Source organism: Tumebacillus algifaecis (assembly GCF_002243515.1).
Taxonomy (GTDB): domain Bacteria; phylum Bacillota; class Bacilli; order Tumebacillales; family Tumebacillaceae; genus Tumebacillus_A; species Tumebacillus_A algifaecis.
The window spans coordinates 203,015-317,863 of sequence record NZ_CP022657.1; the positions used below are offsets into that span (position 1 = coordinate 203,015).

At 53.6% G+C, this 114,849-nt stretch carries 109 protein-coding genes, 1 pseudogene and 2 riboswitches (1 of these 112 running past the window's edge); of the genes and pseudogenes, 73 read left to right on the forward strand and 37 right to left on the reverse strand.

Features of this window, described 5'->3' with window-relative positions:
* Positions 1 to 4: 4 nt before the first annotated feature.
* Positions 5 to 192: riboswitch (cobalamin riboswitch) on the reverse strand.
* A gap of 221 nt (positions 193 to 413) precedes the next feature.
* Entirely contained in the window at positions 414 to 1,175 is a 762-nt protein-coding gene (locus tag CIG75_RS01065; protein WP_094234963.1) for an MBL fold metallo-hydrolase, read from the reverse strand.
* Between the two features lie 128 nt (positions 1,176 to 1,303).
* Here CIG75_RS01065 and CIG75_RS01070 point away from each other — a divergent pair, with 128 nt between their 5' ends.
* On the forward strand, positions 1,304 to 2,422 hold the full coding sequence (locus CIG75_RS01070; protein ID WP_157729313.1) for a hypothetical protein: 1,119 nt from the start codon (positions 1,304 to 1,306) through the stop codon (positions 2,420 to 2,422).
* A 40-nt stretch (positions 2,423 to 2,462) separates the two neighbouring features.
* Here the strand turns inward: CIG75_RS01070 and CIG75_RS01075 are convergent, their stop codons facing one another.
* From CIG75_RS01075 to CIG75_RS01090, 4 genes are read right to left on the reverse strand one after another with little or no spacing between them, the layout of a single operon-like run.
* Positions 2,463 to 2,999 (reverse strand): phage tail protein, encoded by a 537-nt coding sequence (locus CIG75_RS01075; RefSeq protein ID WP_094234965.1) that lies wholly within the window; start codon positions 2,997 to 2,999, stop codon positions 2,463 to 2,465.
* 17 nt (positions 3,000 to 3,016) lie between these two features.
* The gene (locus tag CIG75_RS01080; protein ID WP_094234966.1) at positions 3,017 to 3,517 is read right to left on the reverse strand and encodes a phage tail protein; all 501 of its coding nucleotides are present in this window, start codon (positions 3,515 to 3,517) and stop codon (positions 3,017 to 3,019) included.
* Positions 3,518 to 3,553: 36 nt separating this feature from the next.
* A complete protein-coding gene (locus tag CIG75_RS01085; protein WP_094234967.1) occupies positions 3,554 to 4,057 on the reverse strand; it encodes a phage tail protein in 504 nt (167 codons plus the stop codon).
* A 41-nt stretch (positions 4,058 to 4,098) separates the two neighbouring features.
* Complete coding sequence (locus CIG75_RS01090) at positions 4,099 to 4,527, reverse strand: GNAT family N-acetyltransferase (protein WP_157729314.1); 429 nt, start codon at positions 4,525 to 4,527, stop codon at positions 4,099 to 4,101.
* A 1,287-nt stretch (positions 4,528 to 5,814) separates the two neighbouring features.
* On the opposite strand from CIG75_RS01090, the gene CIG75_RS01095 reads away from it, so the two are divergent.
* Together CIG75_RS01095 and CIG75_RS01100 are read left to right on the forward strand one after the other, a co-directional pair.
* Positions 5,815 to 10,029, forward strand: coding sequence for a cadherin-like beta sandwich domain-containing protein (locus tag CIG75_RS01095; protein ID WP_172844387.1), 4,215 nt, complete (start codon positions 5,815 to 5,817; stop codon positions 10,027 to 10,029).
* A 136-nt stretch (positions 10,030 to 10,165) separates the two neighbouring features.
* Complete coding sequence (locus CIG75_RS01100; RefSeq protein WP_094234970.1) at positions 10,166 to 10,942, forward strand: MerR family transcriptional regulator; 777 nt, start codon at positions 10,166 to 10,168, stop codon at positions 10,940 to 10,942.
* Positions 10,943 to 11,072: 130 nt separating this feature from the next.
* On the opposite strand, the gene CIG75_RS01105 is transcribed toward CIG75_RS01100, so the two are convergent.
* From CIG75_RS01105 to CIG75_RS20515, 3 genes are all read right to left on the reverse strand, one after another.
* Positions 11,073 to 11,894 carry an alpha/beta hydrolase family protein gene (locus CIG75_RS01105; RefSeq protein WP_157729315.1) on the reverse strand — a complete coding sequence of 274 codons (822 nt, stop codon included), beginning with the start codon at positions 11,892 to 11,894 and terminating at the stop codon, positions 11,073 to 11,075.
* A gap of 243 nt (positions 11,895 to 12,137) precedes the next feature.
* A complete protein-coding gene (locus CIG75_RS01110) occupies positions 12,138 to 13,043 on the reverse strand; it encodes a hypothetical protein (RefSeq protein ID WP_094234972.1) in 906 nt (301 codons plus the stop codon).
* A 305-nt stretch (positions 13,044 to 13,348) separates the two neighbouring features.
* A complete protein-coding gene (locus tag CIG75_RS20515) occupies positions 13,349 to 13,507 on the reverse strand; it encodes a hypothetical protein (protein ID WP_157729316.1) in 159 nt (52 codons plus the stop codon).
* A gap of 258 nt (positions 13,508 to 13,765) precedes the next feature.
* Between CIG75_RS20515 and rluF the strand changes: the two genes are divergently transcribed.
* The 4 genes from rluF (at position 13,766) to CIG75_RS01130 (ending at position 17,081) form a co-directional block, all read left to right on the forward strand.
* The gene (gene rluF, locus CIG75_RS01115; RefSeq protein WP_094234973.1) at positions 13,766 to 14,482 is read left to right on the forward strand and encodes a 23S rRNA pseudouridine(2604) synthase RluF; all 717 of its coding nucleotides are present in this window, start codon (positions 13,766 to 13,768) and stop codon (positions 14,480 to 14,482) included.
* A gap of 78 nt (positions 14,483 to 14,560) precedes the next feature.
* Positions 14,561 to 14,860, forward strand: coding sequence for a DUF3817 domain-containing protein (locus CIG75_RS01120; protein ID WP_094234974.1), 300 nt, complete (start codon positions 14,561 to 14,563; stop codon positions 14,858 to 14,860).
* A gap of 37 nt (positions 14,861 to 14,897) precedes the next feature.
* A complete protein-coding gene (locus CIG75_RS01125) occupies positions 14,898 to 16,838 on the forward strand; it encodes a DEAD/DEAH box helicase (protein ID WP_227874315.1) in 1,941 nt (646 codons plus the stop codon).
* Positions 16,839 to 16,883: 45 nt separating this feature from the next.
* Entirely contained in the window at positions 16,884 to 17,081 is a 198-nt protein-coding gene (locus CIG75_RS01130; RefSeq protein ID WP_094234976.1) for a YwbE family protein, read from the forward strand.
* A 58-nt stretch (positions 17,082 to 17,139) separates the two neighbouring features.
* Here the strand turns inward: CIG75_RS01130 and CIG75_RS01135 are convergent, their stop codons facing one another.
* On the reverse strand, positions 17,140 to 18,696 hold the full coding sequence (locus tag CIG75_RS01135; protein WP_094234977.1) for an ABC-F family ATP-binding cassette domain-containing protein: 1,557 nt from the start codon (positions 18,694 to 18,696) through the stop codon (positions 17,140 to 17,142).
* A 152-nt stretch (positions 18,697 to 18,848) separates the two neighbouring features.
* A complete protein-coding gene (locus CIG75_RS01140; protein ID WP_094234978.1) occupies positions 18,849 to 19,709 on the reverse strand; it encodes a GNAT family N-acetyltransferase in 861 nt (286 codons plus the stop codon).
* A 317-nt stretch (positions 19,710 to 20,026) separates the two neighbouring features.
* On the opposite strand from CIG75_RS01140, the gene CIG75_RS01145 reads away from it, so the two are divergent.
* The 3 genes from CIG75_RS01145 (at position 20,027) to hrpB (ending at position 25,019) form a co-directional block, all read left to right on the forward strand.
* Entirely contained in the window at positions 20,027 to 21,451 is a 1,425-nt protein-coding gene (locus tag CIG75_RS01145) for a DUF3696 domain-containing protein (protein ID WP_172844388.1), read from the forward strand.
* An 8-nt stretch (positions 21,452 to 21,459) separates the two neighbouring features.
* Complete coding sequence (locus CIG75_RS01150; protein ID WP_094234980.1) at positions 21,460 to 22,389, forward strand: hypothetical protein; 930 nt, start codon at positions 21,460 to 21,462, stop codon at positions 22,387 to 22,389.
* A 179-nt stretch (positions 22,390 to 22,568) separates the two neighbouring features.
* Complete coding sequence (gene hrpB / locus CIG75_RS01155) at positions 22,569 to 25,019, forward strand: ATP-dependent helicase HrpB (protein WP_094234981.1); 2,451 nt, start codon at positions 22,569 to 22,571, stop codon at positions 25,017 to 25,019.
* A gap of 53 nt (positions 25,020 to 25,072) precedes the next feature.
* Here the strand turns inward: hrpB and CIG75_RS01160 are convergent, their stop codons facing one another.
* The gene (locus CIG75_RS01160) at positions 25,073 to 25,741 is read right to left on the reverse strand and encodes a FusB/FusC family EF-G-binding protein (RefSeq protein ID WP_094234982.1); all 669 of its coding nucleotides are present in this window, start codon (positions 25,739 to 25,741) and stop codon (positions 25,073 to 25,075) included.
* 298 nt (positions 25,742 to 26,039) lie between these two features.
* On the opposite strand from CIG75_RS01160, the gene CIG75_RS01165 reads away from it, so the two are divergent.
* The 4 genes from CIG75_RS01165 (at position 26,040) to CIG75_RS01180 (ending at position 29,217) form a co-directional block, all read left to right on the forward strand.
* Complete coding sequence (locus CIG75_RS01165) at positions 26,040 to 26,978, forward strand: ATP-grasp domain-containing protein (RefSeq protein WP_094234983.1); 939 nt, start codon at positions 26,040 to 26,042, stop codon at positions 26,976 to 26,978.
* Between the two features lie 400 nt (positions 26,979 to 27,378).
* On the forward strand, positions 27,379 to 28,323 hold the full coding sequence (locus CIG75_RS21075; RefSeq protein WP_094234984.1) for a methyl-accepting chemotaxis protein: 945 nt from the start codon (positions 27,379 to 27,381) through the stop codon (positions 28,321 to 28,323).
* 85 nt (positions 28,324 to 28,408) lie between these two features.
* On the forward strand, positions 28,409 to 28,846 hold the full coding sequence (locus CIG75_RS01175) for a GNAT family N-acetyltransferase (protein ID WP_094238282.1): 438 nt from the start codon (positions 28,409 to 28,411) through the stop codon (positions 28,844 to 28,846).
* Positions 28,847 to 28,881: 35 nt separating this feature from the next.
* A complete protein-coding gene (locus CIG75_RS01180) occupies positions 28,882 to 29,217 on the forward strand; it encodes an Mpo1-like protein (protein WP_094234985.1) in 336 nt (111 codons plus the stop codon).
* Between the two features lie 25 nt (positions 29,218 to 29,242).
* On the opposite strand, the gene CIG75_RS01185 is transcribed toward CIG75_RS01180, so the two are convergent.
* On the reverse strand, positions 29,243 to 29,521 hold the full coding sequence (locus CIG75_RS01185) for a hypothetical protein (RefSeq protein ID WP_094234986.1): 279 nt from the start codon (positions 29,519 to 29,521) through the stop codon (positions 29,243 to 29,245).
* A 74-nt stretch (positions 29,522 to 29,595) separates the two neighbouring features.
* Between CIG75_RS01185 and CIG75_RS01190 the strand changes: the two genes are divergently transcribed.
* The 8 genes from CIG75_RS01190 to CIG75_RS01225 all read left to right on the forward strand — a co-directional run bounded on the left by CIG75_RS01190 (position 29,596) and on the right by CIG75_RS01225 (position 39,021).
* Positions 29,596 to 30,426 (forward strand): aldo/keto reductase, encoded by an 831-nt coding sequence (locus tag CIG75_RS01190; RefSeq protein ID WP_172844389.1) that lies wholly within the window; start codon positions 29,596 to 29,598, stop codon positions 30,424 to 30,426.
* 24 nt (positions 30,427 to 30,450) lie between these two features.
* Complete coding sequence (locus CIG75_RS20520; RefSeq protein WP_227874316.1) at positions 30,451 to 31,542, forward strand: isochorismatase family protein; 1,092 nt, start codon at positions 30,451 to 30,453, stop codon at positions 31,540 to 31,542.
* Between the two features lie 269 nt (positions 31,543 to 31,811).
* On the forward strand, positions 31,812 to 34,790 hold the full coding sequence (locus CIG75_RS01200; protein ID WP_094238284.1) for an exosporium glycoprotein BclB-related protein: 2,979 nt from the start codon (positions 31,812 to 31,814) through the stop codon (positions 34,788 to 34,790).
* Positions 34,791 to 35,056: 266 nt separating this feature from the next.
* Entirely contained in the window at positions 35,057 to 35,371 is a 315-nt protein-coding gene (locus CIG75_RS01205) for an alpha-helical endospore appendage domain-containing protein (protein ID WP_227874397.1), read from the forward strand.
* A complete protein-coding gene (locus CIG75_RS01210) occupies positions 35,368 to 35,670 on the forward strand; it encodes a hypothetical protein (RefSeq protein WP_157729318.1) in 303 nt (100 codons plus the stop codon). The genes CIG75_RS01205 and CIG75_RS01210 overlap by 4 nt, the downstream gene beginning before the upstream one ends.
* Positions 35,671 to 35,686: 16 nt before the next feature.
* Complete coding sequence (locus CIG75_RS01215) at positions 35,687 to 36,742, forward strand: glycosyltransferase (RefSeq protein ID WP_094234989.1); 1,056 nt, start codon at positions 35,687 to 35,689, stop codon at positions 36,740 to 36,742.
* Between the two features lie 6 nt (positions 36,743 to 36,748).
* Positions 36,749 to 37,123, forward strand: a complete 375-nt coding sequence (locus CIG75_RS01220; protein WP_227874317.1) for an alpha-helical endospore appendage domain-containing protein — start codon at positions 36,749 to 36,751, stop codon at positions 37,121 to 37,123.
* The gene (locus CIG75_RS01225) at positions 37,120 to 39,021 is read left to right on the forward strand and encodes a glycosyltransferase (protein WP_094234990.1); all 1,902 of its coding nucleotides are present in this window, start codon (positions 37,120 to 37,122) and stop codon (positions 39,019 to 39,021) included. The genes CIG75_RS01220 and CIG75_RS01225 overlap by 4 nt, the downstream gene beginning before the upstream one ends.
* A gap of 316 nt (positions 39,022 to 39,337) precedes the next feature.
* Here the strand turns inward: CIG75_RS01225 and CIG75_RS01230 are convergent, their stop codons facing one another.
* Positions 39,338 to 39,973, reverse strand: a complete 636-nt coding sequence (locus CIG75_RS01230; RefSeq protein WP_227874318.1) for a pyridoxamine 5'-phosphate oxidase family protein — start codon at positions 39,971 to 39,973, stop codon at positions 39,338 to 39,340.
* Between the two features lie 482 nt (positions 39,974 to 40,455).
* Between CIG75_RS01230 and CIG75_RS01235 the strand changes: the two genes are divergently transcribed.
* From CIG75_RS01235 to CIG75_RS01260, 6 genes are all read left to right on the forward strand, one after another.
* Positions 40,456 to 41,838, forward strand: coding sequence for a glycine--tRNA ligase (locus tag CIG75_RS01235; RefSeq protein ID WP_094234991.1), 1,383 nt, complete (start codon positions 40,456 to 40,458; stop codon positions 41,836 to 41,838).
* Between the two features lie 269 nt (positions 41,839 to 42,107).
* Complete coding sequence (locus CIG75_RS21515; RefSeq protein ID WP_322348596.1) at positions 42,108 to 42,827, forward strand: D-Ala-D-Ala carboxypeptidase family metallohydrolase; 720 nt, start codon at positions 42,108 to 42,110, stop codon at positions 42,825 to 42,827.
* A 204-nt stretch (positions 42,828 to 43,031) separates the two neighbouring features.
* Positions 43,032 to 43,751, forward strand: coding sequence for a D-Ala-D-Ala carboxypeptidase family metallohydrolase (locus CIG75_RS21520; protein ID WP_322348597.1), 720 nt, complete (start codon positions 43,032 to 43,034; stop codon positions 43,749 to 43,751).
* 150 nt (positions 43,752 to 43,901) lie between these two features.
* On the forward strand, positions 43,902 to 44,615 hold the full coding sequence (gene deoD, locus CIG75_RS01250) for a purine-nucleoside phosphorylase (RefSeq protein WP_094234992.1): 714 nt from the start codon (positions 43,902 to 43,904) through the stop codon (positions 44,613 to 44,615).
* Between the two features lie 391 nt (positions 44,616 to 45,006).
* Entirely contained in the window at positions 45,007 to 45,618 is a 612-nt protein-coding gene (locus tag CIG75_RS01255; protein WP_094234993.1) for a hypothetical protein, read from the forward strand.
* Positions 45,619 to 45,694: 76 nt separating this feature from the next.
* Positions 45,695 to 46,744 carry a phosphotransferase enzyme family protein gene (locus CIG75_RS01260; RefSeq protein WP_094234994.1) on the forward strand — a complete coding sequence of 350 codons (1,050 nt, stop codon included), beginning with the start codon at positions 45,695 to 45,697 and terminating at the stop codon, positions 46,742 to 46,744.
* Positions 46,745 to 46,780: 36 nt separating this feature from the next.
* Here CIG75_RS01260 and CIG75_RS01265 read toward each other — a convergent pair whose 3' ends face one another.
* On the reverse strand, positions 46,781 to 47,461 hold the full coding sequence (locus CIG75_RS01265) for a TerC family protein (RefSeq protein WP_094234995.1): 681 nt from the start codon (positions 47,459 to 47,461) through the stop codon (positions 46,781 to 46,783).
* Positions 47,462 to 48,090: 629 nt separating this feature from the next.
* Here CIG75_RS01265 and CIG75_RS01270 point away from each other — a divergent pair.
* Positions 48,091 to 49,320 carry a PAS domain-containing sensor histidine kinase gene (locus tag CIG75_RS01270; protein ID WP_094234996.1) on the forward strand — a complete coding sequence of 410 codons (1,230 nt, stop codon included), beginning with the start codon at positions 48,091 to 48,093 and terminating at the stop codon, positions 49,318 to 49,320.
* Positions 49,321 to 49,424: 104 nt separating this feature from the next.
* The gene (trhO, locus tag CIG75_RS01275; protein WP_094234997.1) at positions 49,425 to 50,423 is read left to right on the forward strand and encodes an oxygen-dependent tRNA uridine(34) hydroxylase TrhO; all 999 of its coding nucleotides are present in this window, start codon (positions 49,425 to 49,427) and stop codon (positions 50,421 to 50,423) included.
* A gap of 42 nt (positions 50,424 to 50,465) precedes the next feature.
* Here trhO and CIG75_RS01280 read toward each other — a convergent pair whose 3' ends face one another.
* Positions 50,466 to 51,734 carry an MDR family MFS transporter gene (locus CIG75_RS01280; protein ID WP_157729319.1) on the reverse strand — a complete coding sequence of 423 codons (1,269 nt, stop codon included), beginning with the start codon at positions 51,732 to 51,734 and terminating at the stop codon, positions 50,466 to 50,468.
* A gap of 102 nt (positions 51,735 to 51,836) precedes the next feature.
* Between CIG75_RS01280 and CIG75_RS01285 the strand changes: the two genes are divergently transcribed.
* Positions 51,837 to 52,016 carry a hypothetical protein gene (locus CIG75_RS01285; protein ID WP_094238288.1) on the forward strand — a complete coding sequence of 60 codons (180 nt, stop codon included), beginning with the start codon at positions 51,837 to 51,839 and terminating at the stop codon, positions 52,014 to 52,016.
* 68 nt (positions 52,017 to 52,084) lie between these two features.
* Here CIG75_RS01285 and CIG75_RS01290 read toward each other — a convergent pair whose 3' ends face one another.
* The 4 genes and pseudogenes from CIG75_RS01290 to CIG75_RS01305 all read right to left on the reverse strand — a co-directional run.
* Positions 52,085 to 53,401, reverse strand: a complete 1,317-nt coding sequence (locus tag CIG75_RS01290; protein ID WP_094234999.1) for a hemolysin family protein — start codon at positions 53,399 to 53,401, stop codon at positions 52,085 to 52,087.
* Between the two features lie 47 nt (positions 53,402 to 53,448).
* A complete protein-coding gene (locus CIG75_RS01295) occupies positions 53,449 to 54,318 on the reverse strand; it encodes a serine/threonine protein kinase (RefSeq protein WP_094235000.1) in 870 nt (289 codons plus the stop codon).
* Between the two features lie 120 nt (positions 54,319 to 54,438).
* Positions 54,439 to 55,755: a nucleobase:cation symporter-2 family protein gene (locus CIG75_RS01300; RefSeq protein ID WP_094235001.1), complete on the reverse strand. Its 1,317-nt coding sequence runs from the start codon at positions 55,753 to 55,755 to the stop codon at positions 54,439 to 54,441.
* Between the two features lie 110 nt (positions 55,756 to 55,865).
* Positions 55,866 to 56,435, reverse strand: a pseudogene (locus tag CIG75_RS01305) (xanthine phosphoribosyltransferase); the annotation flags it as partial.
* A gap of 142 nt (positions 56,436 to 56,577) precedes the next feature.
* Positions 56,578 to 56,679, reverse strand: a riboswitch (purine riboswitch).
* A gap of 161 nt (positions 56,680 to 56,840) precedes the next feature.
* Here CIG75_RS01305 and CIG75_RS01310 point away from each other — a divergent pair.
* From CIG75_RS01310 to CIG75_RS01325, 4 genes are read left to right on the forward strand one after another with little or no spacing between them, the layout of a single operon-like run.
* Positions 56,841 to 57,305, forward strand: a complete 465-nt coding sequence (locus CIG75_RS01310) for a hypothetical protein (protein WP_094235003.1) — start codon at positions 56,841 to 56,843, stop codon at positions 57,303 to 57,305.
* Positions 57,305 to 57,784 carry a hypothetical protein gene (locus CIG75_RS01315; protein WP_094235004.1) on the forward strand — a complete coding sequence of 160 codons (480 nt, stop codon included), beginning with the start codon at positions 57,305 to 57,307 and terminating at the stop codon, positions 57,782 to 57,784. Before CIG75_RS01310 ends, CIG75_RS01315 begins: the two co-directional genes overlap by 1 nt.
* A 12-nt stretch (positions 57,785 to 57,796) precedes the next feature.
* On the forward strand, positions 57,797 to 59,032 hold the full coding sequence (locus CIG75_RS01320; protein ID WP_094235005.1) for a glutathionylspermidine synthase family protein: 1,236 nt from the start codon (positions 57,797 to 57,799) through the stop codon (positions 59,030 to 59,032).
* 25 nt (positions 59,033 to 59,057) lie between these two features.
* Positions 59,058 to 59,492 (forward strand): DUF350 domain-containing protein, encoded by a 435-nt coding sequence (locus CIG75_RS01325; protein WP_094235006.1) that lies wholly within the window; start codon positions 59,058 to 59,060, stop codon positions 59,490 to 59,492.
* Positions 59,493 to 59,524: 32 nt separating this feature from the next.
* Here CIG75_RS01325 and mscL read toward each other — a convergent pair whose 3' ends face one another.
* The 5 genes from mscL to CIG75_RS01350 all read right to left on the reverse strand — a co-directional run bounded on the left by mscL (position 59,525) and on the right by CIG75_RS01350 (position 63,684).
* Positions 59,525 to 59,986, reverse strand: coding sequence for a large-conductance mechanosensitive channel protein MscL (mscL, locus tag CIG75_RS01330; RefSeq protein WP_227874400.1), 462 nt, complete (start codon positions 59,984 to 59,986; stop codon positions 59,525 to 59,527).
* Positions 59,987 to 60,146: 160 nt separating this feature from the next.
* The gene (locus CIG75_RS01335; protein WP_227874320.1) at positions 60,147 to 61,337 is read right to left on the reverse strand and encodes an MFS transporter; all 1,191 of its coding nucleotides are present in this window, start codon (positions 61,335 to 61,337) and stop codon (positions 60,147 to 60,149) included.
* A complete protein-coding gene (locus tag CIG75_RS01340) occupies positions 61,330 to 61,944 on the reverse strand; it encodes a DsbA family oxidoreductase (protein WP_094235008.1) in 615 nt (204 codons plus the stop codon). Before CIG75_RS01340 ends, CIG75_RS01335 begins: the two co-directional genes overlap by 8 nt.
* Before the next feature lie 213 nt (positions 61,945 to 62,157).
* Positions 62,158 to 63,036 (reverse strand): carbon-nitrogen hydrolase family protein, encoded by an 879-nt coding sequence (locus tag CIG75_RS01345; protein ID WP_094235009.1) that lies wholly within the window; start codon positions 63,034 to 63,036, stop codon positions 62,158 to 62,160.
* 24 nt (positions 63,037 to 63,060) lie between these two features.
* Entirely contained in the window at positions 63,061 to 63,684 is a 624-nt protein-coding gene (locus CIG75_RS01350) for a GNAT family N-acetyltransferase (RefSeq protein WP_322348598.1), read from the reverse strand.
* A gap of 416 nt (positions 63,685 to 64,100) precedes the next feature.
* On the opposite strand from CIG75_RS01350, the gene CIG75_RS01355 reads away from it, so the two are divergent.
* The 10 genes from CIG75_RS01355 to CIG75_RS01400 all read left to right on the forward strand — a co-directional run bounded on the left by CIG75_RS01355 (position 64,101) and on the right by CIG75_RS01400 (position 74,854).
* Complete coding sequence (locus CIG75_RS01355; RefSeq protein ID WP_094235011.1) at positions 64,101 to 65,900, forward strand: ABC transporter transmembrane domain-containing protein; 1,800 nt, start codon at positions 64,101 to 64,103, stop codon at positions 65,898 to 65,900.
* Positions 65,863 to 67,602, forward strand: coding sequence for an ABC transporter ATP-binding protein (locus CIG75_RS01360; RefSeq protein WP_094238290.1), 1,740 nt, complete (start codon positions 65,863 to 65,865; stop codon positions 67,600 to 67,602). Before CIG75_RS01355 ends, CIG75_RS01360 begins: the two co-directional genes overlap by 38 nt.
* Positions 67,603 to 67,738: 136 nt before the next feature.
* Positions 67,739 to 68,545 carry a ComEA family DNA-binding protein gene (locus CIG75_RS01365; protein ID WP_094235012.1) on the forward strand — a complete coding sequence of 269 codons (807 nt, stop codon included), beginning with the start codon at positions 67,739 to 67,741 and terminating at the stop codon, positions 68,543 to 68,545.
* A gap of 87 nt (positions 68,546 to 68,632) precedes the next feature.
* Positions 68,633 to 69,478, forward strand: coding sequence for a sulfurtransferase (locus CIG75_RS01370; protein ID WP_094235013.1), 846 nt, complete (start codon positions 68,633 to 68,635; stop codon positions 69,476 to 69,478).
* Between the two features lie 5 nt (positions 69,479 to 69,483).
* Positions 69,484 to 69,831, forward strand: coding sequence for a toprim domain-containing protein (locus tag CIG75_RS01375; RefSeq protein ID WP_094235014.1), 348 nt, complete (start codon positions 69,484 to 69,486; stop codon positions 69,829 to 69,831).
* Between the two features lie 35 nt (positions 69,832 to 69,866).
* Positions 69,867 to 70,253 carry a DUF423 domain-containing protein gene (locus CIG75_RS01380; protein WP_094235015.1) on the forward strand — a complete coding sequence of 129 codons (387 nt, stop codon included), beginning with the start codon at positions 69,867 to 69,869 and terminating at the stop codon, positions 70,251 to 70,253.
* A 112-nt stretch (positions 70,254 to 70,365) separates the two neighbouring features.
* A complete protein-coding gene (locus CIG75_RS01385) occupies positions 70,366 to 72,042 on the forward strand; it encodes a spore germination protein (protein WP_094235016.1) in 1,677 nt (558 codons plus the stop codon).
* Complete coding sequence (locus CIG75_RS01390) at positions 72,039 to 73,214, forward strand: Ger(x)C family spore germination protein (protein ID WP_094235017.1); 1,176 nt, start codon at positions 72,039 to 72,041, stop codon at positions 73,212 to 73,214. Before CIG75_RS01385 ends, CIG75_RS01390 begins: the two co-directional genes overlap by 4 nt.
* Positions 73,211 to 73,444, forward strand: a complete 234-nt coding sequence (locus CIG75_RS01395; protein ID WP_094235018.1) for a hypothetical protein — start codon at positions 73,211 to 73,213, stop codon at positions 73,442 to 73,444. Before CIG75_RS01390 ends, CIG75_RS01395 begins: the two co-directional genes overlap by 4 nt.
* 18 nt (positions 73,445 to 73,462) lie before the next feature.
* Positions 73,463 to 74,854: a GerAB/ArcD/ProY family transporter gene (locus tag CIG75_RS01400; RefSeq protein WP_094235019.1), complete on the forward strand. Its 1,392-nt coding sequence runs from the start codon at positions 73,463 to 73,465 to the stop codon at positions 74,852 to 74,854.
* On the opposite strand, the gene CIG75_RS01405 is transcribed toward CIG75_RS01400, so the two are convergent.
* Positions 74,851 to 75,054 carry a hypothetical protein gene (locus tag CIG75_RS01405; RefSeq protein WP_094235020.1) on the reverse strand — a complete coding sequence of 68 codons (204 nt, stop codon included), beginning with the start codon at positions 75,052 to 75,054 and terminating at the stop codon, positions 74,851 to 74,853. The two genes, CIG75_RS01400 and CIG75_RS01405, sit on opposite strands and share 4 nt — an antisense overlap.
* 168 nt (positions 75,055 to 75,222) lie before the next feature.
* Here CIG75_RS01405 and CIG75_RS01410 point away from each other — a divergent pair, with 168 nt between their 5' ends.
* Positions 75,223 to 75,630 (forward strand): hypothetical protein, encoded by a 408-nt coding sequence (locus CIG75_RS01410; RefSeq protein WP_227874321.1) that lies wholly within the window; start codon positions 75,223 to 75,225, stop codon positions 75,628 to 75,630.
* Positions 75,631 to 75,701: 71 nt separating this feature from the next.
* Here CIG75_RS01410 and CIG75_RS01415 read toward each other — a convergent pair whose 3' ends face one another.
* Positions 75,702 to 76,286, reverse strand: coding sequence for a hypothetical protein (locus CIG75_RS01415; protein ID WP_094235021.1), 585 nt, complete (start codon positions 76,284 to 76,286; stop codon positions 75,702 to 75,704).
* Positions 76,287 to 76,408: 122 nt separating this feature from the next.
* Here CIG75_RS01415 and CIG75_RS01420 point away from each other — a divergent pair, with 122 nt between their 5' ends.
* The gene (locus CIG75_RS01420; RefSeq protein ID WP_227874322.1) at positions 76,409 to 76,654 is read left to right on the forward strand and encodes a hypothetical protein; all 246 of its coding nucleotides are present in this window, start codon (positions 76,409 to 76,411) and stop codon (positions 76,652 to 76,654) included.
* Positions 76,655 to 76,704: 50 nt separating this feature from the next.
* Here CIG75_RS01420 and CIG75_RS01425 read toward each other — a convergent pair whose 3' ends face one another.
* On the reverse strand, positions 76,705 to 77,892 hold the full coding sequence (locus CIG75_RS01425; RefSeq protein WP_094235023.1) for a pyridoxal phosphate-dependent aminotransferase: 1,188 nt from the start codon (positions 77,890 to 77,892) through the stop codon (positions 76,705 to 76,707).
* 119 nt (positions 77,893 to 78,011) lie between these two features.
* Positions 78,012 to 80,117: a transglycosylase domain-containing protein gene (locus CIG75_RS01430; RefSeq protein ID WP_157729321.1), complete on the reverse strand. Its 2,106-nt coding sequence runs from the start codon at positions 80,115 to 80,117 to the stop codon at positions 78,012 to 78,014.
* Positions 80,118 to 80,306: 189 nt separating this feature from the next.
* Between CIG75_RS01430 and speE the strand changes: the two genes are divergently transcribed.
* The 14 genes from speE (at position 80,307) to CIG75_RS01500 (ending at position 90,271) form a co-directional block, all read left to right on the forward strand.
* On the forward strand, positions 80,307 to 81,137 hold the full coding sequence (speE, locus tag CIG75_RS01435) for a polyamine aminopropyltransferase (protein ID WP_094235025.1): 831 nt from the start codon (positions 80,307 to 80,309) through the stop codon (positions 81,135 to 81,137).
* Positions 81,138 to 81,151: 14 nt separating this feature from the next.
* Complete coding sequence (gene speB / locus CIG75_RS01440) at positions 81,152 to 82,030, forward strand: agmatinase (RefSeq protein ID WP_094238292.1); 879 nt, start codon at positions 81,152 to 81,154, stop codon at positions 82,028 to 82,030.
* Positions 82,031 to 82,096: 66 nt separating this feature from the next.
* Positions 82,097 to 82,528: a YwiB family protein gene (locus CIG75_RS01445; protein WP_094235026.1), complete on the forward strand. Its 432-nt coding sequence runs from the start codon at positions 82,097 to 82,099 to the stop codon at positions 82,526 to 82,528.
* A 29-nt stretch (positions 82,529 to 82,557) separates the two neighbouring features.
* Positions 82,558 to 82,719, forward strand: coding sequence for a XapX domain-containing protein (locus tag CIG75_RS01450; protein WP_407701269.1), 162 nt, complete (start codon positions 82,558 to 82,560; stop codon positions 82,717 to 82,719).
* 445 nt (positions 82,720 to 83,164) lie between these two features.
* Positions 83,165 to 83,992, forward strand: coding sequence for a DUF6345 domain-containing protein (locus tag CIG75_RS01460; RefSeq protein WP_157729322.1), 828 nt, complete (start codon positions 83,165 to 83,167; stop codon positions 83,990 to 83,992).
* 57 nt (positions 83,993 to 84,049) lie between these two features.
* Positions 84,050 to 85,066 (forward strand): hypothetical protein, encoded by a 1,017-nt coding sequence (locus tag CIG75_RS01465; protein ID WP_094235029.1) that lies wholly within the window; start codon positions 84,050 to 84,052, stop codon positions 85,064 to 85,066.
* Between the two features lie 259 nt (positions 85,067 to 85,325).
* Positions 85,326 to 85,487, forward strand: coding sequence for a hypothetical protein (locus tag CIG75_RS20525; RefSeq protein ID WP_157729323.1), 162 nt, complete (start codon positions 85,326 to 85,328; stop codon positions 85,485 to 85,487).
* A gap of 317 nt (positions 85,488 to 85,804) precedes the next feature.
* Positions 85,805 to 86,206 carry an Rv0361 family membrane protein gene (locus tag CIG75_RS01470; protein WP_094235030.1) on the forward strand — a complete coding sequence of 134 codons (402 nt, stop codon included), beginning with the start codon at positions 85,805 to 85,807 and terminating at the stop codon, positions 86,204 to 86,206.
* Between the two features lie 284 nt (positions 86,207 to 86,490).
* Positions 86,491 to 87,267 (forward strand): sulfite exporter TauE/SafE family protein, encoded by a 777-nt coding sequence (locus CIG75_RS01475; protein WP_094235031.1) that lies wholly within the window; start codon positions 86,491 to 86,493, stop codon positions 87,265 to 87,267.
* Positions 87,268 to 87,281: 14 nt separating this feature from the next.
* Entirely contained in the window at positions 87,282 to 88,412 is a 1,131-nt protein-coding gene (locus tag CIG75_RS01480) for an MBL fold metallo-hydrolase (RefSeq protein ID WP_094235032.1), read from the forward strand.
* A 41-nt stretch (positions 88,413 to 88,453) separates the two neighbouring features.
* On the forward strand, positions 88,454 to 88,678 hold the full coding sequence (locus CIG75_RS01485; RefSeq protein WP_094235033.1) for a sulfurtransferase TusA family protein: 225 nt from the start codon (positions 88,454 to 88,456) through the stop codon (positions 88,676 to 88,678).
* 11 nt (positions 88,679 to 88,689) lie between these two features.
* Positions 88,690 to 89,166, forward strand: a complete 477-nt coding sequence (locus tag CIG75_RS01490) for a DsrE/DsrF/DrsH-like family protein (protein WP_094235034.1) — start codon at positions 88,690 to 88,692, stop codon at positions 89,164 to 89,166.
* Positions 89,167 to 89,225: 59 nt separating this feature from the next.
* Positions 89,226 to 89,486, forward strand: a complete 261-nt coding sequence (locus CIG75_RS01495; protein WP_094235035.1) for a metal-sensitive transcriptional regulator — start codon at positions 89,226 to 89,228, stop codon at positions 89,484 to 89,486.
* A gap of 86 nt (positions 89,487 to 89,572) precedes the next feature.
* Entirely contained in the window at positions 89,573 to 90,271 is a 699-nt protein-coding gene (locus tag CIG75_RS01500) for a hypothetical protein (protein ID WP_094235036.1), read from the forward strand.
* Positions 90,272 to 90,341: 70 nt separating this feature from the next.
* Here the strand turns inward: CIG75_RS01500 and CIG75_RS01505 are convergent, their stop codons facing one another.
* The 3 genes from CIG75_RS01505 to CIG75_RS01515 all read right to left on the reverse strand — a co-directional run bounded on the left by CIG75_RS01505 (position 90,342) and on the right by CIG75_RS01515 (position 94,021).
* Positions 90,342 to 91,886 carry a M4 family metallopeptidase gene (locus CIG75_RS01505; RefSeq protein WP_094235037.1) on the reverse strand — a complete coding sequence of 515 codons (1,545 nt, stop codon included), beginning with the start codon at positions 91,884 to 91,886 and terminating at the stop codon, positions 90,342 to 90,344.
* Positions 91,887 to 92,096: 210 nt separating this feature from the next.
* Positions 92,097 to 93,629, reverse strand: a complete 1,533-nt coding sequence (locus CIG75_RS01510; RefSeq protein ID WP_094235038.1) for a M4 family metallopeptidase — start codon at positions 93,627 to 93,629, stop codon at positions 92,097 to 92,099.
* A gap of 95 nt (positions 93,630 to 93,724) precedes the next feature.
* Positions 93,725 to 94,021 (reverse strand): hypothetical protein, encoded by a 297-nt coding sequence (locus tag CIG75_RS01515; RefSeq protein ID WP_094235039.1) that lies wholly within the window; start codon positions 94,019 to 94,021, stop codon positions 93,725 to 93,727.
* A 126-nt stretch (positions 94,022 to 94,147) separates the two neighbouring features.
* Here CIG75_RS01515 and CIG75_RS01520 point away from each other — a divergent pair, with 126 nt between their 5' ends.
* The 9 genes from CIG75_RS01520 (at position 94,148) to kamE (ending at position 104,154) form a co-directional block, all read left to right on the forward strand.
* Complete coding sequence (locus CIG75_RS01520; protein ID WP_094235040.1) at positions 94,148 to 94,378, forward strand: alpha/beta-type small acid-soluble spore protein; 231 nt, start codon at positions 94,148 to 94,150, stop codon at positions 94,376 to 94,378.
* Positions 94,379 to 94,424: 46 nt separating this feature from the next.
* Entirely contained in the window at positions 94,425 to 94,877 is a 453-nt protein-coding gene (locus CIG75_RS01525; protein ID WP_227874323.1) for a GNAT family N-acetyltransferase, read from the forward strand.
* 96 nt (positions 94,878 to 94,973) lie between these two features.
* A complete protein-coding gene (locus CIG75_RS01530; protein ID WP_227874324.1) occupies positions 94,974 to 96,401 on the forward strand; it encodes a sigma-54 interaction domain-containing protein in 1,428 nt (475 codons plus the stop codon).
* Between the two features lie 222 nt (positions 96,402 to 96,623).
* Positions 96,624 to 97,664, forward strand: a complete 1,041-nt coding sequence (kdd, locus tag CIG75_RS01535; RefSeq protein ID WP_094235041.1) for an L-erythro-3,5-diaminohexanoate dehydrogenase — start codon at positions 96,624 to 96,626, stop codon at positions 97,662 to 97,664.
* Positions 97,665 to 97,680: 16 nt separating this feature from the next.
* On the forward strand, positions 97,681 to 99,024 hold the full coding sequence (kamA, locus tag CIG75_RS01540; protein ID WP_094235042.1) for a lysine 2,3-aminomutase: 1,344 nt from the start codon (positions 97,681 to 97,683) through the stop codon (positions 99,022 to 99,024).
* Positions 99,024 to 100,052, forward strand: coding sequence for a lysine 5,6-aminomutase reactivase subunit KamB (gene kamB, locus CIG75_RS01545; protein ID WP_094235043.1), 1,029 nt, complete (start codon positions 99,024 to 99,026; stop codon positions 100,050 to 100,052). The genes kamA and kamB overlap by 1 nt, the downstream gene beginning before the upstream one ends.
* A 6-nt stretch (positions 100,053 to 100,058) precedes the next feature.
* Positions 100,059 to 101,813 carry a MutS-related protein gene (locus CIG75_RS01550; protein WP_094235044.1) on the forward strand — a complete coding sequence of 585 codons (1,755 nt, stop codon included), beginning with the start codon at positions 100,059 to 100,061 and terminating at the stop codon, positions 101,811 to 101,813.
* Positions 101,810 to 103,381 carry a lysine 5,6-aminomutase subunit alpha gene (kamD, locus tag CIG75_RS01555; protein WP_094235045.1) on the forward strand — a complete coding sequence of 524 codons (1,572 nt, stop codon included), beginning with the start codon at positions 101,810 to 101,812 and terminating at the stop codon, positions 103,379 to 103,381. The genes CIG75_RS01550 and kamD overlap by 4 nt, the downstream gene beginning before the upstream one ends.
* Entirely contained in the window at positions 103,378 to 104,154 is a 777-nt protein-coding gene (gene kamE, locus CIG75_RS01560) for a lysine 5,6-aminomutase subunit beta (protein ID WP_094235046.1), read from the forward strand. Before kamD ends, kamE begins: the two co-directional genes overlap by 4 nt.
* A 21-nt stretch (positions 104,155 to 104,175) precedes the next feature.
* Here kamE and CIG75_RS01565 read toward each other — a convergent pair whose 3' ends face one another.
* Positions 104,176 to 104,682, reverse strand: coding sequence for a VanZ family protein (locus tag CIG75_RS01565; RefSeq protein ID WP_094235047.1), 507 nt, complete (start codon positions 104,680 to 104,682; stop codon positions 104,176 to 104,178).
* A gap of 353 nt (positions 104,683 to 105,035) precedes the next feature.
* Between CIG75_RS01565 and CIG75_RS01570 the strand changes: the two genes are divergently transcribed.
* The gene (locus tag CIG75_RS01570) at positions 105,036 to 106,229 is read left to right on the forward strand and encodes a DUF2515 family protein (protein ID WP_094235048.1); all 1,194 of its coding nucleotides are present in this window, start codon (positions 105,036 to 105,038) and stop codon (positions 106,227 to 106,229) included.
* A 79-nt stretch (positions 106,230 to 106,308) separates the two neighbouring features.
* Here CIG75_RS01570 and CIG75_RS21365 read toward each other — a convergent pair whose 3' ends face one another.
* Complete coding sequence (locus CIG75_RS21365) at positions 106,309 to 106,437, reverse strand: hypothetical protein (protein ID WP_265415057.1); 129 nt, start codon at positions 106,435 to 106,437, stop codon at positions 106,309 to 106,311.
* A gap of 201 nt (positions 106,438 to 106,638) precedes the next feature.
* On the opposite strand from CIG75_RS21365, the gene CIG75_RS01575 reads away from it, so the two are divergent.
* On the forward strand, positions 106,639 to 107,520 hold the full coding sequence (locus CIG75_RS01575) for a helix-turn-helix domain-containing protein (protein ID WP_172844390.1): 882 nt from the start codon (positions 106,639 to 106,641) through the stop codon (positions 107,518 to 107,520).
* A 72-nt stretch (positions 107,521 to 107,592) separates the two neighbouring features.
* Here the strand turns inward: CIG75_RS01575 and CIG75_RS01580 are convergent, their stop codons facing one another.
* The 4 genes from CIG75_RS01580 to CIG75_RS01595 form a co-directional block, all read right to left on the reverse strand.
* Positions 107,593 to 109,113, reverse strand: coding sequence for an ABC transporter permease subunit (locus CIG75_RS01580; protein WP_094235050.1), 1,521 nt, complete (start codon positions 109,111 to 109,113; stop codon positions 107,593 to 107,595).
* 1 nt (position 109,114) lies between these two features.
* On the reverse strand, positions 109,115 to 110,185 hold the full coding sequence (locus CIG75_RS01585; protein WP_094235051.1) for an ABC transporter permease subunit: 1,071 nt from the start codon (positions 110,183 to 110,185) through the stop codon (positions 109,115 to 109,117).
* A gap of 184 nt (positions 110,186 to 110,369) precedes the next feature.
* Positions 110,370 to 111,842 (reverse strand): hypothetical protein, encoded by a 1,473-nt coding sequence (locus CIG75_RS01590; RefSeq protein ID WP_094235052.1) that lies wholly within the window; start codon positions 111,840 to 111,842, stop codon positions 110,370 to 110,372.
* A 78-nt stretch (positions 111,843 to 111,920) separates the two neighbouring features.
* Entirely contained in the window at positions 111,921 to 112,232 is a 312-nt protein-coding gene (locus CIG75_RS01595; protein WP_094235053.1) for a hypothetical protein, read from the reverse strand.
* 745 nt (positions 112,233 to 112,977) lie between these two features.
* Here CIG75_RS01595 and CIG75_RS01600 point away from each other — a divergent pair.
* Positions 112,978 to 114,849, forward strand: partial view of a (Fe-S)-binding protein gene (locus CIG75_RS01600; protein ID WP_094235054.1) — the 5' portion only. The gene runs 162 nt beyond the window's last position; the window shows 1,872 of its 2,034 coding nt (coding positions 1-1,872); its start codon is at positions 112,978 to 112,980; its stop codon lies beyond the right edge, outside the window.

Below are 114,849 nucleotides of genomic sequence, written 5' to 3' on the forward strand. Positions count from 1 at the left end.
GATGATAGGTGTAACAAACGAGGTAGGTCTCCTGGCTTGGGATCGTCATTCTCTTTCGCCTTCCCCGATCGAGGATCGAGTGGCCTGTGGAAAGAGAACTCCCCCTATACAGTGGCGGGACCGCTCGGGATTTGCACCCGATTCCCTGTTACCCCTTGCGTTGGCAAGGGCACCTGTTTGCTCACGATATTTACTTTCCAGTCTACTATTCGGAATGCAGAGGAGAAATCCTGCCTGCTTCCCATTGATTCTGAATTTCTGGGCGCAGCAGATCTTGCTAGGTGTCGAGGGAGCGATCGCCAAGACTGTTGCGCGGGAGGTTGGGATCATGGAGCGAGTTCGCTTCCTAGCTGGTGTTGGCTGGCTCCTAGCCGAGCAGGTGGAACGGGACGTTCGGCTCGCTGTCTGGGCAATTAAAGATGCGGGAGTTCGCTTGCCAATTGTGCAAGGCGACGGTTGGCCTGATCGTTGAACAGGCCGCCGTGGTAGCAGATGACCGTTTCGATGTCGTAGCGGGTCAGCGTCTGCAGGGAGTGGATGGCGGTGTCCATGTCGAGCGTGTAATCAGGATGCGGGCCTTGCAGTTGACCGTCCACCACCATCAGCGCGTCGCCTGCGATCAACGTTTTGCTCGCCGCGTGGTACAGGCTGATATGTCCGGGCGTGTGACCTGGCGTGTCGAGGATGGTGAGGCCGCCGCCGATGGGCAGTTGTTCGCCGTCTGTCACCGTTTTGTCAACGGGTGCTTTGGGAGGATGCTGCAACATGGAGAGGAACGCGTTGCGCCACTCGACAGGCACATCGGGTGGGAGCGACGCTTCCGCCTGAGCGATCGCCGCGGGCGTAAGTTTCAAGAGTTGTTGTTCGCCTTCGATGTACGGTTTTTCCACGGCGTTGGCGAGGACTTCGATCTTCTGCGGCGCCGCTTCGAGAATGGTCGGCAAACTGCCGATGTGATCGAGGTCTTGGTGGGTCAAAATGAGATGGCTGAGCTTCTCAAACGGCAGGCCAGCCTGTTCGACCGCGGCGCGCAAGAGCGGCAGTTGGCCGGGGTATCCAGCATCGATGAGCACCGCTGTGTGTTGATCCCAGAGCAAAGTCGGAAAGATGGTTTCCACTCTTCCCATCATCGGTGCTGATATTTCGAGCATTTTCAAACCGCTGGTTGGCTGCATCTGAATCCCTCCATTTTTTGGTTCTCTTGTAGTTCGATGTGGAAAAATATGATTCCTGCTTGCATATATTTAAATATTACTATCTGTTAAAATGGAGATAAGTCGATGATGAAGATGGGAGTTGCGCTATGAAAACCAGGGCCACTTCACAACGAACAAATGGGACGGGGCGGGCGGCCAGCAGGACGACTCCCGCTCCGTCTGCCAGAAGCACGTCACATCCGATTGTGCAAATGCAACAGCTCGTGGGCAATAAACGCACGTCACAGATGCTCTACAGTCTGGTACAGGCCAAGCAATCGAGGACGTCTCAGCCTGTTGCACAGCGGATGAAGATCGTCGAGAGCGGGGAAGAGGTTGGGTTGGACGATTCGCGCGTCTATGAGTTGACGGCCGCAGCGTGGCTTCAGGCGATCAATACCGGGCAAGTGCGCGCGTCCGAGTATGAGATCAACGTGTTGCGTCAGTTACATGAAGCGTCCCAACTCGATACGGACAGCGATTCCGACATGGAGGAGGAACTGAATCCTGACCAGCGGGAACTGCTCGATCAGATGCGACCCGTTTTTGAGTCGCAGGTGAGAAAGCGCCAGGGAAAGAAACTGCCCGGGAAAAAGGTGCAGGGCGATTTGCTGGAGCACCATACGTCCGTCTTTTCGAATGATCTGGATGTTCAGGAGATGAATGCCAATTCCTACGCGATGAACATCCCTGGGATCGATCACTTGCAAGACAAGTCATCCCACCTGTTTGTGCAGGACAAAATGCATTTGTCCCAGCACACAGCGAAAATCGAAACGTACCGCGCCCACTACAAAAACCGCGGCCAGATGGCAGAAAAGCTGGTCATCGCCATGGCGAAAAACGGCAAGCGGGGTACGAACATCCGCCAGTTGTTCCAAGATGCGATCGACAACGAATCGTGGGTGCACAAAGCGGCGCTGGAAAAGATTCTTGGGGTGATCAACGGGTACCGCGATGATGACGAGATCTCAGAGGTCAAGTACGATGATGAATTGATCGAACTGGTCGCGAACAATATCGCCTTTACCGTCCCCTCTGACATTTGGGAAGCGATCTACGAACAGTACACACTTGGTCGTGTGTCGGCGAGCGAGATGAGTGCGTACATTCGTCTGGACATGAACACTGCCGAATTTGTTAAAGTGTTTGAACTTTTGAAGCATGTGGCCGCGCCGTGGTCGGAGAAAAGTACGAAGTGGGAAGATAAAGATTATAAGCCGTAAGCAAAACTCCGGTTCGCCAAGGAACCGGAGTTTTTTTACGCTATCCGTGAGACGGAAATTCACCTTTCAAGCAGATGATGAAGTTTTGAGCGATAAACGGCTGCATGTTGTTGTGCTTTTGCGACCCGCCTGTGGGAGCAAGGGCGAGGGGAGACATTTGGACATCGGGGGTCGAGTTGTACAATTTGGGTGGCGTGGGGGGGAAGCTACTCCCTGGAGCTTGTGACCAAATGTGTCCAGTTGGACTTTGGTCATTACCAGTCGCATTGATCGCTTGCGGAATATGAGTATGTGCAGGGATCTGTGTGAGGTCGAGCTTCGCCGTTGAATCTCCAACCGTCTCGCCCACTTTACGAGGGGTAAGCCCGGCACCAGCGCCTTGATGCATCGGAGCGTTGCCCATCAGATTAGGCAGTGCAAAGGTTGTTTTTCCATCTCCTCCATACTGCGTGCCAAGAATCGCAAAGAGCGCGGAATTTTGCGAGATCTGCATCAGTTGGCCGTTGCAGAATGCCCAGCCGCTCGGTGCAAATTTTCCTGGAAAAATTCGGATTTCTCCAATATAAGCGTCAGCCATGTGATGTGCAGCCTCCTTTAGTTTTGACTCGGATAAATTCCGGCGATCGCGATCGCGAAATTTACGGTCAGATACGGTTGCATGTTCGAATGTGCCTGACTCAGGCCCGCAGTCGAAATGGCCTGTGCATTCATTGGAGTAAGCGTTGCGGCTGGACCGTACAAGCCGTTAAAACCAGCCCAGACGTTATTTAATGGGGAAGGTGAGTCACCTGGCTGCTGGGAGTATGCTTGTACGGTATGCGTGTGCTCCGGCATTTCGTTGCTGACCAGCGTGTGAGTTTCCTCACCCTGCGCAGTGCCAAGTGGTAGCGATGCGCTGACATGCACCGGTACGCGACCGCGATAGTCGGGGAGTGCAAACGTTGTGACTCCGTCGCCGCCGTATACAGCCCCAAGCAGTGTGTAAAGGGCTTGGTAGCTTTTGATCTGTAGAATCTGGCCCTCACAAAACATCCAATTACGGGGTGCGTATCCATTTGCGAACATACGAATTTCTCCCAAGAATGGTTCTGACATTTTGATTCCTCCTCATATGATGGTTGGAGTTGCCGGTTACGGTTGTGGCGGGAAGATCCCGTACAGCGAGATGATAAACGAGATTGCCGTGGATGGCATCATGTTGTCGTGCGGTTGATTGCCACCTTCAGCGGAAAGAACTTGATTGCTCATACTGACCGTAGTAGTGGCATCCGAATACAATTTTGTGGTTGCAGTCGTACCCCAAACTGCATTGATAGGAGAGGCATCCGTTCCTACTGTGGTCGATCCCATCGGAATGTGCGTATGTTGTGGGAGGTTGCTTGCAAGCAGTGTCACCTTTTCAGATCCTGCAGCTTCCCCTAAGGGGTGTGTTGCACTTCGATGAATCGGGATTCTGCCTTGCAGGTTTGGTAAGCCGAAAGTGGTCCGGCCATCTCCACCATAGGTCGTTCCCAGCAGTGCAAAAAGCGCCTCATTTTCTGCAATGCTAAGCAGTTGACCATTACAAAGTGCCCATCCTTGTGGTGCGAAGTTCCCTGCGAACATGCGGATTTCGCCCAAATACGATTCACTCATTTGTTGTCACCTCTTGTGTAAAGTATCGGAAATGCCCGTCCTCATTTCGATTCGGGGCGCCATTCCATGAAGTTGTGCACACCATTGTTGCCAAGACTCGTAAATCCAAGTCGTGTATAGAGCCGATTGGCTGGATTGGTCAGGAGTACGCTAAGTCGAAGTGGAAGGTTGGCAAGTATGGCGCGGTCTTGTAACTCTTGAAGGAGTAATGTGCCGATCCCTTGATTGTGGTACTCAGGAAGTAATGAGAGGTCGATGAGCAAAAGCTCTTGTTCATTTTGCGAAAACAACAATCGCCCAACAAGTTCGTGCTGCGTTTGGATCAGCAAGTGTGTGGCGTGCGGGTGTTGAGCTGCATAGGATTGCTTTTGTGCCTTCCATTGCATCTGTAGAAATTGTTGCGCAGTTTCAGCATCCCATCCCCAGGCATGGAGTTCCAACCTGCGAGTGCTGGCGTACAATTGAAACAAAAAGGGGTCATCCTCGGCACAAACTTGTCGTTTTTTTATCATAATACCTCTTACACTATCAAAAAGTTTGAAATCGAATGTAATACCTTTGGTAATGCAGATCTTTATTATATCACATGCGTTTTGATTAGAGATGCGATAAGTTTGAACTATTTTTATATTTTGGTTATTGATCTAAATGCATTTACTGGGAGTAACAAAATCGATTATCATGGAGAGTGACAGTTGTTTGTAAGTTTAAGAGAGTAGTAGGGGGTGGTCAAGAACCGAGCCAAGCAAATTAATCTACAGGAGGCGAATCGAGATTCGCTCTTCTCGTAGGGAGGATTTTTCATGCAACTTGTTTCTTTGTTCAAACAAGTCAAAAAGTTAGTTAGCATTTTTCTGATTGGGTTACTTCTGTTTACCTCAAGTGGAATCACCAAGATCGGTGACATGGCCCATGCTGCTGGGCCGTGGAGTGACCATACGTTGGCTGGTATAAGCTATGGAGGGACACTTCCAGAGGTAGCATTTGGGAATGGCACGTGGTTAACTCAAGGGAGCAATTTATTAGGAAGATCAACGGATGCAATAAACTGGCAAAAAATCACTGGCCTATCATGCGAAGCCCGCGAGTTAAAGTATGTCGGAACGAAGTGGGTTGCGGTTTGTGACGGTGGTGATGTCTCCACTTCGGTAGATGGAAGCAGTTGGACTACTGCTGTTAAAGCTGGAACACAAAATTTGGTGGCGATTGCAAGCAAAGGGACCCAAATTGTTGTAGCTGGTTATGGTGGTGCGATCTATACTTCCATAGGTGGGGCATCATGGGATAACCATAGTTTGGCAGACTCTAATGTGGTTCTCCTCGACATTGCAACGGATGGGACTAAGTATGTCGCCGTAGGAGCGGATCTTACCGCATTCAATGCGCGGGTCTACACATCATCGAACGGAACAGATTGGATTCCGGCTGCTGGACTACCTGCTGGCACCTTAGGATTGTTAAGTGTTGCTTTCGCGAAGGGCAAGTTTGTTGCGGTTGGTCTTGGTGGGACGATTCTGACTTCCACAGATGGGGTCACCTGGGCACCTAGAAGTTTGCCGGGTGGTACGCCTACGCATAACTTGAGTAAGATCGCGTATGGTGGAGGGATGTTTGTCGCGGTTGGTGAAGGATCGTTGATCCTTTCCTCGAATGACGCGATTACATGGACACGGGACACAACTCAGGGTGCCGTCACGAATTTCAATTCTGTCGCATACGGTGGCGGTCGGTTCATCGCGAGCGGTGATCGTTCAATAATGAAGACATTGATCGCACCAGAGGAGGATTTATCCACTAACGCGAAGCTTAGCCAACTCACCGTGACGAATGGCACACTGAACAAGCCGTTCGACTCAGATGATCCTGATTATGAGGTGTCGGTGCCGGAAGCGACGGGCAGCATTTCGATCAAGCCGACCCTGGATGATCTGAAAGCGACGATGAAGATCAACACGGCTGCGTGGACCAGTGGGGTCGAGTACCCGGTATCGCTGAACAAGGGTGAGACGAAGACGGTGGAGATTAAAGTGCAGGCGGAAGACCCGGTAGTTGCCCCGATCACCTACACGCTCACAGTGAAGCGTGCCGCTTCGAGCAACGCCGACTTGGACAGTTTGCAGGTGACGCCACTGGGCAGTTTAGTCTTTAATCCGGCGACTACTTCGTATACGGTGAGCGTTCCGTATGGGACAACGAGCGTTTCAGTTACGGCGAAAGTGGCCGACTCGGGGGCGTCTCTGAAGATTAAGAACCAGACGGCCACCAGCGAAGTCGCTTTCCCCGTCACGTTGGATGCTGACGGATCGACCCCAATTCAGGTGGAAGTGAAGGCGGCAAACGGCAATGTGAAAACGTACACGATCACGGTGAATGAGGCTGCTCCGTCAACTAATGCGTATCTGACCGGCATCAAAGTGGATGGAACTGCGTTGAGTGGTTTTGACAAAGAGCAGTTCACCTACACGAAGAACGTGCCGTATACGACAGAAAGCGTGACGGTGGAGGCGGCATTAGAAGACCTTACCGCGACGCTGAAGTTGGATGGTAACGATTGGAACGGAGCGGTCACGAACGTACCGTTAACTGCAGGAGTTGTAAATGAGGTCAGGATCGTCGTTCTCGCTCAAGACGGATCGACAGACAAAACGTACACCGTCAAAATCACCCGTGCAGCACCGTCAACCAATGCGTATCTGACCAGCATCAAAGTGGATGGAGCTGCGTTGAGCGGTTTTGACAAAGAGCAGTTCACCTACACGAAGAACGTGCCGTATACGACAGAAAGCGTGACGGTGGAGGCGGCATTAGAAGACCTTACCGCGACGCTGAAGTTGGACGGTAACGATTGGAACGGAGCGGTCACGAACGTACCGTTAACTGCAGGAGTTGTGAATGAGGTCAGGATCGTCGTTCTCGCTCAAGACGGATCGACAGACAAAACGTACACCGTCAAAATCACCCGTGCAGCACCGTCAACCAATGCGTATCTGACCAGCATCAAAGTGGATGGAGCTGCGTTGAGCGGTTTTGACAAAGAGCAGTTCACCTACACGAAGAACGTGCCGTATACGACAGAAAGCGTGACGGTGGAGGCGGCATTAGAAGACCTTACCGCGACGCTGAAGTTGGACGGTAACGATTGGAACGGAGCGGTCACGAACGTACCGTTAACTGCAGGAGTTGTAAATGAGGTCAGGATCGTCGTTCTCGCTCAAGACGGATCGACAGACAAAACGTACACCGTCAAAATCACCCGTGCAGCACCGTCAACCAATGCGTATCTGACCGGCATTAAAGTGGATGGAACTGCGTTGAGTGGTTTTGACAAAGAGCAGTTCACCTACACGAAGAACGTGCCGTATACGACAGAAAGCGTGACGGTAGAGGCGGCATTAGAAGACCTTACCGCGACGCTGAAGTTGGACGGTAACGATTGGAACGGAGCGGTCACGAACGTACCGTTAACTGCAGGAGTTGTAAATGAGGTCAGGATCGTCGTTCTCGCTCAAGACGGATCGACAGACAAAACGTACACCGTCAAAATCACCCGTGCAGCACCGTCAACCAATGCGTATCTGACCGGCATTAAAGTGGATGGAACTGCGTTGAGCGGTTTTGACAAAGAGCAGTTCACCTACACGAAGAACGTGCCGTATACGACAGAAAGCGTGACGGTGGAGGCGGCATTAGAAGACCTTACCGCGACGCTGAAGTTGGACGGTAACGATTGGAACGGAGCGGTCACGAACGTACCGTTAACTGCAGGAGTTGTGAATGAGGTCAGGATCGTCGTTCTCGCTCAAGACGGATCGACAGACAAAACGTACACCGTCAAAATCACCCGTGCAGCACCGTCAACCAATGCGTATCTGACCGGCATTAAAGTGGATGGAACTGCGTTGAGCGGTTTTGACAAAGAGCAGTTCACCTACACGAAGAACGTGCCGTATACGACAGAAAGCGTGACGGTGGAGGCGGCATTAGAAGACCTTACCGCGACGCTGAAGTTGGACGGTAACGATTGGAACGGAGCGGTCACGAACGTACCGTTAACTGCAGGAGTTGTGAATGAGGTCAGGATCGACGTTCTCGCTCAAGACGGATCGACAGACAAAACGTACACCGTCAAAATCACCCGTGCAGCACCGTCAACCAATGCGTATCTGACCAGCATCAAAGTGGATGGAGCTGCGTTGAGCGGTTTTGACAAAGAGCAGTTCACCTACACGAAGAACGTGCCGTATACGACAGAAAGCGTGACGGTGGAGGCGGCATTAGAAGACCTTACCGCGACGCTGAAGTTGGACGGTAACGATTGGAACGGAGCGGTCACGAACGTACCGTTAACTGCAGGAGTTGTGAATGAGGTCAGGATCGTCGTTCTCGCTCAAGACGGATCGACAGACAAAACGTACACCGTCAATATCACCCGTGCAGCGCCGTCAACCGATGCAAGTCTCAGCAACCTTGGAATCAGCACAGGAACGCTTACCCCTGGATTTTCTTCAGGCGAGTACAAATACACGTTGAGCGTACCTTATACGATCAACAGCATTGACGTTACACCGACTGTCAACGATCATACGGCGAACGTAAAGGTTGGCAGTAAGACGGTGATCAGTGGAAATGCTGAGCTGATCGCTCTCAATGTTGGAACTAACACGATTACTGTGTTAGTGACTGCGCAAGACAGCCACACAACCCTAACCTACACGATCATCGTGACGCGTGCGACTGCGCCTGTATCTCCGGTGGATGAAACGGTCAAAGGCACGCTGCAAGGCAACATCACCAAACTGATCGGCACTGACTTGACCCTTCGTGCAGACATCATCGGCGCGGACGGTAAGACACTTCATGCAGGCGTTGAGATCGATGCCAGCGGGAAATTTACGCTGACCAAGATCGATCCGGGCAGCTACCGCATGGTGCTGTATGTCATCGCTCCGGACGGCACGAAGCTGGCCGGACAGACGACAACGCTTACGGTGAACAGTTCAAAAGAAGCGACCGCCAGCGCGCAAGTGATCGATCCATTTGGTGTGGTAACCGATTCGCGCACCGAGCAGGCGATTGAGGGCGTGAAAGTGACCGTCTACTGGGCGGACACCGCACTCAACAAGAGCTTGGGCAGAACGCCGGGCACGCAAGTGACCCTGCCGAAACTGCCAGCGATGGCCAACCAGAACCAAAATGGTCAGTTGACGTCCATAGTCGGTCAATTCGGCTGGATGCTGTTCCCTGAAGGCGACTATTACATCGTCGCCGAAAAAGACGGCTATGAAACGTACAACGGCCAAAGTGCCGTGTTCCACGTCGGGCAGAACGCTGTGAAGACGAACCTCACCCTCGAGGCGAAAGTGCTGGAAGAAGGCACGATCGAGCCGTACATCAACGGATACCCGGATGGAACGTTCAAGCCGAACAAGGGCATCACCCGCGGTGAATTGGCAGTGGTGTTGCTGAAAGTTTTGAAGATCAAAGCGGTGACGGCGACAGTTGCTTACAGCGATGTTGACAACAACAGCTGGTCGGCACAAGCGATCGCTGAAATCACCAAGCGCGGGCTGATGGTCGGGTATCCGGATGGCACGTTCCGTCCGAACCAAGAAGTCTCCCGTGCTGAAATTGCCATCGTGCTTGGCAAAGTCAAACAACTCACCGCCGAGAAAGGCAGTGCTTCCTTCCATGACATCAATGGTCATTGGGCGAAAGACGCGATCCTCCTCGCTGCAAATGCTGGACTGATCAGCGGCTATGCGGACGGTTCTTATCGTCCGGCGCAAGCGCTGACTCGTGCGGAAGCGGTTGTGATCTTTAACAAGGTGCTCGGCTGGAACGAACTTCCTGTCGAGAAGCCGCAACGTTGGGCCGATGTGGCGCCGACTCATTGGGCGTACAAGGATATCATGCGCGCCTCCGTCAGCCACACGTATCAAAAGTTGGGCAACGGTATGGTGATCTGGAAATAACACACGGAGTCGGCGTCTGCTCATGCAGATGCCGACTCGTTTTATTTCTGCGTGCAGAACCGCGCGTTTCTCATTCTTGTACTTGACCCTCACGCAACGTGAGGGAGTAAGATCAGATCAACGGAGGTGATGAGGTGTGGCGTACAAGGTAAAGGAAGTCGCAGATCTGGTGGGTGTGAGTGTGCGGACGCTGCATCATTATGATGAAATCGGGCTGCTGACACCCAGTTCGGTCAGTGCGGCTGGGTATCGGTTGTACAGCGATCGGGAGTTGGAACGATTGCAACAGATCTTGTTTTTCCGCGAGATCGGCTTTTCGTTGCAGGAGATCAAGGAGGTTCTGGACAGCCCAGATTTTGACCGCAAAAGCGCCTTGGCCGCCCACAAAGAGATCCTGCTGCAAAAGAAGAAGCGGCTGGAAGACATCATCGACACCGTCGAGAAAACGTTAGAATCGATCGAAGGGGGATGCAAAATGAGCGACAAGGAAATGTTTGAAGGATTTGATACGACCCCGCTTGAGGAGCATAAGAAAAAATACTCCCAAGAAGCGCGGGAGAAGTACGGAGATGAAATGGTGGACGCCTCCGAAAAGCGCGTCGAGACGTACAGCCAAGCGGATTGGGAGAAGATCAATGCCCGCCAAACGGCGAACATTGAGCAGATCGTCGCCAACATGGGCAACGGCCCGGCCGACCCTCTGGTGCAGGAAGCGATCGCCGACACGCGCCAAGCGATCTGCGACTATTACTATGACTGCACGCCAGAAATCTTCCGCGGGCTAGGCGATCTGTATGTGATGGACGAACGCTTTACCGCCTATTATGAAGCATATGGAACGGGGCTTGCCGCATTCATGCGTGAGGCGATCCATGTGTACTGTGACCGACTGGATGCAGAGGCAAACGCATAAGGCAGCGCTCGCCAAAACGATCTACCAGCGGCGAAGCGCAAAGCGACGACAGTAATCTCTGGCGACGAAGCTGGACGTGGTTCACAAAAAAAGCCTTTCCCTAGATGAGCTGTAGGGGAAGGCTTTTTGCTTAGGTGAGGAACTTTTCAAACCACTGGAAAATCGCCTCGTCACGCTCCTGTTGCACATTTTGCAGAAAATGATCTCCATCTGGGTAGTAGATGTACTGGTGCGGGAGGCCGAGCGTTTGCAGGCGTTCGACGAGCTGTTCCGACTCGATCGGGTAGACGCGCCGGTCCTGTCCGCCATGTTGGATCAGGAGCGGGACCGTCAGCCGCTCTGGCCAATGGAGCGCGGATCGTGCACGGTAGGCGTCAGGATTGTCGGCAGGTTCGCCAAACAGGCCGCCGTACAACTGCTCAAGCGCGTGCGGCAAAGGTCGGCGGGCGAGGTCGGTCGGCGCTGCGACGACTGCTGCGGCAGTGAGGTTGAGCCCGTGGCCGATACTGAGGTAGGTCATCATGCCGCCGCGGGAATGTCCAAACATCAACAGGCGGGTTGCGTCCGCTTCGGGCAGCGATTCGGCCAGCCAGGCGAGGGCAAAGAGGTCTTTGACATCACTGCCACCATATTCATCGCGACCTGCTCCGCCGGCGTTCCCGCGATATTGGGAAGCGAGCACCACATAGCCACGAGCCGCATAGTCGGCGATCCGCACGAGCGTGGCGTCGTTGATTTTGCTGAACGAACGAAAACCGCCCCGGTTGTAGATCAGCACGGGAAAGCTGCGAGCAGTCGAAACGCTCGGTTTGGCGATGTATCCGATCACCTGTAAGTGGTCAACGAGATAGGTGATCTTGGTGATCTCCACCCGGTCGTGAACTTCGGGATGGAGACTGATATGGACAGGCTGTGTTGAAACGATCGTGCCATCGGTGGATAAGCGCTGCATGGGTGTTTCTCCTTTGGGCTTCTTTTCACCTTTCAGTGTAACACTTTTTGGCGGACCGGAGTCCAAGGTCGAGTTCACAGGAGAATACATTGCCGCTCTGCGCCGTGGCGATCATGCGTGACAACTGTCTGTCTTAAAGCAGGTATTCGCGGCTTTCGGTATGCTGCACGGTTTGGATGAAGCCACTTAGCAACAGGGTGCCGAGCCCAGACGATCTCATGCAAGACGGGGCAGGCTCTATGCTTATTTCATCTGACATAGGATCTTGCAGACGTTTCGCTCCGCCTCGGCGCGCTTGGCTTCCGGCAGGCGATGCAACAGGAACAAGGCGGCGTAAGGCACTTTCAGGCAGTGCGGGTCGTCATACGTTTGGCTCCAGTATTCGGGAGCGAAGATCGAGGTGAAGGGCGGATCGACAATTTCGCTGTCCCCGATCAGCTCGATTGGAATGCGGCGGTTAAGTTGCATTTGGATGCGGTGGTTGCCAAGGCCTGCTTGTGTCAACTCCGAGTATCCGAGGCGAGCGTACTCGATCAAAGCTTGGGCGTGTGTCAGGCCGTGTTCGACTTCACCTGTAAAATGATAGCGTTTGCCGTCGATCGTCCGTCCTGGATAGATCTTGCTGCACTCGTCGAGCGAGCGTTCCACGAGGTCGGCGAAGCTCTGGTAGGGCGGGATGTCGGTGACTTGATCGAGGGTAAAGGTGCTGTAATCGTCCAACCCCCAATAGCGAGCCCCTTTTCCTTCCGAAGATGCGATCAAGCAGTTATAAAAACCGTTCACGATGCTTGGCAGGAGCAGGTCTTGGCGTTCCAACAGCGCTTTCAGGGCGAGGAAACCGTACGCGTTCCCGTGACCGGAGTGGCTGAGACGGGCGGTGTTGGCTCGAAGACCGTCGATCAACCGAGCAAGTAGTGCTGGGTCGGCCTGTTCGTTTTCATAGGGGACAAACAGGTCAGGATAGGTAGCGATAAAATGATCGACCATCTTTTCAATACCGATGCGCACATGTTTGGGCAGATCAAATTCGCGCGTCATAAAGTGAGCGGCCAGCACAGCGGCCCCATAGTGTCCGCCAAACCAACCAGGTTCTTCTCCGGTGCGCCCGAGCGCAGTCAAGCCGAGTTCAAGAGCATGTTCGTTCATCATGAAGACCAACCTCCTCCAATTTTTGTATATATACATTTTATTCTCTTTTGTATGTAAAGTAAACGATAAATTCCCATTTAGTAGAAAGTTAGGTATCATATAGGGGGAACTGGGTACCCCGCGATCGAGTAACCGAGGACTGGTGCAAAAGACAAAAGTCCTTGGGCGTGCCTGCTGGCACTCCCAAGGACTTGTCGGTTCCATCAAAAGAAATCTTGCACGCCCTGTACGAACAGGACAGCGCCGCTTCATGGTCTGCACATGACGGGCGGAGTAGACGAAGAGCGGGCAATTGTAGCTCTCCACTATTTGCCGTCGAAAAGGCCGCCTTTTTTGTGCTGTTTGGTCACTTTGCGGTTGGAATCTGAGATGTTTTTCTGCGGGCGATGCTTGGCGTTTTGTCCTGTGTTGGCAAGTTTTTTGGCGTTGACAAGTTCGCGCATCTTTTCAAGTTGATCGGTCATGTTCTTCCGAACCTCCATTTCTGTCTTTCCTGTTTCGGGTTGGGCTATAGCATTTCCTGCTTTTTCGTTGTGCAAAGATGAGCGAGAATTGTAAAATAAAAGGAAATGGAAAGGGATGATATCACAGTTGGTGGTGGAGAACTCAGACGCTGATTTTGAACGTTGCCGAGCGGAAGTGACTGCGCTACTTGATGAAATGGTATAATAAGTTGGCGCTTTTGAAAACACTACTTGAAAATGGCGTAGAGAGGGATCTGGATGAGGATTAACAAATACATAAGCAGCACAGGTTTGTGTTCCCGTCGGGAAGCAGACAAGCTGATTGAAGAGCGTCGCGTCACGATTAACGGTGATGTGGCGGTGATGGGCAGTACGGTCGAGTATGAAGATGTGGTGCGCGTCGATGGCGAACAGATCGGCAGCGGCGGCGGTGAGCGGCGGAAGAGACGGAAGACAGTCTACATCATGCTGAACAAGCCGGTCGGCATCATCTCGACGACCGAGATGAAAGTGCAAGGGAACATCGTCGATTTTGTGAACCATCAGGATCGCGTGTTTCCGATCGGGCGGTTGGATAAGGACTCGGAAGGGTTGATTTTGCTCACCAATGACGGGGACATCGTCAACCGCATCCTGCGGGCTGAGAACAACCACGAGAAAGAGTATGTCGTGACCTTGAACAAGCCGTACACGAAAGACTTCATGAAGTCGATGGCTTCTGGCGTGGACATTTTGGACACGACGACCAAGCCTGCAAAACTGTTCCCGGTGAGTGAGAATACGTTTCGCATCATTTTGACGCAGGGGCTGAACCGACAGATTCGCCGGATGTGTGAGGCGCTTGGCTATCGGGTACGCACGCTGAAGCGGATTCGGGTGATGAACATCCGCTTGGAAGGGCTGAAACTGGGCCATTGGCGCAATCTGACGCATAAGGAACTGAGTCAGTTGCTGGAGATGCTAGACGAGGAGTAAGAGGGAAGTCGTGCGGCTTCCCTTGTTTTGCTGTGCTTTGTTAACACACGTTCATTAAGGGCTGGGAGTGGAGAAGCGATGAATATGAAAACTGCGGTTGGGCGGTTGCGGGCGATCGGTCTGATTGAGGGGATTTCGTTTTTGCTGTTGTTGCTGATCGCGATGCCGATGAAATATCTGATGGACATTCCAGGGCCGGTGCAGGTGGTGGGAATGATCCACGGGGTGCTGTTCATGCTGTTTATTTTGGCGGTGATCAACGCGGCGATCGTGCATAAATGGTCGCCGAAATGGATCATCGGGGCGCTGATCGCCTCTTCGGTGCCGATCGGGACGTTCGTGTTGGATGCGAAGTTGAAAAAGCGCTATCAGGAGTAGCAAGTTCGATCATACTTTTAGAAACTGGGGTGTTGTTGTGGGAGATTTTTCAACGCTAGGAATCAGGCCCGAATTGGTGCGCTCTTTGACCGCGCATGCGATTTTTGAGCCGACGCCGATTCAGGAGCGGGCGATTCCTGTCGTCATGCAAGGTAATGACGTGGTCGCGCAGGCGCAGACAGGAACGGGGAAGACGCTGTCTTTTGTGCTGCCGATCTTGGAGCGGATCGATCCGACGGTCGCGGAGGTACAAGCGCTGATCGTGACGCCGACGCGGGAATTGGCGCTTCAGATCACGGCAGAAGTGAAAAAGATGATCTTGTTCCTAGAAGGCGTCAACGTGCTGGCCGTCTATGGCGGGCAGGATGTGGAAGCGCAGCTCAAGCGATTGAAGCGCGCGATGCATGTGGTGGTCGCAACACCTGGGCGCTTGCTGGATCACCTGTCGCGCGGAACGATCGATCTGCGTGGTGTGCGGACATTCGTGCTCGATGAAGCCGATCAGATGTTGCACATGGGCTTTTTGCCAGAAGTGGAAATGATCATGAATGAACTGCCGGACGAACGCCAGACTCTGCTGTTTTCGGCGACGATGCCGGAGCAGGTACGGAAGTTGGCCAATCGCTATCTGCGTGTGCCGGAAGACATTCAGGTGGAAGGGACGCGCGTGACGCTCGATGAGATTCGCCAGATCGTGATCGAAACGACCGACCGCGGGAAAAAGGATACGGTGATGAAGCTGATTCAGCAACACCAGCCTTATTTGGCGATCATCTTTTGCCGAACCAAACGCCGAGCGAGTTCGCTAAATGAAGCACTGCAAGCGAACGGCTACGATTCGGACGAGCTGCATGGCGACCTGTCGCAGGCGAAGCGGGAACGGGTGATGAAAAGTTTCCGCGAGGCGAAGATTCAACTGTTGGTGGCGACCGATGTGGCGGCGCGCGGCTTGGATGTAGAAGGTGTAACGCACGTGTTTAACTACGACATCCCACAGGATGTGGAGAGCTATATTCACCGCATCGGTCGGACGGGACGCGCAGGGGAAAAGGGCGTTGCCTATACGATCGTGGCTCCGAACGACCGCCAAGAGCTGGCGATGATCGAAAATGGCATCGGCATGAAGATGGAACGGCAAATGGGCGAAGGTCTTCGCCGCGCTCACGGTGAGCCGTGGCCGTCCAAAGACGACCGTGACAGTGGAGAGCGCCGTGGCGGCCGTTCAGATGGCAGATCGGGCGGTCGATCTGACACCCGAGGCGGAGGAAGATCGGATGCGCGTGGCGGTGGAAAGCCTAGCAACCGATCGGGTGACAGAAATGAAACCCGAGGTGGAGGAAGACCGGATACGCGCGGAGGTGGCAAGTCTGGCAACTGGTCGGGTGACAGAAATGAAACCCGAGGTGGAGGAAGACCGGATACGCGCGGAGGTGGCAAGTCTGGCAACTGGTCGGGTGACAGAAATGAAACCCGAGGCGGAAGCAGACCGGATACGCGCGGAGGTAACAAGTCTGGCAACTGGTCGGGTGACAGAAATGAAACCCGAGGCGGAAGCAGACCGGATACGCGCGGAGGTAACAAGTCTGGCAACTGGTCAGGAGACAGAAATGAAACCCGAGGTGGAGGAAGACCGGATACGCGCGGAGGTAACAAGTCTGGCAACTGGTCGGGTGACAGAAATGAAACCCGAGGCGGAGGAAGACCAGATGCGCGCGGAGGTGGAGGTTCTGGCAACTGGTCAGGAGACAGAAATGAAACCCGAGGCGGAGGAAGACCGGATACGCGCGGAGGTGGCAAGTCTGGTAACTGGTCGGGTGACAGAAATGAAACCCGAGGTGGAGCAAGACCTGACACTCGCGCTGGCGGACGGACCGATTCTCGCGGCGTCGAACGCACAGGTTCGCGATCGGGCGGCAAAGGGCCAGCGAAGGGCGGCTTCGGAAAAAATGACCGCGGCGGTCGTCGCGGCGGGCGCTAGTCGTCTCTCTTGCCCACCGCATTTTGAAAAGATGGGAGCAAGTTTATGAAGAGTGGACAGAATCGCAAAGACATCCATCCAGGTCTTGAGGTGGATATCATCTTGAAACAAGATCAGCGCACCGGAAAAACGACGCGCGGTATCGTCAAAGATATCCTCACCAGTTCACCGACACACACCCGTGGGATCAAAGTTCGGCTCCAAGACGGTCAGGTCGGACGCGTGAAAACGATTTTGGGATAAGGAAAAGGGAAGCCAGCGCGGCTTCCCTTTTGCTATATCGTTCCTGTTCTGTCTTCGTTTATCGTTGCGGCTGTCTCGCCCAGTCTTCCACGTTCCAGACCGAGGTGACCCAGTCTTTGTAAAATTCTGGTTCGTGGCAGACCAACAAGACGGTGCCCTTGTAGTTTTTCAAGGTGAGAGCGAGCTCCTCTTTGGCGGCGACATCCAAGTGGTTGGTCGGCTCGTCAAACAGAATCCAGTTCGACGGGGTGAGCATCAGTTTGCAGAGGCGAACTTTCGCATGCTCGCCGCCGGAGAGCGCCGACAGCTTGGACGTGATGTGCTCGTTGCCCAGACCGCAACGGGCCAGATTGGCGCGGACATCTTGGTTTTGCAGGTGCGGGAAGGAGTTCCACACATCGTCGAGCGCAGTTACATTCCCGCGCTCCGACACTTCCTGCTCGAAGTAGACCGGCTCTAAATACTCGCCGCGCTCCACTTGGCCGTCCAGCGGTTTGATCAGGCCGAGGATCGTTTTCATCAGCGTTGATTTGCCCATGCCGTTCATGCCGGTGATCGCCACTTTCTCGCCGCGCTCCAGTTTGAAATTGAGCGGCGGCAACAACGGGTGGTTGTAGCCGATTTGCAAGTCTTTGGCTTCAAAGACCAGCTTGGACGACAGGCGCGTCTCTTGGAAACGGAAGCTCGGACGCGGATAGGTGACCGGCTTTTCCAAGCGATCCATCTTGTCGAGCATCTTTTGGCGCGATTTGGCGCGAGTCGAGGTCGAGGCGCGCGCTTTGTTTTTCGCGATGAACATCTCCATGCGCTTGATCTCTTCTTGTTGGCGCTCGAATGCATCTTCTTGCTGTGCGCGCTTGGCGAGGTAGACCTCGACAAACTTTTCATAGTCGCCCGCATAACGGTTGAGCTTGCCGCCTTCGAGGTGGTAGATCACGTTGACGACGCTGTTCATAAACTCCACGTCATGGGAGATCAGCATGAACGCATACGGATAGTCTTGCAAATAGTGGGTCAGCCATTCGATGTGCTCGACATCCAAGTAGTTGGTCGGCTCGTCGAGCAGCAGTACGTTCGGTTTTTCGAGCAACAGTTTGGCGAGCAGAACTTTGGTGCGCTGTCCGCCAGAGAGGTCTTGCACTTCGCGCTCCAAGCCGACCGCCGTCAAACCGAGACCTTTGGCGATCTCTTCGACTTTGGCATCGATCATATAAAATCCGCTGTTTTCCAAACGGTCTTGGATCTCACCCATGTCTTCGAGCAGTTTTTCCAAATCGGCATCCGGGTCGGCCATCTGTTCGGCGATCGTGCCGATTTCAGCTTCCATGTCGAACAGCGGTTTGAACGCGTCGCTCAAAATTTCGCGGATCGTTTTGCCGGGGGTGAGCGCGGCGTGCTGGTCGAGATAGCCGATCGTGGCGCGGTTCGACCACTCGAGCTTGCCTTGGTCTGCTTGCAGCTTGCCCGTCAAAATGCTCATCAAAGTCGTCTTGCCGGTGCCGTTCGCTCCGACCAGGCCGACATGTTCGCCGTTCAACAGGCGGAAGGTCACGCCGGCAAACAGGTGGCGTGCGCCAAAGCCGTGACCAATATTGTCAACGTTTAGGATACTCATCGTATTTTCTCCTCCGGTATCATTCATAAATCATATCTAGTTCAACATCATACCATCTATTTGTCACTTCTTGTTGAGAAATCGTTGGAGAATCGATACACTTTTTGGGAGTCATGAAAAAACCCCCTCTGCCAGCGCAGCGGGGGTTTGGATTAACGGACGTAAAACTGGCACGCCGAAGTGATCTCGAAGCCAAGGCTTTGGTAGAGGAGCAAGGCTCGCTCGTTTTCGGTCACGACATCCAAGTGGATGTGGGTGCGTTGTTCCTCGAGCAGCAACTGTACCGTGCCGGCGAGGATTTGCCGTCCATAACCATGCCCTTGGTGGGCGGGGAGGACTGCAAAGCCGTGGATGTCGGCGATCCGATCCTCGGAGCGGAGAACGCGGATCAACGAGATCTGGTTGCCTTGATATTCGGCGATGTAGGCGGTGCGATCAGGAGTGGACGTGTTGAGTAGCATCTCGCGCGACCATGCCTCCGGTTCACCGAACGCCTGTGAAGAGCAGGCAACCATAAAGTCGAAGTCTTCGTCTGTCGCCTCGCGCAAGAGCAGGTCGGAGCGGCGTGTGGTCGGCGCTTGGAAGCGGTTGAGCGTCATGGCATACTCGGTCTTGTCGTACTTCGCGCCGCAGTGGTTGACGAAATCGAGACCGGAGCGAGATTTTGCGTCGATCAGGAAGATTTGCGATACGATTCCACGCGTACGCATCACCATTTCCGCTTCGGACAGCAAACGTCCGAACACACCTTGGCGGCGGTAGTCGGGATGCACCATGCCGTTGATCTCCGCCTCCTTGTTGTCAAAGGTGAACCAATGGAGGTAGCCGACCAACTGCTCATCAGCGTAGCAAAGAAAATCGTGCGGGCTGTCACCCGAACGACTGGCAAGTGATTCGGTACCGACGCGAAGGCTGATCCCTTCACGTTCGTTGCACAGTTGTTCAAGTGCCGCGACGGCCTTGATTTCTTCGTGGGAAAAAGTTGTTTTGGCGATCAAGCGAAAGTTTGTCATACATCATACCCCTTTATCGATGTTTTAAAAGCTGACAAACCCCCTCGATACAAATAAAAGCCGCAGGACATCACCCGCGACAGAACATGCATACTGGCGTCGAGAGGGCAACATGAGAAATGGATCGAATTGTCGTTGCCATCTTACCCATCACCTCCGTGTGTTGAATATAAATTAGAATATAGAGTGATCGGTTGGAACTGTCAAGGATAGCAGGTTTTCCTGCCGAATGCGAAGAAATAATCTCACATAGACTAGTGTGTATCTGAACGGACAGAATGAGAGTAGAAATTAAGTTAAGATGCGGAGGATCTGACATGATCAAAGGGATTGGCCTTGAGAATTTCAAAGCGTTCAAGAACCTGGCTTATCTAGATTTCAAAAAAATTAATGTCTTTCTTGGTCCGAACAGCTCTGGGAAATCGAGTTATCTGAAAGGGTTGCTCGCTCTAAAGAATACAATGACGAATCAAGACTCCGAACCAGCCCTCCATTTGTCAGAAAGGCTTGGGGATTTTACTAGCTTGGTGTTTGGTAATCGAGTGGATGAAAAGATCACGATTACGATCCGTTTTGATACAAATTACCACGAACCAGCGAAATCCACTCCAGAGCAGAGTAGTGAAGGCTTTAAATACGGGTCAGCGGCATTGTTGACCATTTTGATATTATTTACATTATTCTCAAAGAAAGACCAGAAAGGAGCGACAGACTTCATCACGCAGAAGGAAGCGGAGTTTGTGGCGAAGGAATTAGAGCGAGTCGAGTTCTCTGTGTTTCAAGAGGCACCGAAAACCCCGAATAGGTTAGAAGTATTGAAGGTGTTCTTTAAAGATGGTGATGTGTACGAAGTCAAACCTTATGAAAAGCCGCATCAGATATTTCTTAATGGCAAACCGGTCACACATCACCAAATCGTAAAACCATACAAGTTTTTGATCCAATTTCAAGAGCTAAATTTGATTGGGAGTGATGAAGAGGACTGGGAGATTATAAATCCACTCGCCATCGCAGTTTCCTTCATCGAACAAGAATTGAAAAACCTCGTAGAAAACATGATTCATATTGAACCATTCCGGAATGAGCCAAAGCGGTCTGAGATCGTGACTAATTTCCAATTTGATACTGTCGGCTCAAAAGGTGAGAATATGTTGACCAGTCTTATTGGGCTAAAGAATGCCCGTGTCGAAGGAAGCCTTGAGAATAACTCACTTCAAGATGATATTAATCGTTGGATGAACGAGTTCCAATTAGCACAGACCGTAGAAGTTGAAGAGCTGGGGAGTAACAACTTTGCACTCAAAATAAAAAATAAAAAAACAGGTGTCACAAGCAACATCGTAGATGTTGGAGCGGGTACTTCTCAGTTGCTACCAATTATTGTGGAATCGGTAATTTCTGCACCGCACAGTGTATTGCTAATCGAAGAGCCAGAAACACATATACACCCAAATGCGCAGGCAAAATTGGGAGAACTTTTTGTTGAGTGTAGCCAAAAGTATGACAAAAGGTTCTTTATTGAAACGCACAGTATGTATTTGGTGATGCAACTACAGATCATGGCCGCCAAGAAGTTGCTCAAGCCGGAGGATGTAGGGATCTATTACTTCAGGCAAGATGAAAACGGAACGCATGTAATTGACCTGAAATTGAACGAGAATGGTCAATTTGATGAGGAGTTCCCTACAGGCTTCTTCGATGTAGCCTATGAATTGACAAAAACCTTGTTGAGCCATATGTGAGGTCGCTTATGAGATTCGAAATCACAGTAGATGAATCGTTCCTGCAAGATTTGTTTTTGATAAATCCAACCGATGACAAGCAATTGAATCGCATTAATCGTTTACGACGTCATATCTTGGTTGGCAGTAAAGAGCTAGGGCGAGAGTGGGAGAAGTTAGAACAGAGCCACGTTTTTCAAAACAATCCTACGGTTAGACAAGTTTTTAGGGAATGGTTGACCAATCTTGTGCAAAGTCCAAGGACTTATAAATCGGTGAAGCTACCCGTTTCTTCAAAAGTGCAAGGGGAACCTTCTGAAAAAGAACGAACCGTACTTGGAACAGCCTACGAATCGAAAGACAAGATTGTCGTAGGGGATTACCCAGACGAACTTCGCAGGGCAAATCCAGATTTGAAATTTGTCCCGAAGGATGATTTTTCAAAGGAACATTCTGTGAGTATCACGTTGCGTGATGTCCAATTAGCATTGGACGGTGCAGGTAATTTGAAGAAAAAGTGGTTTGCCATCTTTGAAACGCCAATCGAATTACAGGTGCCAGAGAACGGAGATGCCGATGTTCTTGCTCGATATTTGGCATATTTTTACGATAATAAATTGGTGATTCAAGACAAATATTTTGTTGCAGATGATCAGAATGAGGCAAACTTTGTGGAATATGTATTGGCGAAGTTGCCCGAACATCAAAACTGCGAGATTGAGCTTCGAGTCATGGTCAATGAACAACTACGAAGAAAGGGGACGGAGAAAAAGAACAAATATGAGGGATTGGCGGGTTCCAAGATCACAGTGAGGTGTATTCAGGAAGGGCGTGAAAATCTGCATGAGGGTTATATCGAATCTGGAGCCTTTCGCATGCAGGTTCCCTATCGATTAAAGGTGTTCGGGCGAGACAAAAAGACAGAGGTCTGCACAATTCAGATCAGAAGAAAAGAGTAAGCGGAGACGAAGAGAACATCCCTTGTTTCGTATTGCTTTCTATCCGATAGGGGCAGCGGAAACTATGGTAAGCAAGAAGAAGTCGATGCGGGAAGAGTGTGCGGATGCAGGTAGTTTGGAAAAATAAAGGCATGTAGGTTCACTTTACAACATCATGGATTGAAGTGGAGTGATGTTGAATGGCAACGTTGCCGATCGAAGCGGTGCTCCCCGCCCTCAAGGAGACGCTTGGCACCACGGAAAATGCCGTGTTGGTCGCAGCGCCCGGCGCGGGGAAGACAACGCGAGTTCCGCTGGCGCTTTTCGAAGAGCCTTGGCTGTGCGGGAAAAAGATCGTGATGCTCGAACCGCGCAGGCTGGCTGCAAGGGCGGCTGCGGCGTTTATGGCGAGGCAGCTGGGCGAGAGCGTCGGTGAGACGGTTGGCTATCGTGTGCGGATGGATACGCGGGTCGGGCCGAAGACGCGGATCGAAGTGATCACCGAAGGCGTGCTCACGCGGATGTTGCAGAACGATCCGGCGCTAGAAGAGGTGGGCCTAGTCATTTTTGATGAGTTTCATGAGCGCAATCTGCACGGGGATCTAGGTCTTGCCCTCTGTTTGCAGTCGCAGGCACTGCTTCGCGAGGAGTTGCGCATCTTGGTGATGTCGGCGACGCTGGAAGCGGAAACGGTGGCCGAATTGCTCGGAGATGCACCTGTGCTGAGCAGTGCGGGACGGGCGTTTCCGGTGCAGACGCGGTTCTTGGAGAGCCGCGCAGAAGGGCGGATCGAGCCGATCGTGGTGCAGACGATCAAGCAGGCGTTGGCCGAAGAGTCGGGCGATCTGCTCGTCTTTTTGCCGGGGACGAGGGAGATCAGGCGGGTCGAGTCGCAGTTGCAGGCCCAAGGGGTGGGCGGGCAGGTGAAAATCGTTCCGCTCCACGGCGCGTTGTCGCGGGAAGCACAAGATGCGGCGATCGCACCTAGCACGCCTGAGGTGCGCAAAGTCGTGCTGGCCACGTCGATCGCCGAGACGAGCTTGACGGTGGAAGGGGTGCGCGTCGTCATTGACAGTGGCCTGATGCGCGTGCCGCGCTTTTCGCCGCGCACAGGCATGTCGCGCTTGGAGACGGTCACCGTATCGCGCCCGTCTGCTGAACAGCGACGGGGTCGGGCAGGACGTGTCGCCCCGGGCGTATGCTACCGCCTGTGGACAGAGCATGAGGACAAGCGGCTGCCCATGCGCAGCACGCCGGAGATTTTGGAGGCCGATCTGGCACCGCTGGCTTTGGAATTGGCGGTGTGGGGTGTACACGACCCGACCGAACTGGCTTGGCTCGATGCACCGCCCGCAGCCGCTTTTGCCCAAGCGCGGGAGTTGCTGTGCCAATTGGGCGCACTGACGGAAGACGGGACGTTGACCGCTCATGGCAAGCGGATGGCCGAGTTTGGCTTGCACCCGCGTTTGGCGCATCTGGTGCTCCAGGCTGTGCCGTTACAGCTGGGGAGCTTGGCCTGTGAGCTGGCGGCGGTGCTGAATGAGCGCGATTTTTTGCCGGGACAGGATGCCGACCTGCGCCTGCGAGTCGAAGCGCTCCGAGCAGGGCAGGCTGATCGCGGAATGATCGCCGAGGCCAATCGCTGGAAGCGAGCGCTCGGCGTGGAGGCGGAAGAAAAAGGGGATCTCGACTACTGCGGACTCTTGCTGGCCTTTGCCCACCCGGATCGGATCGCCCAGCGGCGCGGCAATGGACGCTTTTTGTTGCGTAACGGTCGCGGGGCTATGTTTCTGGATGCTCAGCCGCTGTCGTTTGTGCCGTATCTGGTCGCAGCAGAGTTGGACGATCAAGGGACGGAGAGCCGTATTTTTCTGGCCGCACACGTTGAGGAAAGCCAGCTCCGCGAGCATTTTCAAGGGCAGATCGAAACGGAGCGGATCATCGAGTGGGATGGTGGTGCCAAAGCGGTGCGGGCACGGCGACGGGAGCGGCTCGGGTCGCTTTTGCTGAAGGAGACGACCTTGCAAGACCCCGATGCAGACGAAGTGCTGGGAGCACTTTTGCGAGGGATCGCGGTGGAAGGGCTCGATCTTTTGCCGTGGACAAAAGCGGCCAAGCAATTGCAAGAGCGGTTGACTTTTATGCACCAGCACGACCTTTCGTGGCCCGATGTGACGCGGACCGCGCTGACCGACACGCTAGCGGAGTGGCTTGCTCCTCATCTATATGGTTTGAAAAACCGAGAGGATTTGCAGCGGTTGCAGTTGGTGGGCATCTTGGAGAGCATGTTGTCCTATGCACAGCGCCGCGAACTGGATGAATGCGCGCCCACGCACTTGACGGTGCCGAGCGGATCGCGGATTCCGATCGACTACAGCGATCTTGACGCTCCCGTGCTGGCCGTGCGCTTGCAGGAGATGTTTGGGCTTCAGGAAACGCCGCGTATCGCGCATGGACGGGTACCCCTCACCCTGCATTTGCTTTCTCCTGCCCAGCGTCCGGTGCAAGTGACGCGCGATCTGGCCAGCTTTTGGCAGAACGCCTATTTCGAGGTGAAAAAAGACCTGAAGGGCCGGTATCCCAAACATCACTGGCCGGATGACCCGAATCTGGCCACCCCGACCCATCGGGCAAAACCGAGAGGCAGTTGAGCCATTGACCACAAGAAAAGCGGAGCAGCACAAGAGGCTGCTCCGCTTTTTGATTATCGTAAGGTCGCGAGATACGCTTCAATCTCGGCTGTTGAGGTGATGTGGTGGTTACATGTTGTTGAGTTCAGGCACAGATGGTTGCCAAACGTTTTGTACCCGTCAATCTGTTTCGTCTTCACCCGCGAGGTGACCAGCGCCACTTCGTCGCCACTGCCTGAAGACAGGCACCACGAACATTGCAGCATGCGGTTTTTTGGACTGGGCACGTATTTGCACTCTTTGCCGACCCATTTCTCACCGGAGCGGTAGACCAAATACACGCTTTGTGTGGCGATGTCGCGCCAGCCAAGGTAGGTCAGCTTGGTGCGATCGAGGTTGGCGAGGTCGGGCAATACGAGCTTCTTGACCTTGGGGAACAGCTTGCGAATCTCTGCTGCGGTGATCTCAGGAAATGGGATCACATAAGGCTCAAGACGGCTGATGTAGAGCTTCAATTCCTCTTTGTCGCGGACGTTCTTCCCGTCTTCCAGCAGGCGGCGCTGTTCCGGCGTTGCTTGGGGGACCAGGGCGAGCAGTGCGGCAACGACGCCTTCGCGAGATGCTTCCAGCACGCGATAGTCGCCTGCAAAGTAAAAGACTCCGACCAGATTGGTCAGTTGGTTCCGAATATAATTGAGTTGATGCGGGTGCAAAAACGGCACCATCGGTTGTTCCTGTGTCATTGTGTTGTACCTCCTGTTTCTTCTCCTTCGTATCGTGAACAACTGTACGAAAGTAGAAACAGAAGAAAATCTGGATCTTATGAAATTCTTCTGTTTCTACTGAAACAGATAAGTGCGTATTACCATAGAATTAGACCCCCGCTTCGTGTGTTGGGATTGCAGAAAGTATAGTATATTCTGATACGAATCGCAAATCTTTCTCTTTGTGTTGGTCGGTAAAACCTCCCAGCAGATGATGCTTTCATCCTTGAAAAAAAGAGTGTATAATGATCGAAAAACTTGGAAAAAGGGGATTCGCATGGGAAAAATTTATGTGATCCATGAAAATAGTGAGTGGACGACTCACCTGACCAAACGTTTAGACGAACTCGAACTTCCGTACGAAGAATGGCATCTCGACGAAGGACTGGTCGATCTGTCCACCGAGCCGCCAGAAGGTGTTTTTTACTCGCGGATGAGCGCTTCCTCTCATACGCGCGATCATCGTTATGCACCAGAGTTTACAGCGGGCGTCTTGACGTGGCTCGAACAGCACGGGCGCAAAGTGTTCAACGGTTCCCGCGCCTTGCAGCTGGAAGTCAGCAAAGTCGCGCAGTACATGGCGCTGAACGCCGAAGGGGTGCGCACGCCGAAGACGGTCGCAGCGACCGGCAAGGCACACATCGTCGAAGCGGCGAAAAAGTTTGACGGCCAGCCGTTCATCACCAAGCACAACCGCGCAGGCAAGGGGCTAGGCGTACAGCTCTTCCATACCGTCGCGGCGCTGGAAGAGTATCTCAACTCGCCGACGTTTGAAGCGCCGGTGGACGGTATCACCCTGATTCAAGAGTACATTCAGGCTCCGGAGCCGTTCATCACGCGCTGCGAGTTTGTCGGGGGCAAGTTCCTGTACGCGGTACAAGTCGATACGTCTGAAGGTTTCGAACTTTGCCCGGCCGACGCTTGCCAGATCGGCGATCTGTTCTGCCCGGTCGGAGAAGAGCAGCCGTCGAAACCGAAGTTCCAGATCCTCGAAGTCTTTAACGATCCGATCTTGGAGAAATATGCGGCGGTGCTCGCGAAAAACGGGATCAACATCGCCGGGATCGAGTTTATCCGCAACCGCGATGGCGAGATTTTCACGTATGACATCAACACGAACACAAACTACAACTCCGATGCGGAAGCGGCGGCAGACATCTACGGGATGAAAGCGGTGGCCGAGTTCCTCGGTGCTGAGTTGAAGAAATTGGGATAGTGCAGGAGAGCCGATGCGAAGAGCGTCGGCTATTTTGTTCGATACTCAATCGCAACTCGTCATGGGGTGAGGTAGGTTGGCTGTTCGAGCGCCACTTTCCGCATCGGCAGGGCAGCTGCCGTTTCAATGGGGACAGGGTCTGCGTATTGTAACGTATGTGAAGCAGGGAGGTGACTTCATGTACGGTACATTTGGCGGTTATACGCGTTGGGCGGTCGTGTTCCTGATCATCTTCGTCCTGTTCTTCCTGCTGATTCCGGGTGCTGGCGGTTATTAATACACATTAGCCAGTCACTGGCCGTAAAGGTGATCGTGTAAACGATCGCCTTTTTCGTTGCGTTTCCAGCCGTTTTGCCTCAAAATTAAAGATGAAGTGCAAGCGGAGGGGAGATGCGGTCACATGGCATTTTGGAGAAAAAAACAAGCGGAAGCAGAAGTGAGCGCTACACTGGAGCAAACGAGCCACAAGGACGCACAGGCGGAGGAGACCCGCTTGTTGCAAGCGGAGATTCTTTCGCTGTATGAACAGATGGGCGAAATTATCAAGCAGCAAGGTCTGGTCAATAACCAGCATGGCACGCTCTCCAGCCTGGCCACGAAGCTGAAGTCGAGCATCGAGAACATGGAACGCATCGCCGAAGAATCGAACGAGACATCCGATCACCTCTTGCAGCGCGGTGAACGGCTGACTCAGATCTCGAAAGCATCGTCCCAACTGTCCAAGGAAGGCAAGCGGTCGCTCGACGAGATCGTCACTGTCATCACCTCGGTGCAGGAGGAGTCCGATCGCACGCAGACGGTGATGAATCGTTTGGAGCAGCGCTCTTCCGAAGTGTCGGGCATCGTCGGTGTGATCGGGGAAATCGCCTCGCAAACCAATCTGCTCGCACTGAACGCGGCGATCGAAGCGGCGCGCGCGGGCGAACAAGGTCGCGGTTTTGCGGTCGTCGCTGACGAAGTGCGCAAACTGGCGGAGATGACCGGAAACTCGACCAAACATATCGCGGAACTGGTCAGTTCGATCCTGCAGGACACGAAAGACGCTCTATCCGGCAGCAATGCCAACCAAGATTCGATCAACCGTGGTCTCATGGTCTGCAAAGAAGCATCGCACAAGATGGACGAGCTGTTTGCCGCTTTTGACGATGTGACCCAAGAGGTCGGTGATGTGATGGGGATCATCCAAAGCCAGAAAAAGTTTTCCAGCACGCTCTCCCAAGAGTTTGTGGTCTCACACGGGTTGCTGACCAACATGCACACCGATCTGATCGACCATGTCAAAGCGGCAAGTGTTGTCGATCGCAAGTTAGAGGCGTTGGCAACGGGGATCAAAAAGCGCAAGTGAATTTTCGCATGATTCATTTTTCTTATCAGAAGCAGCAGACCGGCCGATGCGGCAGGTCTGCTTTTTCAAAAAGCGAGGGGTCTGGATGATACGGAAGGTAACGAGTGGCGATCGGTCCGCCGTGCGAGCGATGATGCTCGAATATATTGTGGGTTTCTATCAACAACCGGCACCTGCGTCAGAAAAATTGGATCTTCTACAGGCCATGCTGTTGCAGGGCGAAAACGGACTGCAGTTTGTGGCGGAGGAGGATGGAGCCTATCAAGGGTTTGTGACCCTTTATTTTACATACAGTACGCTTCGAGCTCAGCGAGTGGTGATCATGAACGATCTGTACGTTCGTGACCAGTATCGCGGTACCGGGGTGGCAGAGTCATTGTTTCGAGCTTGTGAGCAATTTACGAAGGAGAACGGATTTGCTGCTCTGCAATGGGAAACGGCAAAAGACAATCACCGGGCTCAGCGGTTTTATGAGAAGATGGGCGGAAAGCAAGGGGATTGGCTGAATTATACGAGTTCATGAGTTCACGCATGTTAGAAGGAGGAGGTGATCCGAGAATGGAATTTCGATCCTATCGGGAGTTTTGGCCGTATTACGTGTTGCAACACGCGAAACTGGCGACCCGACTGTGGCATGCGGTAGGGACGACGTCCGTCTTCGTGCTACTGCTTGGGGCCGGGTTTACGGGGAAATGGTGGCTGCTCTTGCTGATCCCCGTGATCGCTTATGGCTTGGCCTGGTTCTCACATTTTTTCATCGAGGGCAACAAGCCAGCGACGTTCGGTCATCCGTTCTGGTCGCTGCTAGGCGATTTTCACATGTATTTTCTGACGATAAGTGGAAAGATGAATGGGGAAGTGAAGCGGGTTAAGAAGTTGTATGGGCACAAATAAGGCAGCCCGTTTAGGCTGCCTGCGTCTACACGCCTCTAGACTTGAAGATCAAGAAGCGGACAAAATGGCCGACCGAATAGGTGGCCGTTGCAAGAAAGAGAATCAGACCGATAAACCCGAACAACAAGGTAAAACCGGCGGAGAGAAAATGCGTGATGTACAAGATGATCGAAAGCACGATGACGATCGTGATCGCTTTGATCAACTGGCGGCCAGCATAATGGCGCTCTTCCTGCCAGCGGGTAGGGAAGACGGGCGGCTGTTTGGCCGATTTGGCTTTTTCGTTCGCGGTTGATTGTGCCATAAGTGCCTCACTCCTGCTTAATTGAGAATGCTATTGTTATTGTACCAAAAACCAAACCGGAAAGGGCGATTCGAATGATCAAAAGCATCAAGGATTACAGCGTGTTAGCCAACGGCGTACAAATGCCGTGGCTTGGTCTTGGCGTGTTTAAGACGGCAGAAGGCGAAGAGGTGGAAAATTCGGTGCGGTATGCGCTGGAAGCGGGCTACCGTCACATCGACACCGCCGCGATCTACGGCAATGAGGCGGGGGTCGGCCAAGCGGTGAAAGCGTCCGGTTTGGCACGTGAGGAGCTCTTTATCACCACCAAGGTCTGGAATTCGGAGCAGGGGTATGACACGACGCTCGCCGCTTTTGAAGAGAGCAGAAAGAAGCTTGGCGTGGAGTATGTCGATCTGTATTTGATTCACTGGGCGGTGAAAGAGAAGTACAAGGAAACGTGGAAGGCGTTGGAGAAGCTTTATCAGGATGGGTATGTGCGCGCGATCGGCGTTTCGAACTTTCAGGTCCATCATCTGCAAGACTTGATGGAGACTTGCTCGGTCAAACCGATGGTCAACCAATGTGAGTACCACCCCTATCTGACGCAAAAAGAGCTGCTTTCGTTCTGCCAGCAGGAAGGAATTCAGTTTGAAGCGTGGAGCCCGATCATGCGCGGGAAAGTCAATGACGAGCCGGAGATTGTGAAACTGGCTGAAAAATACGGCAAAACGCCCGCTCAGGTCGTACTGCGTTGGGACTTGCAGCATGGTGTGGTGACGATTCCCAAGTCGGTGCGCCGGGAGCGGGTGATCGAAAACGCTCAGCTTTTTGATTTTGAGCTGGCGGTCGAAGATATGGAAACGCTGGACCGTTTGAATCGGGATCAGCGCTTCGGGTCAGACCCGGACAATATTAAATTCTAGGTAATGCAGGCGAGGAGGCCGGTTATGGGACAAACCGCATTGGTAGTGATCGATGTACAAGTGGGATTGGTGGAACAGGTGCACGGGGCACAGGCGCTGTTGCAGCAAATTGCGGGTCTGCTTGAAAAGGCGCGGGCGGCAGGCGTGCCCGTTGTTTTCGTGCAGGATGATGATGTGAGCGAACCTGGCTCGGACGCTTGGCAAGTCCATCCTGAGGTGGCGCCGCTTCCGACCGAGCGCAGGATTCGCAAGAAAGCGACAGACGCGTTTTTCCAAACTGACTTACATACGTATTTGACCGCGAACCGCGTGACCGACTTGGTGATCTGCGGATGTAAAACCAACTATTGCATCGACACGGCGGTGCGCCGCGCTACCACGCTCGGCTATCAGGTCATCGTCGCCCAAGATGCTCATTCCACTACCGATAACGGTGTGTTGAGCGCCGAACAGATCATCGCCCATCACAATGCTACACTGCACGGGCTGGATAATGTGCACAACTACTCGCTCGTCACGCCCTGTGCGGAGATCACTTTTGACACGCCTGAGCAACAGCCGCACGGCGCTGTACGGGAAGGAGAGCGTGTCTACATCCGCAGTTTTGCAGCGTGCCATGCCCAGGAATACGCGGATCTGATGCGGAGGAACCGCGAGTTTTGGGGCGCACATGAAGTGCAGCGCGACGATGATGAATACACCGTCGAGTACCAACAGGTGGGCATCGAGAACATGTGCGCGGCGTGGGTCAAAGACCAAGGCTACTTTTTCGGAATCTTCCTGAAGGAGACGGACGAGCTGATCGGTGACATCGGTGTGCATGAGATCAAGCGCGGGCCGTACCAAAGCGCTTTTGTCGGATATTCGCTCGATCAGGCCCACAACGGGAAAGGCTATATGACCGAAGCGTTGCAACTGGTCATCAATTTCTCATTTCAAGAGTTGAATTTACATCGCTTGCAAGCGGGCGTTGCGCCAGCTAACCCTGCATCTTACCGCGTGCTGGAAAAGGTCGGTTTTGAGCGGCAAGGGGTGGAGCGCAAAAACATGCTGATCGCCGGACAATGGGCAGATCATTGGCTGTATGACCTGTTGAACGAGCAGTGGGAAGGTTGATTTTCCGAACCGCATTTCAAAGGATGACTGAGCAAGTAGCTGATCGAGTTCACAGAGTTCACAGTCGGAGTGTAGTAACGAATGACGACGGGGACCTAACAACGCGATGCGAGTATGGGGAGTGGCACATGCCATTCCCCTTTTTGTATTTGGTGTGATCCAATGCGTTCGGCAGTGAGAGAGTATTTTTTTGCTCAATTGGACGAGTGCACTTTCGATTTAAGAGGTTCGGACATATTCTAGATCATTCCAATAAAGGAGGGGATCTGATGTCACAACCTAATATGCCTAATATTACACCAACGATCACCGTCACTCGTGATGACGCGATTAACTTGTTGTTGTCATCTATCGCATTAGAAGAATTGAGCCTTAGTCATATTTTGAATGCCGAGGCGGAGAAGCTACAAGCTGTTATTGGTACACTGCCAGGCGTCTCCATTCCAGGGCCGATTACGCTGAGCAATCTGCTTGCAGTAAACGACAGTGTACAAGCGATGTTGCGTGAAAGCGTCCGCCAAGAATTTATGCTTCAGACGAAATTAGAAAGCATTATGCAGTGGCCAGGCGCGAACAGCTCGATCGGAGCCACGGGAGCAACAGGAGCAACGGGAGCCACGGGGGCAACAGGTGATCCAGGAGCGACCGGAGCCACGGGAGCAACAGGTGATCCAGGAGCGACCGGAGCCACGGGAGCAACAGGTGATCTAGGAGCGACCGGAGCCACGGGTGCAACAGGTGATCCAGGAGCGGCCGGAGCCACGGGAGCAACAGGTGATCCAGGAGCCACGGGGGCAACAGGTGACCCAGGAGCCACGGGAGCCACGGGTGCAACAGGTGATCCAGGAGCAACCGGAGCCACGGGTGCAACAGGTGATCCAGGAGCGGCCGGAGCCACGGGTGCAACAGGTGACCCAGGAGCCACGGGAGCCAGGGGTGCAACAGGTGATCCAGGAGCCACGGGAGCCACGGGTGCAACAGGTGATCCAGGAGCGACCGGAGCCACGGGTGCAACAGGTGACCCAGGAGCGACCGGAGCCACGGGTGCAACAGGTGATCCAGGAGCCACGGGAGCAACAGGTGATCCAGGAGCCACGGGTGCAACAGGTGACCCAGGAGCAACGGGAGCCACGGGTGCAACAGGTGATCCAGGAGCGGCCGGAGCCACGGGTGCAACAGGTGACCCAGGAGCCACGGGGGCAACAGGTGACCCAGGAGCGACCGGAGCAACGGGAGCCACAGGAGCCACAGGAGCCACAGGAGCCACGGGTGCAACGGGTGATCCAGGAGCAACGGGAGCAACGGGAGCAACGGGAGCAACGGGAGCCACAGGGGCAACAGGTGATCCAGGAGCAACCGGAGCCACAGGTGCAACAGGTGATCCAGGAGCGGCCGGAGCCACGGGTGCAACAGGTGACCCAGGAGCAACGGGAGCCACGGGTGCAACAGGTGATCCAGGAGCAACGGGAGCCACGGGTGCAACAGGTGATCCAGGAGCGACCGGAGCCACGGGGGCAACAGGTGACCCAGGAGCCACGGGGGCAACAGGTGACCCAGGAGCGACCGGAGCCACGGGAGCAACAGGTGATCCAGGAGCCACGGGAGCAACAGGTGATCCAGGAGCCACGGGTGCAACAGGTGACCCAGGAGCAACGGGAGCCACGGGTGCAACAGGTGATCCAGGAGCGGCCGGAGCCACGGGGGCAACAGGTGACCCAGGAGCCACGGGGGCAACAGGTGACCCAGGAGCCACGGGGGCAACAGGTGACCCAGGAGCGACCGGAGCAACGGGAGCCACAGGAGCCACAGGAGCCACAGGAGCCACAGGAGCCACAGGAGCCACAGGAGCCACAGGAGCCACAGGAGCCACAGGAGCAACAGGAGCAACAGGAGCAACAGGTGATCCAGGAGCGGCCGGAGCCACGGGGGCAACAGGTGATCCAGGAGCGACCGGAGCCACGGGGGCAACAGGTGACCCAGGAGCAACGGGAGCAACAGGTGATCCAGGAGCCACAGGAGCCACGGGAGCAACAGGTGATCCAGGAGCCACGGGAGCAACAGGTGACCCAGGAGCCGCGGGAGCAACAGGTGACCCGGGAGCCACAGGTGCAACGGGAGCAACAGGTGACCCAGGAGCAACCGGAGCCACGGGGGCAACAGGTGACCCAGGAGCAACCGGAGCAACAGGTGATCCAGGAGCAACTGGAGCAACTGGAGCAACAGGTGACCCGGGAGCCACAGGAGCCACAGGAGCCACAGGAGCCACGGGAGCAACAGGTGATCCAGGAGCCACGGGAGCAACAGGTGACCCAGGAGCCACAGGAGCCACAGGTGACCCAGGAGCAACCGGAGCAACCGGAGCAACCGGAGCAACCGGAGCAACCGGAGCAACTGGAGCAACTGGAGCAACTGGAGCAACAGGTGACCCGGGAGCCACAGGAGCAACGGGAGCAACGGGAGCAACGGGAGCAACAGGTGCCACAGGAGCAACGGGAGCAACAGGTGATCCAGGAGCCACAGGGGCAACAGGTGATCCAGGAGCCACGGGGGCAACAGGTGACCCAGGAGCCACAGGAGCCACAGGGGCAACGGGAGCAACAGGTGCCACAGGAGCAACGGGAGCAACAGGTGATCCAGGAGCCACAGGGGCAACAGGTGATCCGGGAGCCACGGGGGCAACAGGTGACCCAGGAGCCACAGGGGCAACGGGAGCCACAGGAGCCACAGGTTCTGGAGCGATCATCCCGTACGCATCTGGTATTCCTGCGATCATGACAACGATCGCGGGCGGTCTGGCGGGCACGACGAGCCTTGTTGGATTTGGCAACTCCGTGGCAGGTGTCACGCTCGTCGGGACGACGATCGATCTGACTGGAGCTGCAGGTACGCTGCTCAACTTTGCATTCTCGGCGCCTCGCAGTGGGACGATCACGTCGATGTCCGCTTTCTTTAGCACGACGGCAGCGCTCTCTCTGGTGGGGACGACAGTCACGATCACCGCTCAATTGTACACCTCGCCGACGAACAACAATATCTTCTCGCCAATCCCAGGCGCGACCGTCACGCTGTCACCAGCGATCACAGGCATTCTAGCGCTCGGCTCGATCAGCACAGGTCAGACGACGGGGCTCAATATTGCAGTCACCGGTGGCCAGCGTTTGCTGCTGGTGTTCTCGGCGACCGCAGCGGGCCTCTCGCTGATCAATACGATTGCAGGTTACGCAAGCGCAGGCGTGAATATCACCTAAATAAATGCTCAAGACGGACGGCAGTCTGATGCGTACTCCGTGTAAACGATAGACGGATTCCAGCTTGAGTCTTCGAGTGCGATCTACTGGATATGCGTATGATCATCACTCCCTAAAGGGAGAGACAAAATGACCTTTTTTCTCGTCGATCGTTCGATCGGAGGCGAGGAAAAAGGTTTTTTTTTGTCTCTCCATAGTACGCTTCGTTATCGGTACGCATAGTGTAAAGCAATCTATCGCTGAAAAAAGGGGACATTCTTGTGAGCATGCCGCAAATTCCGAAAGAACTTCACCGCCCCTGCATGGAGGAAGTTGTGATCGATCTATTAAAATCGATTGCGATGGAGGAGACGGCGCTCTCCCACATCCTGCTTGCAGAGTCGGAAAAGACGAAAGCGTTTGTCGGTAAAGATCACCACTTCCCGAATTGTCACACCCAAGAGGAGATCATTCAGTTCAATCATGCGACGCATGACATTTTGGAACTGATTTTAATGAAGGAATGGATCTTGTACCAAAAGTTAAAGAGAGTATCCTCCCTGCAAAAACATGCGATCGACTGTGAAGTGGAGGAGGAATGATGGGCTGGCAGATCGAGCCGCTCGAAGAGGGGGTCGAGGCGCTACAACAACGAGAGCGCGCGGTGCGCGATTGGTGGGCGCTGGCCAGGGAGTCCCAGAGCAAGGTGGCAGATCAAGACGGTTCATCCCATTATGAACTGAACCAACACTTCCGCCTCTGGGAGATGTTGCTTCGCAACCGGAAGCAAATCTATTGGCAGATGATCGCCGATTGGCGCAAAGCGCGACCTGATCAAGTGGAACAACATTTGAAAACGCAACATTTTTCACAGCCTTCCCCCTGGCTCTCGAAGAAATGAACGAGGAGTGAGCGAGATGACATCCTGTCGTATTTCCTTGTGCATGATCGTGCGAGATGAAGCAAAGCGCATCAGCAACTGTTTGGAGAGCGTGAGAGATCAAGTCGATGAGATCGTCATCGTTGACACCGGATCGAAGGATGACACCCCCGAGATCTGTCGTGCTTTAGGTGCTACCGTCTATCATCGGCCGTGGAACGATCATTTTTCGGAGGTACGGAACTACGGGATCGAACGAGCGACTGGCGATTGGATCTTTTGGCTAGATGCGGATGAAACTGTGCAGTTTCCAGAGGGGTACTCGCTGCGAAGCGAATTGGCGAATCGGGAGGAGCTGATGTTTCAGGTGCAGCTCTTCCACTATTTTGGGGAGCGGCGCGATGCGGAGCAAATGTTTAAAATGGCGCAGGTGCGACTGTTTCGAAACAGGGTCGGATTTCAGTTCAAACATGCGATCCACGAGGCGTTGAACGTCTTGGAGGTTCTGCCCGACTTTTCGAGCAGATCGCTTCAAACCCTGCCCGTTTCGATTCATCATGACGGCTATTTGGACGATGTCGTCCGTGAGAAAAAGAAAGGGGCACGCAATGTTGCCCTGCTGGAGAAGGCGAGCGAACAGGAGACTGTCGATCCGTGGGTGCTATACCATCTGGCGGCAGAAGACTATCGGGAACAGGAGTATGAGCGAGCGTATGCGCTGGTCAACGATTCGATCCTATCGTTTTTGCTGATCGGGCGCATGCCGCCTTCGCTGCTCTACAATCTCAAATATTTTTCCTTGATCGGAGCGGGAAGGTCGGCTGCCGGATGGCCATCGATCGAGAAGGCGATCGAGCTCTACCCGGACTATGTCAATTTGCATTGGATCAAAGGGGAGATTCTGTTCAGATTGCAGCGGTATGAAGAGGCGATCACCTCGTTTCAAACGTGTCTTGCGCTAGGAGAAGAGCATGATCATCATCTGGTTTGGGTGGGAGCTGGCAGTTTCCATGCTTTAGATGGGATCAAACGTTGTGAGCAGGCTTTGCGACAAGAACCTCAAGAAAATACTTCGATAGACAAAGGAGTGTAAGAAACGATGTCCCAACCGAACATTCCGAACATCACGCCGGTCATCGATGTCACGCTCAAACAGTCGATCACTCTGTTGCTCAGCTCGATCGCGATGGAAGAGCTTTCTCTAGCCCACATCCTCAACGCAGAAGCGGAGAAGATCCAATTTTTGCTCGGCACTCTTCATTCCCACCATCATCTGACGCACAAATCGATCTGCCCGTCCGATCTGTTCGAGTTGAACGAGAGCGTACGCAAAACTCTCCATGAGGTCTTAAAATTGGAGATGATGCTCTATTCGAAGCTCGATTCTGTGAAAGATCTGTACTCGCATAGCCACCACGGCCACCATCGCGGTAGGGATTGGCGGGATGGCGATGAGAAGGAGAACTTCAAATGACTTGTACGCGCGTCCTGATCGTCAGTCCAGTCCGCCAAACGCCTGAGATCTTGCAAGAACATTTGCGATCGCTAGAGAGGCTCGATTCGACTGGATTGGAGCTGGAGTACCTGTTTTGGGATGACAACAGCGTCGAAGAGTCAAGCGTTCTGTTGTGCAATTTTTCCCAGCGCTATCCAGACCGCACTTGCTTGATCTGTGCGCTCCGCCCGTCCCAACAATCGACGGCACATTCCTGGAGCGACCAAAATGTCTGGCATGTCGCGCAGATGAAGGACATCGCGTTGCAAAAGGCGGTTGAGGGCAGATATGATGCTGTCTTTCTCATCGATTCAGATCTGGTGCTACACCCGAACACGCTACAGCAACTGCTGTCCACGGAGAAGGAAATCGTCGCCAACCTGTTCTGGACACGTTGGCAGGATGACGGCCCCGCCTTGCCGCAGGTCTGGCTCTCCGATAGCTACACGCTGTATGAACAAAATGTGGGCGAGCAGTTGAGCGAACAAGAGCGCACACAGCGGATCAATCGCTTTCTCCAACAACTGCGCAAGCCAGGGCTGTATCAGGTCGGCGGGCTCGGCGCCTGCACGTTGATTCGACGCTCTGCCTTGCTGGCGGGGGTGAAGTTTGAAAAAATCGGCAACCTCTCGCTGTGGGGAGAAGATCGGCACTTCTGTGTGCGTGCTGCCGCACTGGGTATCCCTTTGTTCGTGGATACGCACTATCCAGCCTATCACATCTACCGTCCATCCGATCTGGCAGGCGGGCAGGCGTTCAATCGTGGAGAGGGAGAGCAGGCGGGAATCACGATCTCGCTCTGCATGATCGTGAAAAATGAAGAGGAGACGCTCAGCAGGTGCTTAGCGTGCGTACAAGACTTGGTGGATGAGATCATCGTGGTCGATACTGGTTCGACAGACAACACGCGAGGCGATGCAGAATTGTATGACGCTCGTTGGTATGAGTACGAATGGCAGGACGATTTTGCAAGTGCCCGCAACTTCGCCTTCTCCAAAGCGACGAAAGAGTATATCCTCTGGCTGGATGCGGACGATGTGATCGAGGAGCCAGATCGGATGCGATTTCGCGAGCTCAAGAAAAATCTAACCTCGGAGGTTCATTACGTCTCGATGCCCTATCAGCTCGCATTTGACGGAGCAGGACGTCCGACCTTTAGCGTGCGGCGCAATCGGCTGGTGCGGCGCGACCGGAACTTTCGCTGGATCGGGGTGGTGCACGAATATTTGGAAGTGGGTGGCGTCGGGCAGAGCAGCGATGTGGCGGTGAAACATCGCAAAGCACGATCTTCAAGCGATCGCAACCTGAACATCTATCGTCGTCTGGAGCAGCAAGGGGTGGAGATGACCGCGCGGGAGCTCTATTATTTTGGGAACGAACTGCGCGATCACGGTCACCACGCGGAGGCGATCGAAAAATATCAAGCGTTTTTAGCGACCGGAAACGGGTGGATCGAGGACAACATCTCTGCCTGCTTGAGCAGTGCAGATTGCTATTCTGCGCTCGGCGATCGAGAGAAACAGCTCAGGATGCTACTGCGCTCGTTGGAATATGACATGCCGCGCGCCGAATGTTGCTGCCGACTCGGCTCTTATTATCTGAGTGAGCAGCAGTATGAAAAGGCGATCTTCTGGTATAAGTCGGCGACGCAAGTCTCTAGTCCTACCGAGCAAGTTGGGTTTGTGGACTTGAGTTGTTGGACGTGGCTTCCTCATCTGCAACTCTGTGTCTGCTATGATCGCTTGGGTCAACTCGAAATTGCGCATTTTCACAATGAGCAGGCCTACCTGTATAACAACAGCCATCCGTCGATCTTGCAGAATCGCAAGTATTTACAAGCGCGGTTGGAGGAGCGGAAAACCGGTAGTGAAGTATGAGGAAGTGGTGGGAGGCACGTGATGTCAGCCCGACACACCTGAGTTGGTGCTGTGATGCGAAACTGTTACGTTTGATTTGTATGGAGCTACAGGCAGCGAAGGGTTGGCGTTAGGTTTCAATCTGTCATTCACAGTTCGCTGTGTCCACGAATCAAACGAGCACCAGTCTGGACAAATGGGAAGAAAGAGTTGCCGTTTGCTCGTATGTTTGTTTCAAAAAACCAGCAAATGCCCTGCTGGTTTCCGTCAAGAAGGGCATTTGTCTGCCAGTTGAGGCACCCTTGTTTACAGGGTGCCTGTTTGTTGTCCAGCCGGGTTAGTAGAGGCGCTTGGTGTAGCTTTCCTGCAAGGCAGCGTTGATCTCTGCTTCGCCGATATTGGGGAGCTTGACATGAGCGGCAAGCATTTTCGCGGGGGAGGGCAGACTCGCTTTGTCCGCCCAAGTGGACGGGTTCCAGAGCTGGGAGCGTTTGAACGCTTTGGCGCAGTGAACGAAGCACTCCTCCACTTCCACGCCGATCGCAAGCTGTGGGACGCGGTCCTGCACCGCCATGCCGGACAGCAACGCCTCGTCGCGCACGATGCAGGCCCGTCCGTTGATGCGCAGTGTCTCTTCCAGACCGGGGATGAGGAACAAGAGCCCGATGTGCGGATTGGACAGGATGTTGCGCAGTGAATCGACCCGTTTGTTGCCGGGCCGCTCGGGGATCAACAGACGCTTGGCATCGAGCACCGTCACAAATCCGGGCTGGTCTCCGCGCGGTGAAACGTCACACAGTCCGGACGCATCGGCGGTAGACAGGACGACAAAAGGTGACTGGGCCAGAAACTCGAGGCAGTGTGCATCAAGATGGTCGATCACCTTGTTGGCGACGAGGACGTTAGGTTCTCCGAGCAGGGCGTGGAGTTCTGCCGCATCGGTCAGCCGATTGGGAAAGTTCAAAACGATCACTCCTTTGTGTCTCCAAGATACACGAAAAATTGACAAAATCAAAGTGGGCATGAAGAGGAGACCAGAGCGACTCTGTCGTGCCCGTTTTGCGAGTTTCGTCATGCTCGACCAGCGTGGAGAGCTAGCTTTTTCCTGCTCGTTTCTCCCCGGCGAATCTGATGGCGGCCCAGCATGGCGGCTTGACTTTTAGTGCGCCAGTTGAATAAGATAGTGGGGAAGCAGAAAGTGGTATGCGGCGATGAGGAATGGATAGTACCTGACAACCCACTGATTCAGCGAGCCGGGGATGGTGAGAGCCCGGAGCATGGTGCAGGGAAAAGGCGATTCGGAGCTGTTTGATTCAAAAAAGAGGATGCGGCGACGATCTCTTCCCCGCATCAACTAGGGTGGAACCGCGGGTGCATAACGCTCTCGTCCCTAGGCATGATTCCGTGCCTATGGGGACGGGAGCTTTTTATATTTTCCAAAAAAGGATGATGAACATGAGCATCACAATGGAGCAAGTGGTCGCACTGGCCAAACATCGTGGCTTTATCTTCCCGGGTTCGGAGATTTACGGCGGTCTCGCCAACACGTGGGACTACGGCCCGCTCGGCGTTGAACTGAAAAACAACGTCAAAAAAGCATGGTGGAAAAAGTTCGTGCAGGAGTCCCCGTACAACGTAGGCTTGGATGCGGCGATCCTGATGAATCCGAAAACGTGGGTCGCATCGGGCCACATCGGCAACTTTAACGACCCGATGATCGACTGTAAGAACTGCAAAGCCCGCCACCGTGCGGATAAGCTGATCGAAGACGCGCTGCAAGCAAAAGACATCGAAATGATCGTGGACGGTCTGTCCTTTGCGCAGATGGCCGAGCTGATCAAAGAGCACAACATCGCCTGCCCGGATTGCGGCAGCCATGACTTCACCGACATTCGTCAGTTCAACCTGATGTTCAAAACGTTCCAAGGCGTCACCGAATCGAGCGCCAACGAAATCTACCTGCGCCCGGAGACGGCGCAAGGGATTTTCGTCAACTTCAAAAACGTGCAGCGCACGATGCGCAAAAAACTGCCGTTTGGCATCTGCCAAGTCGGTAAATCGTTCCGCAACGAGATCACCCCAGGCAACTTCACTTTCCGCACCCGCGAGTTTGAACAGCTGGAGATGGAATTCTTCTTCAAACCGGGCGAAGATGACAAGTGGTTCTCCTACTGGCGTGGACATGCGCACCAGTGGCTGCTCGGCCTCGGCGTGAAGGATGAAAACCTCCGCCTGCGCGATCATGAGCAAGATGAACTGTCCCACTACTCGACGGCGACGACCGACTTCGAGTACAAATTCCCGTTCGGCTGGGGCGAGCTGTGGGGCATCGCCAACCGCACCAACTTCGACCTCAAGCAGCACATGGAGCATTCGGGCGAAGACTTCAACTACCTCGATCCGGAGAGCAACGAGCGCTTCATCCCGCATGTGATCGAGCCGTCGCTCGGTGCAGACCGCGTGACGTTGGCCTTCTTGATCGACGCTTACGACGAAGAGCAACTTGAAGGTGGCGACTCCCGCACCGTGTTGCGCTTCCACCCGGCGCTCGCACCGTTCAAAGCGGCAGTGCTCCCGCTGTCCAAAAAGCTGGCCGAACCAGCGCAGGCCGTCTTTGCAGACCTCGCCAAGCACTTCATGATCGACTATGATGATGCAGGTTCGATCGGCAAGCGCTACCGCCGCCATGACGAGATCGGCACACCGTTTTGCATCACGTTCGACTTCGAATCGCAAGAGGACGGCCAAGTGACCGTTCGTCACCGCGATACGATGGAACAGGTGCGCATGCCGATCACCGAACTGAAAGCGTTCATCGAATCGAAACTACAGTTTTAAGCTCCTACCAGATGCTGTGCACGTACTGTGCGCAGCATCTTTATTTTGCGGTAGGAATTGTCCTGCTAGGAACGGAGCAGATCGCCAGTCAGCTCGACCCACTCTGCTCAACCAATTTTTGTTAAGGTGCATAGGTGTAAAATTCAATATATTATAATTCTATCAATTAAAATATTACTAAAAATTATTGATTCTTATAAAGTGATCGAGTAGACTATTTCACAGGGAATAAAATTTTTCCTGAAAAATAGTAGAAAGGGAGAGATGAGATGAAAATCATGACGAAAGTTGCGGCCGTGATGCTGGCAATGGCGGTTGTCTTCCCGATCATTGGGCAAGATCAAGCGTCTGCCTACTCCTGGACACGCAATCTGCAAGAAGGTTCGAATGGTGCTGACGTAAAAGAACTGCAAATCCGCGTGGCCGGCTGGGCAGCCGACTCGGCTTCCAGAACCTTCGTGGAGGTCGATGGAATTTTTGGTGCTGGCACCAAAGCGGCCGTCAAGCGTTTCCAAAGCGCGTATGGCCTGACTGCGGACGGGATTGTCGGCCCGGCGACGCAAGCAAAACTGAACTCGTTGGAAGCGGGCGACGGTTCGACCCAGAACTTCAATTTCAGCGAATTCTATTCCGGTGATGGCAAAGGTTTCAACGGCGGTAAAGTCGGCGCGGCGACCGTCAAGGAAAACGTCCGCCGCATGATGTATAAACTGGAAGCGGTGCGCAAAAAAGCGGGCAACACGCCGGTGCAAGTCAACTCCGGCTTCCGTTCCCTCCAAGACAACGCCGCTGCCGGTGGCGTGGCGAACTCGCAACACATGTACGGCATCGCAGCCGACATCGTGCTCGGTGGGTACTCCCCGACTTCGATTGCGAACATTGCCAAGCGAAGCGGTTTCTCCGGCGTGATCATCTATAGCACATTTACTCATGTTGATAGCTGTGCGGAATACCCGTACGGTATGCAAGGTACTTGGTACTGGCCGTAAGTTTATCGCAAAGCCTCGCCCGATGGCGGGGCTTTTTAGGTTGTACGACCACTTTTGTTAGATTCCTAGGAAAGGAATTCAGTGTATTGCAACTAAATCAATAAAAAATTTACTAAAAATTCTTGATTCTTATAAAATGATCGAGTAGACTAGTTCATAGAGGAGAAAAATTTTCCTGAAAAATAGTAGAAAGGGAGAGATGAAATGAAAATCATGACGAAAGTTGCGGCCGTGATGCTGGCAATGGCAGTTGTCTTCCCGATCATTGGGCAAGATCAAGCGTCTGCCTACTCTTGGACACGCAACCTGCAAGAAGGTTCGAATGGTGCTGACGTAAAAGAACTGCAAATCCGCGTGGCCGGTTGGGCAGCAGACAGTGCGTCCAAAACGTATGTATCAACTGATGGCGCCTTCGGTCCGGGTACCAAAGCGGCAGTCATCCGCTTCCAAAAAGCATATGGCCTGACTGCTGACGGGGTCGTCGGTCCGGCGACGCAAGCAAAATTGAACTCGTTGGAAGCGAGCGACGGTTCGACCCAGAACTTCAATTTCAGCGAATTCCAATCCAAAGATGGCAGCGGTTTCTCGAACGGTAACGTAGCAGCTGCAACCGTTAAGGAAAACGTCCGCAAGCTGATGTATAAGCTGGAAGCGGTTCGCAAAAAAGCGGGCAACAGCGCGATCACCGTCAATTCTGGCTTCCGTTCCCTCAGCCACAACGCATCGGTTGGCGGAGCTTCTAACTCCCAACACACCTACGGTATCGCAGCTGACATCGTGGTGGGCGGTTACACTCCGACTGCTGTAGCCAACTTGGCGAAATCGAGCGGTTTCAGCGGCGTAATCATCTACAGCACATTTACTCATGTGGATAGCCGTGTCGAATATCCGTCTTACGGTGCATCGAGCTACTACTGGCCGTAAGTTTTATAAAAGCCCCGCCGATGCGGGGTTTTTTTGTCGTGAGGGGACTTCGTTTGCACATACGATGTATCAATGACCAGTCTCGTGTGGTAGATTAGAACGAGACATATTTTTCTAAACCAGCACAACATTGATGGGAGGAACTGAAACATGACTGTACATATCGGGGCGAAAGAAGGACAGATCGCCGAAACGATTTTGCTGCCGGGCGACCCGCTGCGGGCGAAATACATCGCAGAGACCTTCTTAGAAGGTGCGGAACTTTACAACGAAGTGCGCGGCATGTATGGCTTCACCGGCACGTATAAAGGCAAGCGCATCTCCGTGCAAGGCACCGGGATGGGCATTCCGTCGATGTCGATCTATGCGCATGAGCTGATCAACGGCTACGGCGTGCAAAATCTGATCCGCGTCGGCACGTGCGGCGCGTATCAAAAGGACATCAAGGTGCGCGACATGATTCTCGCCATGAGCGCATCGACCGACTCGGCTGTCAACAAACACCGCTTCGGCGGCCTCGACTATGCGCCGACCGCAAGCTTTGACCTGCTGTACCGCGCCTATGAGAACGCGAAGAAAGAGAACATGCCTGTCGCAGTCGGCAACGTGTTCACGTCCGACACGTTCTACAACGATACGCGTGACATCATCACGCTGATGGCGAACTACAACACGCTGGCCGTTGAAATGGAAGCAGCCGCGCTGTACACGCTGGCCGCTCAATTCAATCGCAAAGCGCTGGCGATCCTCACCGTCTCCGACCACCTGATCACAGGGGAAGAGACCACGTCTGAAGAGCGCCAACTGACCTTCAACCAAATGATCAAAGTCGCGCTCGATACGGCGGCAGAGATCACCAACTAAATCAGACCTGCACAAGTCGGCGTCCGATCCGTTCGCGCTTGGCTGATGCAAGGATGCAGCAACACATTTTCAGACTGCAAAAGACCCGGTACTCGCGCCGGGTCTTTTTTTGTATAAAAAGTTCGCGCGGGTTTCGTGTTCTGTTCAATGTGAATGAAAGATCAACAGTGGCATTGGAGAAGAGATCCTTTCGAGAGGTGAGTCAAGTAAATGATTTCTGAATAAAATAATTTCCGATCAAACAGAATCCAATATTTACAAATGAGATATCTATGTATATCATGAACCACATAAAAGATGATTTGGAAGCATTTTGTCAGGATTGAGCGGGTGTTTCCTGCTCAGTCCTTTCGTTCTTTAGATAATGAAACATTTGAAAGGAGTTTTCGAAATGCCCAGACCAATGATGCACAGCGTGCTGTTGCTGCTCATCGCGGGTGCATTTGTAGTAGGTTGCGGATCGGAGGACACTACCAGTGACCCGCAATACCAGCCTGCTCAACAGTCATCGGATGAGTCCGAAGAACCGGCCAAACTGCCACCAGCAGAATCGACACCGTATGTGGTGCCGAAGTTACCGAAGCAGGGTCTTACGATTGTCACAGCTCCACCGATAGATGGTCCAGAAGAAGTTGCTTGGCGGTTTTTCAAATTGAAAGGTGAGCAGAAGTACGAGGAAGCATTGGAACTCTTAGGTGGATATCTTTATGGTTCATATAAAGATGAGCCGGAGCAAATATTTTTGCGCGAAGTGATTCATTCTGAATTTGTACGAGCGGCAGATGTTACCTCGTTGGCACCTCGCGAAGGGGAGACGAGAGATGCTTTTGACTACCGTGTGATCTATGTCGAAGTCAACTTTAAACTACGCGGAAAACTCACGCCTGAGCAAACAGATATGAGGAACGGCTTAAACCACTATGCGGTGCATTTGATTCAAAAGGAACAGGGGAGTCCTTGGGAAATTGTCTTGTTGGGTGGGAGCCCTTGGTTGGAAGAATAGTCGGAAGTGCATATGCACTTCCTTTTTCTTTTTGCTCCCATGTTGTAACATTAAAGGTAAAAGGGGGAGGATTGCGGTGAGCGACAAGTTTAGAATCATTCGGAAAGCGTTGCCCGGCTTTGGACTTGATCCGAGCACGCTGGTGATGCGGCGGGTACTGCCAGAAAATTGGCATGGGGACTTGCATTTTAAGATCGCGGTTGGAGAAAAGTCGTACGTGGCGCGGTTTATAGCGGAGCGGCGGTCAAAGGAGGACGCGACGCCTTTTACCAATCTGGCAGATGAAGTGATCCGCGAGCAGATGCGCTACATCGATCATCTGAACAATCAAGGCATTCCTTTTATGCGGCGGGTCAAGCCGCAAAGCGGCGAGGCGTTTGTCGTGGTCGAAGATGACAAAGGGATCAAGCGGCGTTGTGTGCTGTTCGAATGGTTGGATGGCATCCATATCACCGCCCAGACGATGGAGACCGCTTTTCGCATGGGCGAAGTCGCACGGCGCTATCATGACGCTTCGTATGGATTTCATTCGGAAGTGCTGCCCCGTAAAATTCACACCGCAGGCTATCGTGAAGTGCTCGACTCCCTGCGCGCAGAACGCGACGCACATTCTTTGAACAAACGCGATCGCGCGCGGTTGAACAAGTATCTCGACCTTGCTGCCGCTATGATCGAACAAGCTCATCGCGACCCGTCTGAGCGCGATCAACTGATCATCTGCTCAGACCTCAATGCGAACAACGTGCTGTGGGATGAAGCGACGGGCGGAGTTTCTGGCATCATCGATTTTGATCACATCTCGATCTCGGACCGCGTTCAAGATTTGACTTGGCTGATGAAATGGTATTCCCGCACCGTGGGCATCGAGTCACATGAAGTGTCGAGCGGCCTCTCCCATGCGCTGATGTATGGCTACCGCGCTCATGAACTGCTTTCTGATGATGACTATGCACGCTTTCCCGCGCTGCTCTGGTTGTCCGGCTGCTTGAATCGAAAATTTGTCACGCGCACCAAGAAACTTTTGCAGAATGATCAGCATGGGCTTCAGGATCACCTCGACAAATACACCAAACGCGGGATCAAGTTGACTGGGCTCGCGGAAGGGTTGCAGTTTATACAATCGTAATGAAAAACCACCTCTGGCGACCAGAGGTGGTAGGTATTAGGAGTGGGTGACCGCTTTGGTTACCCGCTTTTTCTTAACGTAACCTGCGACGAGCACACCGAGCACGGCGACCGCGATCAGCATCCACTTGACCCAGAGGTTGGCGGTAAAGAACGTCTCCAAGAACGGCTCGTCAATGATCATTTTCGCTGCGGTATAAGCGAGCACGCCTGCACCCAAGTAGATGATCCACGGAAAGCGCTCGATCAGCTTCAAAATGACAGTCGAGCCCCAGACGACGATCGGGACGGAAATCAACAGTCCGATGATGACCAGCAAAAAGTCACCATGCGCCGCGCCTGCGACGGCCAGCACGTTGTCCAGACCCATCACCGCATCGGCGATGATGATCGTCCGAATTGCGCCCCATAAGCTTTGGCTCGGCTTGATGTCATGTTGCTTTTCTTCAGCCAGTAGTTTGTATGCGATCCACAGCAAGATCAGACCGCCGCCAAGCAACAGTCCGGGAATCTCCAAGAGCCACACGACGAGCAAGGTGGCGACGGCGCGTATCAGGATCGCACCGATCGAGCCCCAGATGATCGTTTTCTTTTGCAGTTCTTTGGGCAGATTGCGGGCTGCCAGCCCGATGACGATGGCGTTGTCACCTGCCAACACGAGGTCGATGATGACGATTGATAACAGTGCGGAGAAAAACTCCACGGTGAAGAAATCCATAAAGACCACTCCTCTTTTCATAGGGTATCCCAAATGAAAAAGCGACCCTCCTCCATGTGCTTTGGTAAAGGTCGCCAGAGAATGTGGTCTTTCTACGCAAAAAAGACCTTTACCAAAATAATATGGCAAAGGTCTTGCAAACAACGATCTATCGTTGCCAACAAAGCCGAGGACGAATGTCCTGAATTGACGAACTTTGTTGTACCAGCTACTCCCCTTTGTGGGCGCTATTCACTTGTTCTTACCTATCTATTATATGCAGATTGACGTCTATCTGTCAATAGGATTATACTTTTTTTAACAATTTTCAGAGGAAGGCATCTACTCGCTATAGGCGTGTACAGGCTGCGGGCTGGTGACCGAAAATCGTGCCGCGCTGGGTGATCAACACTTCCTGCGAGCGTTGTTCGCAGTGGGGACAGCTAAATCCCACATGCCAATCGAGAGTTTGGCAGGAACGAGCTTCTGCCTTGATCCGCTGGCAGATCGGGTCGCGCTTCCGCACGGTGGGCCCTGAGCAATGTCTGGCAGTAAATGACAAAGTGGAACAGACTTTTTTGAGCGGATTGTGTTATGATTTAATTATCCTTTATCTATCATTCTATCAGAAAATCGGGTGAAACAGGTTGTTGAAATCATTTATTCAATCCAAAGTCATCCCTGTTATGTTGGCTTTCCTGTTCCTGCTGCTGATCGTATTTGGATATCTGAAAAATTCTCTGCTCATCCTATCGATTGCGGGAAGTCTTGCGATTTTGCTAGGCGTTTCAGCTTCGGTGCTCTACTCCCGCGCCGTGAAAGCGGAGGAGCAGTCTCGTACGGACAAAGAATATCTGGAGTCGTTTATCAACCATACGACCGATGCGATCGGGGTGTTCGACCTCGAGGGCAACTTGATTCGACTCAACAAGGCGTCCGAAGTGATTTTTGGCTACACGGTGGAAGAGCAACTGAATCGGAAGGTGCAGACGCTGCCCAGCGAGGAGTACCTCGAAGAGGTGCTGGCGATGCACCGCCATGTGCGCAGCGGCGGTGACATCAAAAGCTTCGAAACGGTGCGCAAACGCAAAGATGGGCGGTTGATCGACGTCTCGATATCCTACGCCCCGATCCGTGACCGCAACGGTAACGTCGTCGCGTATGCCAACATTTTGCGTGACATCAACGAACTCAAGCGCACCGAGGAACTGTTGCGCAACACCGAAAAGCTTTTGTTGATCGGTGAACTGGCTGCGGGCGTCGCGCATGAAATCCGCAATCCGCTCGCCTCTTTGCGCGGCTTTGTGCAATTGATGAGCGAAGACAAGTCGTCCAAACACAGCCTTTATTACGGCATCATGCTGGAGGAGCTGGATCGCATCAACTTCATCGTCACCGAACTGCTGATGCTCGGCAAACCGCAGGCTGATCATTACAAGATGAAACGTCCAGAGACGTTGGTCGAGGATGTGACGTCGCTGTTCGGTTCGGAGGCGCTGCTGCACAATGTGCAGATCTTTACGGAGTTTGAGGAAGACCTGCCGTTGGTCAGATGTGAAGAAACGCAGATCAAGCAGGTGTTTTTGAACGTGTTGAAAAATGCGGTCGAAGCGATGTCCGAAGGCGGCAATGTTGTGATCAAAGTGTTCGTGCAGGAGCAAACGAAACTGGTCTTTCGCTTTATCGACCAAGGCCACGGCATTTCCAAAGAGATGCTGGGCAAACTTGGCGAACCGTTTTATACGACGAAGGACAAAGGCACGGGACTCGGGCTGTTGGTATCGTTCAAGATCATTAAATATCACCACGGCAGTGTGAAAATTGACAGCGTTGTGAACGTAGGGACGACGTTTGATGTGATTTTGCCGATTTCATTTTGATTCCCTAGCAAACGATATGATAATCTAGAGAAGATGTCTCCGTCTAAGTAACGTGTAAGATATCGGGTTAGAGATCACACTACTTGTAGATGGGAGGAACACCAATGTCCGATCCAAAACCCTATAGAGTTCTGCTCTTTTATAAATACGTACCGATCGACAATGCCGAGGAATTTGCTGCTCAGCACCTCGCGTGGTGTAAAGAGCACGGTCTGCGTGGCCGTGTGCTGATTGCGAACGAAGGGATCAACGGCACCGTATCCGGCACGGTGGAACAGACCGAGCTGTATATGAAAGAGCTGACCCGCGATCCGCGCTTGGCAGATGTGGAGTTCAAGATCGACCCGGTCGATCATCATGTATTCCGCAAAATGTTTGTGCGGGCTCGCAAAGAGATCGTCACCTGGCGTCTGGAGGACGATGTCGATCCGAGCCAAGTGACAGGACGCCACCTGAAACCGCAAGAGTGGCGGGAGGCGTTGCAGCGCGATGATGTGATCATCATCGACGGGCGCAACGATTACGAATATGACATCGGCCACTTCAAAGGCGCACTGCGTCCAGAGGTGAAGACGACCAAGGAGTTCCCAGAATGGGTGCGCAAGAACTTGTCGGAGCACAAGGACAAGAAGATCTTGATGTACTGCACCGGCGGTATCCGTTGTGAGAAGTTCTCTGGCTTCATGCTCCAAGAAGGCTTCGAAGATGTCAACCAGCTTGAGGGCGGGATTATCAAATATTCGAAAGACCAGGACGTGCAAGGCGACCTGTTCGAAGGCAAGTGCTACGTATTTGATGAGCGCATCTCGGTGCCGATCAATCAAGTGGATGACAAAGTGATCGGCGAGTGCCACCACTGCGGCAAAGCGGAAGACCGCTATGTGAACTGCGCCAACCCGTTCTGCCATCTGCAACACATCTGCTGCGAGGAGTGCGAAGTCAAATTCCGCCGCTCCTGCTCCGATGAGTGCCGCGAGCATCCGGAGAATCGCTATGAGCTGGACAATGAGATCCTGCGCCAACGCGAGGAGCAGTATCGTTTGGAGAAAGAGCACGGGCTGAAAGTGCTGAACAACACGGACGAACATCATCAGCAAACATAGAGAGCAGACAGCAAAAGGGAAGCGATCATTCGCTTCCCTTTTTTAGGTGGAGATGCCGATGTTATGTGGTTGTTTGCGGTTCGTTTTGTTGTGAAAGGCAAAGCAGAGCACCGCACATCCGCAGAGCACCGTCATCGTCAGCAACATGCCGCTCGGGGCAAACTGTTCGTACAAAAATGCGCCGAGCAGCGGTCCGATCATGCGCCCGATCGACTGGCCGCTCATCGCGATTCCTTGGAACAGCCCTTCACGCCCGCGCACTGCAAGTTCATTGGCCACCGCGGGCACGCCAGGCCAGACCATCATCTCCCCGATCGTGATGATCATCATGCCGACAACAAGCGCCGCATACGCGACCGAGAAGGTGACCAAAAGCATCGCCAGCACGAACCACAGCGCACCGATCACGATCTGGGCATACAAGCTGAGCGAAAAGCGAGCGATCGCCCACGATAGTACAGGTTGCATGGCGACGATCACGAATCCATTGACCGTCCACAGAAAACTATAGGCGGGCATCGAGAAACCGAGGAACTGGATGTACGTAGGAATGGTTGTCTGCCATTGAATGTAGGCGACGACCAGTACGGTCAACCCGAGCACGAGCATCCCGAGCGTCATCCAGACGGAGACCGGAATTTTCTCCGGCTTGTCGGTTGCGCTGGCGGTAGGAGCGTCCGCTTCTGACTTGCCAGCTCGCTGCAAGTGGTGGTCTTTGATGACCACCATGAAGAGGATCAGGAAGAACGCATAGGTCAACGCGTTGCCCCAGAACGCATAGGTAAAGGAGAGGGATGCTAAAATTCCGCCAGATGCGGCTCCCACTGCAACCCCGAGGTTGTTTGCGACGTATATCATATTGACGGCACGGCGTCCGCCCTCCGGCCAGACCGACAGGGCGACAGCACGCTGGATCGGCCAGTAGATGCCGTTGCAAAAACCGAGCAAGGTTTGCAGCCCCATGTAGAGGTAGAAATGGCGAGTCGATCCCATCAAGATCAGGAGAATTATCGACAACACCACGGCGATAATCATCGTCTTGCGTCCGCTCCAGCGATCGAACAGCCAGCCGCCGACAAAGTTTCCAGCGAGACAGGCGGTGTATTGCAACAAGAGCACAACTCCGGCCATCGTCAGCGTCTGACCGAGCGCTTGGTGGACATAGGTCGCAGTCAAGGGCCAGAAAAATGACTCCCCGATTGCCGACACCGTCACGCCGAGCGAGATCAGCCAGATGATGCGCGGGTACGCTCGCAAAGCAGCGAACATCATCATCACCTTTTTCTGAAATTCATTCAAAGTTGTATTCATTATAGAGCCCGACCGCCTAAATGAACATCGCAATTTTGATTGAATTTCGCTGGCAAAAAGCGCTAACCATTTGCGAATTGAGAGGGGAATCTTAACATGGGTTTGTTTAAAGCGATCGTGCGCTCCTTGTTGGGTTCGAAAAAGCATCACCACTATAGTTCTTCCGACTACAAAAAAAGGCATGGCTACAAGAAGTACAGCTCCTCCGACTACAAACACGGCAAGTACGGCCACAAACATTACAAGAAGAAGTTTACCTCGATAGGCTTCTTCAGTTCCTAAACAAAAACAAGGTGCCCAGGCGGCACCTTGTTTTGTTTCCGAAAGCATCAGGCTGTAAGACCGAACTCTTACTCGGTCGCTTGTTGTAACGGGAAGATTTTTACGCGCATAATGCGGTGAGCTTCCATTTCCTCGATCTTGAACTCGAATCCTTCGTACTGCACCGTGTCACCGACATTGGGCTCTTTGCCAAGCAAGGTGTAGATCAAACCGCTCAGCGTGTCCACCTCTTCGTGCTCGATCTTCGTGCCCAGCAAGTCTTGGACCTCTTCGAGGATCAGGCGTCCTTCCACCGAGTACCCGTTGTCGGGCAGGTAGACCACCGGAGGCTGTTCGTTGTCAAATTCGTCCTGAATCTCACCGACCAACTCTTCGATGATGTCTTCCATCGTGATCATCCCGGCCGTGCCGCCATATTCGTCCACCACGATGGCAAGCTGCGTTCTGTTCTTTTGCATCTGTTTGAGGACGCTGGAAATCTCCGTCGATTCGGAGATGAACGTCACCTTGCGCAAGATGCGGTGGATATCAAACGGCTCCGCGCGCTTGTAGCGGATGAACAGGTCTTTGAGGTTCAAAAAGCCGATGATGTTGTCTTTGTCCCCGTCCATGACCGGATAGCGGGTAAGCTGCTCTTCTTCGACTTTTGCTAAAATTTCTTCCAGCGATTCCTCGAGGCTGACCGTGACGATGTCGATGCGCGGCACCATGATGTCGCGGGCGATGCGGTTAGAGAAGTCAAACACATTTTCAAACAGCGCCTTTTCGGTCTGGTCGATCAAGCCGCTGCGGTGACTTTGCGAGACGAGAATGCGAATCTCGTCTTCGGTATGCGCCGCTTCCGCTTCCGAAGCGGGCGACATGCCGAGCAGCTTTAACAGCCAGTTCGCAGTCCCGTTCAACACCCAGATGAACGGGTACATCACCTTGTGGAAAGCGATCAAAGGTGCAGAGATATTTAAAACTGTTCCTTCAGATTTCTGGATAGCAATCGATTTTGGTGCCAACTCCCCGAGCACGATGTGCAGGAAGGTAATGATTGCAAAGGCGATGACAAAAGCAACCGTATGGATGGCGATCGCCGGCACCCCCAGCGAGGTAAGCGGGCCTTCGATCAGATGAGCGATCGCCGGTTCCCCGATCCAACCAAGACCGAGCGAAGCCAAGGTGATCCCGAGCTGGCAGGCGGAGAGGTAGGCATCCAGATTGGCGACTAGCTTCTGTGCCACCATCGCGCGTTTGTTTCCTTCCATCACCAACTGCTGAATCCGGCTCTCCCGGACTTTGACCATCGCAAACTCAGCAGCAACAAAAAAACCATTGAGAAACACCAGAAAAACAACAAGAAACAGGTTGAAAAGCGTACTTAAGGCTGAACTGTCCAACGAATCGTCCCGAAATCGGGACTCCACCTCCTAAGAATTCAGATAGTTTAAGTATAGCGTACTTTCTGATCTGAAGTGTGAATTTTGGATGACAGCGCGTTGGCAGCACGCAAATCGGCGCGCAATTCCGCGGTGTTGTCATAGGGTGGATCGAGTTGAAGCAAGCGGCGAATCAGCTTTTGGGTGGCGGGATGCAGGTCGAGTTCCTCTTCCCACGTCACCGCTTCTGTCTCCTGTTCGGGTGGGGTAAACGTGCTGTAGAGCAGGAACAGCAAGAAGTGGCCGAGGCCCCAATAATCGCTTTTGAACGCCACTTCGCGCTTGATCTGCTTTTCTGGCAGATACGCGTCGAGGTTTTCTTCGATATACGTGGCCGGGTCGCCTAAGTAGCGGGCCAGGCCGAAGTCGATCAGGTGCAGTTGGCCGTCTTGTAGGATGACATTCGGGATGCGGATGTCACGGTGCACCAGTTGATTGGCGTGTAGGTACTCGACGATGTCGAGCAAGTCGAGGATGACAGAGAGCGCATCCGGTTCGGTAATCGTATAACCTTCGTCAAAGATCAGGTCTTCCCAATTGCGCCCGGCCTTGTATTCCATCGCGAAAAAAAGCTGTCCGTCCGAGGTGAAGCGATCGAGCAATTTGGGGATTTGCGGATGGTCGAGCGCTTGGAGCACGCTGATTTCGTAGTCATAGACGGGACGCCCTTTGTTGCTACCGAGCTTGCTTGGGCGCACCTGTTTGAGCACACAGTCGCCGCTTTTGACCCTGTCATGGCACAGGTAGGTGATGCCGTAGCTACCCATCCCCAGCACCTTTAAAATCTGATAGCGCTGGGCGAGCAAGGTGCCTGCTCGGTAGGGACGGTCGATGAGCCAACTGTAAAACTGTTGCCATCGCGCTTTCAGTTTTTGCATCCGCTTCACCTCTAGTCTTTGCAAGATAACACCAATTGTATCACGTCGCGACCATCAAAAATGGCCCTTCCTTTCTCGCAAAGGAAGGGCCCAACATTGGGGAGGGGTGCAACTATATTGTTAATGAGACGCATTGGCCTCAGTAACAAGCGGAGTGGATGCTGAATTTTTTGCCGAGTCACCTTTCATATTCAGGAAGATGTTCAGGGCAATTGCGGTGACCGAGCCGGTGACGATGCCGTTTTGCAAAAGCATTTTCAGCATGGTCGGGAGTTGGTCAAACATTTGCGGCACCGCGGCAGAGCCGAGACCGACGGCGATCGAGCAGGCTGCGATCAGCAGGTTTTCGTTGCGCGTGAAGTCAACATCACTCAGGATATTGATACCAGAGGCGACGACCATGCCGAACATTGCCACCATGGCACCGCCAAGCACGGGATTCGGGATGACGGTGGTCAAAGCTGCCAGTTTCGGCAGGAGACCGAGCACGATGAGCAGAAGGCCAGCGGCGATGATGACGCTGCGCGACTTGATGCGGGTCATCGAGACGAGACCGACGTTTTGCGAATAGGCAGTGTACGGGAAGGCGTTGAAAATGCCGCCGAGCACGATGCCGATGCCTTCTGCGCGCAATCCTTTCACGATGTCGTTCTGACCGATCTTTTTGTCGGTGATCTTGCCAAGGGCGAAATAGACGCCGGTCGATTCGACCATCGAAATCAGGCAGACGAGGATCATCGTGAGGATCGCCACGATGTTAAATTCCGGTGTGCCGAAGTAGAACGGCTGGACTATGCTCACCCAGGATGCTTCGGAAACGGTGGAAAAATTGACCATGCCTAGAAAGGAGGCAAGGATCGTGCCTGCGATCAGGCCGAGCAGAACGGAGATGGAACGGATGAAGCCTGTAAAAAAGCGGTTGATCACGAGGATCAACAGAAGCGTGCCAAGGGCGAGCAGCAGGTTGCGCGGCTGGCCGAAATCGGGAGCACCTTGGCCACCGGCGGCGTTGTTCATTGCCACCGGGATTAGGGAAAGACCGATGATCGTCACGACAGAGCCGGTGACAACGGTCGGGAAAAAGCGTAGCAATTTACCGAACAGTGGCGCGGCAAGGAAAACGAACAGTCCGGCCACGATGATTGCCCCATAGGCGGTGGCAAGGTTGGAGGACAGGGAAATCGCGATGATCGGTCCGACGGCTGTAAACGTACAGCCGAGCACGACGGGCATTTTGATCCCGACGTAACGGGTGCCGAGCACTTGTAAAAGCGTTGCGATCCCGCAGGTAAACAGATCGGCTGCGATCAGATAGGCCATCTGCGAGGGGGTTAACTGCAAGGCAGCGCCAATGATCAGAGGTACGATGACAGCGCCGGCATACATGGCAAGCACGTGTTGAAGGCCGAGTGCGAACGTCTTCTGTGGCGTTACCATTGGACAGTCTCCTTGGTGGCAGAGCCGTTTGCAGATGGAATCGAAGCGGATGTTGCATCATGGTCTGCATTTGTACTCGAAGGTGTTGGGACAGCTATGCTGTCAGACGTTTCGAGGAACTCGATATGGTTGGGCGACATCGAAGCGATGCGAGCCAGGGAGTGGATGCGTGCGCCGGCCGCTTCTAATTTGCTGCGGCCGTCTTGAAAGCTTTTTTCGATGACAGCTCCGACGCCGACCAGATGGGCGCCCGCTTGTTGGACGATGTTGATCAGGCCAAGCAGAGCGTCGCCGGTAGCGAGGAAGTCGTCGATGATGAGCACGCGGTCGTGCGCGTGCAGGTAGCGCTTGGAAACCGATACTTGGAACGTCTCTTGACGGGTGAAGGAAAAGACTTCAGCCGTGTACAATTCTTCAGTCAAGGTGACCGCTTTTTTCTTTTTCGCATAGAGAAACGGCACTTGCAGCGCCGCCGCTGTGGCCAGCGCAAAATGGATGCCGCTCGCTTCGATCGTCAACACTTTGGTGATCGGCTCACTCTGGAACACGTTCGCAAATTCGCGGCCAATGTCCATCGTCAGCATCGGGTCAACCTGATGATTTAAAAACGCGTCTACTTTTAAAACCTGATCGGATAACGCCTGACCGTCGAGGAGAATTCGTTGGTGTAAGGTCTTCATGATGGTGTCCCCTTTGCTCGTTAGTTGGCATCAATCGTCTGAAAAAATAAAAGCCCAGACGGCAGGGGACGCTTGTTTATCACAAGTGAAACCTGACCGTCTGGGCTAAATTCCCATAGGTATCACACATAGGACGCCTATGTGCGAGGTGTGCTTCACTCGTAGTCAAGCCATTTACGGTAGCCTGGTAGAAACTTGTGGGCCATATCCCCACGATTATACGAGAGCTTATTCAATTGGTTGGTCACCATCAATCTAACACAGAAGTGTAATCCATGACAAGTGGAAATGAAAGATAGATGAACAAAAAGCGGTCGAGGGCATTGGAATGTTCGTGTTTTGTGCTGCATCCTTTTTCACACTGGTTCGTATATCCTAGTGTATTTCATAAGGAGGGACACAAGGATGGCGAAACTGGAGTATCGACTGCTCGACGAAGAGCAGGAGTTTCCCGTGCTTTACTCGTATGCGAGCGTGGAGAAACAAGAGATCTTGCTGCGTTTTGCCTGCGACTATTTTGTAAAAGAGCGCACCATTTACAGCAAAACCTCGACCGCGCTTGAAGGTGATCTGCATGTGATCTATGTGGAGCTGGCCTATGATGAGCACATCGTCGATTCGACGTTGCATCCGCTGGCTCATCAGGCGGGCATCCGTTTGGAACTTCGAGAATATAAGGATGATACCGTCATTTATCCTTTGATCCATACCTATGAATTTAAATCGGCAGACGATGTGCTGCTGATGTTGACAAGCAACTATCTCTATCTTGGCGGCCGCGAATGGGAGCGTTCCTCCACAGAGGTCGATGAGGACCGTCAAGTGTATGTGTATTACGCGACGCCGACAGCATGGAAGGGGGATCAGTGATGGACAAAACGACCAAATTGGTCAGCCTGTTTGCAGCCACCGTGCTGGTTGCGAGCACGCTTGCCGGGTGCGGCGACGGCGATGATGAAGTTGCGCAGGAGCAGGCGATCTGCTATGACGACAATGACGACGGACACTGTGACGACAGCGGAAACGAAGTCGATCGATCGTTCGGATTTATCTATATCGGTGGCCATAAGCAATATTACAAAAAAGGGTACTATCCTGCGAACGGCAAAATCTATCGTTCGTCGAAATCGAGCAACACCTCCTCTTCCAACTCTTCGGGCACAAGTACAGACAGCGGCAAAAACGGCACGGGCAGCGCACAGCCGCCGAAATCCAGTTCTGGCACCGGAACGGTCGTCTCCCCCGGCACGAGTTCCAACTCCGGCAAGTCTACGTCCGGTGCGAACACCGGAGTGTCCTCTGGTTCGAAAGGCGGCATCGGCTCGTCTTCGAAGTCCAGTTCGTCTTAGACGAGGCGTGCGATGAACTACGAAGCGCGCAGGGCGCAGATTTATAAACCTTTGCAAGCGGAAGGCATCTTTACGTGGGATTGGATGTATGGAGAGGAGTACGCGCTGGCCGATCTGCATCTGATCCGCGCAGATTTTCGACGCGAGATCGCCGTGGCGACCGAGCGGCTCGGCGCGATTTTTACGAAAATGGTCGGAGTGATCCAGCAGGGAGATGACCAACTGTTGCTGGAGCTCGGCATTCCGCAGGCGGCGCTTACCGCCGTGCGGGTAGGGATGCCAGTGCCCTCGGCGACGGTGGTCGGTCGATTCGATTTTGCCCCGACCGCAAACGGCTTGAAGATGCTGGAGTTGAATGCGGACACGCCGACGGGGATCGTCGAAGCGTTTCATGTGAACGGGCAAGTGTGCGCCGCCTACGGGGTAGCCGATCCGAACGATGGCTGTGACGAGCAGTTGGCTTTGGCTTTTCAAGATGTGCTGAAAGCGTATGCAGACAGCGGGATGGCGACGGAACGCATCTGGTTTTCGGCCCTCGATTGGCATGAGGAAGATGCCGGGACGACCAAGTATCTGTTGGCGCGATCCGAATTGCCGGGGAACTTTGTCGCCTTGGCCGATCTGCGGGTGCTGGATGACCGTTTATACGCCCTGCAAGGCGAGGAATTGCATCCGGTCGATGTGCTGTACCGATTGCACGCGTTGGAAAAGCTGGTCGAGGATCGGGACGAGGACGGCTATCCGACCGGGGAGCATCTGCTGCGGCTGATCGCAGAACGGCGTGTGGCGATCATCAATCCACCGTCCGCCTTTCTCGCACAGACCAAAGCGCTGCAAGCGTTGATTTGGAATTTGCATGAGCAAGGGCAGTTTTTTACGCAGGCTGAGCATGAGACGATCGCCACCTACATGCTGCCGACCTATTTGGAAAATCGCTTTCAGGGGAGCAAGGCGTATGTTGCCAAGCCGATCTGGGGACGTGAAGGCGGAGCGGTGTCCTTGTTTACAGCTGACGGCGTTCCGATCGAGCGCGATGCTGACGAGTTCTACTGGGAGCAACCGATGATCTATCAGGAGTTGGTGGAGTTGGAGACGGTCGAAGTGCAGACGCTAAAAGGCACCTATCGCGGCCATCTGCTCTATGGCTCGTTTTGGATCGGCGGGCAAGCATCTGCCATCAATCTGCGTGTGGGCGGGCGGATCACCGGGAATCTATCCTATTTTCTGCCCGTAGGCATACAAGAGTAGTAGCTGAAGTGAGGAGGCTTTTTATATGATGCAGTGGGAAGGCATTGTTAATTTTTTGATCTATCTAGGGGTGGCACTGCCGATTTTAGGCTTTGGTCTGTTCGTGTTTATGATCACGACGCCTTACAAGGAATATCAACTGATCGCGGAAGGTTCGCAGACGGACGACCCGCGCAAGATGGCGGCGGCCAAGGCGGTGGCGCACGACTTGGGCGGCAAAGTGATTGGGCTTGCGATCGTGCTGGCCTCGGCGATCTTCCATTCGCTGAATCTGGTCGATCTGGTGATCTGGGGCGTGCTGGGCACGGTGTTTCAGGTGGCGGTGTTCTACCTGTTAGAACTGGTCGCGCCGTTCAAAGTGGTCTCTGAAATTCCGAAGGGCAACGTGTCGGTCGGCATTTTCACTTCGCGTTTGAGCATCGCAGTAGGCATTATGATGGCGGCACTGATCTCGTATTAACGGGCAAGAAAGCAGAACAAGCACGGAGCAGCTTATGGCTCCGTGCTTGTTTGCGGTTCGAGGCTGGATGTGCAATATTTGCACTTGGTCGCCTGAATCGGGATCTGTTCGATGCAGTGCGGACATTCTTTGGTTGTCGGATCGGCCGGAAGCTCCTCTTTTTTGCGCTTGAGCTTGTTCAACTGGCGAACGACGAGGAAGATCGAAAAGGAGATGATCAAGAAGTCGAGCACGTTGTTGAGAAACAATCCGTAGTTGAGCGTCGGAGCACCCGCGTTCTTCGCTTCCGTTAGCGTCGCGTAGGAAGTGGAGGACAGGTTGAGAAACAGGTTGGAAAAATCGACTTTGCCAAGCAAGAGTCCGATCGGTGGCATCAGGATGTCGTTGGTGAAGGAAGTGACAATTTTGCCAAAAGCGGCTCCCACCACGACACCGATGGCTAGATCGATGATGTTGCCTTTGACGGCGAATTCCCTAAATTCTTTAAAAACGATCGGAAACAACCCCTCTAGTACAAATGTAAGAGTACGACTTTCATTGTAACAGAAACGGCCAGCGAATATACTTTTCGATCGTGGGCAAGCGCGATTCATAGGCGCTGTGTAGCGGACATGACAAACGACCTTCTGCCTCTTGCACAGAAGGTCGTTTCGCTTAGGCAGGTTCCTGCCGCTTCCTGTTGCGTAGCAAATACACGCCATAGGCGATCAGATAGCCGACGACCAACAGCACCGACAAGCGATACATCCCGGCGTAGGAGGTCGTTTTGGCGACAGCGCCGAGCAACATCGCCCCCGCACCGATGCCGAGGTCGAAAGCGGAAAAATAGGTGCCGTTGGCCGCGCCGCGGCGGTGCGGCGGGACGCGGTTGATCGTCCAGGCTTGCAAAGACGGCTGGATCGCGCCAAAGCCGATGCCGTAGCAGACGGCAGCTGCGACCAACATCCCGACGCTGTCGGTGTACGACAACAGCAGCAGTCCGGCCGCCGTAAAGAGCGCACCGGGCCACAGTATCCACTGGTGTCCTTTGCGGTCAAATAGCACGCCGGCAAATGGCCGGACCAGCATCACCATCACCGCATTGGCAAGGAAGAACCAGCCGACGTTGGCGATTCCCACCTCTTGAGCGAACAAGGTGATAAAACTGACGATCCCGCCATAGGAGATCGCTATAAACAAGACCAAAAACGAGGGGAAAAACGCCTTTTTCTCAAAAAGCCCCTCTTTTCCTGCCGAAGCGTCCGCCGTTGGTTCGCGGCGCACAGGAGGCGCGATCTTGATCAGCTGTGACAACAAAATCGCCAAGACGGTAAGCCCTGTCGAGATCGCAAAGACCAAGCCAAACCCGTAGCTTTCCATCAGCCAGATGCCGAGCAGGGGAGCGAGCGCCATCGCCAAATTGCTGGACAGGCCGTAGTAGCCCATGCCTTCCCCGCGCCGCTGTGCCGGGATGATGTCGGCTACGATCGTGCCATAGGCGGTCGTCGTCAATCCCCAGCCAAAGCCGTGCACCACGCGCAAAAGCAGGACAAAAGCGACGGCGGCCGCCCAGTAATAACCGATGACCGACAATAGATAGATCACAAGTCCGATCAGCAGGATTTTGCGCCGTCCGACCGTATCGAGCCATTTGCCGGCAAACGGTCTGATCAACAGGGCGGAGATCGTAAAAATCCCGATGACCAAACCGACCTGCGTCTGATCCCCGCCCATGTTGCTGACATAGACAGGCAGGGTCGGGATCAGCATCTGAAAGCCCATAAACAAAAACAGGTTGGAGAGCGCTGTGGCAAAAAAGTCCCGCGTCCACAGCGGAGGTCGTGCTTGGGCGACCGACTTACTCACGAACCGCCTCCTCCTCGATGCGTTTCAGCATATCACGAAACGCATCCAAGGGCTGTGCTCCGACCACGCGGTACTTGTTGTTGACAATAAACGTCGGCGTCCCGGAGACACCGAATTGAGCGGCTTGGTCTTGGGCGGCTTCTACGCGCTGTGCATAGTGTCGCTCGGCAAGCGCTGTCTGCAATTTGGCGCGATCCAGTCCGATCTGTTCGGCCAAATCGAGCAACACGTTGACATCGCTGATGTCGCGCGCCGCTGTGAAGTTGGCTTGAAACACCAACTGGTGGTACGCTTCGAACTTGCCGTGATCCCGAGCAAATTCGCTCGCTTCGATCGCCAACCGCGAATTGAACAGCTTGTCAGCTTTGCCAAACTCGATTCCATACGCCGCACCTGCGCGACGAACCCCTTCAAACAGCGCATCCGCATCCGGAACGTTAAACTTCTCGGTCAAGAGTACCCCTTCTGCCGGAGTGTCCGGATGAATCTCGATGTTCACCCATTCGTCGCGAATCTCAAATTCCTCTTTTAGCCGATCGATCAGACCCTTGCCGATATAGCAGAACGGGCAGATATAATCGGAGAAGATCTTCAGGTCAACTACCATGTTCAACACGCCTCCTCATCCTGATCAACGTATCGTTTCCGAAAACACGCTACACTCTTAGTTTAGAAAGTTGCTTTCACTTTTGCAGTAACGAGCCTTACCATCCGGCATTTCTATGATGTGCAGTTCGCTTGCCATGTAAAAGGGCGCAACGCCATGAAGGGGGCGTTGCGCTCTTTTGATTTGCACGAGATGTTGTCACAAGCGGTACTTTCACGCTTTGGCGACAACGCTTGGATATTTGGCGTACAGCTCCGGTTTGCGGTCATAATAAGGGGAGACGTTGCCTTGGGTACGGTTATCATGCAATTGCGCCAGATCGATCGGGGCGGTCGTCACCATGCTGGCGTTGAGCACGCCATCGGCGAGAATCCCGTCCGGAGCAAATGGATAGTCGCACGGCGCGAAAACGCCTCCTTGCGAGTAGGCCATGTCGATCTGTTCCACGCCGGGGACACTGCCGACCAGACCGCTCATCACGACGAACAGTTGGTTCTCCACGGCACGCGCCTGTGCGCAGTAGCGAACGCGATAAAAGCCGGCTGCCGCATCGGTGTACGAGGGGCACAGGATGATCTCCGCTCCCATGTCGGCCACGATGCGCGCCGTTTCTGGGAACTCGATGTCGTAGCAGGTCAGAATCGCCGCTTTGCCAAGCTCGGTGTCAAACACGGCAAACTCTTCGCCAGGCGTCAACTTCCACATTTTGCGCTCCTCCGGCGTGGTGTGCACTTTGTTCTGGGTCTCGATGCGTCCGTCCGGATAGAACAGGTAGGCTTTGTTCACATACCCGTCGCCTTCCTTGACGATGTGCGTCCCGCCGAGGATCGTCATTTCATTTTCCTGTGCCAGTCGGGAGAAGTGCTCCACGTACTGATCGGTGAAGCTGTCCAGATAGGCGATCGCTTCCGCATGGGTCATCTCCGGCTGTAGCGCCAGCAGTTGTGCTGTCTGATATTCGGGAAACACCAGCAGACGTACATGATGCCGCTGTGCCGACTGCACGTGCATTTGCACCGTCTGCCAGTATTCTTCAACCGATTGCAACGGTTTGAGCTCATAGGTCACCGTTCCGACCAATGGAGTTGTCATTTTGAAGCACCCCCTAGTTCGTATTTATCGAATCAAATCGGGGTTGGGCCATTCGACCAACACCGCTTTGTGCAAAGACTCTGCATCTTCTAAGTAATCGTCCAGAACTTGCAGCGGACGCAATCCCTGTTTCAACATGAACGACAGCACCAAGTCGGACAGCTCACCGCTGACCACGCGCTCCACATACTGTTCGGCGCTCATCTTGTCTGCATGTTCATGGAAGTTTGGAATGCGGCACCCGGCCAAAAATCGCTTCAGCCCAAGCTCGACCACCAACTGCTGGCGGGCCTGATACAGCGCTTTGGCTACTCCTTTGCCCCGAAAGGACGGTCGCACACAGACATCGATCCCGTACAGGCTGTCACCGTCCGGTTGATGGCGACCTGCAATCCAGCCGTTGTCAGACACTTCGGCCCACGTGTGCGGCTTGCCGTCATGCTTGATCAAAAGCGATGTTGCTGAGCCTGCGATCACACCGTCCACGACAGCGAGCATCGTGCCTTGGGGAAAGGTGTTGACGTGTGCGGCGATCTGTTCGCGCTGCCACCACAATTCCTCTGGGAACGGAGGCGGAAACGCTTCACGCTGCACCTCAAGCAAACCTGCAAAATCTTCGAGCGTATAGGGACGAATTTGCACGGTCACGAGCAGACCCCCTTTTGCTAAAGTTACAATTCAAGATTGTAGCATAAGATGAGGAAGAAGAAAAAGTTGTAAAAAGAACCTTTACAACCAATCCACTCGCAATGTATACTCTATACATTCAAAAAATTCCGAAGGGAGGTTTCGCGATATGCAAAAGTACATCATCAACATCCAAGATCCAAAGGATAGCCATGCACATCAGCGACAATTGCATATCGATGCGGAACAGCCTGAACGAATTACATTTGTGTTGTAAGTTTTTTTGGACTTACATCTCATAACGTAATCGACACCACAGGAGACGTTCTGCGTACACCTGTGGTTTTTTGTTTGTTGTCGTAAACCCAAAGAGTCACAGGCATCCTCGATGTCAGTGGCTCTTTTTGTATGGGAAAGAGGGGAGTGGAAAAGCAATCATGAGTATTTTTCGAGATTTGATGTGGTATTTCAGGATGGAGAAGAAATCGTATGCGACAGGTGTGATCATCCTGTTGTTCGTGGCCGCCCTGAATCTGGTACCACCGTATGTGGTCGGCGTGGTCGTCGATGACGTCAACCAAGGTACGCTGACAGGTGGCGAATTGTTCAAGTGGATGCTGTGGCTGTTGGCGATCGGGGTTAGCATTTATATCCTGCGCTATATCTGGCGGATCTTCATCTTCGGCGCTGCGTTTCGACTGAGCAAACTGCTGCGCAACCGCTTGTTTAAACACTTTACCAATTTGTCGCCGCAGTTTTACCACAAACGCCGCACCGGGGACTTGATGGCCCATGCCACCAACGACATCTCGGCGATCGAACTGACCGCAGGCGACGGGGTGTTGACGCTGGTGGACTCGATTGCGATGGGGGGAGCTGTCATCATCGCGATGGCTGTGACGATCTCCTGGGAACTGACGCTTATCACCTTGCTGCCGATGCCGATCATGGTCTACGCGGAGGTGCGCTATGGCAATCTGTTGCACGAGCGCTTCCACAAGGCGCAGGAGGCGTTCTCCACACTCAATGACAAGGTGCAGGAGAACATCGCCGGCGTCCGCGTGATCAAAGCGTTCGGGCAAGAGAATGCAGAGAAGAAAGAGTTTGAAACACTGACCAAAGACACGGCTCACAAAAACATCGAAGTGGCGAAGATCGATTCCCTGTTCGACCCGACCATCTCCTTGGTCGTCGGTCTGTCTTTCTTCCTCGCCGTATCGGTTGGCGGCTATTTTGTGGTCCAGGAAAAAATTACCCTCGGTCAACTCACGCAGTTCACCATCCTGCTCGGCCATCTGATCTGGCCGATGTTGGCCTTTGGCTGGCTGTTCAACATCGTCGAGCGCGGTCGCGCTTCCTATGACCGCGTCGATGCACTGCTCAACATCAAGTCGGAAGTCTGGAACAAAGAGGACGCGCAAAAAGAGGTGCCGAGCGGCGACATCACGTATGCGATCGACGCCTTCTCCTATCCGGAAAAAGAGACATCGGCCTTGCAAGACATCCACATCGAGCTGAAACGAGGCCAGACGCTCGGCATCGTCGGCAAGACGGGAGCGGGCAAATCGACACTGCTGCGCCTGCTCCTGCGCGAGTTCGATGTGAACGCAGGAGACATTCGGATCGGCGACACGTCGATCTATGACTACAAACTGCGCTGGCTGCGCTCAGCGATCGGGTATGTGCCGCAAGATCATTTCCTCTTCTCGGCGACCATCGCAGAAAACATCGCGTTTGGTCGCCCAGGTGCGACGATGGACGAAGTGGTGCAGGCGGCGAAGCTGGCCTGTATTCACGATGACATCCTGCACTTTGAAGAAGGTTACAAAACGGTGGTCGGCGAGCGTGGCGTCACGCTGTCCGGCGGGCAGAAACAACGGATTTCGATCGCGCGCGCTCTGCTGATGAACCCGGAAGTGCTGATTCTTGACGACTCGCTGTCCGCCGTTGACGCTAAGACGGAAAAGGCGATCCTCGATGCGCTAAAAGCGTATCGACAAGACAAAACGACGCTGATTTCGGCCCATCGCCTCTCTGCGATCGAACATGCGGAAAGCATCGTCGTGCTCGAAGAAGGCCAGATCGTCGAGCGGGGCCGACACGACGAACTGATGGCGGGTGACGGCTGGTACGCGATGATGTATCAGAACCAGCAGTTAGAATCGCTGGTGGAACAAGGAGGTGGATCGGACCGTGGTGATGCGAAGACTGCTTCGTTACCTGATTCCGCATCGTAAGGCGCTGATCACCGCGTTTGTGATGTTGGCGCTGGCGACGGCGGCCGATGTAGCTGGGCCGCAACTGGTACGGATTTTTATCGATGATTATTTGACGCCGCGGCAATTTGACCGCGACATGCTGATCTTGCTTGGCGCAGGCTATCTGGTTCTGCATGTGTCGGGCGTGTTGATCAACTATTTTCAACTGCTGTCCTTTCATAAAATCGCCCACTGGATCGTCCGCCAACTGCGGATCGACGTATTCAGCAAAGTGCAACATCTGGGCTTGGAGTTTTTTGACCGCACACCGGGCGGCTCGCTCGTCTCGCGGGTGACGAACGATACGGAAGCGGTCAAGGAGCTGTTCGTCTCCGTCCTGTCCGCCTTCGTGCAGAGCATCGTCCTGATGATCGGGATTCTGGTCGGCCTGTTCATCCTCGACCCGAAACTGGCTGGCCTGTTTACGATTGTGGCCCCGCTGATCATTGTTCTGATGTGGATCTACCGCAAAATCAGTTCGAAAGTCTTCCATCTTTCGCGGGAGAAGCTGAGCCAGTTGAATGCGCGGCTTGCCGAATCGATTCAAGGCATGACGATCATCCAAGCGTTCCATCAGGAAAAACGGATGCGCGAAGAGTTCGGCCAGACCAATGATGAGCACTACCGGGCGAACATGAAGCGCCTGAAGATCAACGGCTTGCTCCTGCGTCCGTTGGTCGATCTGCTCTACATGTTCGCCTTGATCCTGATCCTCGGCTATTTCGGGGTCGAATCCCTGACGACCTACGTATCAGTCGGTGTGATCTATGCGTTCCTGAACTACCTCGACCGCTTCTTCGAGCCGGTCAACCAAATGATGTTCCGTCTGGCCCAGATGCAAGAGGCTTTGGTCGCAGCAGAGCGCGTGTTCCAACTGCTCGACCAAGACCGCTATGCGCCGACCCAAGAGGGCACAGACAACCCGGTGCTAGGCGAAGGGCTGATCGAGTTTAAAGATGTGACCTTCTCCTACGACGGTTCCAATAACGTGCTGAAAAATATCTCCTTCACCGCCAAGCCAGGGCAGACGGTCGCACTCGTCGGCCACACGGGCAGCGGGAAGAGCACGATCATCAACCTGCTGATGCGCTTTTACAAGTTGAGCGACGGTGAGATCACCATCGACGGTGCGCCGTTGCAGTCGTTCTCAGAAGCGGAACTGCGCAACAGGCTGGGGCTCGTGCTCCAAGATCCGTTCCTGTTCGTCGGCGATGTGAAGCAAAACATCCGCCTGCACAATGAGCGGATCACCGATGAAGAGATCATTTCGGCGGCGCAGTTCGTGCAGGCCGATCCCTTTATCCAAAAGCTCCCGCACGGCTATGACGAACCGGTCGGCGAGCGGGGGGCGACGTTCTCCAGCGGTCAGCGGCAACTGTTGTCATTTGCCCGCACGATGGCGTTGCAACCGAAAGTGCTCGTCCTCGACGAAGCGACGGCGAGCGTCGATACGGAGACCGAAGAGATGATCCAGCAGGCGCTCGAAAAAATGCGGCGCGGCCGCACGACGATCGCGATCGCGCATCGCCTTTCGACGATCCAAGATGCTGACCTGATCCTCGTCTTGCATCGCGGCGAAATCGTGGAGCGCGGCACCCATCAGGAACTGCTCGCCGAGCAGGGCCTCTACCACAAAATGTACCTGCTCCAGCAAGGGGCGGTAGAAACAGCAGCGGTTTAGTTTTCTTTTTCATACAGTGGCGAGAACCCCTAGCTTATTCGTAAGCTAGGGGTTTTATTTTCAATGCTTCACGAATCAAGCGATTATGTGAGAAAATAGTAAATACAATCTTCTGAGGACAAGGGGGTAACATCGCATGTCTTCTATCACATCGAAAGGCAGCACCTGGGAGTGGAGCAGATCGCTTTGGATGATCTGGACTATCTTTTTTGGAATGTTTACATGGGTTTCCTTTTGGTATATCGCCTATCGGGTGAAGCAGATGAAATGGGCCGGATGGGGCTTGTTGTATTTTGCGGCATTTGGCTACATCATCGCGTTTGCCGGATCGGAGTATGAAGGCACATTCTGGGGTGAGTTCTGGTTTGTGGTCATCTTCGTCACCTGGATCGGCGGAATGTTTCACGCTTGGGCAGCGCGCAAAGAGTATCTGCTGCGCTTGGTTGCCATTTCGAAGTTGCAGGTCAACGCACAAGAGCGGTTAAAAAATCAGATCGAGTTGGAATACGATGTGGACATCGACGGGCAGGAGCAGCCGAAAAGAGCGGTCAAGCCGGTCAGTGCGCAGGCGGGAACACAGCAGGTCGTATCCGAATCGGCACCTGCTACATCCCTGCAAAAGCAAGCGGTGCAGACCGCATCGGATGCAGGCCCCGTTGAGCCGGAGCCGATCGAAAGGGAGCGTCCGTCGTCCCCTCCTCCTGCTGTTGCGACCGAACCGGCACATGATGGGCTGGTGGACTTGAACAACGATCCAAAGGAGCGCCTCGCCGAGTTGCCGAAGATCGGCATCGTGCTGGCGATGAAGGCAGTTTCGATCCGCGAGACGCAAGGCGGCTTTGCTTCGGTCGAACAGTTTGTGGAAGCGGTCGGCTTGAAGCCGCATGTGGCAGAACTGCTGCGTGAACAGATTGTGATCCGTCCACTTCGTTCCAGCAATTGAAACAGATCGCCAAGCCACCCGTCTTGCGGGTGGTTTTTGCGTATGCGACAATGGAAACAAGATGAGGGAAGAGGATGTGATTTGGCAATGACCTCCAATTTGGTCAGCATGGAATGGCTTTTGGAGCACCTGAACGACCCGCACGTACGTCTGGTAGACTGCCGTTTTGTCCTCGGGCAGCCCAACGCAGGCGTGCAGGCCTACCAAACGGAACACCTGCCGCGTGCAGTCTATTTTGACCTAGAACGCGATTTGTCTGCACAGGTCGCCGAGCATGGCGGTCGCCACCCGTTGCCGAACGTGGAGGAACTGGCGGCTAAGCTTGGCCAACGCGGTTTGGGCGATGAGCACCTGATCGTCGCCTATGACGACCAAGGTGGCGCGATGGCCTCGCGTTTCTGGTGGTTGCTCAAATATATCGGCCACGACCGCGTGGTGGCGCTCAATGGTACCTTTAGCGCGTGGAAACAGGAAGGGCATCCGACGACCGCAGAGGTTGTGCCCGTTTCGCCGACCGAATTTACTGCACACAGCCAATCCGACTTGGTGGTGCATATGAATGAGGTAAGAACGAAGCTTGGCGACGGGAAAACGCTCCTGATCGACTCGCGGGAGGCTGTGCGTTACAAAGGGCTGCAAGAGCCAATCGATCCGGTCGCCGGACACATTCCGGGCGCTGTCAACCACTTTTGGAAGGATTCCCTGAAAGCGGACGGCACTTGGAAATCGGCGGACGAGCAGCGCGAACGCTTCCAAGAGGTGGCACCGGAGACGGAAGTGATCGTCTATTGCGGCTCCGGCGTCACCGCCACGCCGAATATCCTCGCCCTTCAGGAAGCGGGGTATCGCAACGTCAAACTGTACGCCGGCTCTTGGAGCGACTGGTGTTCCCACAAAGAGAACCCGATCGCCACTTCGAAGGAAGAAGGGTAAAAGCCATGTATGTTGTCCGAAAAGTGATCATCGTGGAAGGGAAAACGGACAAACGGCGGCTCTTGGAGCTGCTCGCAGAACCTGTGGAGGTGATCTGCACGTTTGGCACGCTCTCTGAAGAAAAGCTGGAAGACCTGATCGTGCCGCTACAAGCCGAGGAAGAAGTCTACATTCTGGTTGACGCTGATGACGCCGGCAACAAAATGCGCGCCCAACTCAAACGGGAGCTTCCCAACGCCCGCCACCTTTACACCCGCAGGATGTACCGTGAAGTGGCGACCACCCCGATCGACTATCTGATCGAGGTGTTGGCAAAAGCTCATTTCGAACTCAAAACGCCAGATCTGCTATAAATGTCGTTCGATCGAACACAGAAACGAGGTACGCTATGCTCACAACATTCGTCAGGCTCGGTGCGATCAACCTGTTCCTCGCCGTCGCCCTCGGCGCGTTTGGTGCACACGGATTGGAAGGTAAGATCACCGATCATTATTTAGAGATTTGGAAGACCGGGGTGCAGTACCAGATGCTGCATGGCACCGGAATCTTGATCGTGGCGCTGCTCACACAGTTTTTGGGCGCGCCCAAAGCGTTGCGCGCAGCGGGCTATCTGTTCCAAGCGGGCATCGTCCTGTTTGCAGGCTCCCTGTACATTCTCGCCATCACTGGAATCGGCTGGCTTGGCGCGATCACGCCGCTTGGCGGGGTCTGCTTCCTGATCGGCTGGGCCTTGCTCGCCTATGCGGGCGGCAAACGAATCAAACGAGTCAAATAGCAACGACCGCTGTGGTCAACTACCGCTCCCATTCGTGGGGGCGGTATTTTTATTCCAGTTCCACGCATACTAAAATTGCCACTGGAAGCAGATCAAGGAGGAGGTGTTGCCGATGTATCGAGGAAAAAAGAAGGTCCAGCACGACAAGCGACAGGATGCACAAACAACGCGAGCGGACGAGCAGAAGAGCGGGCAAGCGAACAGCCAACAGGAGGGGCGTGCCAACAGCCGGACGGCGGAGGAGCAGTGGAGCGAGCAAGGGGCAACACCGATCTCATCGCGCTTGCAGGAGAATCAGGACTATCTGGAAGCGTTGTTTCAGGACAGCTCCGACTTCGTGATTCGCGAGTTCGAAATCGATAAGGGAAGGCAGGCGGTCTGCGTCTTTGTTGACGGTCTGGTTGACACTTCGCAGGTCAACATGGTGCTCAAAGCCTTGATGATCGACGAAGGCGGATCGGGAACCTCGGAGCGGATTTCGATGACCACCTTGCCTTCTTCCCAGATCACCGAGGTCGATCACTTTAAAGATTTTGTCAAACTGATTCTGGCCGGCGACACGGGCATCCTGATCGACGGCAACAACAACGGACTGGTGCTCGGCCTGCGCGGGGGAGATGTGCGCGTTGTCGCGGAACCGGAGACCGAAAAGGTGGTGCGCGGTCCGCGCGACGGGTTTGTGGAAAACTTGCGCACCAACACGGCGCTTGTGCGCCGCAAACTGCGGACCCCCAATTTAAAAATGAAACCGATGGTCCTGGGCCGCCAAAGCCGTACGGCGCTCGTCGTGTCCTATCTGGAAGGCATCGTGGACCCGAAGGTGGTTGAAGAAGTGGTCGGCCGCTTGTCGAGGATCGAGATCGATGCGGTGCTCGAATCGGGATATGTCGAAGAGTTGATTCAGGACAGCACCAACTCGCCGTTTCCGCAGGTGCAGTACACCGAACGGCCCGATACGGTCGCCGCTTCATTGCTGGAAGGGCGGGTTGCGATCATTATCGATGGCACCCCATTTGCGCTGATCGTGCCGACCACGTTCTGGCAGTTTTTGCAGGCCAGTGAAGACTACTACGAGCGCTACCAGATCGCGACGCTGGTCCGTTGGTTGCGCTACACATTTTTGATCATCTCGCTGTTTACGCCATCCCTGTACATCGCCGTGACCACCTTCCACCAGGCGATGCTTCCGACACCGCTTTTGCTGAGCATTGCGGCGGCGCGGGAAGCGATCCCGTTTCCGGCGGTGATCGAGGCGTTCATCATGGAGATCTCCTTTGAGGCGCTGCGAGAAGCGGGGATTCGACTGCCGAAAATGGTCGGGCAGGCCGTGTCCATCCTCGGCGCGTTGGTCGTCGGCCAAGCGGCGGTCGAGGCGGGCATCGTGTCCGCTCCGATGGTGATCATCGTTTCGATCACGGGGATCGCATCGTTCACGATCCCGCGCTACAACGCCTCGATCGCCGTTCGAATGTTGCGCTTTCCCTTGATGATTGTCGCCGCAATCTTTGGCATCTATGGCGTGATCTTAGGTGGCTTGTTCATCTTAGGCCATATGGCCAACCTGCGTTCCTTTGGCGTTCCTTATCTGTCGCCAACCGGCCCTTTGTCGGTCGGTGACTTAAAAGATGTGTTGATTCGCGCCCCTTGGTTTGCGATGAAAAAGCGTCCCGAGTTTCTCTCCACCGGCAACCAAAATCGCTTGGGAGAAACGATGAGGGAAGAGCTCTTGCAGGAGGGTGGACAAAAAGGCAAAACGATCGAGCACAAGAGTGAGGAGGGAAGCGGATGAGGCGACGCAAAGCGGTACTCACGATCATCGCGCTCTTTTTGGCGCTGACACAGACGGGCTGCTGGGACCGCACAGAAGTGAACGATATCGCGATCGTGCTGGCCACCGCGTATGACTTGGACAGCGACGGGCAGTTCCGCGTCACCGTGCAGTTGCCGCTGCCTGGACAGTTGGGCGGCAAATCGGGCGGCGGGGGCGGAACATCCGGTTCGAAAAGTTACTACGTCGATTCCGCGTCAGGAAGTTCGATCCGCAATGCCTCGATGCGCTTGCAGCAGCGGATGCCGCGCCAACTGTTTTATGCGCATCGCCGCGTGTTGGTGATCGGTGAGGAACTGGCGAAACGGGGCATTCGCCCCATCTTTGACGCGGTTTCGCGAATCCCGGAAAATCGTCTGACCTCCACCATCGTGATCGCTAAAGGCAAGGGATACGAGATCTTAAACAAGCAGCCGCGCTTCGAGCGCTTTTCCAGCGAAGGCATCCGTGAGATCGTCAATACCCAGTCAGTTTTTGGCGTGATGATCAAAGATGCGACGCAAATGTTGAGCGTCAGTAAGATCGACGCGATGATCCCGGTCGTCCAAGCCAAGTTCACGGAGGGGTCGGAGGAAAAGCACGAGGAAGTACAGTTTTCTGGGTACGCCGTGTTTCGTGATGACAAGATGAAGGGTGAAATTAAAGGGGAGGCGGTCGAAGGCATCCGCTGGTTGAGAAGAAAGGTGAAACCTTACACGGTCACACTGAAAGACGAGAGCGGAGAGATCACGGTGGCCTCCGTTTTCAAGGGAAGTTCCAAGGTAAAGCCGATTCGCCGAGGGGACCATTTTCATTTTCAAGTCGAGGTCAAAGGAACAGCCTACTTGTTGGAAAACCTGAGCAACCTCGAACTGAGCGCGCCAGACAACGTGCTGAAGGTCAATCGCATGCTGAGTGCGCAAGTTCGATCAACGATCCTGTCGGCGGCCAACGAGATTCGCGAACAGGAGTCTGACATCGCCGGACTCGGCGTGCTGGTCTATCAACAATTCCCGAAAGACTGGCAAGAACAGTACAGCAAAGACTGGAGAGCGGAGTTGCCGAAAGCGACGTTCGATGTGCAAGCAAAGGTGGAGATCTCACGGATCGGGCTGACGACGGAGAACCTCGCCAAACGGCAGGACACGAAATGAGCAGCAGTATCTTCCAGGTTTTGATCGCGCTGTTCTACGTGGCGACGTGGCTGTTCGACTGGCCTACGCTGCGGCAGAAAAAGAAATTAGAAAAAGCGATCTACTACACGTTGGCGGCCTGTGTCTTGGGGCTGTATCTTGCCAGCCTGTTGCAACTCGAGGTGTGGCTTCCTACAAAATGGATCGCCTATAACTGGTCCAATTGGCTGCACAGCAAGTTAACTTCGTAATGGCGAGGGGGAGGCGCATTGGAAACCCAATTTAAGATCAACCATCGCCAGTTGGCCTGGATGGTGACGGTGACGCTGGTGGCGGGCGGTTTTTTGACCACTCCGAAAACGCTGGTCGCCCTCGCCAAAGAGGACGCATGGCTGACACAAGTGTTCGGCATGGTCTATGCGCTCTTGATCACCGCCCTGTTCTACTTTTTGTCACGGCGCTTTCCAGGCAAAAACTTATTCGATATCACGTTTGCCCTGTTCGGAAAATGGTTGGGCGGGTTCTGCAATTTGATTTTTTTGTTGCACTTTATCAGCGTCATGATCCGTGACATCGGCGTGTTCAACGATTTTATGAACACCAACTTGTTGATCCGAACGCCTGGTGAGATCATCGTGCTGTTGCTGGTGCTCTTGCTCATCTACTTCGGGAAAAGCAGTGTGGAAGTGTCGGTGCGAGTCAACGACCTGATCTTTCCCGTGTTTTTGGGGATGGTGCTGTTGGTGCCGCTCTTGCTGAGCAATGAGTTTTCGATGGACCGCGTGAGGCCGATACTCGGACAGGGATTGGGTCCGTTGACGGCAGGAAATATCATCGGTTGTGGCTGGTATGGTGATCTGCTGGTGTCCGGTGCTTTTATTGGCATGATCGGGTCGAGCAAGAAAATGTACGCTGCGTTGCGCCACGGAGTGATGGCGACAGCGTTCCTGATGTCGATGGTGCTCTTATGTATCATCGGCGTGCTCGGCACGGAAGTGGCGGCCCGGTTGCTGTATCCCAACTATTCGCTGGTCGAGCAGATTCACATCACCGATTATCTCGATCGCATCGAACTTGTGGTGTTTTCGATCTGGCTACCGATCTTTGTGCTGAAAGTAGCTTTTATCTTTCTGGCCTCCCTCACGCTGCTCAATACGATCACCAATCGCGTGAATTACAAACTTTATAACAAACAATTTGGTTGGCTCATTCTCTTTTTGTGGCTGTTCGCTTTTCAAAGCGTGATCGAAGTATTCAATTTTGCCAACTACGGTCCCGTGCTGATGCTGCTTCCCCATCAGATCATCTATCTGCTGCTGTACTTGTTCGGACGGCGACGCAAGGTCGTCGTGGACAATGAGGCAGAGGCGGACAGCGCCCCCAAACAGCCGAACGACCCGCGTGGGCAACAGGGTGTCTGGCAGTGGTTCACTAGCAAGTCGGAAAAAACGTGGCGGCGCGTCACCAACTGGGCTGTGGCGACGATCCTCGCGTCTGTCTGCGCAGGGGCCATGTTTGGACAGGTCAGACCGACACTCGGAACACTGTTTGGCGGGATCATCTTTGCGGCGCTGATCGTAGGCTACGTCAGCACCTATTTGGAGATGCGCCAAGTGAACATCGCCAATGAACGGCAACAACAAAGAGAAGGACGTTCTTAGCGAACGCCCCTCTTTTTGTTGTTGCGTGCCAGCGCTTTGAGCAGTGCGAACGCTGCTGTATACGTGGCGGTCGCCAGCACCGTTGCGTACAGCCAGCGATCGGTGCCAAGCGACAGATAGAGAATCAGGTGGAAGAGGAAAATCACGGCGATCCAAAGCGCCAAGTTCATGCGCTCGATGAACGCCCAGAATCGATTCATATGCGACACCTCCCGATAGGTATAGCGTCTCCAAGCGCATCGTATCCATGCTCCTACAGGCTGTGTGGGGATGGCGAGATGTAATTTGGGCGCGGCAATCCGTTTCCACTTGGCGGCTCCAACCATAGAATGGTAAGGATTCGACAGCAGGGACGGGAGGGAGAAGAATTGGCGAAAAAAGGGAAGAAAATATCACGCACCGTTGGACCCAAAGCAGGGTCTGGCGCTGGACAATCAAAGGCGGCGACTCCGAGTATAGGCGATCAATTGAAGGATCGACTGAAAACGGTGAACAAAGGCGGTCTGCTCGGCATGCTCAACGAGGTGCATAAGACCACGCCCGATCAATGGCAAAATCCGGATAGCGTAAAAGACATGGCGAAGCGATTTGCTGAAAAGCTGAAGATCCCAGTCAATGAGGATAGACTCAATCAATTCATGAAAGCTTACAAGGATGCGACCAAAGGCGGGCAACCGAACGCCAGTGTCGAAGATCTTGTGAAAAAATACGGCAAAGGCAAGATCGATGACGCGACAGTCAAAGAGATGAAGAAGTTTATCAAGCCGAAAGAGTAGCCATCATCCAAAAAGGAACTGCCCCGGCGCGGCAGTTCCTTTTTGGGTCGAAAAAAAGAAACGGGGCGCGTCTATTTCGCTTCCCCGTCCGCAGCCTTTTGCTCCGCGCTCGCTCCTTCCCCCCCCCCGCCACCAAGCAGGGCGCCCGACAGCGGCGAGTTGAGAAACGCCATCAGAATCGAAGCCCACTCTCCGGTCGTTAGTCCCTTGACGTTGCCCTTCATCAGCTTGGGCAGCACGCCAGCCGAATGCAGGTTTGAGCCCATGCCGTGCAGGGCGTCAAACATCGTATCGGCGCGTTGCATGTAGGTCACGCACTGTTTGCAGAAGTTGCGCAACTGCCCCATCGATTTGATCGAGTCCTCATAAAAAGTTGGGCTTTTCGGGCTTGGCAGTTGGAAGCTGGGAAATGATGCGCCGCCGGGCAATGGCGATTTTTTGCCGGCCGAAGTAGCAGCCGTTCGGGCGGAAAGGCTGCGTCCGCTTCTTTTGTTGCTCCGCGGTCTGATCTCCGCCTTGATCAGATGAATTTCTTTTTCGAGCAAACGTTTCTTATGTGTATACGAGGGATGGCCGGCTTGTAAGGCAGTCAGTTCCGCCTCGAGTTTGCGTTTGCGCTTGATCAGTGCGCTATTCTTCTTGGATTTGTCAGCCACGTGCGACACCTCCGTTTTCCATATCAGGATATGGAAAAGCTGATCAGATCGTGTGGGCGGATATGTAGAATGGGCGTAAGAGATACTAAACTTGACTAAAGACTATGGGGAGGGAATGCCACGTGGCACCAAACATCAGTCAAGACTGTTACGCCCGTCACGGCGGGGTGCATTTTACTCAGAAAGCATCTGCGGAAGAAATCAATCGCTATGTGAAAAATCTGCCCGAAGATCGGCGAGAAAGCCTGTTCGAAGTGCTGGACGAACTGAGCAGCGCAGGCATGATCCAGATCCAAAATGACGGCCAATTCTCCGATCCGCACGGCAACCTGCACGGGACGACAGGCTGCTATGAAGACGAGAAGTAGCGCTTGTGATGACAAGAAGACCTCCACCCGAGCGGTGGAGGTCTTCTGATCTATTGCACGAGGCGCAGGAACGCTTCGAGGCGGTCCATCGCTTTTGCTAAGTTGTCGCGCGAAGTCGCATAGGAAATGCGGAAGTTGTTCGGGGCGCCAAAGCCGGAACCGGGCACGAGTGCGATTTTCGCATGTTCGAGCAACAGCGCGGCAAAATCGTCCGATTTGTTGATCGCTTTGCCCTGATACGACTTGCCGTACGTGGCGGAGCAGTTCGGGAAGACGTAGAACGCACCGCTTGGCGTGTCGCAGGTCAGATGGGGCATGTGGCGGAGTCGTTCCAATACGTAGTCGCGACGCCAGCGGAACTCAGACACCATCTGTTCATCGCGGTGATCGAGTGCGGCGACCGCTGCTCGTTGCGAGATCGATGCGGGATTGGCTGTGGTGTGACTCTGGAAGGAGGTCATCGCTTTGATCAGAGAACGATCAGCCGCCATGTAACCGACGCGCCAGCCAGTCATCGAGTACGCTTTGGAGAAGCCGTTGATCAGCAATGTACGCGCTTTCATTTCATCACCAAATGTGGCGATCGAAACCTGCTCCACATCATAGACCAGTTGGTCGTAGATTTCGTCGGAGATCACGTAGAAGTCGTGCTTCAAGATCACTTCGGCCAGCGCTTGCAACTCCTCGCGGGTATAGACAGCTCCGGTCGGGTTGCTCGGCGAGTTGAGCAGGAGCACTTTGGTCTTTGGCGTGATCGCCGCTTCCAACTGCGCGGGTGTGATTTTGAAGCCGGTCGTCTCGTCTGTGTGGATCACCACCGGAGTAGCTTCGGCCAAAGTGATCATCTCCGGATAGGAAACCCAATACGGAGCGGGCAGAATCACTTCGTCGCCAGGGTTGCACAAAGCCATAAATGCATTGTACAAGGAGTGTTTTGCGCCGGAGGAGACGAGGATGTCGTCCGCCGTGTATGTGAGGCCGCTGTGTCCTTGTAAGAAGTCGGCAATCTTTTTGCGTAGCTCAAGGATACCCGGAACGGCTGTGTATTTGGTGAATTGCTCATCAATTGCCAATTTCCCAGCGGTGCAAGCCACTTCCGGTGTGCCGAAATCGGGCTCGCCCACACTCAGATTGATCACGTCGATTCCTTCGGCAATCATCTGCTTGGTCTTGGCGTCGATCGAAAGCGTCGGTGAAGGTGCGATGTTTTTGACTCGGTCAGAAAGTCCCCATGCCATATTGAACAGTCCCTCCAGTTACTTGATAGTTCTAACAATACAGTCAGGATTTGTCCACCGTCAAGAGCCGCAAGCAAATGACGGGCCTAGTCAAGACCCGTCATGTTCGTCACGATACGTTATTCTTGTTTTCTTCGGCCTGTGAGCCAATCCCAGAAGGTTCGTCCGCCCGATTTTACTTCCTGCTCCAGCTTGTCTGCCGGATTTTTGTTCATCGAGGGGTGATCATCGCACCAGTCGGTCGGTTCGGTGCCGACCAGATAGTATTCGCGGCGCTTGACTGGGCAGTTTTCGGTGGCCAGTTGACCGGTCGTTGGGTCGATGTAAGATTCGACCACATTGGCGGGCAGCTGGAAATCTTTGTCCGGCAGGTCTTTGTGGGCCTCGTTCATAAATTCTGCCCAGATCGGGGCGGCCAAGTGCGACTCGGTCGCCGAAAGCAGGCGGTCTTTGTCATAGCCGATCCACACGGCGGTCAGCAGTTGCGGGGTGTAGCCGATCATCCAGGCATCCGTGTCGGTGGTGCCCGTCTTCCCTGCTGCCGGACGGGGAAACGCTTCATGAACGCGGTAGCCTGTACCATACGGGTCGGTGAGCACCGACTGCATCATGTTGGTCAGGATGAAGGCAGCTCCTGCGTCGATCACCTGCTCTTTTTGCGGGAGAAACGTTTTTTGTTCCTCCCGATAGGTGTTTTCAATCGATGTGATCGCATAGGGCTCGATCTTGTGGCCGCCGTTGGCGAGCGGCGCATAGGCGCGCACCATCTCCAGCGCCGTCGTCGGGAACACGCCGAGGGCCAGCGACGGGTATGGCTTCATCGTGGAGGTGATGCCGAGCGCTTTGGCGGTGGTGATCACTTTGTCCGGGCCGACATCCATGGTGGTGGTCACCGCAAACACATTGTCGGAGCGCGAGATCGCATCGCGAAACGGCAGGTAGTCGTCCGCATATTGGTTGTTGAAATTGTGAACCTCATACGACTTGGGCTCGCCGTTGTCATCATCATAGGTGAACGTCGTCTTCTCCGACTTGATCCGCGTCGAGGCGGTATAGTTGTTGTTGAGCGCAGTCAGATAGACGAACGGTTTGAACGAGGAGCCGGGCTGTCGTTTGGCCAGCGTGCGGTTGTAGGAGCTTTCCGCGTAGTTCTGCCCGCCGACCATCGCTTTGATCTCTCCGGTGTTCGGGTCGATGGATAGCAGTGCGACTTGAATGTCGGGATGTTTCTTCAAATGTGTGGCCACTATGTCCTCGGCCGCTTTTTGCATCGCGGGGTCTAAGGTGGTTTGGATCTTCAGGCCGCCGCGGTAGAGATCGTCATCCGATACGCCGTAGACCTGTTTGAGCTGGTAGCTCACATAATCGGTAAAGTATGGCGCGCGCCCTTTTGGCGCTTTCAAGGCGGCAAATTTCAACTCGGTCGCGAAGGCTGTGTCCGCCTCTTGTTTCGTGACTTTCCCCTCTTCTACCATCAGTTGTAACACGATGCGCTGGCGTTCCTTTGCCGCATCAAAATGGAAGAACGGGTTGTAGATGTTCGGGCCTTTCGGGATGCCTGCGAGCAGCGAGGCTTCAGCGAGCGTCAACTCTTTGCTCGGTTTGTCAAAGTAGGTCTGTGCGGCCATCTCGATGCCATATGCGCCTTGTCCGTAATAGATGACGTTCAAATATTGCTCCAGAATTTCTTCTTTCGTGTAGTTCATCTCGAGCTGTAACGTGTGCAGCGCTTCTTGCAGTTTGCGCTTGATCGTTTTGTCTTGGGTCAGGTAGAGATTTTTAGCGAGTTGCTGCGTGATCGTGGAGCCGCCTTCGAGCACTTCACCCGATTTCAGATCGACCCACAAGGCGCGTGCGATGCCGACCGGATTGAAGCCGCCGTGGTTGTAAAACTGCTGATCCTCCACGGAGAGGATCGCATCGATCGCAGACTGCGGAATGTCTTGCAACGACACTTTCAGACGGTTCTCTCCCCCATCGACGAGGTTGGTGAGCACCGAATGGTCGGCCGCCACCAATTGCGAGGTGTTGGCGATGTCATTGGGCGGCAGTTCGGCATAGCGCAAATAGAGATAGAAGAAGGCGGCAAAAGCCGCCGTGGACATCAGAAAAACGGAAAAGGCACGCCACAGCCACAGCTTCGGCCTCTTTTTTTCTTTGGTTCGGCGGATCGGATTTAGTTCCGCTTGATAGTCGGTTTCCGGGTCAAAATGGGGTGATTTCATGGGGAATCCCTCACTTCGCAGTGATTCTATCTGACCATTATGAACCTCGTAAAGAAAAAACATACAGAAAAACAGTTTATTTTTCCAATAAATTTGGTATAATACCTACCGTTATGCATGAAAAAGAGCAAGCTGTTATTTGCTACCCAAGCTGTAATTTGCTACCTATATAAGGGAGGTTCTGGAGACATGGAACTCTGGTACACCGAGAAACAAACCGAAAATTATGGAATCACTGTGAAAATCACCAACACGCTGCACACTGAAAAAACCGAATTTCAAGATTTGGCAATGATCGAAACGCTGCAATGGGGCAAGATGCTCGTGCTCGACGGCATGGTTATGACCACCGACAAGGACGAATTTGTCTACCATGAAATGATCACCCACCTGGCGATGAACACGCACCCGAACCCGAAGACAGCTCTGGTTGTCGGCGGTGGCGACGGCGGCGCGATTCGTGAAATCTTGAAATACCCTTCGATCGAGAAAGCGGTTCTCGCTGAGATCGATGGCCGCGTGATCGAAGTTTCCCGCGAGTACCTGCCGCAGATCGCTGGCAAACTCGACGACCCGCGCGTTGACGTGCAGGTTGTGGACGGCATCAAGTACATCCACGACAACAAGGATTCGTTCGACGTGATCCTCGTAGACTCCACCGAACCGGTCGGCCCGGCTGTCGGTCTGTTTGCACGCGATTTTTACCAAGGCATCTTCGAAGCGCTGAAAGAAGACGGCATCATGGTTGCGCAAACTGAGTCTCCGTTCTTCAACGCCGATCTGATCACCCGCGTCTACAAGGACATCGCGGCGATCTATCCGGTTACTCGTTACTACACCGCTGCGATCCCGACCTATCCGTCCGGCCTTTGGTCGTTCACGATGGGTTCGAAGAAGTACGATCCGCTGGAAGTGGACGAAAGCAAACTGATCGATCCGGAAGGCACGAAGTATTACCACAAAGGCATGCACAAGTCGGTCTTTAACGTGCCGAAGTTCGTGATGGAGCTGTTGAAATAATGGAAAACCATCGCATGAAAAACGACCCGGCCTATTCGGGGCGCGAGTTTATCGGCGCGACACAGAACTATGAGGAAGCGACTGCGGTCATCTACGGCATGCCGATGGACTGGACCGTCTCCTTCCGTGCTGGCACCCGCTTGGGGCCGCAGCGCGTGCGTGAAGTCTCGATCCTGCTCGAAGAGTATTCGCCTTATCTGGACAAGGGTCTCGAAGAGGTCTCCTACTTTGACGGCGGCGACGTGCCGCTTGCGTTTGGCAACCCGGCGCGTTCGGTCGAGCAATTGTATGAGTATGTGAAGCAATTGGTGGCAGATGGCAAGTTCCCGATCGGTTTGGGCGGTGAGCATCTGGTCTCTTGGGGCCCGATCCGCGCTCTGAAGGAAAAGTATGACGATCTGGTGGTCGTGCAGTTTGATGCTCATGCTGACCTGCGCGAAGACTATGAAGGCGAACCGTACTCGCACGCGACTGTGTTGCGCAAAGCGTGCGATGTGGTCGGCCCGAACAACGTGTACCAGTTCGGCATCCGCTCTGGCACCCGCGAAGAGTTCAAATATGGCCGTGAGAACACCAATTTCTACCCGTTCGATGTGTTGGAACCGTTGCAAGGCGTGATCGACGAGCTGAAAGGTCGTCCGATCTACCTGACCATCGACATCGATGTCGTCGATCCGGCAGAAGCGCCGGGCACCGGTACGCTCGATGCGGGCGGCATCACAGCACGCGAGCTGTTCAAGGCGTTGTACCTGATGCGCGACGCGGGTCTGAACATCGTGGCGTTCGACCTTGTGGAGATCGCTCCGGTTTACGATCCATCCGAAAAAACGCAGATTTTGGCGTCGAAGATTGTGCGTGAAGTCTTGCTCGGCTTGGTTCCGAGTTCAAAATAAGGTCATGACAAAAGCAACTCTGGGCATGTGCGGAGTTGCTTTTGTCCCCCTATAAGGAGCGATGGGATGATGGAAGGGGCGGTTCGCGTCACCGTCTGGTCCCAGCAACGGCAGAAGAACGGCGAGCGACAAACGTTCGAAATGCAAGCGGAGGGCAGGTTGTACAAAAAGGGCGAAGCGCAATACATCAGTTATCGGGAACTTGACGATTCCGGACTGGGTTCAACACTGACGACGATTCGCGTCGAGGGTCAGCAGATGACCCTGATTCGCCAAGGCGAGACGACGATGCGCCAAGTGCTGATCAAAGGCCAAGAACAGCGCGGCTCGTACAACACGCCCTTCGGTACGTTCGAACTGGTCACTCGCACTTCCAAGCTGGTGTTGAACCTCACAGAAACTGGTGGCCGGATCGAAGCGGTGTACAACCTGCGTCTGGCCGGAGAAAAGAGCCGGATGGAACTGCGGATCGATGTTCTGCAGCTTCCACCCGTGTAATCAGGTACCATGAAAGGCAGGTGTCCGCTATGGACTTGAAAGTGTTAATCCTCTCCCTCATCACCGGGATTGTGGTCGGCGTCGTCTTCACCTTGATGCGCCTCCCCCTCCCTGCCCCGCCCGTACTGTCTGGGATTTTAGGCATCGTCGGCATTTGGCTGGGTGCAAAGATTGTGGAGTTTTTTAAGTAAATGGAAAATGAAAAGACGGTATTCGTGTCAGCGACATGAATACCGTCTTTTTTGTTGGTCAAATGTTGTCGGGCGATTGGATGGATGCAGGAGGAATTGTTTAGACCTTTTCGCTATGGGCGTCATGTGGAAACAATTGAAATTAACCAACACTCCTCAATCTAATTCCGAGATCGAGCAGGAAGCGCTTAGGCAAAGTTCTATTAGGATAATGGAGAGGATGGAAATAGATCGAGTCTTCGATCGATATATCGGAGTTAAGTCAAAATTTTATGCCGCGCATAATGATTTTGTTGTATGACACGGTTGCGAGATCTAGTTTTTAAAAACCAATAGAAAACTTTTTTGATAAATAATACCAATTACCTATTGATTCTGGAAAGTGATTATTATATAAATAATATGAATCAAGTTTTAATAAATGAATTTTGGAGGGTGTGTTACTATGAGAAAAACAGTGATTCTTGCTGGTGTAGTAGCAGTTGTCAGTTTGTCTATCCCCGTGTCCGCATCTGCGGCATGGACGCACGGGTATTCGGGACAAAGTGCATATACCCGTACGGGTAATTGTGCGTACGGTGACCGGGCAGGAGGGGAATATGTGCAAAAACTCCACGATGGAATGGTAGGAAACAACTTAGCATCAACAGGAACAGTATATCGAGATAATAGTTCTTGGGAAAGCGATCTGACGGGAACTTTTGCGGATAGCAAACAATTCTTTGCTTTTGGCGGACATGGACTCGGTTATTGGGCGTATTCTAATGGTAAAGGTGCAGGATCTCATTTCTACACGGCAAACTCTTCTTCAACGTTCCATACATCGGAGACACAAGATAACTCTAACGCTCAGTGGGATGAGATTCGCTGGGGTGGCTCATCAATGCGATGGGCAACGATGTATCAATGCAATTTTTTACGAAATGGTGGAATCTCATCTAATGAGACGAAGATTTGGAACATGTTTCAGGGCCTGCATCTCATGATGGGCTTCTCAAGTATCATGTATTTGGATTCGCGTGAAGGGAGTCGCTACGCTGCACGCATAGGAGCTGGATGGACGATAAAAGAATCTTTCTTTGATGCAGCAGCTTACTATCAGCCGCAACTCCCGTACGGGGATTCGGATCCAGCTGGTTCGGTTATCGTCCGTGTCAAGGGTTATTCGACCAAGGGGAGTGACAATTATGCGAGCTCAACAACAGCTGCTCCAGCGTACACGGGCTCTAACGCTTCTTCTTTTAGCACGTGGGATCAAACCATTACATTGTAGTAGCAACATGGATGGATATGTCTGGACTCCGCTAAAAAATGACAGGAGGGTACTTCAATGAATAATAAATTGCTCGCGGTAATCACTTTGTCTGCAGTACTTGGTGCTGGTATGCTTTATACTCAAGTTGGCGCGTCGGAAGAGAAGGAAGCCCTTGTTGTGGAAAACAAACAGACACAAATTCCAGAATTGTTTATTCCAGGCCCAGGGCAGGGAGTTGCTGACAAGATTGAGTTTCAAGTGACTGCAGAGAACGTTAGACTTCCATCGGAAGAAACGATTTATAAATTCAAGAAGCAAAATTATACGAAAAATGAAGTCCATAACATGGCCACGAAACTGGGGATGAAAGGTGAAGTCTTTAATCTTGAAGAATCTTTGGGCGTCAATGATGGTGACAAAACATTGGAGATTGAAAAGGACAGCGGGAAAATTCTTTATTTAAATCGTGCTCACTTGGGTCAATGGTTGGTTGATGGCAAAGCCAAGCAGATTCCGACAGATGAGCAATCTACTCAGCATGCAATAGATTTTCTTCAGAAGATGAACTGGTTGCCGGAAAACTTTCAAGTTAGGGGGGTGACTGAAAACCGCGAAATCCCAGGTAACCTGAATCCAGAGACAGATCAGGGCATTGTATTAAGCAAGACTGTTCACTTGTACAAGCATGTGAATGGAAAGCCAGTATTGGGCGTCTCTCGAATAACAGTTGAAATTGGACACCAGGGCGAAATCGAAACAGTACGCAAATATCATAAAGAAGAGGAAGCTTTCCAGAAATATAAGCTAAAGTCGTTGGATCAGGCAGTTTTGGAATTGAAGGACAAAAAGGGCATGATTAATCTTGAAGAAGGCGCTAGTGATGCAATACTTGACCAAATTGAACTGACTTATTGGGAAGATGCGGGCTCGATAGATGAACAACCATACCTGCAACCGGTCTATTTATTCAAGGGGAAGTACAAATTATATGGAAAGGATGCAACATTTAGCGGTATAGTTCCAGCTGTTGACAACGGCTTTACCCTGCATAAAGAAGTGGGGCAAGACAGCGCTGCGAATGCAGTGAAATAACACGGTTCCCCCTAATCAAACGATTGGGGGGTATTTTAAGTGAAGCCTTTCTGAAGGGCCAACGATCTGAAACATAATCTGAAGCGTTAAAAAGGAGGAATGAAGTTTGAGACGATTTGCTTGGATCATCATTCTGTGCGGAAGTTTGACGCTTACTGGATGCAATTCGGGAGCGTCGCATGAACTTCCAGAGCAAATGGCTATACCAGTCCCAACTACGTCCTGGGATGGGGAGCAGTGGCAAGTGGAGGCAGATAAGATGAGCGGTGAAATCAACCACTTGTACGTCGGAGAGTCTTCGAGCAGAAAAGGTTATCAAGTAGGAGATCAGATTCGAATTCGAGGCAACGTCTATGTACTGGAAATGATTGAGGCCGATGATAAACCTTTCAAAGTGTGGTTGAAACGTGCGGACCGATGACAGTGGACAAGGAGCGATCAAGCGTGTTGACACATCCGTTTGGAGTCGATCTTTGAGGGCCCTGCCACGATAAATGGGTACCTAACAGGAAGCGCGGGAAGAAGACGGGCCATCTGTTGTGATGATGACAGCGAATCATCACCGACAACATGGTAAAACTGGTGTTTGCGAGGGATTTCGCCCTGAACGCTTGGACGTTTTGTCCGTCAAGTCGGTTTTGGAATATTTGGGAAGTGGTGTCGAATCGTGATTGACTTCATTGATACTAGGTGATGCATTATTAAAAATATAATGTTAATGAGAGGAGGTAGAAATAAATGAAAGCAACGAAAATAGTAGCTTCTATCACCGGGATCATGTTACTTGCAGGTGTCATCATTATCTCCAACCCGACCCGTGCAGAACAGACTTCTGAAAAAGAGGCAAAACAGGCGGTCACTCATTATTTGAATGCAGTCTCTGCGGGTGATGTGAATGAGATCATCAAGTATAGTAAGGATGAGCGCGTGCCAGATGATACAAAAAGGAAGGAAATGCTGGAGCACTTCATGCAAAATAATCCAGTAAAACAAATTCAGGTCTTATCTGTCAATTACATCAATGAAGCAAATATCAACGTGACAATAAGTGGTCAATTCGGAGATACAACAGAAACGAAGACATTGCCGTTGATCAAAGAAAACAATCAATGGAAAGTCTTAATTGAAGACAGCAACTAAGAAAACCTCAAATCGAATTACCCGAAAAGTGGTCATCGAATTGAGTTGATTCCACACAGCTCTGCTGGGATGTATGGGGCAGGAAATGCATACGATGGGTACTAAATGACAGCCCGCTCAGATGAGTAGAACATTTGAGTGGGTTGTCATTTTCTTTGCCAGACGGAATATAGTTTTTGTGTTGACAAAAGGGATGGCACCAGACTATAATGACGACATACCCCGAGGGGTATTTTTAAAGGATTAAAATATACCCTATAGGGTATTCCGAAGGGTGAACCAACATGTCATTCGAAACGGTGCTCGTCTTGTTTCTGATCGGGTTTGTAGGGTCGTTTGTGTCAGGGTTGGTCGGTATTGGCGGCTCGGTGATCAAGTATCCGTTATTGCTGTACGTGCCTCCTCTGCTCGGGCTGGCAGCTTATTCGGCCCATGAGGTGTCGGGGATTTCGGCGGTACAGGTATTTTTTGCAACACTGGCCGGGACGCTTGCCCTGCGCAACGAAAAGGTGCTCAACTATCGTCTCGTGCTGTATATGGGGACGGCCATCGTCATTGGGAGTTTTCTTGGTGCATACGGAGGGAGGTATCTTTCCGGGGATGCGGTCAATCTGGTCTACGGCGTGCTGGCTACCATCGCTGCGGTGATGATGTTCGTGCCGCGCAAAGGGGTGCTGGAATGTTCGTCCGCCGAGGTGACCTTCAACCGCTGGCTAGCAGCGGGGGCGGCGTTCGTCGTCGGGATCGCTTCGGGGATCGTCGGGGCGGCCGGAGCCTTTTTGTTGGTGCCGATCATGTTGACCGTGCTGAAGATCCCGACGCGGGTGGCGATCGCTTCCTCGCTTGCGATCACGTTCCTGTCTTCAATCGGCTCAGCGACGGGGAAACTATTGGCTGGCGACGTGTTGTTTCTCCCCGCTTTGGTCATGGTCGTGGCGAGTGTCATCGCCGCCCCGATCGGTGCTAAGCTGAGCAAGAGACTGACACCGAAGTATTTGCAGGCATTACTCGCTGTGTTGATTCTTGGCACGGCCATTAAAATATGGATCGACATTCTCTAGAAGAGGTGATTTCGATGGACATTCGCGTGGTATCGGTACAGGAGTTGCACGACAAAATGGAAAGCGGGCAGGACCTGCTCGTGCTCGATGTGCGCAGTGAACAGGCGTATCAAGACTGGCGGATCAAAGGAAAGAGCCTCCAGTCGATGAACATCCCCTACTTTGAATTTTTGGAAGCGGACGAGAGCGTCTCCAAGACGCTGCCCAAAGCACAGGAAATCGTCATCGTCTGCAACAAAGGCAATTCGGCGCGGATGGTGGCAGAAGTGCTGATGCAAAACGGGTTCCACGTCAGCGTGCTTGCAGGCGGCATGGAGGCATGGTCGCAGTTCTACCATCCTGTCACTGTGGCGCAGACCGAGCAGATGAAGCTGATTCAATTGAACCGCTTGGGCAAAGGGTGCCTCTCCTACCTGATCGTTTCACAAGGGCAAGCGCTGGTGGTGGACGCGGGTCGCCATGTCGAGGAATATCTGCAAGCGGCCGCACGTGAAGGGGCGGTCATCACCTATGTTGTCGATACGCACCTGCATGCAGACCACATCTCGGGCGGTGTGCAGTTGGCGGAGCGGACAGGTGCTGCGTACCTGATCTCGCCAAGCGAAATGGAAGGCTCTCCCCTCCCCTATCAACCGCTGGAGGCGGATGGAACGCTGCACGTCGGCAGTACGGAGGTGAAAATTCTCGCAGTGCCGACGCCAGGACATACACCGGGTTCCGTATCGGTGCTGGTCGATCAATCGTTCTTGCTGTCGGGCGATACGATCTTTGTCGGCGGTCTGGGGCGACCCGATCTCGGTGGCAAGGCGCAGGAATGGGCGCAGGCGCTCTATGACACGGTGTTCCAAACCATCGCCTTGCTGGATGATGACGTGTTGGTGCTACCGACCCATTTTGCTGATCTCGCTGAAGTGAACGAGCAGGGCTATGTCGGCGCCAAATTAGGCAGCATCCGCAGAAGCAACGAAATCATGCGCACAAAAGACCGCGCGCAGTTTACTGAACAGGTTGCCGGACAAACGGGGGCGACTCCGCCCAACTATGAAACGATCGTCAGCATCAACCGTGGCTTGAGCTTGGTGGATGAGGAAAAGGCGACCGAACTGGAAACTGGGCCGAATCGCTGTGCGATTCACCATTCGTAAGGCAAATTGAAATACAAACAGACTGAGAGGAGCAGATCATGATGAACATTGACTTGACGGTAGATGCGAAAGGGCTTTCTTGCCCGATGCCGATCGTGAAAGCGAAAAAGGGCATGGATACGCTGAACGAGGGGCAAGTGATGATGCTCGTGACGACCGACAAAGGATCGGTCAGCGATTTTCCTAGCTGGATCAACCGGATGAAGTATGAATTGGTGAAAACGGAAGAGGCAAATGGTGAGTACCGCTTCTTCGTCAAAAAGTAAGGAGGAGCAAGATGGAGAACAACAGCTCGACATTGGTGCTGTTCAGCGGCGATCTCGACAAGGCAATGGCAGGGTTGATCATCGCGACAGGTGCGGCGGCGATGGGTAAACAGGTCACGATGTTTTTTACCTTTTGGGGGCTGAACGTCCTGCGCAAAGAGCAGTATGTCAAGACCGATAAAACTCTGGTCGAACGCCTCTTTGAAAAAATGATGCCGCGCGGTCCGGAGAAACTTGGCGTCTCGAACATGAATTATGGCGGGCTCGGCGCGTGGATGATGAAAAAGGTGATGAAGAAGAAAAACATTGCCACCTTGCATGAATTGATGGAGACTGCAAGAGAGTTGGATGTGAAAATCATCGCCTGCGCGATGTCGATGGATGTGCTGGGCATCACAGAAGCAGAGTTGATCGACGGGATCGAGTACGCCGGGGTGACCACCTATTTGGCGGCGACCGATGAGAGCAACCACAATCTGTTTATCTAGTTGCACGTTTTTACGCGACAGGGGTATCATAAGAATCAGAAGGCTGGAGGTGGGTCGCAATGGAATACACCGACGGGATGAAAAACCGCTTAAAGCGGATCGAAGGTCAGATCCGCGGGGTGCTGTCGATGATGGAACAGGACAAGGACTGCCGCGAGGTGGTCACACAGCTGTCAGCGGTGCGTTCCGCTGTCGATCGCACAATCGGGCTCATCGTCGCTGGCAACTTGGAGAATTGTGTTCGCGAAGAGTTGGAAAAAGGCAACAAGCCAGATCAGGTGATCAAAGAGGCGGTTGAACTGCTCGTCAAAAGCAGATAGAGCAAGAGGCAGATCCTGCGCGACAGGGTCTGCCTCTTTTTGCATGCTCCAAAGCGCCTTGTGCCACACTAAGGAAAAGCGAGGTGGTGGCAGTGCGAACATGGCTGGTTGCGCTTTTGGCAGCTGTGGTGCTCGTAGGAGGCGGTAGTGCGCGGGCCGCCGAGGGGCAGGGGTCCAGTGTGTTGCCCTTATCCTATCGGCCAGAGGACAATCGCCAGGAAGTGCGGGAGATCAAGCAGGAGGAGGTGAAGAAAGTCTATCAACAAAAGAAGATCGACGGAGCGCAGGTCCTGTTATTTTCCCGACCGTATGAGCAGGATGATTATCTGTATGGCGCTTGGGTGAAGGATGGCAAACTGTATGATCTAGGAGCGGTGGGGACACTGCCGTTTGCAGAGCAGACCTACATCGACAAGCATGAGTTTAACGGTCATGCGGTGTTGCGCATCGACGGCGTTTACGCGGCGAAAGCGGTACAGTCCAATTTTTATTTGCTGGGGGCGGAGCAGGTCAAACCGTTCCTGCGTGTGAACGGCCATGCGGTCGAATCGGATCTTGATCGGGATGGCAAAAAAGAGATCGTCACGATGCACAGCTTGTCCGGTACTACCAAAATCTTTAAGGAAATGCCGAGTGGCCAGTTCGAAGTGGCAGACATCAATCAAGCGACGGCCGGCAAAGAGGTCGTGTTCCAGATGGAAGACGATCTCTTTATCGCCAAGTTTGCGGACGGAACGACGAAAAAGTATCTGTACACACCAGATGGACTCCGCGAAGAAAAATAGGCGTTCTGCGATCGCATAAGAAAACCCCTTGCACCGAAGTGACAAGGGGTTTGTTGTTTGATAGGAGATTCTAGTTTACGCCTACTGCGGTCCAAGCGTTTGCTACTGCAGAGTAGTAGGAGGAGCTGGAGCCGTACAGAGCAGCTGCTGCTTGCAGGGTTGCTGCGCGTGCGCCAGAGAAGTTGGTGTTCGCCGTCATGTAGTCGCGGGAAGCTTGGTACCAGATCTTCGCTGCGATCGTACGGGAGCCGATCGAAGTAGCAGCGTTGTAGAACGCTTTGTTCGGGATACCGGAGTTGGTGTGAACGCCGCCCCAGTCGCCAGCTTGCGTGTTCGGCAGGTTTTTGTATTGGTTCATGTGAGCCGGGTCGCCGTATGCAGCCGGGTCAGACATGGAACGGAAACCAACGTAGCCGTAGCCCGGCAGAGTGAGGTCTTCACCCATCGTCCAGTTCACGTTCTCGATCGCTGCAGCAATCGCATCCGACCAAGACTCGTTGAGTGCACCCGATTGGTTTTGGTAGATCAAACCGGAAGTGTACTCGGTTACACCGTGCGTCAATTCATGCGCGATTACGTCAAGGCCAGCGGAGAATGCGCGGAAGTTCACGCCGTCGCCATCGCCGTATACCATGTAGGTGCCGTTCCAGAACGCGTTGTTATATTTGTTTCCGTAGTGAACGAGCGACTCGATGTTCATGCCGTTGCCGTTGATCGAGTTGCGGTTGACGTTGTTTTTGTACCAGTCGTAAACAGCACCTGCATAGTAGTGAGCATCAACTGCAGCGCGATGAGTGGTTGCGGTCCAAGAGTTGGTTGTGTTCGTCAGGTTGTAGATGGAGGACGTGCCATTTTTCATATCGCGGGTACGGATCATACCGGTCATTGCTTTCGAGGTATCTTCCATGTAGTAGAGGCCCGATTTCAGCGTGGTTTGGATGGTTTTGGTGCCGCCGAGGACGCCAGTACCGGTGCCAGCTACGCCTTCAATTGCGTTGACAGCATAGACGATGGAACCGTCAACTGCGTTGACAAATACGGTCCAGTTGCCCGGGGTGTCGCTGATGTAGCTCACACCTACTTGATAGGAGAGAATCGCTTGATCGCCAACCGGGTAGTACACCAGTTCTGCTGCTGCCGCTTTGGACAGTTCGCCAGTGAAGCCAGTGTGTGCAACCGCTTTGTCGATCGCTGTAGTCGCGTTAAGTTTTGCTTGTTTCGCGTTTGCTTTTACGTTTTTGAAGCTACCAGTTACGCCTTCTGCGTCGCCGTTCGCTTCATGAACGATCACTTGGGAACCGTAAACTTTCACACCGTCGATCACTTGGTCCAGACGAGTGTGGGTGGTGCCATTTTCGTCCTTGTGGGACTTCTTCACTTTAAAGTTGCCTTCAGCTTTCGCGAAGCCGAAATCACCTTTTACTTTTTCCAGCGTGTTGATCGCGCGTTGTTCAGCGGTTGCGCCTTCAACTTTGCCGATCTTGCCTTTTACGTTGTGGACTGCGCCTTTTTCGTCTTTCAGGACTTGCTTGTCGTTCGCAGCGCCTGCGTTCATAGTGAGTGCAGCTGCAACCATCGAAGACATTACCAGTGTTGCGATAACTTTTTTGTTCATTTGATTGTGACCCCCCGAAGTTTATTTGTATTTTTGTTTACTTGGAGTTTGTTTCTGATTTAAATATACGACAATGGAGAATGTTCTGTCAATGCAATTTGTCAGTTTTGTGACGTATTTATAAAAAAAATATTAAGAAACGGATCGCTTTAATAATACAAAATCTTCCAAGATAAAACCCCTTGCTGTTTGGGCAAGGGGTTAAAGGTGTTAAATACCAACTGCGGTCCACGCGCTTTGCAAAGCGGAGTAGTACGAGGAGCTTGTGCCGTACAGCGCTGCGGTCGCTTGCAGCGTAGCCGAGCGTGCGCCAGCGAAGTTGGTGCTCGAAGTCATGTAGTCGCGAGAAGCGATATACCAGATTTTGCCTGCGATGTCGCGGGAGCCGATCGCCGTCGCGAAGTTATAGAACGCTTTGTTCGGGATGCCCGAGTTGGTGTGTACGCCGCCATTGTCAGCGGAGGTGTTCACATATTGGCTCATGTGGGCCGGGTCGCCGTAAGCGTTCGGGTCGGACATCGAGCGGAAGCCGACCGTACCGTAAGCCGGGAGTGTCAGATCTTCACCCATGATCCAGTTGCTGCCTTCGATCACCGCGCCCATCGCGTCAGACCACGATTCGTTCAGTGCACCAGACTGATTTTTGTAGACGAGGCCCGAAGTGGTTTCGGTTACGCCGTGGGTCAGTTCGTGGGCGATGACGTCGAGTGCGGCAGAGAATGCGCGGAAGTTCACGCCGTCGCCGTCCCCGTAGGTCATGGACGAACCGTTCCAGAACGCGTTGTTATAGTTGCTTCTGTAGTTGACGTAGGAGAGCAGAGTGCTACCACTGCCGTTGTATGAGTTGCGGCCGAGCATGTTGTAGTAGTAATCGTACACCACGCCCGTATAGTAATGGGCATCGACACCTGCGCGCTGGTTGGTAGCGTTCCACACGTTGTCGCTGTCTGTCATGTTCGAATTGAACAGGATGCCGTTATTGTACGTTTTGGTCTGGATCATGCCGGTCATCGGCTTGCTCTTGTCCTCGAGGTAGTAGGTGCCGCTGCGCAGTGTCGTTTCGATGGTCTTGGTATCGCCGAGGACGCCGATGCCAGTGCCCGCCACATGCTCGATCTGGTTGAAGGAATCGACGATCTCACCTGTTGCGACATCGACAAAAACGGTCCAGCGACCCGGTAGTTCGCCCATGTGGTTGACGCCGACCTTGTAGGTCAGGATCGCCTCATCGCCTTTTTCGACGTACATCAATTCCGCTTGGGCCGGTTCGGACAGCTCGCCTGTGTATCCGGTGTGAGCGACCGCTTTGCTGATCGCATCATTCACTTTGAGCGACGATTTGCTCACTTTCGGAGTCAATTCTTTGAAGGCGCCGGTGATGCCTTGCACATCGCCGTCCGCTTCGTGGACGATCATTTGGCTAGCAAAGACCGGGATGCCACCGATGACGCGGTCGAGCTTGGTATGGGTGGTGCCGTTTTCGTCTTTGTGGGATTTGTTCACTTTAAACTTGCCCGATGCTGTATGGAAACCATAGACGTTCTTCGCTTTGTCGAGCGCTTTCAAAGCGCGCTCTTCAGCAGTTGCGCCGTCAACTTTGCCAAGTTTGCCGACAACGTTGTGCACAGCGCCTTTATCGTCTTTCTGTACTTGCTTGTCAGATGCAGCTCCTGCCGACGACATCGCGACTGCAGATGCCAGAAACGATGTCATGACCAGTGTGGTAACCAGTTTTTTGTTCATTGTGAATGACCCCTCTCTCTTTGTTATAATTAGTAGAACTTGTTAATTGTTATTGTTCTCAGTGTATAAGATTTCGAAAATTAAGTCAATAAAATTCACAATATTTGTTTTATATGATGTTTGTGTTTTTTATAATATGAAAAGCCTCCAAAAAGATCGGGGGCTTTGTGCGGTGTTGATTCGTTTACACCAACGTTGGTCCAAGCGGTTCTCAGCGCGGTGTAGTAGGAAGAAGTCGAACCGTACAGCGCTGCAGTCGCTTGCAGGGTAGCTGCGCGCGCGTCTGCACCGTTTTCCCGCGCAAAGATCGATTTTTTTTTCGACATGGCAAGATTTTTGATCGATTCGTCTGTTTTCAAGGCGTCTCGGCCAAAATAGAAAGGTTGATTCAAGAAAGTTGTGGTCCGATTCGAAAAAATTCGATATTGAAGACCAACGTGTGGTTATTTTTAAATTGAATATTTTAAAAATATAAATTTCGAAATTGAAAAGTAGAGTGGAAGGGGGGTCAACAGCAGATGGCGAAAAATAAATCATGGGATGTCCGGGACCCGGAGGTCAGGCAGATGGTGGAAGGAATGAAAATGGAACTTGCGCGGGAGTTTGGCCTTGGAGTTCCGCTGGACGGCTATTGGGGAAATTGCGCTTCGAAAGAGCTTGGAAAGATCGGATCGCAATTAAAAAAACGCCTGCCCGTCTTGTTGGAGCGGAGTTCGATGCAAAAGAAGGTGCGGAAAAAGCGGAATTGAGGTAGTCTGTTAACTAGGAATTCAGAGTAGGAATGGAGGGGACCCTTTGCTTCATCTTGTCGAGAAGAATCGTGAAGCGTATCTGCCGCTCTTGCTGTTGGCCGACCCATCGGAAGTGATGGTGCGCCGTTATCTGGCGACAGGCGTGCTGTACACCTGGCGCTCCGAAGAGGATGAGACGATGGGCGTGCTGCTTGTGGTGGAGCTTGAGCCTGGTAAGGTCGAGATCAAAAACATCGCGGTACGCGAAGGCTACCAAGGTCAAGGATTCGGCAAACTGCTGATGCAGGCAGTGCTTCGCCAACTGAAAGAACAGGAGTATCGCGAAGTGGTCGTCCACACGGGTAATTCGAGCATTGGCAATTTTGCTTTTTATCAAAAGCAGGGATTTCGCATGGTCGGCATCGACTTCGATTATTTTATTAGAGAATATGGAGAACCGATCATGGAGGACGGCATTCCATGCCGCGATCAGATCAAATTTGTGCGTCCGCTGTAACAAGCGGAACTTTTTTTGGGACGAAATGCCGAATAATCGGCGCTATAATTGCTGGAATTTCGGCAGTTGAGGCGAACGGAGAGGAGGAAGTCTGGGATGGAGTATGAAGCGCGCGAGATGGTGGAGATGCTGCGGGCGATTTTGGCGTCGATCGACGAAGGGATTCATGCGGTCGATCGCGATGGGATCACGATTTATTATAATGACGCGGTGGCGCGGTTGGACGGTCTCGATCCACAGGAAGTGATCGGCAAACACCTGCTGGAAGTGTTTCCTTCGTTGGATACGGGCACATCGACGCTGCTCAAAGTCATTCAGACGGGCGAGCGGATACCGGACATGCCGCAGATGTATACGAACTATCGCGGCAAGAAGGTACATACGGTGAATACCACGTTGCCGATCGTCTCCGGAGGCAAACTGGTCGGGGCGCTGGAAGTCGCGAAGGATTTAACGCGGCTCAAAGAGCTGAACGAAAAGTTGATCGATCTGCAGGCGCAGGTGGTCGGGGTGGAAAAGGCGATCGGTAAGAAGAAAAGCCCGATTGAGGCGCATTGGACTTTTCAAAAGATTTTGACGCAGGATAGATCGATGCTGTTGCTCAAGGAGTTGGCAGCAAGGGCGGCGACCACATCCTCTCCGGTGCTAGTCTATGGTGCGACTGGGACGGGCAAGGAGCTTTTTGTACAGTCGATTCACAACGCATCACCGCGGCGGAATCGGCCCTTTATCGCCCAAAACTGTGCGGCATTGCCAGCGTCACTGCTAGAAGGTCTCCTGTTTGGGACGGTGAAAGGATCGTTTACGGGAGCGGAGAATCGGCCGGGCCTGTTCGAATTGGCAGACGGCGGAACGCTCTTTTTGGATGAGATCAACTCGATGCCGCTTGAGTTGCAGGCCAAGTTGCTTCGCGTACTGCAAGAAGGCATCGTACGGCGCGTGGGCGATACGAAAGTGATCCAGGTCGATGTGCGCGTGCTGGCGGCGACCAATCAAAATCCGATTCTGGCGATCGAGCAAGGGCATCTGCGCAGTGACCTGTATTACCGACTCAACGTCGTCTCGCTGCATCTGCCGCCGCTGTCGGAGCGGCCGGATGACATTCGCATTTTGGTGCGGCATTTTATCGACAAGTTTAACGCCAAGTTCGGTTTGCAGGTGATCGATGTGACACCTGAAGTGTTCGACCGCTTCCATCGCTATGAATGGCCGGGCAATGTGCGCGAACTAGAGCATGCGGTCGAAGGGGCGATGAACCTGGCTGACGAGCCGTATCTGCGGATGGAACATCTGCCGTGGCACATCCGCGAAGGCCATTTTGCGGGGCAGGCGGAGCGCGTGTTTGCGTTGCCACCGGGCGTGCGCCCATTGCGGGAAGTGCTCGATCGTGTGGAGGCCGCGCTGATCGAACAGGCGATGCGGGAGACGAACGGGAATGTCCAGCAAGCGGCCAAGCTGTTGAAAGTGCCGCGGCAGACGTTGCAGTACCGACTGTCTAAAGGGCAGAAGCAGGAAAAAGAGTAGGGCAAAGCGGATTGATCCGCGCTCGATATGGAAAATCGAAGAGGAATCGCCGATAAAAAGTGCCGAAATTTCGGCACTTTTTGTTTGTGAAGATACGATTACAATTGACCGAACCTTTGCGAAATGGGGATTTGACAGTGATTTTGAAAAGTTGGCATAGATCTTGCATATGAATAGTCAGCAACTACAAAGCAAGGGAAGTACGCAAGGAGGGGTAGCACCATGAAACCGGGACATCGGTACGGTTTACATCGTGTTTTAGAACCGCAAGGCACGATGCCACAGCCGGCATGGAAGATTGACAACAGCATGGAGCTGTACGATAACGAAATCTTGATCGATGTGCAGACGCTAAACATCGATTCCGCTTCTTTTGTGCAGATTCGGGAAGCGGAGGGGGGCGACCCGCTCAAAGTCGGTGAACATATGCAAAACATCGTGCGTGAACGCGGCAAGCATCACAACCCGGTGACCGGATCGGGCGGAATGCTGATCGGCACTGTCCGCAGCATCGGGGAGCGCCTGCAAGGGCAGATCGACCTGCAAGCAGGCGATCGCATCGCCACGCTCGTCTCCCTGTCGCTCACGCCGCTCACGATCGAGAAAATCGTCAAGATGGACGTGAAGACGGGTCAGGTCGATATTCAAGGCCAAGCGATATTGTTCGAATCGGGCCTGTATGCGAAGCTGTCGGACGATCTGCCCGACCGCGTGTCGCTCGCCGTCCTCGATGTATGCGGTGCGCCTGCCCAGACGGCCAAACTGGTCAAAGCGGGCGACACGGTCGTCATCCTTGGCGCAGGCGGCAAGAGCGGCTCGATGGTGCTCTATCAGGCTCGCAAATCGGCGGGGCCGACTGGGAAGATCATCGCCGTCGAATACGGGGAAGCCGGCTGTGAGACGCTGCGCAAACTCGGCTGGGCCGATGAGGTGCTCAACTTGGACTGCACCAAGCCTGTCGAAGTGTTGGAAGCGGTCGAACGAGCGACTGGCGGGAGATTTGCCGATCTGACCGTCAACTGCGTGAACATTCCGGGCACGGAGATGGCATCGATCCTCGCGACCCGCGATGAAGGAACGGTCTACTTTTTCTCGATGGCGACCTCGTTTACCGCCGCTGCGCTCGGTGCAGAAGGCGTCGGCAAAGATGTGAACATGATCATTGGCAACGGCTACACGAAAGGGCATGCCGACCTCTCGCTCCAACTGGTGCGCGAATCGGCCCAACTTCGCGAGCTGTTTGAAACCAAATACGGAAACTAAGAGGAGGACTCTACCTATGGAACAACAACAAGAGCGTTTGGAGCGTCACCTGTACGGCAAGAAAAAGCGTCACTTCCGCGATGTGGAGATTTGGAAAGATGTCACCAACGAAAAATGGGATGACTGGATGTGGCAACTGACGCACACCATCAATGACCTGGAGACTTTGGAACAAGTGGTCAACCTGACCGAAGAAGAGCGCGTCGGCATTCTGAACGTGAAGATGTCGATTCCGCTACGCATCACGCCGTACTATGCGATGATGATGGACCAAGACGACCCGAACTGCCCAGTGCGCCTGCAAGCGGTGCCGATGTCAGACGAGATGCAACGCTCTCCGTGGGATATGGCCGATCCGCTGAGTGAAGATGAAGACGCGCCGGCGCCGGGTCTTACCCACCGTTACCCGGACCGCGTGCTGTTTTTGATCACCAACCAATGTTCGATGTACTGCCGCCACTGTACGCGCCGCCGTTTCTCCGGCCAAGTCGGTCAATCGGTGCCGAAGCAACAGCTCGATGCGGCGATCGACTACATCCGCCGCACCCCGCAGATTCGCGACGTACTGCTCTCTGGCGGCGACGGCCTGCTCGTCAACGACAAGATTCTTGAGTACATCGTTTCCAGCCTGCGCCAAATCCCGCATGTAGAGATCATCCGCATCGGCACACGCGCACCGGTCGTGTTCCCGCAACGCATCACCGACAACCTGGTCAACATGCTGAAAAAGTACCATCCGGTCTGGATCAACACGCACTTCAACCATCCGGATGAGCTGACCGAAGAGGCGAAAGCGGCTTGCCATAAGATCGCCGATGCAGGTATCCCGCTGGGCAACCAATCGGTGTTGATGCGCGGCGTCAACGACTGCGCACATGTGATGAAAGACCTGATGCACCAACTGGTTTACAACCGCGTACGTCCGTACTACATCTACCAGTGCGACCTGTCGGAAGGCATTCAGCATTTCCGCACCACCGTCTCGAAAGGTCTGGAGATCATGGAGCAACTGCGCGGCCACACCTCCGGCTATGCGGTGCCGACGTTCGTTGTCGATGCGCCGGGCGGCGGCGGCAAGATTCCGGTCATGCCGAACTACGTCCTTTCGCAAGGTCACGGCAAAGTGATCCTGCGCAACTTTGAAGGCGTCATCTCGGTCTACCATGAGCCGACGTACCATGACCAAGGGTGCCCGCCGACCTGCAAGCATGACCACAGCAAGGATGAAGAGATCGGTTTGGCAAGACTGCTCAACGACAAGCAACTGTCGCTCGAACCAAAAGGGCTGAAGCGTCGCCGCCCGAAAGAGCAGCAAGAGGAACAGGCTACCACGACGATCGATTTGCCGATGGTGGACTGATGTTTCTGGAACATGTGGAGCTTCGCAATGCCCGCCGCATCGCGCTGGTGGGCATCGCCAAGCACGCAGGCAAGACCACAGTTTTCAATGAGCTGATTCGGCAAGCTTCCGTCCAAGGGCGGAAGCTTGGCTTGCTCTCGATCGGTGTGGACGGAGAGCGAAATGATGCGATCATGGGGGTGCCAAAGCCCGAAGTGTTTGTTCCGGCGGGCGCCCTTGTGGCATCTGCAGGAGATGTGCTGGAAGACGGCACCGCTTTATTGCGCATCGTGGAGTCAACCGGAATCTCTTCGACGCTTGGCGATGTGTATCTGGTGGAAGTGCAGGAACCTGGCACCGTGGTGCTGGCAGGTGTTCGCGATCAACAGCAAGTCGCACAGGTCATGGCTCGCATGGAGCGATTGGGTGCCGAGCTGTGTCTGGTCGATGGCGCGTTTGATCGGATGATGGCCGCCCAACCGCTGTTGACAGACGGTGTGGTGTTGGCGACGGGCGCTGTGGTCGCCAAGACGGTGCAGGAAGTGGCGCAGAAGACCGCCTACTTTTTGCAACGCTTTTCCCTGCCGCAAGCGGATGAGGCGCTGACTCGGCTCTATGATGTCGCCGAGGAAAAAGGGGCGCTGGTCGCTGGCGTTGTGCAGGGGAGCGAGTTTCTGCCTGTCGTGTTGAAGCAGACTTCCTCGTTCACCGCCAATCCGCAAACGGACGAAAACTGGCCCGGGCAAGAACAGGTGCGCGCGCTGGCGGTGACCGGGGCGGTGACCGATCGGCTGCTGCAGATGCTAGAAGGGTTGCCGCGCGGGTTTGCGCTGGTGCTGTCCGACGCGACGCACTTTTTTGTGACGGGTGCGGTCTGGCGTAAATTTTTGCGGCGGGGCCATCAACTGGTGGTGCGCCGCGCGGTGCGTGTGTACGGTCTGGCCGTCAATCCGTACTCGGTCGAAGGGTATCACTTGCCGGGGCGGGAGCTTGTCGAGGCTGTACAAGCGGTGGCGGGCGACGTCGCCGTATTTGATGTCAAGGAGTGAGTCAGGATGACCTCGCAGGCGGACAGAGCATATTGGGATGAGACGACAAAGCAGCTGCTCGGGTGGCCCGAGGTTCTGGCGATGCTCCAGCCTGTTTCGAAAGCGGGTTTGCGTGCGAAACGGGAGATCCGACCGTTCGGGCCGCAAGAGCATGCGTTGTGGCAGGAGCGAATGGAAGATCTTCGCGCTGTGCAAGCGGTACGAGATGACGCGGCGTGGGTGAAGGAACTGCAAGAGGAATTGCAAATGGTGCCAGATCTGCGGGCGCTGTTTCAATTGATCGGGCAGGGAGCGACACTGCGCCAAGCTGATTTTTTTGAAGTGAAGCAATTTCTGTGGCACGGCTATGCGGTCGAGGAGCTTTTGGTGCAGAAGGGGCTGGTCTTCGGCTGGTGGGAGGCGTTGGCGTGGGAACCGCTTTTGCGCCGACTGAATCCGCCCGGCCCGTTGGTGCCTGCCTTTTCGCTGGCCGAGTTGGCGGGAGATGTCGAACTGTTGCGGCTGCATCAAGAACTATCTGTGCTGGACGAGGCGCTTTTTGCTGAAAAAAAGGCGCAGGGTGACCGCCTGCGTGCGCAATACGGCAGGAAGCCGGGGAAAGACGGGCAGTTGGTGTTTGATAAGCTCGACGCCGCACTTGGCGTGGCACGGCAGGATGCTGACTTGATGCTGTTGCAGGACACGGTGTTTGAAGTGGTGTTTCGGACGGCAGAATCGCTTGCGATGACGGAGCTTGTGCAGCGGCGCGAGGCCAAGCTTGCGGAGATCGAGGATCAGGAGACCGCAACTTTGCAAGCGCTGGTGGAGGCGTTCCGTCCCGATGTGGAAGCGATGAGCACGGCGCTGGAGGCGCTGGGGCGGGTAGACCTCACGCTCGCCAAAGCGGCGCTTGCCAACAAGTGGAGCGCGGGCTTGCCCGAATGGATCACGGCAGCGGGGCAGAGTGTTGTGTTCGAGGTGAAAGCTGAAGCGGTGGCTTGTGCTGGCTTACAAGGCGTGTCGAGTGCAGAGCACCCCGCTGATGCACATCCTGTCTATATAGGGTGGTCGATCGAAGCGGGGTTTCATCCAGTAGCGCGCGAGGCGGTCGAAAAGCGAGGCGGCACGTTCACGACGCTCGACTTCGAGTTGCAACCGGGCGTCGGGCTGATCACCGGCCCGAACATGGGCGGCAAGACGGTCGTGCTCAAAACGTTCGGCTTGCTCCAAGCGCTGGCCCAGCACGCGATGCCCGTTCCGGCGCGCAGGTATCGGTTCCATCCGCTCGAGCGCATCGGCGTCTCCGGTGGAGATGAGCAAAGCATGGTCAGCGGCCTGTCCTCCTTTGGTGCAGAGATGCAGCGGCTGGCCGCACTGGTCAATGGCACAGGGCGAGCTTTGCTCTTGCTCGATGAAGTGGCGCGCACCACCAACCCGGAAGAAGGTGAGGCGCTGGCGATCGGTCTGGCCTCCTACCTGCTAAACAGCGGGCATAGCGCACTGTTTGCCAGCCACTTTCCAGGCGTGACCGAAGTGTCTGGCCTGCAACTGTACCGCGTCGCCGGGCTTAAGCGCAGCCTGCTCGACCATTTGCAACAGGCAAGCGAACAGAGCGATGTGTTACAGCGCCTGCAAAGCGCGATGGATTATACGTTAGTCAAAAGCGGCCCCGGCGATGTTCCCAAAGACGCCGTGCGGCTGGCAGAATGTTTTGGACTGCCGCAAGCGGTGCTTGACAAGACCCAAGCGGTGTTACAGCGAAAGGAGGGCCCGACAGGATGAGCAAATTGTATCTGGATCAGGCGAAAGTAGCACGGGCGCGGCAAGCGGCGTCCGATGTGGCCGATTCCCTGCAAGAATTTATCAGTGAACGCACCACCGTCGCCGTCGAGCGCACCGTGTTGCGCCTGTATGGATTGGATGGTATCGATGCTGACTACGTGCCGTTGCCAAACGTGGTGGTCGATCACATTAAAGAGGGTGGCGAACTGCAGCGTGGTGCGGCGCGGTTCGTGATCAATGCTGTGCTGCAAAAAGGGTTGACGGTGCAGGAGGTGGGCGAGGAGGTTGCGGCAGGTACGCTCGACCTGCTCGAACTCCCGCTGCTCGACGAAGCAACGATCCGCAACAAAGCGTTTGAGTTAGCCCAAGCGGGGATCGAGAAAATTCGCGCCAACCGCCAGAAGCGCGACCATTATGTGAGCACGCTCGGCGAAGGGCCTCGTCCTTACATCTACGTCATCGTCGCGACAGGCAACATTTATGAAGACGTCGTGCAAGCTAAGGCGGCGGCGCGCCAAGGTGCTGACATCATCGCGGTCATCCGCTCCACCGGACAGTCGCTGATCGACTATGTTCCGTACGGCGCGACGACCGAAGGTTTCGGCGGCACCTATGCGACCCAAGAGAACTTCCGCGTCATGCGGGAAGCGCTCGATGAAGTGGGCGAGGAGATCGGCCGCTATATCCGTCTGTGCAACTACTGCTCCGGCCTGTGCATGCCGGAGATCGCGGCGATGGGCGCACTGGAACGGCTCGATGTCATGCTGAACGACGCGCTCTACGGCATCCTGTTCCGCGACATCAACATGCAGCGGACTTTGGTTGACCAAAACTTCTCTCGGATGATCAACTCCTTCGCAGGCGTGATCATCAACACGGGGGAAGACAACTATCTGACCACCGCCGATGCGGTCGAAGCGGCCCCCTCGGTGCTTGCCTCTCAGTTCATCAACGAACAATTGGCGCTGCGCTCCGGCTTGCCCGAAGAGCAGATGGGTCTCGGCCATGCGTTTGAGATGAGCCCCGATCTGGAGGATGGCTTCCTGCTCGAACTGGCGCAGGCCCAGATGGCGCGGGAAATCTTCCCGAAAGCGCCGCTTAAATACATGCCGCCGACCAAACACATGACCGGGAACATTTTCAAAGGGCATGTGCAGGACACGTTGTTCAATGTCGTCGGCGCGATGACCAACCAAGGCATTCAATTGCTTGGCATGATGACCGAAGCGATCCATACGCCGCTGATTCATGATCGACACATCGCGATCGAAGCGGCCAAATACGTTTTTTCCAATATGCGCACGCTCGGTGATGAGATCGAGTACAAAAAAGACGGCAAGATCGTGACACGCGCCCATGAAGTGTTAGAAAATGCGACCGAGATGCTCGAAGACATCCGTGAAATCGGGCTGTTGGAAACGATCTCCCGCGGCATGTTCGGCGATGTGAAGCGGACGATGACCGGTGGTAAAGGACTGCAAGGTGTAATGATGCGGACGGAAGATTATTTCAACCCGTTCGAGACACTGTTGCGGGAAGAACTCGGGTTGGAGGCGATTGCACGATGAGCGCACACGCAGAGAAGCGCCCGTGGGAGAACCGCGATTTTACGCAGGTGCGCCCATACGGTGATACGTTCGACGACGGGATGATTCAATTGTCGTTCTCGCTGCCGGTGCCTCCGGGTGAAGAGGCGGCCGAAGCGGCACGCCAACTGGTCGTGCAGATGGGCCTGAGCGAGCCTGCGGTGGTGCATCAACACGACCTCGGTGAAAACTTTACCTTCGTCGTGCTCTATGCCAAGACGCAAGCGACTGTCGATTTCACGAAAATCAAAGTGGCCAAAGTCGATTCCCCGCGCATGTCGTTCTATGAGGTCAATGACTACATCAAAGAGCACGTTGGACGCAAAATCACGATCATCGGCGCCTGCACTGGAACGGATGCGCACACGGTAGGCATCGATGCGATCATGAACATGAAGGGCTACAACGGTGAATACGGCCTGGAGCGCTATCCGATGGTTGAAGCGTACAACCTCGGCTCACAGGTGGAAAACGAAGAGATGGTCGCCAAAGCGATCGAGCTAAACGCCGACGCCATCCTCGTCTCCCAAGTGGTCACCCAAAAAGACGTCCACATTCCAAACCTCGCTCAACTCGTCGAGCTGTTGGAAGCGGAAGGACTGCGCCAAAAGCTGATCCTAATCTGTGGCGGTCCGCGTATTTCCCACGAACTGGCACTCGAACTAGGCTACGATGCAGGCTTCGGCCCCGGCACCTTGGCGCCAGATGTCGCGTCGTATGTGGTGCAAGAGATGACCCGACGCGGGTTGAAATGATGGAAAAAGACCTCTGTCCGCTTACGATCGGACGAGGTCTTTTTTATGCTCCTCGGAAATGACTTCCTCTTTTACTACTTGTTCTAATTGCGGACGAATCAGCTTGTAGATCAAATAACCGAACAAACACCCAAGCGAATTATAGATCACATCATCAATGTCCACCGTGCGATAGTAATACCCTGTCGAGTAGCCTAGTAAGAATTGTAACGATTCGATCATCATAGAACCAACCAGCCCGACTAGTAAGGCGCGTTTCCAAGTACGGAGGTTCCGCCAAAGAATTGGAGCATAGATCCCAAGTGGAAACAACAGAATTATGTTGCCACCTACCAATTTGAATATGATATCCATGCCGAATTTTGTGCTTTGCTCGAATGTGGAGATGGTGGAGGTAAACGGGATGAAGCTGAACGCTTCGGAGGGGTCACCAGCCTCCTGAATACGATGCTGGACCACTTCTGGTGAATAATAAAAGGGCAACAAAGTAAGCCCAAGCACTACACAGAGGTAAGCGGTAAAAGAAATTTGGAGAAGCTAGACAACGGGCGTTTTTACCCGCTTGGTGATAAGAGCCTGTACGACTTGGATCACTGTATAGATCAGCACAGCAAATACAATAAAAATCCACTCGAAATTAATCACAGGTGCGCACCTCTGTTCATGTTGGATAGTTCCCACGCCAGTAAATGGTGGAACTGCTATTGGTCAGGTGCTCCTATATTCTCATGTATGTAAGGAATTTCCTGTCTATACTATTTTATCAAATAAAACAATTGAACCCTGCAGGATGCGAATGCAGTTGCAAAAACAGGGAGTAGAAACCGATTTAGTCTGTACAACATAAAATAGCAGGGAGTACGAAAGGAGGGGAGCCGCAGATGGGCGTTTGGCAGGAAGGGTGGTTGAACTTTTGGAAGCAGCTGCGGGCGAGGCTGCTTGGTTTTTCCAATGAAAAAGCGGTCGAGGAGATCCGCAGTCTGCTTCGCGATCTGTTGCAGAGGGAGCGCGCGGCGGCTCCCGATCTGCACGAGTTGCAGGCGGACGATCGCAGGCTGTATGAACAGATCAAAGCGAGCACAGAGGTACACAACCGCAATAACATCACCCGCACCGCCGCCTACTTCGAAGTCTACCTGCGTTCTCCCAATCTGCATTGGGCTTTGCTCGCTCACATGGTGTCCCGCAACGGCGGATACAGCATGACCGACCTGCGCGGCGATCTGATCGGTCGCGTGATGGACAAGGGAGAAGCGGAGCACTTTTTTCAGTTTCTGGAACGGGCGAACTGGCTGATTTTCGGTGACGCCTATCCACAGCTGCTCCTCTATGAAGCGAGCGTCGCAACGGGCAAACCGCTTTTTCACCTCTTGCCCTATTTTGGCGTCTCCCGCTTTATGAGTCTGCTCTGGGAGCGCTTTTGGGAGACGGGCGATCAGGAGCTGTTGACGCTGGCCCTCATCGTCAATGAGCAAAACTACATCGAACACCGCGTCGTACAGCACCCTGGCTATAAGCCGGTCATCGAATCGTTCGAATTCCAAGCGCAAACCTATCTCAACCTCACGCAGGTCGCGATCCCCTACCGGAGCACAGCCAATTCGATCGAACTGGCCGGATGTGTCGTGGATACTTTTTTGTCGCTTACAGAACGCATCGATACGGGTCGCCGCCTGTACGCGATCCTGTTTGGGAGGCCGGAGGTGTTGGACGGTGTGATCAAATTTGCCACAACGACACCGCATTCCGGGTCGCGGGCCGACTATTGCCCCGATCTCTACACCGCTCGCAAGCCGATCAGAAGCTCAAAGCGCTATTATCCCCGCGTCGATGGTTTGCGCTTGCGTCCAGGCGCGAAACCGATCTACAGCCCGCGATTGGAGGACTGCTGGCCGGATGTGACCACTCCGGAGGCGGCGGGCAACACGGACTGGTGCTGTTCCGCCGATGTTGCCGAGCAGCTGTTTTCCAGCAAGCCGAGCGCCGATTTCAATATCACCAAGCGATATGGCAAGACGCTGATGTTGGTCGAAAAAGCGGTCGCAGCCGAAAGCTGGATCAATGCGAAAAAATAAAAGCCCGCAACTCAAGGTGGCATTGGCCCTCCTTTTCCGTGCGGGTTTTTGTTATGAAAACCGCAGCCACAAGGATCAGTTAATGCTGCGGCGGGAGTGTCAGTTCGTTCATCTCTACACCGATTGCAAAATGTTGCGGCGGTAATGACGGCTCAGTGCTAAAAGCGATCAAGAGGAGCAAGGCAAGTACACATGTAATTTTTTTCATGATCGATCCCTCCAATTGTTCGATTCGTTAGGTTGTAACTGTTCTTTCTATTTACATTCTACTCGATCATTACCAAAATTTCACATCCAATTTATCGGCTTCAGTATCTAAATGGTGACTTTGGTTACTTTTTAATACGTAATACATTATAGTATGATCAGATTATATTCATTTATGAATATTCGCATCGAGGTGGATGTCATGGATTACTACCGGATCGGCATGGTGATTAAGGAATTACGCTTGCAACGAAACATGACTCAAAAAGAGTTGTCGGATCGCATCTGCACGCAAGGACAGCTGAGCAAGATCGAAAAAGGGGAGGTCATCCCCAACTCGAGCACGCTCTATGAGTTAGCTGGTCGGCTGGGCGTGGAGATCAGCTACATTTACGAGCAAGCCGCTTCTGAGCGCTGTGACTACGTCTTGGAAACATTTGCTGTCATTCGGCAAGCGATTCGAGACCGAGATTATGCAAAAGTGGCCGAGATCATCCGCAATGAAAAGAGCAACCCGCTGTTTGCCGCCCCGTCCCCCCGTCAGTTTCTGATCTGGCACGAAGGCATTGTCACGTATTACATTGACAAAGACAGAGAAGGATCGCTCAAGTTGTTGCAGGAAGCGGTCGAGATTACCCAGCAAAGTCATGTCTACACCGAACGTCACATCGAAATCCTCAACAGCATCGGCATCATCCATCTCGAAGAAGAACAAAATGAAAAAGCGGTCGAATGTTTTCTGCAATGCTTGGATTTGCTCTTGAAAACACCGCATGATATTGACATCACGATCAAGATTCGCCTCCTTTATAACTTGTCCAAAGCCTGTCACCTGCTGAAGCAGTATGACAAGGCGATTCTGCATGCCCGTCAAGGCATTCGTGTGTGCAAACAGTGTGAGACGATGTACCTGCTCGGCGAATTGTATTTTCAATGCGCCTCCTCCATGATGGCGGACCGACGAGAAACGCAGGCGATCCAGCAGTTGCTCGAGCAGTCGTTCGCCCTGTTCACCATGCAGGAGAAGAGCGCTTTTGCCGACGTGGTGCAGAAGCAATTGGACAATCTGCGGCAGACAATTTGAGCGTACAAAAAAGGAGAGCCCGCACAGGCTCTCCTTTTGCATGCTCACTGTTTGCACAGTGGTGTCGGTCGGTTACTTGTTGTCGTCCGGATTGGTGACTTCGCCGACGGCGCGGTTGCCGTTCATCGGGAGGAGCCAGCTTTCCTGCTCTCCGTTCGGACCTTTTACTTTGATCTCGATCTGAAGCAGGTCGATCTCGGTTCCATCAAACCATGTGATCCTCTTCTCGGAGCGGGTGATCGCGCCGAACTCCACCAGTTCATAGCCGGCTTTCAGTTTTTGCAACCAGTCGTCAAACGGTGCAAACGGCTCTTTGTAATTACTCATAAAACTTCTGTTTTTGCCTGGTTCGATATAGATGTAGGCTTGTGCATAGCTCCACTTGTCGTCTTTCAAATTCTTGATGATGGCAGTGGCCGTCTCTTTCATGCGCTCCTCTTGCTTCTTGATCTGCTCCTCCAATTCCTTTTTCATCAGATCGACCTGTTGTTCCTCCACCTGTGCCGTCGCGCTGATGACGGTCGGTGATTTATTGGGCAAGAAGACGAGGATCAGCACACAGGCGGCCACGGCAGCTGTACCAAACGCCATGACCGGCTTGTTTTGCATCAGCGGCTTGGTGCGGTACAGGTAAGGGCGAGCCAGTCGCTTCTGCAGCTGTTTGGAGAAGAAGGACAGGATCAGAATCGACAGGGTCAAGAACAGACCGGCTGAGAACAGCAGCCACGGATATTCGCGCAAGGCGCGTGAACCGTAGGAGATCATCCCGCCCCATTCTCCGGTCATCGTCAGCGTCATGAACTGCTGGGGAGGGCCGTCATCGTAAACGAAGCGCTCCCCGCCGCCGAGGAAGATGTTGAGGACGGCGAGCTGACCGATCAGGAACAGCACTTGGATGAAATCGGTCAAAATGGCGAACCACATATCGGGACGCAAATGTGGCATCAGGTGGCGGAACACGATGCGGGATGTGGAGGCACCCATCGTCTTCGCCGCGCCGATATACTCTTTTGCCGCAAAGAAGCGGGCTCGCTCGGCCATCTGGTGTGCGATCTGAAAGATGCCGATCAGCACGAGCAAGCTGAAGAGCAGGAAGGCGAACATCAGAATCTTGGGATCGTTCGGGTTCATCCCTTGGTTCATCCCGAGCAGTATCGACATACCGTATAGGGTCGGGAAGACGAACAGCAAGGTCGGGACGCCGGAGGTGATCAGTTGCAGCGTTTGGATGATCTTGCCGCCGCGTCCGGTGGACCCGGCGTACAATCCAAGCGGCAAGGCGATCACAAAGCGCACCACGGTGACGAGGAACGCGAAGCCGAGCGTGTATTTCGCACCATTTAACAACAGCGACAACACATCATAGCCGCGGTGGTCGGTGCCGAGCGGATGTTCGAAGCTCGGGCCGAACGGTGGCGAAATCGGCGTTTTTACGCCATTGATCGTTTCATAGGTAACGCCGATCTTATGGTCTTGCGTGATCTCATAAGGCATCAGATAAGAGCCGAACACAGCGACAAACACGAGGAGCAACAGTAGTACCCAGGCCAGTTGATAGAGCAGGCGGTCTTTTTTCGCACCGTTTTGGTTCATGCTACGCGCCCTCCTTCGTGCTTACGACCACGCGGCTGCGCAGCAAGGCGAACAACCCTTGTACGAACAGCGCGAAAGCTGCGAGGATTGCGCAGGTCGTCGCCAGAGACGAGACGTAACCGATGCTTTGGTTGACCGCATAGCCACCAAGACCGAAGATGTTGGCCATGACTTCCACGACGACAAGCGAAGTCAGCGCCACCGAGACGGCCCGCGGGATGATCGTCAGGAAATCTTCCATCGTGTTGCGCATCATGTGCCGAAAGATGACCGCGGGACGCGAGAGCCCTTTCGAATAAGCCGTTTTGATGTAGCCTTCTTCCCACTCGCGTTCAAAGGCGATGCGCATGGTTCCATAGATCAAGGCGGCTGGCAAGAGGGAGATCGCCAACATCGGGATCAACAGCGGTGTTTGTTTGACAAATTGCATGATGATGATCACGGGCGACCCGACCAATTTATTGACCGAAATCGCGGCAAACTGCAGGAGCACGACGACGAAAAAGTCGGGAAGAGACAAGAGTAGTCCTTGTCCCGCGTCGAGCACCTTGCCCACTTTCGGCTTCCAAACGGCGAGCAATGCGGCCAAAAAGCCGACGGCCACGCCGATCAGCAGCCCTGGCAACAGGTAGGACAGCGAGCGTTTGATCATCTCGGCGAGCGAATTGGTGATCGGGATCGGCTTTTGTCGCGACTTGTATGCGATCACACCGAAATCTCCATCCAGATAGGACTTGATCTGTACGTTCAGCGCTTCCCCATAGCGAGAGAAATTGAAGGAGGGAGTCGTGACCACAGGCAGTGTGAGCTGCACCTCTTTGTGGCGGCCGATCTGTCGCTCCAGTTCTTCTTTTTTGGCAGCAGGCACGGAGATATATCCGGCGCCTTCATCGACGATTGCGGTGCCCGGGAAGGCATTGATTACATTGTGAATGTTTCCGCCTGGAAGCAGGACGATCTGAATCTGGTCTTTCGAGATCACATCGATCCCTTTGTCCAGATTGCTGATCAACAGGATTCCGGCTAAGATGCCGACTGCGACCAGCAGTCCCTGTAAGAACCTTACCATCATCAATCCCCATTTCTCTGTGTATGACACCCCGAAGTAGTCTTGCCTATATAGACTAAATATTACACCGAAACGTTGCGTAATGTCGCAACTTTCTAAAAAAGAATGTAAATTAAAGGTGATTCAATAGGTAGGTCCAACAGATAAGCATACAAAAACCGTCCTAGAGGCCAGGACGGCATTGGCGTTATTTAGGTTCCAGCAGGTAGCTTCCCGGCACGACGATCATTTTGGACAGCTTTTCGCGGCACTCCGGATTGGTCACGTGTGACACGCTGGTCAGGATGTCCATTTTCGTTTGATGCAGGGCTTCGTCATGTGTAGACGAATCGGGGTGAGTGTAGCGATCGACCGCGTATTTCGCAAAGTCGAACAGTTCCCCTTGCACGACCTGTTCACCGTCGGAGCCGTAATTTTTCGACAGGTATCCGCGCATCTCGGCGAGGCGGTAGAGCAATTCTTTCCACGCCAGTCCCTCTTTACTCTGCTTGCGGACCTGCGGGTCAGGCTCGGGCAGGGTTGTGCAGGACAGCATGTCCGACCAGTTGTGCCAAGCGTCCGGCGCGAGGCACTCGGTCAGCTTTTGCGCACAGTACGCATTGCGTGGGAGCAGCTCGATCACTTCGCGGAAGCCAGGGATGCGGTTGCGATCGATCGCTTTTTTCGCCCAGCGGACGTGGCGGTGCTGGTTATCTAGGTAGGCTTTAAACGAAGGGTGGATCATGTCGAACTCATAATCGCTGAGGTGATGTGTCGCCAGAATCTGCTCTTTGATCGCATTGTCCGGCGGGAAGAATTCACCTTCGCCTAGCAACATGACGCGTTTGCGGTACATAAAGAGCGACTTGTCTGTGACGCCTTCGTGCTGCCCCTGCATGACTTCATAACGAAAAGTCCCATACTCTGGGAACGTCGTCACCGCCGAAAAGCCGTCATCGATCAGGTTGAGGTCATCGCGTATCGCCATCAATTCGCGCATGATCACCTCTTCCATCACCGACACCGAGCCTTCGATGTGCGTAAAATAGGTGATGTCCTCTTCCGGGGTGCCAAGCACGCGCGTATAGAGGTCGTGGAAGTTCAGAATGTGCATCATCTCGTGAATGTAGTTTTGGAACGGATAGCGGATCACCGTACCTTGATCACCGCCGACAAAAGCGGCGCGGCGTTGATAGATGCGCCCGTGCTCCGGACGAAACGCGTCCTGTGCGTTTTCATCAGGATCGACGTACAGTTCATAGCCTTCGTTGTAGCTGTGAATCCAGACGGCCATATAGGTCGGCGACAACAAGAGCGCCGTGGAATGATTCAGAATTCGCGCAGGCATATTGAACATGTGATCGTTGATCTCTGGGCGCGCGGACAGATAGGACATGCCGACGGCAAGAGCTTGATACAGTTCAAATTCGCCTTCTGTCGCCATCTCGACACAAAAACGGTGCAGCGCTTGTAGCCACGTGGTCATCCGATCATCGGACACGTCATAGGTAGTGGTAAAGCGCTCCAGCGCTTGTTCGAAGTCTTCCGGCTCCACGGTCAAAAAGACGTTCAGCCCATCAACCCACAAATCGGAGCCGATCTCAGTATCAAACCAGCCTGCTTGATCGTCGCTCATGGTGCGCAATGTATGATATTGAACCAAAAGGTCTGAGGTATTCATGAGTTCTCATCCTTTACGGGATAGATTTCGCAAATAAAATGTGCCCTTTCCCGGTCCGAGAAAGGGCACGAGACGAGCTTAGATTTCAGCGACGATGCCGATCGGGCGCAGTTCTTTCGTAGCAGAAAACTCAGCCGGGATGCCAATCGGGTTGATTTCTTTCGCAAATTCGATCGGGTTGATGATGCCGATCGGACGCAGTTCTTTCGCAGCAGTAAACTCAGCCGGGATGCCGATCGGGTTGATTTCTTTCACAAATTCGATCGGAACGATGCCGATCGGACGTGCTTCTTTCACATCGATAATTTCGCCGATGATACCGATCGGGCGGATGACTTTTGCTTTCGGAACGAGGTGCGATTGGACAGCTACTTTTGTTACTTTTTTCATGGTCAGTTCCTCCTTAGAATTCAATCAAGATGGTGATGTGGACTGTTTCTTTTGCGTCAGCGATGATCGGAGCTTTGACAGTCGCTTTTTTCACAACTTTTTTCATCGGTCATTTCCTCGTTTCTACATAAAAGTAGCAATTACTTAACGTTGGACCAGCCGATCCATTTTACTTGCTTTACTTGCTCAACCAAAGCAGAGTTAAAGCCGCTTTTTACGACCTTTTTCATGTAGGACACCTCCTCTTCAAAATGATTATTCATGACAAGTCGATTACTGCTCGCTGACTCGGCCGATCCATTTTACTTGTTTTACTTGCTCAACCAAAATTGAGTTCACAGCAGTTTTTACTACTTTTTTCATTAGAAAAACACCTCCCTTTCATTTATACTTTAATGATAAGTGGAGGCTCTTTGCAGGTCAATACCTTTCTGGTTAATAATTTAGAAAATTTGAGAAATTAAAGCTGAGTGAGCGAGTGAAAGTTTGGTGCAGGTGGTAGTTATCGACTGCTCTGCATCCTATCCTTTATAGAATCGCGTCGGGTCAGGGAAGCGGTTTCACAGGTTCGAACGGATGCCTGAAATTCACTATCGAATTTTTTGCGAAAATCGTGTATAAGTATAGGTGAGGTATTTTCGACATGTAAAACCGACCGCTCGGTCTAAATTTGAATGATGATTCATTCATGTAAAAACATTCATCTAGTATTGCAAATTCTGATTCGCAAAGGGGTTGAACAGAAATGGCGTGGATTAAAGTGCTCTTGTTCCTGATGCTCGCTGGGGTCGCAGGTTACTATAGCATTACGGCGTTATATCGCCGCTACCAGTACCTGATGCTCGGCGCAGAAGAAAATCGTTTCGATGACAGCGATGCGCGTATTAAAGGTTTCTTCAAGTACGTGTTGGGTCAAGGTAAGGTACTGGCTGAACCTGCCGGGATTGGCCACTTTATCATTTTCTATGGTTTTATCATCATCTCGATCGGCGCGATGGACTTCTTCGCCCATCATCTGACCGGGTCGCACATTCCGGGCCTTGGCTCGACTGTGTTTGTCGCCATGCATGAGGCGGCGAACATCTTGGTGCTGGTCGCGATTGCGATCGCCGCTGTTCGCCGATATATCTTGAAACCGATGCGCCTTGACGTGACCGCTGAAGCCGGTTACATCATCGGCGCGATCGCGCTGCTCATCCTGTCCGACTTTGTCTACTGGGGTGCTGCTGATGCGCTGGAAGGTCACGATCCAGGCTTTATCGCTCCGATCGCAGGCTTCCTCGCAGGCGCGTTCGCTAGTATGTCCGATACGGCGGTCACGGCGATCAAAGAAGTGATGTTCTGGTTCCACACCGCCGTGCTGCTCGGTTTCGCAGTCTACATCCCGCGTTCGAAGCATTTGCACATGATCGGCGCGATGTTCAACGTCTATTTCCGCAAAACCGATTCTCGTCCGGCTGGCAAGCTGAAAAAGCTCGACCTCGAAGACGAGTCGATCGAAGAGTTCGGCGTGGGCCGCATCGACCAGTTCTCGTGGCGTCAATTGCTCGACGGCTATGCTTGCACCGAATGTGGCCGTTGCCATGTCAACTGCCCAGCTACGCTTTCCGGTACGCCGTTATCTCCGAAATACCTGATTTTGAAAATGAAAGACCACCTGATCGACGTGGGCGACACGTTGCTCGAACAGAAGGTGCAAGGCGCTGCCGGCACCGGGGTCGAAGTGGCCGCTTCGGCAGAACTGCCGATGCTGATCGGGGAAGAGCCGGGACAAGGCATCTACTCGGAAGACGAAATCTGGGCTTGCACCACTTGCCGTGCTTGTGAAGAAGCATGCCCGGTCTTTAACGAGCATGTTGACAAAATTATCGACATGCGCCGTTACCTCGTCCTCACCGAAGGGAAAGCAGAACCGGAAGTCAATCGCGCATTCCAAAACTTGGAGCGCCAATCGAACGAATGGGGTCAAAACCGCTCCACCCGCGGTGATTGGGCGAAAGGTCTCGACATCCCGACGATGGCAGAAGTGGAAGGTGACGTGGAGTATCTGTTCTATGTCGGTTCCTCCGCATCGTTCGATGTGCGCAACCAAAAGATCGCTCAAGCGTTCACGCGTTTGATGAAGGAAGCGGGCGTCTCCTTTGCCATTCTGGGTGCGGAAGAGGAGTCGGACGGCGACTCAGCCCGTCGCCTCGGCAACGAGTTTTTGTACCAGTCGCTGGCAGAAGCAAACATTGAGATTTTCCGCGAGTACGGGGTGAAGAAAATTGTCACCACCTGCCCGCATGCATACAACACGTTCTTAAATGAATATCCTGACTTTGGTTTCGAAGCGGAAGAAGTGCTGCATCACACCGAAATGCTGGCGAAGTTGATCGATGCTGGGAAACTGTCGCCGCTGCACGATGTCGATCACTTGCTGACTTTCCATGACTCTTGCTACTTGGGCCGTTACAATGGCATCTACACCGCGCCGCGCTACATCATCACGAAAATCCCAGGCGTGCGTCTGGTCGAGATGGAGCGCAACAAAACGAAGAGCATGTGCTGTGGCGCAGGTGGCGGCGGTCTGTTCAAAGAGGACACCGGCACGGAGCGCATCAACGTGATGCGTACC

Excerpts from the sequence above, each read along its gene's own strand:
- CIG75_RS01065 (WP_094234963.1), bottom strand. The coding sequence starts at position 1,175 with ATGCAGCCAACCAGCGGTTTGAAAATGCTCGAAATATCAGCACCGATG.
- CIG75_RS01070 (WP_157729313.1), top strand. The coding sequence starts at position 1,304 with ATGAAAACCAGGGCCACTTCACAACGAACAAATGGGACGGGGCGGGCG.
- CIG75_RS01075 (WP_094234965.1), bottom strand. The coding sequence starts at position 2,999 with ATGGCTGACGCTTATATTGGAGAAATCCGAATTTTTCCAGGAAAATTT.
- CIG75_RS01080 (WP_094234966.1), bottom strand. The coding sequence starts at position 3,517 with ATGTCAGAACCATTCTTGGGAGAAATTCGTATGTTCGCAAATGGATAC.
- CIG75_RS01085 (WP_094234967.1), bottom strand. The coding sequence starts at position 4,057 with ATGAGTGAATCGTATTTGGGCGAAATCCGCATGTTCGCAGGGAACTTC.
- CIG75_RS01095 (WP_172844387.1), top strand. The coding sequence starts at position 5,815 with ATGAAGACATTGATCGCACCAGAGGAGGATTTATCCACTAACGCGAAG.
- CIG75_RS01105 (WP_157729315.1), bottom strand. The coding sequence starts at position 11,894 with ATGCAGCGCTTATCCACCGATGGCACGATCGTTTCAACACAGCCTGTC.
- CIG75_RS01110 (WP_094234972.1), bottom strand. The coding sequence starts at position 13,043 with ATGATGAACGAACATGCTCTTGAACTCGGCTTGACTGCGCTCGGGCGC.
- CIG75_RS20515 (WP_157729316.1), bottom strand. The coding sequence starts at position 13,507 with ATGACCGATCAACTTGAAAAGATGCGCGAACTTGTCAACGCCAAAAAA.
- rluF (WP_094234973.1), top strand. The coding sequence starts at position 13,766 with ATGAGGATTAACAAATACATAAGCAGCACAGGTTTGTGTTCCCGTCGG.
- CIG75_RS01120 (WP_094234974.1), top strand. The coding sequence starts at position 14,561 with ATGAATATGAAAACTGCGGTTGGGCGGTTGCGGGCGATCGGTCTGATT.
- CIG75_RS01130 (WP_094234976.1), top strand. The coding sequence starts at position 16,884 with ATGAAGAGTGGACAGAATCGCAAAGACATCCATCCAGGTCTTGAGGTG.
- CIG75_RS01135 (WP_094234977.1), bottom strand. The coding sequence starts at position 18,696 with ATGAGTATCCTAAACGTTGACAATATTGGTCACGGCTTTGGCGCACGC.
- CIG75_RS01140 (WP_094234978.1), bottom strand. The coding sequence starts at position 19,709 with ATGACAAACTTTCGCTTGATCGCCAAAACAACTTTTTCCCACGAAGAA.
- CIG75_RS01145 (WP_172844388.1), top strand. The coding sequence starts at position 20,027 with ATGATCAAAGGGATTGGCCTTGAGAATTTCAAAGCGTTCAAGAACCTG.
- CIG75_RS01150 (WP_094234980.1), top strand. The coding sequence starts at position 21,460 with ATGAGATTCGAAATCACAGTAGATGAATCGTTCCTGCAAGATTTGTTT.
- hrpB (WP_094234981.1), top strand. The coding sequence starts at position 22,569 with ATGGCAACGTTGCCGATCGAAGCGGTGCTCCCCGCCCTCAAGGAGACG.
- CIG75_RS01160 (WP_094234982.1), bottom strand. The coding sequence starts at position 25,741 with ATGACACAGGAACAACCGATGGTGCCGTTTTTGCACCCGCATCAACTC.
- CIG75_RS01165 (WP_094234983.1), top strand. The coding sequence starts at position 26,040 with ATGGGAAAAATTTATGTGATCCATGAAAATAGTGAGTGGACGACTCAC.
- CIG75_RS21075 (WP_094234984.1), top strand. The coding sequence starts at position 27,379 with ATGGCATTTTGGAGAAAAAAACAAGCGGAAGCAGAAGTGAGCGCTACA.
- CIG75_RS01175 (WP_094238282.1), top strand. The coding sequence starts at position 28,409 with ATGATACGGAAGGTAACGAGTGGCGATCGGTCCGCCGTGCGAGCGATG.
- CIG75_RS01180 (WP_094234985.1), top strand. The coding sequence starts at position 28,882 with ATGGAATTTCGATCCTATCGGGAGTTTTGGCCGTATTACGTGTTGCAA.
- CIG75_RS01185 (WP_094234986.1), bottom strand. The coding sequence starts at position 29,521 with ATGGCACAATCAACCGCGAACGAAAAAGCCAAATCGGCCAAACAGCCG.
- CIG75_RS01190 (WP_172844389.1), top strand. The coding sequence starts at position 29,596 with ATGATCAAAAGCATCAAGGATTACAGCGTGTTAGCCAACGGCGTACAA.
- CIG75_RS20520 (WP_227874316.1), top strand. The coding sequence starts at position 30,451 with ATGGGACAAACCGCATTGGTAGTGATCGATGTACAAGTGGGATTGGTG.
- CIG75_RS01200 (WP_094238284.1), top strand. The coding sequence starts at position 31,812 with ATGTCACAACCTAATATGCCTAATATTACACCAACGATCACCGTCACT.
- CIG75_RS01205 (WP_227874397.1), top strand. The coding sequence starts at position 35,057 with ATGCCGCAAATTCCGAAAGAACTTCACCGCCCCTGCATGGAGGAAGTT.
- CIG75_RS01210 (WP_157729318.1), top strand. The coding sequence starts at position 35,368 with ATGATGGGCTGGCAGATCGAGCCGCTCGAAGAGGGGGTCGAGGCGCTA.
- CIG75_RS01215 (WP_094234989.1), top strand. The coding sequence starts at position 35,687 with ATGACATCCTGTCGTATTTCCTTGTGCATGATCGTGCGAGATGAAGCA.
- CIG75_RS01220 (WP_227874317.1), top strand. The coding sequence starts at position 36,749 with ATGTCCCAACCGAACATTCCGAACATCACGCCGGTCATCGATGTCACG.
- CIG75_RS01225 (WP_094234990.1), top strand. The coding sequence starts at position 37,120 with ATGACTTGTACGCGCGTCCTGATCGTCAGTCCAGTCCGCCAAACGCCT.
- CIG75_RS01235 (WP_094234991.1), top strand. The coding sequence starts at position 40,456 with ATGAGCATCACAATGGAGCAAGTGGTCGCACTGGCCAAACATCGTGGC.
- CIG75_RS21515 (WP_322348596.1), top strand. The coding sequence starts at position 42,108 with ATGAAAATCATGACGAAAGTTGCGGCCGTGATGCTGGCAATGGCGGTT.
- CIG75_RS21520 (WP_322348597.1), top strand. The coding sequence starts at position 43,032 with ATGAAAATCATGACGAAAGTTGCGGCCGTGATGCTGGCAATGGCAGTT.
- deoD (WP_094234992.1), top strand. The coding sequence starts at position 43,902 with ATGACTGTACATATCGGGGCGAAAGAAGGACAGATCGCCGAAACGATT.
- CIG75_RS01255 (WP_094234993.1), top strand. The coding sequence starts at position 45,007 with ATGCCCAGACCAATGATGCACAGCGTGCTGTTGCTGCTCATCGCGGGT.
- CIG75_RS01265 (WP_094234995.1), bottom strand. The coding sequence starts at position 47,461 with ATGGATTTCTTCACCGTGGAGTTTTTCTCCGCACTGTTATCAATCGTC.
- trhO (WP_094234997.1), top strand. The coding sequence starts at position 49,425 with ATGTCCGATCCAAAACCCTATAGAGTTCTGCTCTTTTATAAATACGTA.
- CIG75_RS01280 (WP_157729319.1), bottom strand. The coding sequence starts at position 51,734 with ATGAATACAACTTTGAATGAATTTCAGAAAAAGGTGATGATGATGTTC.
- CIG75_RS01295 (WP_094235000.1), bottom strand. The coding sequence starts at position 54,318 with ATGCAAAAACTGAAAGCGCGATGGCAACAGTTTTACAGTTGGCTCATC.
- CIG75_RS01300 (WP_094235001.1), bottom strand. The coding sequence starts at position 55,755 with ATGGTAACGCCACAGAAGACGTTCGCACTCGGCCTTCAACACGTGCTT.
- CIG75_RS01310 (WP_094235003.1), top strand. The coding sequence starts at position 56,841 with ATGGCGAAACTGGAGTATCGACTGCTCGACGAAGAGCAGGAGTTTCCC.
- CIG75_RS01315 (WP_094235004.1), top strand. The coding sequence starts at position 57,305 with ATGGACAAAACGACCAAATTGGTCAGCCTGTTTGCAGCCACCGTGCTG.
- CIG75_RS01320 (WP_094235005.1), top strand. The coding sequence starts at position 57,797 with ATGAACTACGAAGCGCGCAGGGCGCAGATTTATAAACCTTTGCAAGCG.
- CIG75_RS01325 (WP_094235006.1), top strand. The coding sequence starts at position 59,058 with ATGATGCAGTGGGAAGGCATTGTTAATTTTTTGATCTATCTAGGGGTG.
- CIG75_RS01340 (WP_094235008.1), bottom strand. The coding sequence starts at position 61,944 with ATGGTAGTTGACCTGAAGATCTTCTCCGATTATATCTGCCCGTTCTGC.
- CIG75_RS01345 (WP_094235009.1), bottom strand. The coding sequence starts at position 63,036 with ATGACAACTCCATTGGTCGGAACGGTGACCTATGAGCTCAAACCGTTG.
- CIG75_RS01355 (WP_094235011.1), top strand. The coding sequence starts at position 64,101 with ATGAGTATTTTTCGAGATTTGATGTGGTATTTCAGGATGGAGAAGAAA.
- CIG75_RS01360 (WP_094238290.1), top strand. The coding sequence starts at position 65,863 with ATGCGAAGACTGCTTCGTTACCTGATTCCGCATCGTAAGGCGCTGATC.
- CIG75_RS01365 (WP_094235012.1), top strand. The coding sequence starts at position 67,739 with ATGTCTTCTATCACATCGAAAGGCAGCACCTGGGAGTGGAGCAGATCG.
- CIG75_RS01370 (WP_094235013.1), top strand. The coding sequence starts at position 68,633 with ATGACCTCCAATTTGGTCAGCATGGAATGGCTTTTGGAGCACCTGAAC.
- CIG75_RS01375 (WP_094235014.1), top strand. The coding sequence starts at position 69,484 with ATGTATGTTGTCCGAAAAGTGATCATCGTGGAAGGGAAAACGGACAAA.
- CIG75_RS01380 (WP_094235015.1), top strand. The coding sequence starts at position 69,867 with ATGCTCACAACATTCGTCAGGCTCGGTGCGATCAACCTGTTCCTCGCC.
- CIG75_RS01385 (WP_094235016.1), top strand. The coding sequence starts at position 70,366 with ATGTATCGAGGAAAAAAGAAGGTCCAGCACGACAAGCGACAGGATGCA.
- CIG75_RS01390 (WP_094235017.1), top strand. The coding sequence starts at position 72,039 with ATGAGGCGACGCAAAGCGGTACTCACGATCATCGCGCTCTTTTTGGCG.
- CIG75_RS01395 (WP_094235018.1), top strand. The coding sequence starts at position 73,211 with ATGAGCAGCAGTATCTTCCAGGTTTTGATCGCGCTGTTCTACGTGGCG.
- CIG75_RS01405 (WP_094235020.1), bottom strand. The coding sequence starts at position 75,054 with ATGAATCGATTCTGGGCGTTCATCGAGCGCATGAACTTGGCGCTTTGG.
- CIG75_RS01425 (WP_094235023.1), bottom strand. The coding sequence starts at position 77,892 with ATGGCATGGGGACTTTCTGACCGAGTCAAAAACATCGCACCTTCACCG.
- CIG75_RS01430 (WP_157729321.1), bottom strand. The coding sequence starts at position 80,117 with ATGAAATCACCCCATTTTGACCCGGAAACCGACTATCAAGCGGAACTA.
- speE (WP_094235025.1), top strand. The coding sequence starts at position 80,307 with ATGGAACTCTGGTACACCGAGAAACAAACCGAAAATTATGGAATCACT.
- speB (WP_094238292.1), top strand. The coding sequence starts at position 81,152 with ATGAAAAACGACCCGGCCTATTCGGGGCGCGAGTTTATCGGCGCGACA.
- CIG75_RS01445 (WP_094235026.1), top strand. The coding sequence starts at position 82,097 with ATGATGGAAGGGGCGGTTCGCGTCACCGTCTGGTCCCAGCAACGGCAG.
- CIG75_RS01450 (WP_407701269.1), top strand. The coding sequence starts at position 82,558 with ATGGACTTGAAAGTGTTAATCCTCTCCCTCATCACCGGGATTGTGGTC.
- CIG75_RS01460 (WP_157729322.1), top strand. The coding sequence starts at position 83,165 with ATGAGAAAAACAGTGATTCTTGCTGGTGTAGTAGCAGTTGTCAGTTTG.
- CIG75_RS01465 (WP_094235029.1), top strand. The coding sequence starts at position 84,050 with ATGAATAATAAATTGCTCGCGGTAATCACTTTGTCTGCAGTACTTGGT.
- CIG75_RS20525 (WP_157729323.1), top strand. The coding sequence starts at position 85,326 with ATGAGCGGTGAAATCAACCACTTGTACGTCGGAGAGTCTTCGAGCAGA.
- CIG75_RS01470 (WP_094235030.1), top strand. The coding sequence starts at position 85,805 with ATGAAAGCAACGAAAATAGTAGCTTCTATCACCGGGATCATGTTACTT.
- CIG75_RS01475 (WP_094235031.1), top strand. The coding sequence starts at position 86,491 with ATGTCATTCGAAACGGTGCTCGTCTTGTTTCTGATCGGGTTTGTAGGG.
- CIG75_RS01480 (WP_094235032.1), top strand. The coding sequence starts at position 87,282 with ATGGACATTCGCGTGGTATCGGTACAGGAGTTGCACGACAAAATGGAA.
- CIG75_RS01485 (WP_094235033.1), top strand. The coding sequence starts at position 88,454 with ATGAACATTGACTTGACGGTAGATGCGAAAGGGCTTTCTTGCCCGATG.
- CIG75_RS01490 (WP_094235034.1), top strand. The coding sequence starts at position 88,690 with ATGGAGAACAACAGCTCGACATTGGTGCTGTTCAGCGGCGATCTCGAC.
- CIG75_RS01495 (WP_094235035.1), top strand. The coding sequence starts at position 89,226 with ATGGAATACACCGACGGGATGAAAAACCGCTTAAAGCGGATCGAAGGT.
- CIG75_RS01505 (WP_094235037.1), bottom strand. The coding sequence starts at position 91,886 with ATGAACAAAAAAGTTATCGCAACACTGGTAATGTCTTCGATGGTTGCA.
- CIG75_RS01510 (WP_094235038.1), bottom strand. The coding sequence starts at position 93,629 with ATGAACAAAAAACTGGTTACCACACTGGTCATGACATCGTTTCTGGCA.
- CIG75_RS01520 (WP_094235040.1), top strand. The coding sequence starts at position 94,148 with ATGGCGAAAAATAAATCATGGGATGTCCGGGACCCGGAGGTCAGGCAG.
- CIG75_RS01530 (WP_227874324.1), top strand. The coding sequence starts at position 94,974 with ATGGAGTATGAAGCGCGCGAGATGGTGGAGATGCTGCGGGCGATTTTG.
- kdd (WP_094235041.1), top strand. The coding sequence starts at position 96,624 with ATGAAACCGGGACATCGGTACGGTTTACATCGTGTTTTAGAACCGCAA.
- kamA (WP_094235042.1), top strand. The coding sequence starts at position 97,681 with ATGGAACAACAACAAGAGCGTTTGGAGCGTCACCTGTACGGCAAGAAA.
- kamB (WP_094235043.1), top strand. The coding sequence starts at position 99,024 with ATGTTTCTGGAACATGTGGAGCTTCGCAATGCCCGCCGCATCGCGCTG.
- CIG75_RS01550 (WP_094235044.1), top strand. The coding sequence starts at position 100,059 with ATGACCTCGCAGGCGGACAGAGCATATTGGGATGAGACGACAAAGCAG.
- kamD (WP_094235045.1), top strand. The coding sequence starts at position 101,810 with ATGAGCAAATTGTATCTGGATCAGGCGAAAGTAGCACGGGCGCGGCAA.
- kamE (WP_094235046.1), top strand. The coding sequence starts at position 103,378 with ATGAGCGCACACGCAGAGAAGCGCCCGTGGGAGAACCGCGATTTTACG.
- CIG75_RS01570 (WP_094235048.1), top strand. The coding sequence starts at position 105,036 with ATGGGCGTTTGGCAGGAAGGGTGGTTGAACTTTTGGAAGCAGCTGCGG.
- CIG75_RS21365 (WP_265415057.1), bottom strand. The coding sequence starts at position 106,437 with ATGAAAAAAATTACATGTGTACTTGCCTTGCTCCTCTTGATCGCTTTT.
- CIG75_RS01575 (WP_172844390.1), top strand. The coding sequence starts at position 106,639 with ATGGATTACTACCGGATCGGCATGGTGATTAAGGAATTACGCTTGCAA.
- CIG75_RS01580 (WP_094235050.1), bottom strand. The coding sequence starts at position 109,113 with ATGAACCAAAACGGTGCGAAAAAAGACCGCCTGCTCTATCAACTGGCC.
- CIG75_RS01585 (WP_094235051.1), bottom strand. The coding sequence starts at position 110,185 with ATGATGGTAAGGTTCTTACAGGGACTGCTGGTCGCAGTCGGCATCTTA.
- CIG75_RS01590 (WP_094235052.1), bottom strand. The coding sequence starts at position 111,842 with ATGAATACCTCAGACCTTTTGGTTCAATATCATACATTGCGCACCATG.
- CIG75_RS01595 (WP_094235053.1), bottom strand. The coding sequence starts at position 112,232 with ATGAAAAAAGTAACAAAAGTAGCTGTCCAATCGCACCTCGTTCCGAAA.